The sequence below is a fragment of the Kitasatospora sp. NPDC002227 genome (genome assembly GCF_040296285.1).
In the GTDB taxonomy this organism is placed as follows: Bacteria; Actinomycetota; Actinomycetes; order Streptomycetales; family Streptomycetaceae; genus Kitasatospora.
Genome location: NZ_JBEOWY010000004.1, coordinates 112,126 through 227,468, shown reverse-complemented (window position 1 = coordinate 227,468; position 115,343 = coordinate 112,126). Strand labels below are relative to the sequence as shown.

At 72.9% G+C, this 115,343-nt stretch carries 92 protein-coding genes, 5 tRNA genes and 1 pseudogene (1 of these 98 running past the window's edge); 54 read left to right on the top strand and 44 right to left on the bottom strand.

Going from position 1 to position 115,343, the window contains the following annotated elements:
* Nucleotides 1–153: 153 nt before the first annotated feature.
* The 4 genes from orn (at nt 154) to ABT095_RS05950 (ending at nt 2,725) form a co-directional block, all read left to right on the top strand.
* Nucleotides 154–756 (top strand): oligoribonuclease, encoded by a 603-nt coding sequence (gene orn / locus ABT095_RS05965; RefSeq protein WP_350528045.1) that lies wholly within the window; start codon nt 154–156, stop codon nt 754–756.
* 113 nt (nt 757–869) lie between these two features.
* A tRNA-His gene (locus tag ABT095_RS05960) sits at nt 870–945 on the top strand.
* Between the two features lie 209 nt (nt 946–1,154).
* Nucleotides 1,155–1,601 (top strand): DUF4442 domain-containing protein, encoded by a 447-nt coding sequence (locus tag ABT095_RS05955; protein WP_350528044.1) that lies wholly within the window; start codon nt 1,155–1,157, stop codon nt 1,599–1,601.
* A gap of 446 nt (nt 1,602–2,047) precedes the next feature.
* Nucleotides 2,048–2,725 carry a hypothetical protein gene (locus ABT095_RS05950; protein ID WP_350528043.1) on the top strand — a complete coding sequence of 226 codons (678 nt, stop codon included), beginning with the start codon at nt 2,048–2,050 and terminating at the stop codon, nt 2,723–2,725.
* Between the two features lie 55 nt (nt 2,726–2,780).
* Here ABT095_RS05950 and ABT095_RS05945 read toward each other — a convergent pair whose 3' ends face one another.
* Nucleotides 2,781–3,743, bottom strand: coding sequence for a spermidine synthase (locus ABT095_RS05945; RefSeq protein ID WP_350528042.1), 963 nt, complete (start codon nt 3,741–3,743; stop codon nt 2,781–2,783).
* An 89-nt stretch (nt 3,744–3,832) separates the two neighbouring features.
* On the bottom strand, nt 3,833–4,255 hold the full coding sequence (locus tag ABT095_RS05940; RefSeq protein ID WP_350528041.1) for a hypothetical protein: 423 nt from the start codon (nt 4,253–4,255) through the stop codon (nt 3,833–3,835).
* A 343-nt stretch (nt 4,256–4,598) separates the two neighbouring features.
* Between ABT095_RS05940 and ABT095_RS05935 the strand changes: the two genes are divergently transcribed.
* The gene (locus ABT095_RS05935) at nt 4,599–6,065 is read left to right on the top strand and encodes an NsdA family TPR-like regulatory protein (RefSeq protein ID WP_350528040.1); all 1,467 of its coding nucleotides are present in this window, start codon (nt 4,599–4,601) and stop codon (nt 6,063–6,065) included.
* A gap of 40 nt (nt 6,066–6,105) precedes the next feature.
* Here the strand turns inward: ABT095_RS05935 and ABT095_RS05930 are convergent, their stop codons facing one another.
* Together ABT095_RS05930 and ABT095_RS05925 are read right to left on the bottom strand one after the other, a co-directional pair.
* Complete coding sequence (locus ABT095_RS05930; RefSeq protein WP_350528039.1) at nt 6,106–6,747, bottom strand: histidine phosphatase family protein; 642 nt, start codon at nt 6,745–6,747, stop codon at nt 6,106–6,108.
* A 190-nt stretch (nt 6,748–6,937) separates the two neighbouring features.
* Entirely contained in the window at nt 6,938–7,366 is a 429-nt protein-coding gene (locus ABT095_RS05925; RefSeq protein WP_350528038.1) for a hypothetical protein, read from the bottom strand.
* Between the two features lie 128 nt (nt 7,367–7,494).
* Between ABT095_RS05925 and ABT095_RS05920 the strand changes: the two genes are divergently transcribed.
* The 6 genes from ABT095_RS05920 (at nt 7,495) to ABT095_RS05895 (ending at nt 12,982) form a co-directional block, all read left to right on the top strand.
* The gene (locus ABT095_RS05920; protein ID WP_350528037.1) at nt 7,495–8,685 is read left to right on the top strand and encodes a hypothetical protein; all 1,191 of its coding nucleotides are present in this window, start codon (nt 7,495–7,497) and stop codon (nt 8,683–8,685) included.
* Nucleotides 8,682–10,256 carry an amino acid adenylation domain-containing protein gene (locus ABT095_RS05915; RefSeq protein ID WP_350528036.1) on the top strand — a complete coding sequence of 525 codons (1,575 nt, stop codon included), beginning with the start codon at nt 8,682–8,684 and terminating at the stop codon, nt 10,254–10,256. The genes ABT095_RS05920 and ABT095_RS05915 overlap by 4 nt, the downstream gene beginning before the upstream one ends.
* Nucleotides 10,253–11,611 (top strand): AAA domain-containing protein, encoded by a 1,359-nt coding sequence (locus tag ABT095_RS05910; protein WP_350528035.1) that lies wholly within the window; start codon nt 10,253–10,255, stop codon nt 11,609–11,611. The genes ABT095_RS05915 and ABT095_RS05910 overlap by 4 nt, the downstream gene beginning before the upstream one ends.
* Before the next feature lie 113 nt (nt 11,612–11,724).
* On the top strand, nt 11,725–12,129 hold the full coding sequence (locus tag ABT095_RS05905; RefSeq protein ID WP_350528034.1) for a DUF8844 domain-containing protein: 405 nt from the start codon (nt 11,725–11,727) through the stop codon (nt 12,127–12,129).
* Between the two features lie 119 nt (nt 12,130–12,248).
* Nucleotides 12,249–12,812: a bifunctional DNA primase/polymerase gene (locus tag ABT095_RS05900; protein ID WP_350528033.1), complete on the top strand. Its 564-nt coding sequence runs from the start codon at nt 12,249–12,251 to the stop codon at nt 12,810–12,812.
* Between the two features lie 96 nt (nt 12,813–12,908).
* A tRNA-Lys gene (locus tag ABT095_RS05895) sits at nt 12,909–12,982 on the top strand.
* A gap of 103 nt (nt 12,983–13,085) precedes the next feature.
* Here the strand turns inward: ABT095_RS05895 and pgi are convergent.
* The 3 genes from pgi to ABT095_RS05880 form a co-directional block, all read right to left on the bottom strand.
* Complete coding sequence (gene pgi, locus ABT095_RS05890; RefSeq protein WP_350528032.1) at nt 13,086–14,747, bottom strand: glucose-6-phosphate isomerase; 1,662 nt, start codon at nt 14,745–14,747, stop codon at nt 13,086–13,088.
* Between the two features lie 186 nt (nt 14,748–14,933).
* Nucleotides 14,934–15,068: a hypothetical protein gene (locus ABT095_RS05885; protein ID WP_350528031.1), complete on the bottom strand. Its 135-nt coding sequence runs from the start codon at nt 15,066–15,068 to the stop codon at nt 14,934–14,936.
* Nucleotides 15,069–15,079: 11 nt separating this feature from the next.
* On the bottom strand, nt 15,080–16,660 hold the full coding sequence (locus ABT095_RS05880) for a Na+/H+ antiporter (RefSeq protein ID WP_350528030.1): 1,581 nt from the start codon (nt 16,658–16,660) through the stop codon (nt 15,080–15,082).
* A 137-nt stretch (nt 16,661–16,797) separates the two neighbouring features.
* Between ABT095_RS05880 and ABT095_RS05875 the strand changes: the two genes are divergently transcribed.
* From ABT095_RS05875 to ABT095_RS05865, 3 genes are all read left to right on the top strand, one after another.
* A complete protein-coding gene (locus ABT095_RS05875) occupies nt 16,798–17,718 on the top strand; it encodes an NADP-dependent oxidoreductase (protein WP_350528029.1) in 921 nt (306 codons plus the stop codon).
* A 52-nt stretch (nt 17,719–17,770) separates the two neighbouring features.
* Nucleotides 17,771–17,844: transfer RNA gene (locus tag ABT095_RS05870), tRNA-Lys, on the top strand.
* Between the two features lie 115 nt (nt 17,845–17,959).
* A complete protein-coding gene (locus ABT095_RS05865; protein ID WP_350528028.1) occupies nt 17,960–18,931 on the top strand; it encodes a hypothetical protein in 972 nt (323 codons plus the stop codon).
* 39 nt (nt 18,932–18,970) lie between these two features.
* Here ABT095_RS05865 and ABT095_RS05860 read toward each other — a convergent pair whose 3' ends face one another.
* Complete coding sequence (locus ABT095_RS05860) at nt 18,971–20,602, bottom strand: chitinase (RefSeq protein ID WP_350528027.1); 1,632 nt, start codon at nt 20,600–20,602, stop codon at nt 18,971–18,973.
* A gap of 186 nt (nt 20,603–20,788) precedes the next feature.
* Between ABT095_RS05860 and ABT095_RS05855 the strand changes: the two genes are divergently transcribed.
* On the top strand, nt 20,789–23,998 hold the full coding sequence (locus tag ABT095_RS05855) for a S41 family peptidase (protein WP_350528026.1): 3,210 nt from the start codon (nt 20,789–20,791) through the stop codon (nt 23,996–23,998).
* Between the two features lie 177 nt (nt 23,999–24,175).
* Here ABT095_RS05855 and ABT095_RS05850 read toward each other — a convergent pair whose 3' ends face one another.
* On the bottom strand, nt 24,176–24,382 hold the full coding sequence (locus ABT095_RS05850) for a hypothetical protein (protein WP_350528025.1): 207 nt from the start codon (nt 24,380–24,382) through the stop codon (nt 24,176–24,178).
* 79 nt (nt 24,383–24,461) lie between these two features.
* Entirely contained in the window at nt 24,462–26,267 is a 1,806-nt protein-coding gene (locus tag ABT095_RS05845; RefSeq protein WP_350528024.1) for a hypothetical protein, read from the bottom strand.
* 275 nt (nt 26,268–26,542) lie between these two features.
* Between ABT095_RS05845 and adhE the strand changes: the two genes are divergently transcribed.
* The 8 genes from adhE (at nt 26,543) to ABT095_RS05805 (ending at nt 38,100) form a co-directional block, all read left to right on the top strand.
* Entirely contained in the window at nt 26,543–29,173 is a 2,631-nt protein-coding gene (adhE, locus tag ABT095_RS05840; RefSeq protein WP_350528023.1) for a bifunctional acetaldehyde-CoA/alcohol dehydrogenase, read from the top strand.
* 104 nt (nt 29,174–29,277) lie between these two features.
* The gene (gene pflB, locus ABT095_RS05835; RefSeq protein ID WP_350528022.1) at nt 29,278–31,545 is read left to right on the top strand and encodes a formate C-acetyltransferase; all 2,268 of its coding nucleotides are present in this window, start codon (nt 29,278–29,280) and stop codon (nt 31,543–31,545) included.
* A gap of 16 nt (nt 31,546–31,561) precedes the next feature.
* Nucleotides 31,562–32,338 carry a pyruvate formate-lyase-activating protein gene (pflA, locus tag ABT095_RS05830; protein WP_350528021.1) on the top strand — a complete coding sequence of 259 codons (777 nt, stop codon included), beginning with the start codon at nt 31,562–31,564 and terminating at the stop codon, nt 32,336–32,338.
* A 17-nt stretch (nt 32,339–32,355) separates the two neighbouring features.
* Nucleotides 32,356–33,171 (top strand): malonate decarboxylase holo-ACP synthase, encoded by an 816-nt coding sequence (locus tag ABT095_RS05825; protein ID WP_350528020.1) that lies wholly within the window; start codon nt 32,356–32,358, stop codon nt 33,169–33,171.
* 451 nt (nt 33,172–33,622) lie between these two features.
* Nucleotides 33,623–33,991, top strand: a complete 369-nt coding sequence (locus tag ABT095_RS05820; protein ID WP_350528019.1) for a hypothetical protein — start codon at nt 33,623–33,625, stop codon at nt 33,989–33,991.
* A 54-nt stretch (nt 33,992–34,045) separates the two neighbouring features.
* Nucleotides 34,046–34,951, top strand: coding sequence for a flagellar basal body-associated FliL family protein (locus tag ABT095_RS05815; protein WP_350528018.1), 906 nt, complete (start codon nt 34,046–34,048; stop codon nt 34,949–34,951).
* Nucleotides 34,952–35,041: 90 nt separating this feature from the next.
* Complete coding sequence (locus ABT095_RS05810; RefSeq protein ID WP_350528017.1) at nt 35,042–35,716, top strand: ABC transporter ATP-binding protein; 675 nt, start codon at nt 35,042–35,044, stop codon at nt 35,714–35,716.
* Entirely contained in the window at nt 35,716–38,100 is a 2,385-nt protein-coding gene (locus ABT095_RS05805; protein WP_350528016.1) for an FtsX-like permease family protein, read from the top strand. Before ABT095_RS05810 ends, ABT095_RS05805 begins: the two co-directional genes overlap by 1 nt.
* Before the next feature lie 50 nt (nt 38,101–38,150).
* Here the strand turns inward: ABT095_RS05805 and ABT095_RS05800 are convergent, their stop codons facing one another.
* From ABT095_RS05800 to ABT095_RS05785, 4 genes are all read right to left on the bottom strand, one after another.
* A complete protein-coding gene (locus ABT095_RS05800) occupies nt 38,151–40,205 on the bottom strand; it encodes a phosphocholine-specific phospholipase C (RefSeq protein WP_350528015.1) in 2,055 nt (684 codons plus the stop codon).
* 182 nt (nt 40,206–40,387) lie between these two features.
* On the bottom strand, nt 40,388–41,041 hold the full coding sequence (locus ABT095_RS05795; RefSeq protein WP_350528014.1) for a pentapeptide repeat-containing protein: 654 nt from the start codon (nt 41,039–41,041) through the stop codon (nt 40,388–40,390).
* A 61-nt stretch (nt 41,042–41,102) separates the two neighbouring features.
* Nucleotides 41,103–42,275: a low temperature requirement protein A gene (locus tag ABT095_RS05790; RefSeq protein WP_350528013.1), complete on the bottom strand. Its 1,173-nt coding sequence runs from the start codon at nt 42,273–42,275 to the stop codon at nt 41,103–41,105.
* Nucleotides 42,276–42,651: 376 nt separating this feature from the next.
* Entirely contained in the window at nt 42,652–44,361 is a 1,710-nt protein-coding gene (locus ABT095_RS05785; protein ID WP_350528012.1) for an ABC transporter family substrate-binding protein, read from the bottom strand.
* 376 nt (nt 44,362–44,737) lie between these two features.
* Between ABT095_RS05785 and ABT095_RS05780 the strand changes: the two genes are divergently transcribed.
* From ABT095_RS05780 to ABT095_RS05730, 11 genes are all read left to right on the top strand, one after another.
* Nucleotides 44,738–45,721: an ABC transporter permease gene (locus ABT095_RS05780; protein ID WP_350528011.1), complete on the top strand. Its 984-nt coding sequence runs from the start codon at nt 44,738–44,740 to the stop codon at nt 45,719–45,721.
* Nucleotides 45,722–45,735: 14 nt separating this feature from the next.
* Entirely contained in the window at nt 45,736–46,683 is a 948-nt protein-coding gene (locus ABT095_RS05775) for an ABC transporter permease (protein ID WP_350528010.1), read from the top strand.
* A complete protein-coding gene (locus tag ABT095_RS05770; protein WP_502884822.1) occupies nt 46,680–48,731 on the top strand; it encodes an ABC transporter ATP-binding protein in 2,052 nt (683 codons plus the stop codon). The genes ABT095_RS05775 and ABT095_RS05770 overlap by 4 nt, the downstream gene beginning before the upstream one ends.
* A gap of 217 nt (nt 48,732–48,948) precedes the next feature.
* Entirely contained in the window at nt 48,949–50,031 is a 1,083-nt protein-coding gene (locus ABT095_RS05765; protein ID WP_350528009.1) for an MFS transporter, read from the top strand.
* A complete protein-coding gene (locus ABT095_RS05760) occupies nt 50,028–52,319 on the top strand; it encodes a molybdopterin oxidoreductase family protein (protein ID WP_350528008.1) in 2,292 nt (763 codons plus the stop codon). The genes ABT095_RS05765 and ABT095_RS05760 overlap by 4 nt, the downstream gene beginning before the upstream one ends.
* 5 nt (nt 52,320–52,324) lie before the next feature.
* Nucleotides 52,325–52,939 (top strand): 4Fe-4S dicluster domain-containing protein, encoded by a 615-nt coding sequence (locus ABT095_RS05755; protein WP_350528007.1) that lies wholly within the window; start codon nt 52,325–52,327, stop codon nt 52,937–52,939.
* Nucleotides 52,936–53,535, top strand: coding sequence for a QcrA and Rieske domain-containing protein (locus ABT095_RS05750; protein WP_350528006.1), 600 nt, complete (start codon nt 52,936–52,938; stop codon nt 53,533–53,535). The genes ABT095_RS05755 and ABT095_RS05750 overlap by 4 nt, the downstream gene beginning before the upstream one ends.
* The gene (locus ABT095_RS05745) at nt 53,532–53,903 is read left to right on the top strand and encodes a hypothetical protein (protein ID WP_350528005.1); all 372 of its coding nucleotides are present in this window, start codon (nt 53,532–53,534) and stop codon (nt 53,901–53,903) included. Before ABT095_RS05750 ends, ABT095_RS05745 begins: the two co-directional genes overlap by 4 nt.
* 22 nt (nt 53,904–53,925) lie before the next feature.
* On the top strand, nt 53,926–55,344 hold the full coding sequence (locus ABT095_RS05740; protein WP_350528004.1) for a NarK family nitrate/nitrite MFS transporter: 1,419 nt from the start codon (nt 53,926–53,928) through the stop codon (nt 55,342–55,344).
* A 75-nt stretch (nt 55,345–55,419) separates the two neighbouring features.
* Nucleotides 55,420–55,493 (top strand) — tRNA-Lys (locus ABT095_RS05735).
* Between the two features lie 127 nt (nt 55,494–55,620).
* Nucleotides 55,621–55,875: a hypothetical protein gene (locus ABT095_RS05730; RefSeq protein ID WP_350528003.1), complete on the top strand. Its 255-nt coding sequence runs from the start codon at nt 55,621–55,623 to the stop codon at nt 55,873–55,875.
* 16 nt (nt 55,876–55,891) lie between these two features.
* Here the strand turns inward: ABT095_RS05730 and ABT095_RS05725 are convergent, their stop codons facing one another.
* From ABT095_RS05725 to ABT095_RS05715, 3 genes are read right to left on the bottom strand one after another with little or no spacing between them, the layout of a single operon-like run.
* The gene (locus tag ABT095_RS05725; protein ID WP_350528002.1) at nt 55,892–56,824 is read right to left on the bottom strand and encodes a hypothetical protein; all 933 of its coding nucleotides are present in this window, start codon (nt 56,822–56,824) and stop codon (nt 55,892–55,894) included.
* The gene (locus tag ABT095_RS05720; RefSeq protein ID WP_350528001.1) at nt 56,802–57,149 is read right to left on the bottom strand and encodes a hypothetical protein; all 348 of its coding nucleotides are present in this window, start codon (nt 57,147–57,149) and stop codon (nt 56,802–56,804) included. Before ABT095_RS05720 ends, ABT095_RS05725 begins: the two co-directional genes overlap by 23 nt.
* Nucleotides 57,146–59,194 carry a thiopeptide-type bacteriocin biosynthesis protein gene (locus ABT095_RS05715; RefSeq protein WP_350528000.1) on the bottom strand — a complete coding sequence of 683 codons (2,049 nt, stop codon included), beginning with the start codon at nt 59,192–59,194 and terminating at the stop codon, nt 57,146–57,148. The genes ABT095_RS05720 and ABT095_RS05715 overlap by 4 nt, the downstream gene beginning before the upstream one ends.
* A 467-nt stretch (nt 59,195–59,661) precedes the next feature.
* Between ABT095_RS05715 and ABT095_RS05710 the strand changes: the two genes are divergently transcribed.
* Nucleotides 59,662–60,387 carry a sensor histidine kinase gene (locus tag ABT095_RS05710; RefSeq protein WP_350527999.1) on the top strand — a complete coding sequence of 242 codons (726 nt, stop codon included), beginning with the start codon at nt 59,662–59,664 and terminating at the stop codon, nt 60,385–60,387.
* A gap of 17 nt (nt 60,388–60,404) precedes the next feature.
* Nucleotides 60,405–61,010 carry a response regulator gene (locus ABT095_RS05705; protein WP_350527998.1) on the top strand — a complete coding sequence of 202 codons (606 nt, stop codon included), beginning with the start codon at nt 60,405–60,407 and terminating at the stop codon, nt 61,008–61,010.
* 20 nt (nt 61,011–61,030) lie between these two features.
* On the opposite strand, the gene ABT095_RS05700 is transcribed toward ABT095_RS05705, so the two are convergent.
* The 6 genes from ABT095_RS05700 to ABT095_RS05675 form a co-directional block, all read right to left on the bottom strand.
* Nucleotides 61,031–61,684, bottom strand: a complete 654-nt coding sequence (locus ABT095_RS05700) for a response regulator transcription factor (RefSeq protein ID WP_350527997.1) — start codon at nt 61,682–61,684, stop codon at nt 61,031–61,033.
* Nucleotides 61,684–62,910 (bottom strand): sensor histidine kinase, encoded by a 1,227-nt coding sequence (locus ABT095_RS05695; protein ID WP_350527996.1) that lies wholly within the window; start codon nt 62,908–62,910, stop codon nt 61,684–61,686. Before ABT095_RS05695 ends, ABT095_RS05700 begins: the two co-directional genes overlap by 1 nt.
* A 122-nt stretch (nt 62,911–63,032) precedes the next feature.
* Complete coding sequence (locus ABT095_RS05690) at nt 63,033–65,447, bottom strand: TOMM precursor leader peptide-binding protein (RefSeq protein WP_350527995.1); 2,415 nt, start codon at nt 65,445–65,447, stop codon at nt 63,033–63,035.
* Nucleotides 65,444–65,878 (bottom strand): hypothetical protein, encoded by a 435-nt coding sequence (locus ABT095_RS05685; protein ID WP_350527994.1) that lies wholly within the window; start codon nt 65,876–65,878, stop codon nt 65,444–65,446. The genes ABT095_RS05690 and ABT095_RS05685 overlap by 4 nt, the downstream gene beginning before the upstream one ends.
* Before the next feature lie 180 nt (nt 65,879–66,058).
* On the bottom strand, nt 66,059–66,901 hold the full coding sequence (locus ABT095_RS05680; RefSeq protein ID WP_350527993.1) for an alpha/beta fold hydrolase: 843 nt from the start codon (nt 66,899–66,901) through the stop codon (nt 66,059–66,061).
* Nucleotides 66,898–67,584, bottom strand: a complete 687-nt coding sequence (locus tag ABT095_RS05675; RefSeq protein WP_350527992.1) for a DUF998 domain-containing protein — start codon at nt 67,582–67,584, stop codon at nt 66,898–66,900. The genes ABT095_RS05680 and ABT095_RS05675 overlap by 4 nt, the downstream gene beginning before the upstream one ends.
* A gap of 100 nt (nt 67,585–67,684) precedes the next feature.
* Here ABT095_RS05675 and ABT095_RS05670 point away from each other — a divergent pair.
* Nucleotides 67,685–67,758: transfer RNA gene (locus tag ABT095_RS05670), tRNA-Lys, on the top strand.
* A gap of 125 nt (nt 67,759–67,883) precedes the next feature.
* Here the strand turns inward: ABT095_RS05670 and ABT095_RS05665 are convergent.
* The gene (locus tag ABT095_RS05665) at nt 67,884–69,839 is read right to left on the bottom strand and encodes a phosphocholine-specific phospholipase C (protein ID WP_350527991.1); all 1,956 of its coding nucleotides are present in this window, start codon (nt 69,837–69,839) and stop codon (nt 67,884–67,886) included.
* Between the two features lie 391 nt (nt 69,840–70,230).
* Here ABT095_RS05665 and ABT095_RS05660 point away from each other — a divergent pair, with 391 nt between their 5' ends.
* Nucleotides 70,231–71,304, top strand: coding sequence for an EamA family transporter (locus tag ABT095_RS05660; RefSeq protein WP_350527990.1), 1,074 nt, complete (start codon nt 70,231–70,233; stop codon nt 71,302–71,304).
* 55 nt (nt 71,305–71,359) lie between these two features.
* On the opposite strand, the gene lepB is transcribed toward ABT095_RS05660, so the two are convergent.
* Nucleotides 71,360–72,151, bottom strand: a complete 792-nt coding sequence (lepB, locus tag ABT095_RS05655) for a signal peptidase I (protein WP_350527989.1) — start codon at nt 72,149–72,151, stop codon at nt 71,360–71,362.
* Nucleotides 72,152–72,423: 272 nt separating this feature from the next.
* Nucleotides 72,424–72,759: a chorismate mutase gene (locus ABT095_RS05650; RefSeq protein WP_350527988.1), complete on the bottom strand. Its 336-nt coding sequence runs from the start codon at nt 72,757–72,759 to the stop codon at nt 72,424–72,426.
* 304 nt (nt 72,760–73,063) lie between these two features.
* On the opposite strand from ABT095_RS05650, the gene ABT095_RS05645 reads away from it, so the two are divergent.
* Both ABT095_RS05645 and ABT095_RS05640 read left to right on the top strand, forming a co-directional pair.
* Nucleotides 73,064–73,489 carry an OsmC family protein gene (locus tag ABT095_RS05645; protein WP_350527987.1) on the top strand — a complete coding sequence of 142 codons (426 nt, stop codon included), beginning with the start codon at nt 73,064–73,066 and terminating at the stop codon, nt 73,487–73,489.
* A gap of 314 nt (nt 73,490–73,803) precedes the next feature.
* On the top strand, nt 73,804–75,771 hold the full coding sequence (locus ABT095_RS05640) for a putative bifunctional diguanylate cyclase/phosphodiesterase (protein ID WP_350527986.1): 1,968 nt from the start codon (nt 73,804–73,806) through the stop codon (nt 75,769–75,771).
* A 98-nt stretch (nt 75,772–75,869) separates the two neighbouring features.
* Here ABT095_RS05640 and ABT095_RS05635 read toward each other — a convergent pair whose 3' ends face one another.
* Nucleotides 75,870–76,976, bottom strand: a complete 1,107-nt coding sequence (locus ABT095_RS05635) for an LLM class flavin-dependent oxidoreductase (protein WP_350527985.1) — start codon at nt 76,974–76,976, stop codon at nt 75,870–75,872.
* Nucleotides 76,977–77,509: 533 nt separating this feature from the next.
* Between ABT095_RS05635 and ABT095_RS05630 the strand changes: the two genes are divergently transcribed.
* Entirely contained in the window at nt 77,510–78,109 is a 600-nt protein-coding gene (locus ABT095_RS05630) for a DedA family protein (protein ID WP_350527984.1), read from the top strand.
* A gap of 463 nt (nt 78,110–78,572) precedes the next feature.
* Complete coding sequence (locus ABT095_RS05625) at nt 78,573–79,841, top strand: polysaccharide deacetylase family protein (RefSeq protein ID WP_350527983.1); 1,269 nt, start codon at nt 78,573–78,575, stop codon at nt 79,839–79,841.
* A 33-nt stretch (nt 79,842–79,874) separates the two neighbouring features.
* Here ABT095_RS05625 and ABT095_RS05620 read toward each other — a convergent pair whose 3' ends face one another.
* The 6 genes from ABT095_RS05620 to ABT095_RS05595 form a co-directional block, all read right to left on the bottom strand.
* Nucleotides 79,875–80,783 carry an alpha/beta fold hydrolase gene (locus tag ABT095_RS05620; RefSeq protein WP_350527982.1) on the bottom strand — a complete coding sequence of 303 codons (909 nt, stop codon included), beginning with the start codon at nt 80,781–80,783 and terminating at the stop codon, nt 79,875–79,877.
* 173 nt (nt 80,784–80,956) lie between these two features.
* Complete coding sequence (locus ABT095_RS05615; RefSeq protein ID WP_350527981.1) at nt 80,957–82,075, bottom strand: branched-chain amino acid ABC transporter permease; 1,119 nt, start codon at nt 82,073–82,075, stop codon at nt 80,957–80,959.
* A gap of 113 nt (nt 82,076–82,188) precedes the next feature.
* Nucleotides 82,189–83,055, bottom strand: coding sequence for a branched-chain amino acid ABC transporter permease (locus ABT095_RS05610; RefSeq protein WP_350527980.1), 867 nt, complete (start codon nt 83,053–83,055; stop codon nt 82,189–82,191).
* Entirely contained in the window at nt 83,055–83,951 is an 897-nt protein-coding gene (locus ABT095_RS05605) for an ABC transporter ATP-binding protein (protein ID WP_350527979.1), read from the bottom strand. The genes ABT095_RS05610 and ABT095_RS05605 overlap by 1 nt, the downstream gene beginning before the upstream one ends.
* Nucleotides 83,951–84,754, bottom strand: coding sequence for an ABC transporter ATP-binding protein (locus ABT095_RS05600; protein WP_350528066.1), 804 nt, complete (start codon nt 84,752–84,754; stop codon nt 83,951–83,953). The genes ABT095_RS05605 and ABT095_RS05600 overlap by 1 nt, the downstream gene beginning before the upstream one ends.
* Nucleotides 84,755–84,788: 34 nt before the next feature.
* Nucleotides 84,789–86,096, bottom strand: a complete 1,308-nt coding sequence (locus ABT095_RS05595) for a substrate-binding domain-containing protein (protein WP_502884825.1) — start codon at nt 86,094–86,096, stop codon at nt 84,789–84,791.
* A 317-nt stretch (nt 86,097–86,413) separates the two neighbouring features.
* Between ABT095_RS05595 and ABT095_RS05590 the strand changes: the two are divergent.
* From ABT095_RS05590 to ABT095_RS05570, 5 genes and pseudogenes are all read left to right on the top strand, one after another.
* Nucleotides 86,414–87,157, top strand: a pseudogene (locus ABT095_RS05590) (CoA transferase subunit A); the annotation flags it as partial.
* Entirely contained in the window at nt 87,134–88,012 is an 879-nt protein-coding gene (locus ABT095_RS05585) for a 3-oxoacid CoA-transferase subunit B (protein WP_350528065.1), read from the top strand. The pseudogene ABT095_RS05590 and the gene ABT095_RS05585, both read left to right, overlap by 24 nt.
* Before the next feature lie 453 nt (nt 88,013–88,465).
* Nucleotides 88,466–90,424, top strand: coding sequence for a glycosyltransferase family 2 protein (locus tag ABT095_RS05580; protein WP_350527977.1), 1,959 nt, complete (start codon nt 88,466–88,468; stop codon nt 90,422–90,424).
* Nucleotides 90,425–90,582: 158 nt separating this feature from the next.
* The gene (glxA, locus tag ABT095_RS05575) at nt 90,583–92,550 is read left to right on the top strand and encodes a radical copper oxidase GlxA (protein WP_502884821.1); all 1,968 of its coding nucleotides are present in this window, start codon (nt 90,583–90,585) and stop codon (nt 92,548–92,550) included.
* Nucleotides 92,551–92,622: 72 nt separating this feature from the next.
* Nucleotides 92,623–93,825 carry a DUF5685 family protein gene (locus ABT095_RS05570; RefSeq protein WP_350527976.1) on the top strand — a complete coding sequence of 401 codons (1,203 nt, stop codon included), beginning with the start codon at nt 92,623–92,625 and terminating at the stop codon, nt 93,823–93,825.
* 18 nt (nt 93,826–93,843) lie between these two features.
* Here the strand turns inward: ABT095_RS05570 and ABT095_RS05565 are convergent, their stop codons facing one another.
* The 4 genes from ABT095_RS05565 to ABT095_RS05550 all read right to left on the bottom strand — a co-directional run bounded on the left by ABT095_RS05565 (nt 93,844) and on the right by ABT095_RS05550 (nt 97,791).
* Nucleotides 93,844–94,863, bottom strand: coding sequence for a glycoside hydrolase family 6 protein (locus ABT095_RS05565; RefSeq protein ID WP_350527975.1), 1,020 nt, complete (start codon nt 94,861–94,863; stop codon nt 93,844–93,846).
* A 116-nt stretch (nt 94,864–94,979) separates the two neighbouring features.
* On the bottom strand, nt 94,980–95,705 hold the full coding sequence (locus ABT095_RS05560) for a uracil-DNA glycosylase (protein WP_350527974.1): 726 nt from the start codon (nt 95,703–95,705) through the stop codon (nt 94,980–94,982).
* Between the two features lie 99 nt (nt 95,706–95,804).
* Entirely contained in the window at nt 95,805–96,941 is a 1,137-nt protein-coding gene (locus tag ABT095_RS05555) for a low temperature requirement protein A (RefSeq protein ID WP_350527973.1), read from the bottom strand.
* 70 nt (nt 96,942–97,011) lie between these two features.
* Complete coding sequence (locus tag ABT095_RS05550) at nt 97,012–97,791, bottom strand: HAD-IIA family hydrolase (RefSeq protein WP_350527972.1); 780 nt, start codon at nt 97,789–97,791, stop codon at nt 97,012–97,014.
* 292 nt (nt 97,792–98,083) lie between these two features.
* On the opposite strand from ABT095_RS05550, the gene ABT095_RS05545 reads away from it, so the two are divergent.
* From ABT095_RS05545 to ABT095_RS05530, 4 genes are all read left to right on the top strand, one after another.
* The gene (locus tag ABT095_RS05545) at nt 98,084–99,040 is read left to right on the top strand and encodes a lytic polysaccharide monooxygenase auxiliary activity family 9 protein (RefSeq protein WP_350527971.1); all 957 of its coding nucleotides are present in this window, start codon (nt 98,084–98,086) and stop codon (nt 99,038–99,040) included.
* A gap of 38 nt (nt 99,041–99,078) precedes the next feature.
* The gene (locus ABT095_RS05540; RefSeq protein WP_350527970.1) at nt 99,079–100,158 is read left to right on the top strand and encodes a Gfo/Idh/MocA family oxidoreductase; all 1,080 of its coding nucleotides are present in this window, start codon (nt 99,079–99,081) and stop codon (nt 100,156–100,158) included.
* A gap of 96 nt (nt 100,159–100,254) precedes the next feature.
* Nucleotides 100,255–100,548 (top strand): DUF6412 domain-containing protein, encoded by a 294-nt coding sequence (locus tag ABT095_RS05535; RefSeq protein WP_350527969.1) that lies wholly within the window; start codon nt 100,255–100,257, stop codon nt 100,546–100,548.
* 237 nt (nt 100,549–100,785) lie between these two features.
* Nucleotides 100,786–101,526: a YidC/Oxa1 family membrane protein insertase gene (locus tag ABT095_RS05530; RefSeq protein ID WP_350527968.1), complete on the top strand. Its 741-nt coding sequence runs from the start codon at nt 100,786–100,788 to the stop codon at nt 101,524–101,526.
* Nucleotides 101,527–101,544: 18 nt separating this feature from the next.
* Here ABT095_RS05530 and ABT095_RS05525 read toward each other — a convergent pair whose 3' ends face one another.
* The gene (locus tag ABT095_RS05525; protein ID WP_350527967.1) at nt 101,545–102,597 is read right to left on the bottom strand and encodes an adenosine deaminase; all 1,053 of its coding nucleotides are present in this window, start codon (nt 102,595–102,597) and stop codon (nt 101,545–101,547) included.
* Nucleotides 102,598–102,703: 106 nt separating this feature from the next.
* Complete coding sequence (locus ABT095_RS05520; RefSeq protein ID WP_502884820.1) at nt 102,704–104,059, bottom strand: DUF445 domain-containing protein; 1,356 nt, start codon at nt 104,057–104,059, stop codon at nt 102,704–102,706.
* A gap of 165 nt (nt 104,060–104,224) precedes the next feature.
* On the opposite strand from ABT095_RS05520, the gene ABT095_RS05515 reads away from it, so the two are divergent.
* Nucleotides 104,225–105,436 (top strand): alpha/beta hydrolase family protein, encoded by a 1,212-nt coding sequence (locus tag ABT095_RS05515; RefSeq protein WP_350527966.1) that lies wholly within the window; start codon nt 104,225–104,227, stop codon nt 105,434–105,436.
* Here ABT095_RS05515 and ABT095_RS05510 read toward each other — a convergent pair.
* The 5 genes from ABT095_RS05510 to ABT095_RS05490 form a co-directional block, all read right to left on the bottom strand.
* Nucleotides 105,433–106,728, bottom strand: a complete 1,296-nt coding sequence (locus ABT095_RS05510; protein WP_350527965.1) for a nucleotide sugar dehydrogenase — start codon at nt 106,726–106,728, stop codon at nt 105,433–105,435. The genes ABT095_RS05515 and ABT095_RS05510 overlap by 4 nt on opposite strands.
* A 26-nt stretch (nt 106,729–106,754) precedes the next feature.
* Nucleotides 106,755–107,870: a glycosyltransferase family 2 protein gene (locus ABT095_RS05505; protein WP_350527964.1), complete on the bottom strand. Its 1,116-nt coding sequence runs from the start codon at nt 107,868–107,870 to the stop codon at nt 106,755–106,757.
* A gap of 60 nt (nt 107,871–107,930) precedes the next feature.
* Nucleotides 107,931–108,884 (bottom strand): ABC transporter ATP-binding protein, encoded by a 954-nt coding sequence (locus tag ABT095_RS05500; protein ID WP_350527963.1) that lies wholly within the window; start codon nt 108,882–108,884, stop codon nt 107,931–107,933.
* A 23-nt stretch (nt 108,885–108,907) separates the two neighbouring features.
* On the bottom strand, nt 108,908–109,672 hold the full coding sequence (locus ABT095_RS05495) for an ABC transporter permease (RefSeq protein WP_502884824.1): 765 nt from the start codon (nt 109,670–109,672) through the stop codon (nt 108,908–108,910).
* Between the two features lie 64 nt (nt 109,673–109,736).
* Nucleotides 109,737–110,546, bottom strand: a complete 810-nt coding sequence (locus tag ABT095_RS05490) for an ABC transporter permease (protein ID WP_350527961.1) — start codon at nt 110,544–110,546, stop codon at nt 109,737–109,739.
* Nucleotides 110,547–110,693: 147 nt separating this feature from the next.
* Between ABT095_RS05490 and ABT095_RS05485 the strand changes: the two genes are divergently transcribed.
* Both ABT095_RS05485 and ABT095_RS05480 read left to right on the top strand, forming a co-directional pair.
* Complete coding sequence (locus ABT095_RS05485; protein ID WP_350527960.1) at nt 110,694–112,994, top strand: transglycosylase domain-containing protein; 2,301 nt, start codon at nt 110,694–110,696, stop codon at nt 112,992–112,994.
* A 136-nt stretch (nt 112,995–113,130) separates the two neighbouring features.
* On the top strand, nt 113,131–115,343 hold the 5' portion of the coding sequence (locus tag ABT095_RS05480) for an AfsR/SARP family transcriptional regulator (protein ID WP_350527959.1). The gene runs 580 nt beyond the window's last position; the window shows 2,213 of its 2,793 coding nt (coding positions 1–2,213); the start codon lies at nt 113,131–113,133; the stop codon falls past the right edge of the window.

The following is a 115,343-nucleotide window of genomic DNA, read 5'->3' as shown; positions in this document are numbered from 1 at the left end:
CGGCCAGGGGCACCGTCCGGACGGAGCCGTCCCGGACGGTCCGGTCCTGGCGGAGGCCGGGTCGCAGGCGACCGCCGCCGAACCGTCGGAGCGGCCCGCCGAGGGCGGCCGGGAGCTGTCCGGGACGCGGGATCGCGCCGTAGGGTGAGTGGCGTGAACGACCGTTTGGTATGGATCGACTGTGAAATGACGGGGCTCGACCTCGACCAGGACGCCCTGGTCGAGGTCGCGGCGCTCGTGACCGACTCCGAGCTCAACATCCTCGGCGAGGGTGTCGACGTGATCATCCGGCCACCGGCCGAGGCCCTGGAGCAGATGCCGGAGTTCGTCCGCGCCATGCACACCTCCTCCGGGCTGCTGGCCGAGCTGGACGGCGGGGTCACGCTGGCCGAGGCGGAGGCCAAGGTGCTGGCCTACATCCGCGAGCACGTGCCCGAGGCCGGGAAGACGCCGCTGTGCGGGAACTCGGTGGCCACCGACCGCGGCTTCCTCTCCCGGGACATGCCGGCCCTGGAGAGCCACCTGCACTACCGGATCGTGGACGTCTCCTCGATCAAGGAGCTGGCCCGCCGGTGGTTCCCGCGCGCCTACTACAACAGCCCGCAGAAGGGCGGTAACCACCGCGCTCTCGCGGACATCCGCGAGAGCATCGCCGAGCTGCGCTACTACCGCGAGGCCGTCTTCGTCGCGCCGCCCGGCCCGGACGGCGACGCCGCCAAGGAGATCGCGGCCAAGTACCAGCTGCCCACGCCCTGACCTGGCATGGGTAGTTCCGGCCCCCGGAGTCCCCCCGCTCGAAACCCTGGCGCGAGCACCCTCTCCGATCCTGTAGAGTTCTTCTTGTCGGAGCGGGAACGCCCCGAAAGATGGTGGGTGTAGCTCAGTTGGTAGAGCACCTGGTTGTGGTCCAGGTGGCCGCGGGTTCGAGTCCCGTCACTCACCCCAACAGCCTTGAGGGGCCGGTCTCTTGGAGACCGGCCCCTCAAGGCGTTTCCGGCTCCCGCCGCTCCGCCCGGCAGGCGGCCCGTCACCCTCCTTGTGTCGTAGGTCACTCGACCCCGCGGGCCCCCGCAGCCCGGCACCTCTCCCCCGTCGCACGGACGAATCGGCGGCACCCTCTTCCCATTTAGCTACCGGCTAGTAACATCGTCCGCATGACCACACCTTCGATCGGCCAGCTGCTCGACTCCACCGTGCCCATGGCCCACACTCTCAAGCTCGAGTACCTGGAGACCAGTGCCGAGCGCGCGGTCCTCCAGCTGCCGGACCAGGCGGAGTTCCACAACCACGTGGGTGGCCCGCACGCCGGTGCGATGTTCACCCTGGCCGAGTCGGCCAGCGGCTGCGTCGTGCTGGCCGCCTTCGGCGACCAGCTCGGGCGGGCCGTGCCGCTCGTGGTGAACGCCCAGGTCGAGTACAAGAAGCTCGCGATGGGCGTCGTGACCGCCACCGCCACGATCGGCCGCCCGGTGGACGAGGTCGTCGCGGAGCTGGACAAGGGCGAGCGCCCGGAGATCCCGGTCACCGTCGAGATCACCCGCGCCGACGGCGCCGTCACCGGCGTCATGACGATCCTCTGGACGCTGCGCCCCAACGCCTGACCCGCCCCGCTGCCCGATCCGGCCCAACGCCTGACCCGCCCCGCTGCCCGATCCGGCCCGCGGCCCGACCCGCCACGCTGCCTGATCCGCCCCAACGCCTGATCCGCGCCGCGGCCCGACCCGCTCGTGCCCCCACGCCCGAGCTGAGGCACGGCGAGGCCCGCACGCCTCCCCGTGACCGTCCGGCCGCCGATCGCCGGTATTCGGCCGAAAAGCGCTCTCCGGCGGCCGGGGCGGGCTGCCGAGCAGAGAGCCGGCGCGGTCGGCCGGGCCCGGGGCTTCCGGCCGCTGAGAGGCCACCGGGCCGGGTGACGCTCCGTCACCCGGCCTCACTCCTGAGCGTGACCTTCTCCCCCCGCCGCTCGTTCTCCCCTCACGTGCGAGCCAATCACGCGACTCAGCCCGAAGCCTCCGCCGCCCCGCGCGTCGGCCGCCAGGGCGGCCGGTTGCCCCGCCCCCGTGCGCTGGCGGCCGGTGGGGCGGTGCTCGCCCAGGTGTGGGGGCTCGGCCTCGGGCTGACCTCCGCGTACGCCGCGTCCGGCGAGCCGGGTGCGGGCCCGGTCGGCCGGTCCGACACCCCCGCGCTGCTCGACCAGCTGTCCTCGACCGCCGTCCCGCTCGTGGAGCACCCGGCCGCGCCGGTGGGGCAGGTGCTCCAGGAGCGGATCAGGTCCGGCGGGCTCCCGCTGCCCGGACAGGCCACCACCGTGCCGGACGCTTTCGCGATCGCGGCCGTGCTGCTGCCCTCCGTACCGCCGCAACCACGCGGCGACGACGCCCAGCGCGCCTCCCGCTCGCTCCCGGTGGGCGGTGACACCCGGCGGCCCGGCGGCCAGGCCGCTACCGGCCCGCAGCCCGCGGGCGGGTCGGCCGCCATGGCCGGGGCCACCACGCCGAACCGTTCCCGCGCCGACGCCGAACCCGCCGTGGACAGCCCCGGCGCCGCCGTCCCGGCGCAGTTCCCGGGCGGCCAGGGCCCGGAGCAGCAGGACCTCGGGCTGACCGCCGCCGCCCCGGTGTCGGGGGGCGACGAATACACCGCCGTCCTGGTCCCGATCGCGGCCGGACTGCTGCTCACCGGCGCGGCCATGTACAAGCACCGCGGTCTGCCCCGGGGTCACTGAGCGCCGCCGAGCCCCAGCTGCCGAGCCTCAGCAGCCGAACCCCAGCCGCCGGGCCTCAGCGGAAGACGGTGGGCGGCGGCGCGGGGGACGGTGCCGCCGTGGCGTCGGTGGCGGGGGCGGCGCCGGCGGTGAAGTCGGCGAGGGCGCGGCCGTGTTCGAGCCGCCCGAGGTAGGAGTCGGAGGCCACCCGGCGGGCCAGCTCCTCGATGGGGAGCGGGTGGTGGGCGGCCACCAGGATCAGGTTGCCGAAACGTTTGCCCCGCAGGACGGCCGGATCGGCGACCAGGCAGACCTCGGGGAAGACCGCGCGGAGCGTGGCCACCTGCGAGCGGGCGAAGTTCAGCCCGGCGCCGTCGGCGAGGTTGACGGCGTACCGGCCGCCCGGTGCCAGCGCCTGGGCCGCCAGGGTGGTGAACTCCAGCGTCGCGCAGTGCGCGGGCACCCGGGCACCGGCGAATACGTCCACGATCACCAGGTCGGCGCTGCCATCCGGAGTGCGCTCCAGAACAGCGCGGGCATCGGCGCCGCGGACCTTGATCTGCCAGCCCCGCTCCAGCGGGAGCTCGGCCCGGACGAGTTCGGTCAGCTCGGTGTCGATCTCGGCGACCTGCTGGCGGGAGCGGGGCCTGGTCGCCGCCACGTAGCGGGCGAGGGTGAGGGCGCCGCCGCCGAGGTGCAGCGCGGATATCGGCTTGCCGGGGGCGGCCGCGAGGTCTATCAGGTGGCCCAGCCGGCGCTGGTACTCGAACCCCAGGTACCCGGGGTCGGCGAGGTCCACCAGGGACTGCGGGGCGCCGTCCACCAGCAGGGTCCAGGCCTGCGCGCGGTCACGGTCGGGGACGAGTTCGGCCAGCCCGGAGCGGACTTGGCGGGCCAGCGGGCCCTGGGTGTGCGTACGGGGGCCGGCGCCGCGAGCCTCCTCGGTGCGACCGGCTCGGCCGGCCCGGGCGGCTCGGCCCTCGACGGCGGCGAGCTCGCTCTCGGCCTGGCCGCGGTCGGCCCTGTTCCTGCGTCCCATGGCGACCATTATCGCCCGGACGTTCGAGGGGACCTGCGCTGAGCTGCGGCGAAGGGGGCGTCAGCCCGGCCGGAGGGGGATCGGAGGGGTCAGAACGGGCCGAGGCCGCTGGCGGTCAGGGTGCAGGCGGCTTCGCAGAGGGCGGTGCGGAGCACCCAGGCGTCGGTGGCGCGGGCGAGGGCGGCGGGCCCGGCCGGGGGCATGACCCAGAGCGGGTCGGTGGCGGGGAGGAGGAGGGCACCGGCGGTACAGCTGCTGCCGGGGAGGTGCCAGCGGTCGACGGTGCCCGCCGGGACGAGGAAGGCGATCGCCGTACCGGCGGCGCTCTGGAACACCGAGCCGCAGGCCCGGCGCAGCCGCAGGATGTCGACCGTCTCCAGGCCCTGCCGCACCGCGACGGTCACGGTGTCGTACCGCCCCGGGACGACTGGCCCGCCGAGCAGGGCCGGCCCCGGCCCGGGGAATCCGCCGGCGATCGCCGGGCGGTGGAACTGCGGCACTCCGACGACCATGGAGCTCTCCTGTCAGCTCGTCAACTCGGAGACCCGTCCGCTCGATCGGTTGGGGGTGCGGACGGGGGTCTCCACGTATCAGGACAACGCGGATGGTGCACGCGAGGCCACGGGGAGCCCTACAGCAAGCCATGGCATTTCATGGCGAAACTCAGCGACAGAGCCCGAATTGTACCGTTTTGCGGGCACATGATCCGGAAACACGCTGTGTCCATCCGGTGACTCCGGGTACTGTCACCCGTCAGCAGCCCCCCAGCCGCGCCGGGCACACCGGCCGTCACCCCAGCGGCAACCGAACAGCAGCACGATCGGCAGCACCAGGTACGAGCTCGGAGCGCACACCATGGCAGCCACGAGAAGCACCACCGCCGCGCCCGCCCCCAACACCGCGATGCGCACCCTGCGCGGGGACCGCTCCCCGGGCGAGTTCGCCATGGCGATCCGGCGGGCCGCCCGGGAGATCGGCGAGCACGTGTCCTGCGACGCCCGGTACATCGGCCGCGTCGAGACCGGCGAGATCCGCTGCCCCAACTACGCCTACGAGCGGGTGTTCCGGCACATGTGGCCGGACCGTTCACTGGCGGAGCTCGGTTTCGCACCACGCACCGAGGTCCGCCGCCGCGGCGCGGCCGCAGCCCCGCCGGGCCCGGCCACGGGCGGGCCGGACCGTCCTCCGCCCCCGGGGGACGCCGGTGCGCTGCTGCACCGTGAGGCGCTGCGGCTCCACGATCCGCACCATCCCGACGAGGAGAACGACGACGTGCGTCGCCGTACATTCCTGAGCAGTGGCCCCACGGCCCTCGCGGCGGTGATCGGCCTGGACGGGCCGGCCCGGGCCGCCGCTCCCCGGTCGCTCCCACCGCTGCCCGGCAGCGGTCTGCTGCCGCAGCAGACCGCGCCGCTGCGGCGCAAGGTGGGCGCGGCCGAGGTCAACAGCGTCGAGCAGGCCGTCCGGGACATCCGGGTGCTCGACGACGCGAAGGGTGCCGACGCGCTCTTCGAGCTGGCCGGCCAGTCCCTGCGCAGCGCCTACGTGCTGCTGAACGACGGGGACTACAGCACCGCCGTCGAGCGCCGGCTCCAGTCCGGGGCGGGCGAGCTGGCCATCTCGGTCGGCTGGCTGGCCCACGACTCCAACCGGCTGGCCGACGCGCGCTCCTTCTACTCCGAGGCGCTCGCCACCGCCCGGATGGCGGGCGACCCGGCCCTGGAGGCACACGTCTTCTGCAACAGCGCCTTCCTCGCCAGGGACGCCGGCCGCCCGCGCGAGGCGCTGCGCGCCGCCCAGGCCGGCCAGGCCGCCGCCCGGCACCTCGACTCCGACCGGCTGCTCTCCCTGCTCGCCCTGCGCGAGGCGGGTGCCTGGGCCCTGCTGGACGACCGGTCGGCCTGCGAGCGGGCGCTGGTCCGGGCGTACACGCTGTTCGAGCGGGGCGAGTCCGAGGCCGATCCGGAGTGGATGTCCTTCTTCGGCGAGGCGGAGATCGCCGGCCTGGAGGCCCAGTGCTGGTCCGCCCTCGGCGAGTGGGACCGCGCGAGCGAGCGGGCCGAGCAGGCCATAGCGCTGCAGGGCACGCAGTTCGTCCGCAACCGCGTGCTCTACACCGCCGAGCTGGCCCACGACCGGCTCGGCCGGGGTGACCTCGCCGGGGCCGCGCACCACGCCTCGACCGCGGTGGCCCTGCTCGGCGAAGTCCGGTCGGCCCGGGTCCGCGGCATGGTCGCCGACACCGCCGACCACCTCAGGGCGCACCGAGCGGTGCCCGAGGTGGGGAGCTTCCTCGCCGAGTACGACCGGCTGGCGGCCTGACGGACCGGCGGGTCAGCCCTGGAGGTGGCTGTCCGCCGGGTCAGCCCTGGAGGTGGCTGTGGTCGTTCCAGATCTCGACGGCCGGCAGGCCGTACTCCCAGGACAGGACGGACAGCGCGGCGGTGCCGAGCTTGAACCGCTGGGCGTACTCGGGCGCGAGGCCGAGCCAGCGGGCGGTGAGGATGCGCAGCAGGTGGCCGTGGGCGAAGACCACCACGTCCTGGTCGGCACAGTGCATCGTCGTGGTGTCCGGGTGCGGGGTGCCGTGCTCGTCGTGGAGCCCGGCGAGGAAGCCGTCGACCCGGGCGGCCACGTCGCTCAGCTTCTCGCCGCCCGGCACGCCGTCCCGCCAGATCAGCCAGCCCGGCTGGTCGGTGGCCCGGATCTCCGCACCGGTGCGGCCCTCGTACTGCCCGTAGTCCCACTCGAGCAGCTCCGGGCGCTCGATCGCCCGGTCACCGAAGCCGGCCAGCTCGCAGGTCTCCTTGGCCCGGGAGAGCGGGCTGGTGTAGACGACCGCGTCCGGGAGCCCGTTCCAGGGCGCCTTGGCGAGGCGGGCACCGAGGGCCCGGGCCATCCCCCGGCCCTCCTCGCTGAGCGGGATGTCGGTGCGGCCGGTGTGCTGGCCGGAGGCCGACCAGGCGGTCTCACCGTGGCGGACGAGCACGATACGCGCGGGCATGGAGGGGCTCCTCACAGCTGGGTGGAGAGGTCAGCGGGCGGGCTCGCCATCGAGCCGTCGATGCCGACACCCATGATCGCCCACACCCGTCCCCGGCGGCGAAGCGGCCCGCGACTCTGACGTCACCGGCCACCCCCGCGTCACCGGCCACCCCCGCGTCACCGGCCACCCCCGCGTCACACCCCCCCCGTCACCGGCCGCGCCGGTGGTTGCCGACCCAGTAGAGGGCGAAGACCGGGATGACCAGGAAGGCGGTGGCACCGATCACCAGCCCGTTGAAGTCCAGCAGGAACTGCAGCCCCAGCAGCCCGGCCACCGGCCCGCAGCCGAGCAGCACGAGCACGGCGAGCTGGGTGCACCGGATCACCGCCGCCTGTCGCAGCTGCTGCCCCCAACCACCGCGTCCCTCGGCCACCCAGGCCGGGGCGGGCGGCCCGCCGGCTCCGTCCATCATGCCCAGGCCGCCGATCGAGCCCCAGCGCACCTCGGTGCCCAGCCGGCGGGAGAGCTCCGCCCGGATCCGGCCGTCCCAGACCCGGTCGTAGCGGATCGAGAGCAGCAGGTAGCCCAGCAGCCAGCCGAGGCTGACCCCGATCTGCAGGGGGAGGGGGACGCTCATGTCCGCCGAGGCTAGCGCCGCCCCGCGGCGGGCGGCAGCCCTCGCGCAGGGGTTCGTGGCCGACGCTTCCCCGCCGGCTCCGGGCCGGGCCCTCAGTGTCGGTGGCGGATGCGACACTTGACCGCACCATGAACGTCTCGCACCTCGGGCAGGCCGATCCGCTCGCGCAGCGGCTCGCCGTACTGCGCGGCCCGGCGCCGCAGCGCAGTCTCGACGCCCGTGCCATCGCCGCGCTCGCCGCCAATCCGGGTTGCCGCCGTCGGGCCGTGCTCGACGCGGTCGGGGTCGACAAGGCCGCCGTCGCCCGCCGGTTGGGCCGCCCGGCCCCGTTCGGGCAGTCGCCGTTCGCGATCGCCCGGGGCAACATCTTCGAGCGGCGGCTGAAGGAGAACGGCTACGCCGCCCTGCTCGAGCCGCTGCGCCGCCGCCTCGGCCTGCCCGCCGACTCCGACACCCCGCTCGCCGTGCCGGACCTGCTGGCCACTGCGGGCCCGGCCGTCCGGGCCGAGCGGACGCGGCAGGCCCTCGCCGAGGCCGCCGCCGACCAGGCCGGCTGGACGCTGCTCGACCACCCGATGCTCCGGCTGGAGGTCGCCGGGAGCCCCGCCTACCTGGAGCCGGACGCGGTGCTGGTGCACGGCGGCCGCTGCACCGTGGTGGAGATCAAGTCCTTCCCGATCCTGGACGGCTCGGCCGATCCGGCCAAGGTCGGCGCCGCCGCCCGCCAGGCCGCCGTCTACGTGCTGGCCCTGCAGGAGCTGGCCGCCGCGCTCGCCGGGCAGCCGGTCAGCACCTCCCCCTACGCCACGGCCGAGCTGCCCGGCAGCCCGGAGCCGGGCGTGCTGCTGGTCTGCCCGAAGGACTTCAGCAACCGGCCGACGTCCGCCGTGGTGGACGTCCGCCGCGAGCTGGCCACGACGCGGCGTCAGCTCGCCCAGCTGACCAGGATCGACCAGTTGCTCGGCATCCTCCCGCCGGGCACCAGCTTCGACCTGGCCCCCGACGAGGCCGGCAGCCCGACCAGGCCCGCCGATGAGCTGGCCGGCGCCGTCGAGCACCTCCCCGCCGCCTACCGGCCGGACTGCCTCTCCACCTGCGAGCTCGGCTTCCACTGCCGCTCCCAGGCCCGCTGCTCCGACTCGCTCGACCAGCTGGGCCCCGGCGTCCGGGGCGAGCTGGGCGGCCTGGAGACCGTCACGGCCGCGCTGGCCGCCGCCGAGGGCCGCCCGGTGCCGGGCGGCCCTGGCGAGGGCGCCGAACGACTGGCGTACGCGGCGGCCCTCCGGGCACAGGCCCTGGGCGGCGGGGTGAGCCGGTGAGCCTGCTCAGCACCCTGGCCCGGCTGGAGGCCGTCCGCAGCGGCCGGGCCGAGCCGCTGGCGACCGTACGGCACCGGCACCTGGCCGAGCGGCCGATGGTGCTCGTGCCGCTCGCGGCGGCCGGTGAGGCGGGCGCCCCGCTGGCCGTCATGTACGGCACGGACCGCGCGGCGCCCCGGCTCGACTTCGTGCCGCAGCCGCTGAACCGGGCGCAGCGCTTCGAGTTCCTGGCCCGGTTCGCCGCCGAACTCCTGCCGTACCTGGAGCAGTTCGGCTCCGAGGTGGAGCAGGTCGAGGCCAGCGAGAAGGACGCCGAGACCGGCGAGAAGACCCAGGTCTTCCGCGAACTCTGCGTGGACGCACCCCAGTTGATCGTGCCGAACCCGGGCGCCGTCCGGCACCTCGCGCTGCTCGGGCGCTCCACCCGGTTCCGCCGCACGGCCGAGGACCCCGACCCCGGGCAGTACCCGGCACCCACCCAAGTACCGCTGTTCGGGCGCTGGTTGACCCATCTTACCGAGCGCGCCCAGGTGCCCGGCGCCAGCCTGCTGCTGCCGATGACCGGCCTGCTGGCCCGGCACTGGGCGACCGGCCAGAGCCACCTGGAGGACCAGCACCTGGCCGCCCAGCTCGCCTGGCACCGCCGGCCGGCCCCGCTGACCGGCGCCGAGGCGGCCGAGCGGGCCGAGTCCGCCCGGGACGAGCGCGGCCAGCTGCTGCACCCGCCGGCCGGCCCGGCCACCGACCCGGCCTTCGACGAGCTGGTGCTGGCCCCCGCGATCGCCCGGCACGACGCCGCGCAGACCGCCCTGGCCACGGCGACGGGCGGCCAGGAGCGGGCCGAGCTGCTGCTCAAGGCGGCCACCGAGCAGCTGGCCGCCGCGCTCGAGAGCGTGCTGCTGCCCACCTGGCACGACGTCTGGCAGGGCATCGACCTGCTGCGCGCCCTGCCGCCGGCCGCGCACCTGGCCGACCGCTGGGAGAGCGACCGCTGGTCGTACACCGGCCACCGGGACAGGCTGGCGGCCGGCGAGCCGCCGCAGCCCAAGCAGGACGACGCGGTGACGGCCGCCCGCAAGCTGGCCCAGCGCGAGCGGGAGCAGACCAGGGTGGAGGTCCAGGAGGCGCTGGACGATCCGCTGGCGATGGCCGAGTACCGGCTGGCCGGGGAGGCGTTCAGCGGCGTGGTCGAGGAGGTCACCCCGGACTACGACACCTCGGGGCGCTCGCCCAAGCCCCGCCCGCTGGTGACCGTCCGGACCGCGGACCGCCCGCACGCCGATGCCGGGCGCGAGGTGCACCGGGTCGGCGGCCCGACGGCGCAGCGCGCGGTGATCGTGGCGGGTGACCTGGCGGCGGGCACCGTCACCGTCCGGGTGGTCTCCGGCATGGGCCGCAAGAAGGAGCCCGAGCCCGGTTCGCTGCCCGAGCCCGGCGAGGCCGTCACCTTCACGCTCTTCGAGCTGGCCCCGCGCCAGTCGGCGCCGCTGCCGGAGCCGGAGGAGACCCCGTGGACTCACGGCGGCCCGCCCGGCGGCGGCGCCGCGAGCCCTGAGGAGGAGTGGGAATGACGGCCGACCTGACCCCCGGAGCCGCCGCCGACCGGGCGGTGGCCGCGATCCTGGCCGCCGTGGTGGCCCCCGCCCCCGGCGCGCCGCGCGGCGTGGTGGTGGACTCCCCGCCCGGCGCCGGCAAGTCGACCCTGGTGGTCAAGGCCGCCCGGGAGCTGGTCGCGGCCGGCGAGAAGCTGATGATCGTCGCGCAGACCAACAGCCAGGTGGACGACCTGGTCGACCGACTGGCCGCCAAGGGCCCCGAGCTGCGGATCGGCCGCCTGCACGCGAGCGACACCCGCCCGGCGGCGGAGGCGCTGCGGCACGAGAACGTGACCGCCTCGGCCAAGGTCGCCGACCTGCTGGAGCAGGACGTGGTGATCTCCACCGCCGCTAAGTGGCAGTGGGTGAAGACGGAGGCGCCCTGGCGGCACGCGATCGTGGACGAGGCGTACCAGATGCGCTCGGACGCGCTGCTCGCGGTGGCCCGCCTGTTCGAGCGGGCGCTCTTCGTGGGTGACCCGGGCCAGCTGGACCCGTTCACCGTGGTCGGCACCGAGCAGTGGGCGGGCCTCAGCTACGACCCGTCCGGCAGCGCGGTGGTCACCCTGCTGGCCCACAACCCCGAGATCCGCCCGCACCGCCTGCCGGTCTCCTGGCGGCTGCCGCACTCGGCGGCCGGGCTGATCTCGGACGCCTTCTACCCGTACACCCCGTTCCGCTCCGGCACCGGCCCGGGCGAGCGCCGGCTGACCGCCGCCCGCCGGACGGACGGCGGCGCGGTGGACGCCGCGATCGACGTCGCCGCCGAGCACGGCTGGGCCCTGCTCGAACTGCCGGCGCGGCGGACGGTCCGGACCGACCGGCAGGCGGTCGCGGCCGTGGCCGACACCGTGCGGCGGCTGCTGGAGCGCGAGCTGTCGGCGCACTCCGAGCTGGGCACCACCCCGGTCTCGCCCGACCGGATCGCGGTCGGCACGGCGCACCGGGACCAGGCGGCGGCCGTCCGGGCCGCGCTGGTCGCGCTCGGCGTGCCGGTGGACGAGACGGCCGGGCCGGCCGTGACGGTGGACACCGCGAACCGGCTGCAGGGCCGCGAGTACGACGTGACGGTCGTCCTGCACCCGCTCTCCGGCCGGGCCGACGCGACGGCCTTCCACCTGGAGACGGGCCGCCTGTGTGTGCTCGCCTCGCGGCACCGGCACGCCTGCATCGTGGTCGCCCGCGCCGGCATCGCCGAAGTCCTGGCCGACCACCCCTCGGCGGACCCGGTGTCGCTGGGCGTCACCGTCCAGTTCCCCGACGGCTGGGAGGCCAACCATGCCGTCCTCGCCCATCTGCAGCGACATCGAGTTGCACTGTCTGCTTCTTAGGGGCGCGAGCCGGGGGAATAGCGCCCGCACTCGCACCGTTCCGTTACCGGCCGCTCGCGCGCGACAATGGACGGCGGCCGGATTCCAGCCGTGAACCCCGGAGGTGCGCACACATGCCCGACCGCCAACCCCAGCTCTCCGACCAGAGCGGCAGCGACGCCGCACCGGCCGCCGCGGGCTCTGGCACCCCCGTCCGGCGGCTCCGCCCGGCTCAGCTGCTGTTCGAGCCGCAGGCCGAGACCCCCGAGCCGGAACGGTTCTTCAACCTCGAGTCCATCGACGACCCGGCCGAACTTCTCCGCCGCTCGACGGAGTTGACCCTCGCCTTCCGTGCCGCCGCCGACCGCGCCGCGGACTTCCAGGCCGTGGCCGCCGCCCAGCTGGCGGACCCGCGCCGCTTCGACGCCCTCTCCCCCGCCGAGATCGCCGACCGGGCCGACTGGACCCCGGACTACGCCGTCCGCATGGTCGAGCACGGCCGCGGCCTGCTGAAGCAGCAGCGCAGCTCCGAGGACTGACCGGGCCAGGGTCGCCTCTGGCATATGCGGGTGGGAAGGGTACGCCCCTGCGGGCCCCGGTGTCCGGCAAACCGGGGTTTCCCTCCCCCTGGCCACGGCGCCACGCCACGCTGCTGCGCGTGGACATCTGGACGTATCAATCCGTGGAGTACGTCACCGTCGCGGGCGAGGCCTGGCTGGCCTCGGCGAGCGAGTACCCGCGCAGCATGCGGGCGCTCTGGCACTCCCGCCCCTGGGCGCCCACGGTGCTGCCGTGCGGCCGGGTCTTCGACGTGATCAGCATGCCGGCGCTGTTCGGCCGCAGGGTGCTGGACGAGCTCTGGGCCTCCGGGCCCGGGTGCGGGCCGGTGGCCTCCTACCGGGGGCGGACCCTGCTGTTCGTCCAGCCGGGGGCCGCGCCCCGGTTACGGACCCTGCTGGCCTGGGAGGAGTGGGCCCGGGAGGTGCCGCCGCTGCTCTGCCACGGCCGGGGTGACGCGGTCACCGTCCCGCCCGTGCAGCGGCTGGTGGACGCCCCGGAGTCCCCCGGCCAGGGGGCGGGGCGCTGGATCGTCGCCCCCGACGGCAAGGAGCCCTGGCTGCCGGGGGCGGCCGTCGTCCTCTGGGCGGCGGTCCGCGCCTCCCGCAGCACCACCGCCCCGGCCCGGCAGGACGAGACCCCCCACCCGCTGCCGTCCGCCTGAGCGCCACCTGGCCGCCACCCACCGGCCACCGTGCGCTCGGCGGTATTCGATTTTGGCTGCGGCCGGAGCCACTGCTAAAGTCTTCTCTGTCAGCAGGCGCCGCTAGCTCAGTTGGTTAGAGCAGCTGACTCTTAATCAGCGGGTCCGGGGTTCGAGTCCCTGGCGGCGCACAGACAGACTGAAGGCCCTTCGCTTCTCGCGAAGGGCCTTCAGTCGTTCCCGGCCATAGCAGGCCGGGCTCCGGCCCGGGGTTCCCGGACCGGAGCAGAGGCGTCAGCGACCGCGCAGGGAGCGGTAGTCGGCGACCAGGGCGGCGGTGGAGCTGTCGAGCGCCTCGGTGCCTTCGCCGGTCAGCAGGACCGGCTCGATCCGCTTGGCGAGGACCTTGCCGAGCTCGACGCCCCACTGGTCGAAGGAGTCGATGTTCCAGACCGCGCCCTGCACGAAGACCTTGTGCTCGTAGAGGGCGATCAGCTGGCCGAGCACCGAGGGGGTGAGCTCCCCGGCCAGGATCGTGGTGGTCGGGTGGTTGCCCCGGAAGGTCTTGTGCGGGACGAGCCGCGCGGGCACGCCCTCGGCGGCGACCTCCTCGGGGGTCTTGCCGAAGGCCAGCGCCTGGGTCTGGGCGAAGAAGTTGGCCATCAGCAGGTCGTGCTGGGCCGTCAGCTCCGGCGAGAGCTCGGCCGAGGGCCGGGCGAAGCCGATGAAGTCGGCCGGGATGGTCTTGGTGCCCTGGTGCAGCAGCTGGTAGTAGGCGTGCTGACCGTTGGTGCCGGGCGTTCCCCAGACCACCGGCCCGGTCTGCCACTGCACCGGGTTGCCGTCCCGGTCCACCGACTTGCCGTTGGACTCCATGTCCAGCTGCTGGAGGTAGGCGGTGAACTTGGACAGGTAGTGCGAGTACGGCAGCACCGCGTGCGCCTGCGCGTCGAAGAACGCGCCGTACCAGACCCCGAGCAGCCCGAGCAGCAGCGGCACGTTCTGCTCGGCCGGCGCGGTGCGGAAGTGCTCGTCGACCAGGTGGAAGCCGTCCAGCATCTGCCGGAAGTTCTCCGGGCCCACCGAGATCATCAGCGACAGGCCGATCGCCGAGTCGTAGGAGTACCGCCCGCCGACCCAGTCCCAGAACTCGAACATGTTGGCCACGTCGATGCCGAAGTCCGCCACGCCCGCCGCGTTGGTGGAGAGCGCGACGAAGTGCTTGGCCACCGCCTCCTGGCCGGCGCCCAGCTCGCCGAGCAGCCAGCTGCGGGCGGAGGTGGCGTTGGTGACCGTCTCGATCGTGGTGAAGGTCTTGGAGGCGACGATGAACAGCGTCTCGGCGGCGTCCAGGTCACGGACGGCCTCGTGCAGGTCGGCGCCGTCCACGTTGGAGACGAAGCGCACCTCGATGCCGCGGTCACTGTAGGGGCGCAGCACCTCGTACGCCATCGCCGGGCCGAGGTCGGAGCCGCCGATGCCGATGTTGACCACGGTGCGGATGCGCTTGCCGGTGGAGCCGGTCCACTCGCCGGAGCGGACCCGGTCGGCGAAGGCGGCCATCTTGTCGAGCACGGCGTGCACGGCCGGCACGACGTTCTCGCCGTCCACCTCGATCACGGCCCCCCGCGGGGCGCGCAGGGCGGTGTGCAGGACGGCGCGGTCCTCGGTGATGTTGATCTTCTCGCCCCGGAACATCGCGTCCCGCAGCTCGGCGACCCCGGTCGCGGCCGCCAGCTCGCGCAGCAGGCCGAGCGTCTCGTCGGTGACCAGCTGCTTGGAGTAGTCGACCAGCAGGTCCCCCACTCGCAGGGCGTAGCGGCTGCCGCGCTCGGAGTCCTCGGCGAACAGCTCGCGCAGGTGCCTCTCCCCGAACTCCTCGCGGTGCTTGGCCAGGGCGTCCCACTGCGGAAGCTGGTTGAGCGGGGCGCCGCCGCCTGCCTGGGTCTGCGACATTCGGTGTCTCTCCTTGGGTCGTCCGGTGCGCCGCGCCGTCTGTGGTCGGCGGGGCGCGGTCGGTCGGTGCGGGGTCCGGCCGGGCGCGGCGGAGGGTCGTACGGGTGCCGGGCCGGTGAGCCAGGGTCGGTCCGATGCCCTGGCGGCGGGCGACCGACTCCGTCGACGGCGCTCGCCCGGGCCAGCCTACGCGGCCTGGCTGCCCGTCAGGCGCCACTGGCTCGCCGTCACCGGCGGCGGCCCCACCAGCAGCAGCCGCACGGGCAGCGGCCTCACCGGCAGCGGCCGCACGGGCCGCAGCTGCACAGGCCGCGGCTGCACGGGCCGCAGCCTCACCGGCGGGCCGAGCGGAGGTCGAGTCCGCGCAGCACCTCGTCGGCGAGCTCCGGGTCGGCGCCCGGCTCGCCGCGCGCCGCCAGGATCTCCCGGCGGGAGGCCGCGATCATCTCCTGCTCGACCTCCACGGCCGTCCTCCACAGCTGCATCCGCTGCTTGGCGTCGGCGGCCTCCTGCTCCTCGTACTTCTCCGGGCAGAGCTTGGCCAGCCGGTCGTGCTGACGCTCCCGCAGCCGCTCGACCAGCTCGGTGGGGAGCCTCTGCTCCTCCTCCAGTTCGGCCAGCCGCCGCAGCCCCGCCTTGGCCGAGCGCCACCACAGCAGCCTGACGGCCTCCTCGTGCAGGTCGTGCCCGCTGTCCAGCCGCAGCCGCCGGACCAGCCACGGCAGGGTGAGCCCCTGCACCACCAGGGTGAACAGCACCACGCCGAAGGCCACGAAGACGATCTCGCTGCGGCCGGGGAAGGGCTCGGCGGTGTGCAGCGTGTACGGGATGCCGATGGCGAGCGCGACGGTGGCCACCCCGCGCATGCCGGACCACCAGAGCACCACCGTCTCCTGCCAGGTGAGCGGGGTGTCCTCCTCGCCCTTGGTCACCCGGTGCGAGATCCAGGAGGCGGGCAGCAGCCAGGCCAGCCGGACCAGGACGACGGTGGCGATCACCCAGGCGGTGTCGCCGAGCATGTCGCGCCAGCTGTCGCCGACGTCCCTCAGCACGGTGGCCAGCTCCAGGCCGATCAGGCCGAAGGCGACGCCGGTGATCAGGATCTCGACGATCCCCCAGAAGGCGTTGCCGACCAGCCGGAAGGCGACCTCGTCGGCGTCGGCGGCCCGGTCGGCCAGGTAGAGGGCGCAGACCACCACGGCGAGCACGCCCGAGCCGTGCCCCTCCTCGGCCAGGCTGTAGGCGGCGAAGGGCACCAGCAGGTTGAGCGCGACCTGCTGGGTCGGGTCGTCCAGCATCGCGGTCAGCTTGGTGGTGAGCCAGCCGAGCGCGATGCCGAGCGCCACCGCGACCACGGCGGAGAGCAGGAAGCGCAGCAGCGCGTGCGGCACCGAGAAGTCGTCGTCCACCACGGCGGAGACCGCCAGCGAGTACACGACGATCGCCGTGACGTCGTTGAACAGGCCCTCGCTCTCCAGCACCGCGACCAGCCGCCGGGGCAGCCCGATGCTGCCCGCCACCGCGACGGCGGCCACCGGGTCGGGCGGTGAGACCAGCGCGCCCAGCGCCACCGCGGCGGCCACCGGGAGGGCGGGGGTGAGCCAGTGGAACACCCCGGCCACAGCGCTGGTGGTGACGATCACCAGGGCCACCGCGAGCAGCAGGATCGAGCGGCCGTTGGCCTTGAAGTACCCGACCGAGGAGCGCCGGGCCACGGCGAAGATCAGCGGCGGCAGGACCAGCGGCAGGATCAGCTCGGGGTCGATGGTGACGTCCGGGATCTGCGGCACCACCGCCATCACCAGCCCGAGCAGCGTCATCAGCACCGGCTGCGGCACGCCGGTGCGGCGGGCCAGCGGCATCGTGACCACCGAGGCGAGCAGCACCAGGAAGAGCAGGGACAGCTGGGCCACGTCCGGACGTCCTCTCGTCGACTCGCGGCCAGGATAAATGTGACAAAACGTCACTCCGGCGCGGCTCGCCGCAGGGTGTTGACCTCAAGCGGACTTGAACTTGCAGAGTGGTGACACCGACTTGGAGGGGAGACCTGATGCTGGCTTCACTGTTCCGCACGCCGGGCGGGCCCGAGGTGCTGGAGCTGGCCGAGGTGCCGGTGCCGCTGCCCGGGCCCGGGGAGGTGCTGGTGCGGGTGCTGGCCGCCGGGGTGCAGCCCGCCGATGCGGCGATCCGTGGCGGCTGGACGCCGCCGGGCGCGGAGATCGCACTGCCCGCCGTGCCCGGCAACGAGTTCGCCGGGGTGGTCGAGCAGCTGGGCGCGGGCAGCTACGGCTGGGAGAAGGGGGACGAAGTCCTCGGCTTCCGCCTGCTCGGCGGCCACGCCCAGTACGTGGCCGTGCCCGGCGACCAGCTGGTGCCCAAGCCCGCCGGGATGGGCTGGGCCGAAGCCGGCTCGCTCTCCGCCTCGGGGCAGACCGCGCACGTCGCACTGAGCGAGCTGGGGGTGGGGGCCGGGGACACCCTCCTCCTGCACGGTGCCTCCGGTGGGGTCGGCACGGTAGCCGTACAGCTGGCCCGGGCCTGGGGAGCCACCGTGATCGGGGTCGCCGGCGAGCGCAACCACGACTACCTCCAGGGGCTCGGCGCGGTGCCGGTCGCGTACGGCCCCGGACTGGCCGACCGGGTCCGGGCCGCCGCCCCGGACGGCGTCACCGCCGTCCTCGACGCCGCCGGACACGGCTCGCTCGAGGCCTCCCTCGACCTCGGCGCCGCTCCCGACCGGATCGGCACCATCGTCGACTACCCCGCCGCCGTCCGCCTGGGCCTGCGCTCCCTGCGCGGCCCGCGCACCGCCGCCCGCCTCACCGAACTCACCGACCTCTGGCAGACCGGCGCCCTCCACCTGGAGATCGCCGCCACCCTCCCCCTCTCCCAGGCCCCCGAAGCCCACCGCCAGGTCGAAGCCGGCCACGTCCGCGGCAAGCTCGTCCTCACTCCCTGGGCCACCGACTGACCCCGATTTCTGCTTTCGGCCGCTGACCAGGTAATGTTCTCGACGTCAGCAAGCGCCGCTAGCTCAGTTGGTTAGAGCAGCTGACTCTTAATCAGCGGGTCCGGGGTTCGAGTCCCTGGCGGCGCACAGACAGGCCGAAGGCCCTTCGCATCACGCGAAGGGCCTTCAGTCGTTCCCGGCCGTGGTCCTCACCCGTAAAGGGTTCGCCGCCCGTCCGTCCGCGGCGTTAGCGTGGCCGGCCATGGGAGCACGAGCGCAGTACGTGGTGGTCGAAGGCGGCGCCTGGCAGCGGTACTACTCGCACTGGGGCGCCGGCCGGGTGGTGACCGATCTGCTGCCCGGCCCGGCCGCGGCGACCCGCTGCTTCCGCGCCAACGAGCAGACCGACACCTGGCTCGACGGCACGTGGTGCGAAGGCGCGGCCCTCGTCGACCACGACCGCCAGGTCCTGCTCTGGTTCACCTTCGCGGACAGTTGGAGCGACCACGCCGCCGCCCGCACCGCACTCGCCCGGACCTGGCCGGGCTGGGACGTGCGCTTCGCGCACGACGGCATCGGCGACCTGACCCACCACCTGGGCCTGGGCCGTGGCCTGACCCGTCCGCCGGGCCCGGCCGAGACCTCCGACCCCTTCTGGTACGTGGACGACGAGGACACCGAGCCGTGGTCCGTGGTCTCGCTGCGGCTGCCCGACGGCAGCGTGCGCGCCTGGGGCAGCGGCCGGGAGCCGTACGAACACCTCACGGGCGGCCCCGGCCTGATCGACCTGCTCGGCACGTCCCCCGCCTCCGCCGTGCCCACGGACATGCCCCTGGGAGGCGTCCACTTCGACCCGGCGGCCCGCACCGTCTCGCTCTGGGCGGTGCAGACCGTGGTCGGTGTCCACGACTGGCCGCTGCCCGGCTGGGAGGGCTGGACCCTGGACTTCCACGGCGACGACCACACCCGGCAGGCCGGGCTGCTCCCGGCGGCGTTCCCGCTCCCGCTGCCCCCGCTCCCGGTCGCGCTGCGGCGGCTCGGGAAGGGCCTCGGCACCCCGCCGCCGGACCCGGGGAAGATCCTCGCCCTCGCCACGGCCGGTGCGGAGGCCGCCTCGATCGTGGTGAACCCAGCCGCGCTCGTGCCGCACGAACCGGTCGCTCCCACCCAGGCCGAACTGGCCGGACTGCGCGCGGCGCTCGACTCGCTGGTCGCGGCGGCAGCGGCCGGCTGACCACCCGCTCCGGGCGGTCAGCCGGCCGCTGCCCCGGCGTCAGCCGAAGTAGGAGTGGAAGGTGGTGGCGAACTCCTTGCCGTTGTACTGGTCCCAGTTCACGGACCAGGTCATCAGGCCGCGGAGGTTCGGCTGGGGGCCGCTGCGGGGGACGTAGCTGCCGCAGTTGGTGGCCTTGGTCAGGCAGTCGAGGGCCTTGGTGACTTCGGTGGGAGCGACGTAGCCGTTGCCGGCGTAGGAGTTGGCGGGCATGCCGATGGCGACCTGGGAGGGGGCCAGGGGCGGGAACATGTTGGCGGTGTTGCCGGCCACCGGGAAGCCCTTGAGGAGCATGTCGGTCATCGCGACGTGGAAGTCGGCGCCGCCCATCGAGTGGTACTGGTTGTCCAGGCCCATGATCGAGCCCGAGTTGTAGTCCTGGACGTGCAGCAGGGTGAGATCACCCCGCATGGCGTAGATCACCGGCAGGAACGCCCCCGCCCGCGGGTCCTGCCCGCCCCAGGGCCCGGAGCCGTAGTACTGGTAGCCGAGCTGGACGAAGAAGGTCTCCGGCGCCATGGTCAGCACGAAGCCCGAGCCGTACCTGGCCTTGAGGGTCTTCAGGGCGGAGATCAGGTTGACGATCACCGGCGAGGTCGGGTTCTTGAAGTCGGTGTCGCCGGTGCCCAGCGAGAGCGAGTGCCCCTCGAAGTCGACGTCCAGCCCGTCCAGGCCCCACTTGTCGATGATCGATGCGACCGAGGAGACGAAGGTGTCCCGGGCCGCCGTGGTGGTCAGCTGGACCTCGCCGTTCTGCCCGCCGATCGAGAGCAGCACCTTCTTGCCCTTGGCCCGCTTGGCCGCGATCGCCGCCTTGAAGTCGGCGTCCGACTCGGCCGTCGGGCAGTCGGTGGTGGAGCAGCGGTTGAAGCGGATGTCCCCCGAGGTGACCGAGGTCGGCTCGCCGAAAGCCAGGTCGATCACGTCCCAGCTGTCCGGCACGTCCGCCATCCGCAGGTACCCGGCGCCGTTGGCGAAGCTCGCGTGCAGGTAGCCGACCAGTGCGTGGGCGGGCAGCCCGCCGCTCGGCGGCGGGGTGACGGTCGGCGAGGAGGAGGGGGAGGACGACGGCGAGCTCGACGGGGAGCTCGACGGCGAGGAGGACGGGGAGGAGGACGGCGATGGCGAGGGCGCGCCCGGGCCGTCGAGGGAGACGTCGTCGGCGTAGTAGGTGCCCTGGCCGTACCAGCCGTGGGTGTAGACGGAGGCGCTGGTCTGGGTGGCGCCGGTGGTGAAGCTGACCGAGAGCTTCTGGTAGGCGCCGCCGGTGCCCGGGGTCCAGGTGCTGGTGCCGCCGTCGACGCCGAGGTAGACATAGGCGCCGTTGACGTACGCGCTGAGCGTGTAGGTGGTGCTGGGCGCGACGGCCACCGTCTGCGTGCACTGGGCCGAGTCGCTGCTCGAGGCCGCCCCGGCGAGGGCGTAGCTGCCGGTGTGGGCGTGGCCGGTGACCACGCTGCCGGTGGAGCCGGTGCAGCTCCAGGGGGCGAGGGTGCCGGATTCGAAGCCGCCGTTGGCGAGGAACTCCCCCGCCGAGGCGGAGGAGGCCAGGCCGAAGCTGAGCGCGACGGCGCCGGTCGCGGCGAGCGCGAAGGCGGTACCGGCCGCGAGGGCCGATCTGGGAGTACGCATGTGGGGGATGTGCTCCTGCCGAGAGTGGGGGATGGAGCGGTGGGGGAGCCCGGCTGGACTAGACCACTGAAGCGAAGAGCCGACGGGGTGTCAATGGGTCCATCGGTTCGAAAGGGCAGTAGGTGCTGAGCGGCCGTCAGGGGCCCTCCGGTTGCGGCCCGCCAGGGCCCACCGCACCGTGGAGTGGTGACCGCGCCCGGCTATCTGAGGTACCCCCACCTGCGCGGCGGGCTGCTCACCTGCACCGCCGAGGACGACGTCTGGGCCGCCCCGCTGCACCCGGACGGCAGCGTCGGCCGCGCCTGGCGGGTCAGCTGCGACCGCACCCGGGTCAGCCACCCCCGGCTCTCCCCCGACGGCGCCACCATCGCCTGGACCAGCTGGCAGACCCTCACCCCCGAGGTGTTCACGGCCCCGGTCGAGGGCGGCGAGGCCGTCCGGCTCACCTACTGGGGCAGCCAGGACACCCGCGTGCGCGGCTGGCTCCCGGACGGCGAGGTGCTCGCCGTCACCTCGTACCACGAGCCCTTCGCCCACTACACCTGGGCGTACGCGCTGCCGCCGGACGGCTCCCCCGGCCGCCGGATGCCCTGGGGCCCGGTCAGCGACGCCCAGGCCGACCGCGAGCACACCGTGCTGCTGACCGCCGCCGCCCCGCACGAGCCGGCCGCCTGGAAGCGCTACCGGGGCGGGGCCACCGGGCGGCTCTGGCTGGACACCGTCGAGCTGCTGCCCGGCCACCAGGGCCACCTGGCCGCGCCGATGCCGGTCGGCGGGCGGATCGCCTTCCTCTCCGACCACGAGGGCGTGGGCAACCTCTACTCCTGCCGCCCGGACGGCTCCGATCTGCGCCGCCACACCGACCACGCCGCCTACTACGCCCGCGAGGCCGCCACCGACGGCACCCGGGTGGTCTATCAGCACGCGGGCGACCTCTGGCTGCTGGACAGCCTGGACGCACCCGCGCCACGCCGCCTGCAGGTGCCGCTCGGCGGCTCCCGGGCCGGGCGCAGGCCCTACCCGGTGGCCACCGCCGGGCAGGTCAAGGACCTGATCTGCGACTACACCGGCCGGGCCAGCGCGATCACCGTCCGGGGCAGCCTCTACTGGCTCACCCACCGGGACGGCCCGGCCCGGGTGATCGCGGACGAGCCCGGGGTACGGGCCCGGCTGCCCGTGCTGCTCGGCGCCACCGGCCGGCTCGCCTGGCTCACCGACGCCGAGGGCGCGGACGCGATCGAGCTGGCCCCCCTGCCCGGGCGTGGCGGCGCCGACGGCCCGCACCGCCGGTTCGCCGCCGGGCGGATCGGCCGCGCCCTGGAGCTGACCGCCTCCCCCGACGGGCACACCCTGGCCGTCACCGGCTCGGACGGACGGCTGCTGCTGGTCTCCGCCGAGGACGGCGAGGTACGGGAGGTCGCCGCCTCCGCGTACGGGCCGGTCACCAGCCCGGCCTTCTCGCCGGACTCGCAGTGGCTCACCTGGTCGCAGCCGGTCGCGGGGCGGTCCTTGCGCAGCATCAAGCTGGCCCGGGTGGACGCGCCCGCGCTGCACATCGACGTCACCGGCGGCCGGTTCGAGGACGAGCACCCGGTCTTCACCCGGGACGGCCGCTTCCTGGTCTTCCTCTCCTGGCGCGGCTTCGACCCGGTCCACGACGTGCACACCGGCGACCTCTCCTTCCCGCTCGGCTGCCGCCCCTACCTGGTGCCGCTGGCCGCCGACACCCCCTCGCCGTTCGCCTCCCCCGCCGAGGGGCGGCCCCCGGTCGGCCTCGACCCGGAGGAGGCCGGGGGCGACGGCACCGTGACGGTCGAGCCGCAGGGCCTCGCCGACCGGCTGGTGCCCTTCCCGGTGATGGCCTCCAAGTACTCCGCCACGGCGGCCGTCCGGGGCGGCGTGGCCTGGCTGCGCTGGCCGATCTCCGGCGCGCTCGGCCAGACCTTCGTCAACCCCGCCGACACCTCCGGCCGCCCGTCCCTGGAGTACTTCGACCTGGCGCGCGGCACCCGCTCGACGGTGGTCGACAAGCTCGACGGCTTCTCCGTCTCGGGGGACGGCAGCTGTGTCGCGATCTTCCATGCCGGAGCCCTGGCGCTCCACCAACTGCCCAGCGGTGGCTCACCGTTGTCGGTCGACCTGCGGCGGATCAGCCACACCGTGCACCCGGCGGCGGAGTGGCGGCAGTCGTACCACGAAGCCGCCCGGATCGTCCGGGGCGAGTTCTGGGACGCCGGGATGTGCGGGCTGGACTGGGACGCGCTGGTCGCCCAGTACGAGCCGCTGCTCGAGCGGATCGCCGGGCCGGACGACTTCGCCGACCTGCTGCGCGAACTCCTCGGCGAGCTCGGCACCTCGCACGCGTACGTCACGCCCTCGCGCCGCGCCGAGGGCCCGCAGCCGGTGCAGCAGGCCCTCGGGCTGCTCGGCGCGAACGTGCACCGCTCGCCGGACCGGCGGTGGCTGGTGCGGCGGATCCTGCCGGGCGAGTCCTCCGACCCGCGCGCCCGGGCGCCACTCGCCGGGTACGGCCTGCGGGACGGCGACGAACTCCTCGCCATCGCCGGCCGGGCCCCCGACCCGGTCCGCGGGCCCGCCCCGCTGCTCGCCGGGGCGGGCGGCACCACGGTCGAACTCACCTTCCGGCGCGGCCCCGGCGGGCCCTCGCGGCGGATCGCCGTCACGCCGCTCACCGACGAACGGCCGATCCGCTACCAGGACTGGGTGGTGGGGCGGCGGCGGCTGGTCCGCGAGTACAGCGACGGGCGCTGCGGCTATCTGCACATCCCGGACCTGGGTGGCTCCGGGTGGGCCCAGTTCAACCGGGACCTGCGGCGTGAACTCGCCTTCGACGCAGTGGTGTTGGACGTTCGGGGCAACGCGGGCGGGAACGTCTCGGAGCTGGTGCTCGAGAAGCTGTCGCGGCGGGTGCTCGCCTGGGACTTCGCGCGGGGGCGGCTGCCGGTCCGCTACCCGCGGGACGCGCCGCGGGGGCCGGTGGTGGCGCTCGCCGACCATGCGACCAGCTCGGACGGGGACGTGATCATCGCGGCCGTGAAGCTGCTGGGCCTCGGGCCGGTGGTCGGCACCCGGACCTGGGGCGGCGTGGTCGGGATGACAGGGCGGCACACCCTCGGCGACGGGACGCAGATCTCGGTGCCGAAGAACGCCTCCTGGTTCACCGGCGGCACCGGCTGGGGGATCGAGAACCACGGCGTCGCCCCGGACGTGGAGGTGGTCCGATCGCCCCACGACTGGGCCCGCCGCACCCACCCCGACCTCACCGAAGCAGTCCGCCTCGCCCTCCACCTCGCCGACCACACCCCACCGGCCACCCCGCCCCCGGCCGACACCCCCCGCCCGGACCTCCGGCGGCCACCGCTACCGCCCAGATGAGGTGCACCACCCAGGGGTGCCCTGGGTGGTGCATCCTGCCCCTGCGGAATGAACATTCAGTCCGGGGTTGCCCTGCGGAATGAACGTTCAGTCCGGAGTCGTCGTCGGAATGAACATTCATTCCGGGGACACCCTCGGAATGAACGTTCAGTCCGGCGCCGCCCTCGGAATGAATGTTCAGTCCCAGGGGTCGCCCTCGGCGGTCATGTCGGCGGCCTGGCGGTCCTCCTCCGTCATGGCGGCCGGGGGTTGGGCGGGCTGCGCCGTGCGCTGCACGTCCGTCGGAAGTGCGTCTGCCGCCTCGTCGTGGGCGAGGGCCGCGCGTTCGGCCGGGTCGGCCGACTGCGGGTGGCTACGGCCCAGGAGTCGGTCCAGGATGCCCATGTCTCCTCCTCAGTACTGCGTCGGGCTACGGGCAACCCCCACTGTCACACTACGCCCGACCCCCTGCCACCTGGCCCGTTCAGCCGAGGGTGGCCGTCTGGGCGCCGCTGTCGAGACGGCCGGTGAGGCGGACCGGGCCGGAGCCGTGGGCGGGCAGGGCCAGCGGGTGGCCGTCCGTCCGGGTCTCCGGCAGCGGGAATCCCCCGGCTCCGGCCACCGAGACCACCCGCCGGCTCCCGGCGACCAGCAGGTAGGCGGTGCCCGAGCGGGCCCGCCACCAGGCACCGGCGAGCACGCTCTGGTCGAAGCGGCTGCAGGCCCGGCTGTCGGCGGCCGCCGCCGTCCGGGTCGGCGCGGCGCCGCCCGGCAGCAGCAGGTCGGTGGCGGCCGAACCGCTGCCGTCCCAGCGGTCACCGCGCAGGCAGACCCAGGCGGCCGTTCCGCCGTTCTCCGGCAGCTGCTGCTCGGCGAAGACCCAGGCGTTGACGGCCTTGGTGCCGGGCGGGGCGGTGCGCAGTTCGCAGGCCGTACCGGCCCAGGTCGACAGGGCGTCAGGCCGGAGCGCCTCCCGGGGCGCCCGGGCCGGGCCGGCCTGCGGCGGCGGGGTGTAGGTGAGGTGGGCGGGCAGCAGGCCGCCGAGGTCGGCCAGCAGGAAGGCGTGCTGTTCGGCGACCACCGGCGAGGAGCGCAGCTGGAGCACCGGCCGGTGTGCGCAGTCGGCGGAGCCGGGCGGCAGTGGGGCGGTCAGGCCGTCGGGGTGGGCGAGCGGGGTGGTCGGACGGTCCGGGGCGCGCAGGTCGCGGGTGTCGGCGGTGTCCACCCAGGGGGCGAGCAGCAGCCGCGCCCCGGTGGCGGTGCGGTGCAGCACGACCGCGGCGCCGGTGGTCACGTCGGCCTGGTCGGTGCGGGCCGACGCGAGGCTGGTGGTGGCGCCCTCGGTGTAGCGGGCGAGTCGGCCCTCGCCCTGCAGCAGCACCACGCTCTCGCCGTCCACCCGCCCCGCGTAGAGCAGCCGGGCGGGGCCGGCGGGCGGTCCGGGCGGGGTGCCCGGCTCGGTGCTGACGGAGCCGGTCGGCGCGGCCCAGGCGCGGCGGGCCCGCTCGATCAGGGCCTGGTCGGCCAGGCGGTCGCCCCGGGCAGGCCAGACGTCGAAGTCCAGCCGGGCGGTGTGCCGCCAGGCGGCGGGGTCGGCGGTCAGCAGCTTCGGCGTGGCCGGGGCGGGCGGCGGCGGCAGCGGGGCCGGGCCGGACCCGGGGGTGAGCAGCACGGCGGCCAGCACGGCGGCGCAGAGGGCGGCGACCGAGCCGTGCATCCGCAGGCGACGGCGCATCAGGTCGGCCGGCTGGGCCCGGACGGCGCAGGGGTCGAACTCCGGCGACTCGGCCAGGACCCGCCCGGCCTCGGGGTAGGCGCGGGACAGCAGCTCGGCCTCCCGCAGGGCCGCCGCCGGATCGGCCGCTCCGGCCCCGGCCAGCAGTGCGGCGGCCTGCTCGGCGGTCAGCCCGTCCAGCAGGGTGACGGCGCAGGCGGCCCGGGCGGCCGGGGAGAGCTTGGCGAGCGCCTGGTCGACCGTCAGCTCCGCCGCCTCCCCGGTGGCCGTGTACAGCCGCAGCCCCCACACCTGCGGCAGCCCGCCGGGCCGGTGCCGGCCGGCGGCCCGGACGGCCCGCCGGACCACCCGCGCACGGACGGCCGCCAGGGCCTCGGTGTCGCCGCGGCGGGTGCCGCGCAGGGCGGCCTGCACCGTGCGGTGGGCGGTGAGCACCCGGCGGTGCCGGTCGCCGGTGCCGGCCAGCACCACGTAGGCGAGCCGGGTCAGTTCGCGGTAGTGCCCGACCAGCACCACCTCCTCGGCCGCCAACCGCCGCCCGTACCGCCAGCCCATCGTCCACCTCCCCGCTACTCAACGAAGCGATCATGAGATGGTCACCTTTTGCCGCGGTGCCGTTCGGGGTACGGCTCACCCTGACGGCGTAGGCCGACGGCCCCCGCCCGCCGCGCCCAACTCCGTACGGCCCGGGGAACTTGAGCCTTTGGTCCCTGGCAGAGGCGCCGTACGGCCGTAGCAGGCCGCAGCGGCGCGGACGGAGGGTGGAGCTGTCAGCCGGTCTCGGCAGCGCCGCCGGACCGCACCCGCCGCATGTCGCCAGAGGTGAACAGATGGCCCGCCAGCAAGCCCCCGCCCCCGCCCCCGTTGCCGACACCGCTGCCGCCGCCGTGGACGTTCTCGTGAGCAACGGGCAGAAGGCCCTGCGGGAGTACGCCGGGTTCACTCAGGAGAAGGTGGACCACATCGTCAAGAAGGCCTCGCTCGCCGCTCTCGCCGCACACACCCGACTGGCCGTCATGGCGGTGGAGGAGACCGGCCGCGGGGTCTTCGAGGACAAGGCCGTCAAGAACGTCTTCGCCTGCGAGCACGTCACCCACTCGATGGCCGGGATGAGGACGGTCGGCGTGGTCCGCCGGGACGAGATCGACGGGATCGTGGAGATAGCCGAACCGGTCGGCGTGGTGGCGGGCGTGACCCCGGTGACCAACCCGACCTCGACCACGATCTTCAAGGCGCTGGTCGCCCTCAAGACCAGGAACCCGATCGTCTTCGGCTTCCACCCCGCCGCGCAGCGCTGCTCCGCCGAGGCGGCCCGGATCGTCCGGGACGCCGCGATCGCCGCCGGGGCGCCCGCGCACTGCGTGCAGTGGATCGAGCAGCCCTCGACGGCGGCGACCGGCGCGCTGATGAACCACCCGGGCGTGGCCACCATCCTGGCCACCGGCGGCAACGCGATGGTCCGGGCGGCGTACAGCTGCGGCAAGCCGGCGCTCGGCGTCGGGGCCGGCAACGTGCCCGCGTACATCGAGCGGAGCGCCGACCTCGAGCGGGCCGTCAACGACGTGGTGCTCTCCAAGTCCTTCGACAACGGCATGATCTGCGCCTCCGAGCAGGCGGTGATCCTGGACCAGGAGATCTACGGCGAGGCGCTGGCGGAGTTCCGCAAGCTCAAGGCCTACCTGGCGACCGAGGAGGAGAAGGCCAAGCTCGAGCGGTACGTCTTCGGGGTCGGCGAGGGCCGCGACTGCGCGGGCGCGAAGCTGAACGCGGCGGTGGTCGGGCAGAGTCCGGTGCGGATCGCCAAGGCGGCGGGCTTCGAGGTGCCGGCGGACACCTCGATCATCCTGGCCGAGGTCGGCGAGGTCGGCGAGGCCGAGCCGCTGACCAGGGAGAAGCTCTGCCCGGTGCTCGCGGTGCTGAAGGCGGGCACCCGGCGCGAGGGCCTGAGGCTGGCCACCGAGATGGTGGAGTTCCACGGCCTGGGCCACTCGGCGGCCGTGCACACCGAGGACGCGGCCTTCGCCGAGGAGTTCGGCCACGCCGTGAAGGCCTGCCGGGTGATCTGGAACGCGCCGAGCTCGCAGGGCGGCATCGGCGACGTCTACAACGCGTTTCTGCCCTCACTCACGCTGGGCTGCGGCTCCTACGGCCACAACTCCGTCTCCGGCAACGTGACCGCGCTCAACCTCGTCAACATCAAGCGGATCGGGCGGCGCAACACCAACATGCAGTGGTTCAAGATCCCGCCGAAGGTCTTCTTCGAACGGGGCTCCATCAAGTACCTGGCCGACATGCGGGGTGCCCGGAGAGTTGTCATCGTGACGGACCGGACGATGGTGGAGATCGGGCACCTGGAACGCGTCCGCAGCATCCTGGCCCGGCGCAGCGAGCCGGTGGAGATCCGGGTGATCGACTTCGTCGAGCCGAACCCGAGCATCGACACGGTCGACAAGGGCGCCGAGCTGATGCGCGGCTTCCGGCCGGACACCATCATCGCGCTCGGCGGCGGCTCGCCGATGGACGCGGCCAAGGTGATGTGGCTGATGTACGAGCACCCGGAGACGGTCTTCGCGGACTTGAAGGAGAAGTTCTTCGACATCCGCAAGCGCGCCTTCACCTTCCCCGACCTGGGCGAGAAGGCCAAACTGGTCTGCATCCCGACTACTTCGGGCACCGGCAGCGAGGTCACCCCGTTCGCGGTGATCACCGACTCGGAGACCGGTCAGAAGTACCCGCTGGCGGACTACGCGCTCACCCCGAGCGTGGCGATCTGCGACCCGGCGCTCACCACCCACCTGCCGAAGGACGTCACCGCCGACTCCGGCTTCGACGCGCTGACGCACTGCATCGAGACCTACGTGTCGGTCTACGCCAACGACTTCACCGACGGGCTCGCCCTGCAGGGCATCAGGCTGATCTTCGAGCACCTGGAGCAGGCCGTCACCGACGGCCCGGACAACCCGGTCGCCCGGGAGAAGATGCACAACGCCGGGACGATCGCGGGCATGGCCTTCGGCTCCGCCTTCCTGGGCGTGGTGCACGCGATGGCGCACACCCTGGGCGCGACCTTCCACGTCGCCCACGGGCGGACCAACGCGGTGCTGCTGCCGCACGTGATCCGGTACAACGGCTCGGCCCCGGCCAAGGTGACCAGCTGGCCCAAGTACCGCCGCTACGCGGCCCCGGAGCGGTTCCAGGCCGTCGCGCAGATGCTCGGTCTGCCCGCCGCCACCCCGGAGCAGGGCGTGGAGTCGCTGGCCCGCGCGGTGGAGGAGCTGCGCGACCGGGTCGGCATCCCCGCCTCCTTCAAGGCGGCCGGGGTGGACGAGTCGGCCTTCCTCGCGGCCCTGCCGCAGCAGGCGATGAACGCGTACGAGGACCAGTGCGCCCCGGCCAACCCGCGGATGCCGATGATCGCGGACATGCAGCAGCTGATGCGCCAGGCCTACTACGGCGAGTAGGTCCAAAGACCCTGCAGTTCAGGACTTTCCGAGCCCATGTGAGTTTGTGAATCGATTCACAATGTATCCGTAGGGCATCGAATCGAGGCGGGAGCGGAGACACCATGAGCACCCAGCAGTTCGAGAAGACCGGCAGCGGCGCCTGGGAGGGCTTCAAGGGCGGCCTGTGGCGGGACGCCATCGACGTCCGCGACTTCATCCAGCAGAACTACGCCCCCTACGAAGGCGACGCGTCCTTCCTGGCCGGCCCGACCGGGCGCACCACCGACGTGTGGCGCCAGATCACCGACCGTTTCCCCGAGGAGCGCGCCAAGGGCGTGTACGACGTCGCATACGACACTCCCTCCAGCATTACCGCGCACGCGCCGGGCTGGATCGACCGCGACCGGGAGCTCATCGTCGGCCTGCAGACCGACGCCCCGCTGAAGCGGGCGATCATGCCGTACGGCGGCTGGCGGATGGTCGCGGGCGCCCTGGAGACCTACGGGTACCCCGTCTCCCCCGAGCTGGAGAAGGTCTTCACCGAGTACCGCAAGACCCACAACGCCGGGGTCTTCGACGCCTACACCCCCGAGATCCGGGCCGCCCGCAAGGCCGGCATCGTCACCGGCCTCCCCGACGCCTACGGGCGCGGGCGGATCATCGGCGACTACCGCCGGGTCGCCCTCTACGGCGTGGACCGGCTGATCGAGGCCAAGCGCGAGGAGAAGTCCGAGCTGGACGCGCTGCCGAGGGACCCGAACCGCCTGGAGGAGGTCATCCGCGAGCGCGAGGAGCTGGCGGAGCAGATCCGGGCGCTCGGTGAGCTGAAGCAGATGGCGGCCGCCTACGGCTACGACATCTGCGGCCCGGCCCGCACCGGCCGCGAGGCGATCCAGTGGCTGTACTTCGCCTACCTGGCCGCCGTGAAGGAGCAGAACGGCGCGGCGATGTCGCTCGGCCGCACCTCCACCTTCGTGGACGTCTACCTCCAGCGGGACCTCGAGGCCGGGGTGCTCACCGAGTCGCAGGCCCAGGAACTGGTGGACGACTTCATCATCAAGCTGAGGATCGTGCGCTTCCTGCGCACCCCCGAGTACGACGAACTGTTCTCGGGGGATCCGACCTGGGTCACCGAGTCGATCGGCGGCATCGGCGAGGACGGCCGCCCGCTGGTGACCCGCACCTCCTTCCGCTACCTGCAGACGCTCTACAACCTCGGCCCGGCCCCCGAACCGAACATGACCGTCCTCTGGTCGCCCCGACTCCCCCAGGGTTTCAAGGAGTTCTGCGCCCAGGTGTCCATCGACACCTCCAGCGTGCAGTACGAGTCGGACGAGCTGATGCGCCCGCGCTTCGGCGACGACACCGCGATCGCCTGCTGCGTCTCGGCAATGGCCGTCGGCAAGCAGATGCAGTTCTTCGGCGCCCGGGTGAACCTCGCCAAGACGCTGCTCTACGCGATCAACGGCGGACGGGACGAGAAGTCGGGGGATCAAGTCGGCCCGCAGACCGGTGCGTTGACGGACGAGGTGCTCGACTACGACGCCGTGCTGGCCAAGTTCGACCAGCAGATGGAGTGGCTGGCCGAGACCTACGTCCACGCGCTCGACGTCATCCACTTCATGCACGACAAGTACGCCTACGAGCGGATCGAGATGGCCCTGCACGACCGGGACGTCCGCCGCACCATGGCCTGCGGGATAGCCGGACTCTCGGTGGCCGCCGACTCGCTCTCCGCGATCCGGCACGCGAAGGTGCGGCCCGTCCGGGACGAGACCGGGCTCGCCGTGGACTACCTGATCGAGGGCGAGTACCCCGCGTACGGCAACAACGACGACCGGGCCGACTCGATCGCGGTGTGGCTGGTCGAGGAGTTCATGAAGAAGGTGCGCAAGCACCCGACCTACCGGAACGCCGAGCACACCCAGTCGGTGCTGACCATCACCTCGAACGTGGTCTACGGCAAGAAGACCGGCTCCACCCCGGACGGCCGCCGGGCCGGCGAGCCCTTCTCCCCCGGCGCCAACCCGATGAACGGCCGGGACAGCCACGGCTACGTGGCCAGCTCCCTGTCGGTGGCCAAGCTGCCGTACGAGCACGCCGAGGACGGCATCTCGCTGACCAACACCGTCACGCCCGACGCGCTGGGCCGCACCCCCGAGGAGCGGGTCCGCAACCTGGCCGGCGTGCTGGACGGCTACATGGCGAGCAACGGCTTCCACATGAATGTGAACGTGCTCAACCGGGACACCCTGCTGGATGCGATGGAGCACCCGGAGAACTACCCGCAGCTGACCATCCGGGTCAGCGGCTACGCGGTCAACTTCGTCCGGCTCACGCGCGAGCAGCAGCTGGACGTGGTGAACCGTACGTTCCACGGCTCGCTGTAACCAGGAGGTGGTGGCCATGGCCGTCCTGCTCGGCACCGACATCCCCCTCGGCGCACCCGACGCCCACACCGGCTCGGTGCACTCCTGGGACTTGTCCACCGGCGTGGACGGCCCCGGCACCCGGTTCGTCACCTTCCTGGCCGGCTGCCCGCTGGCCTGCCTCTACTGCCACAACCCCGACACCATGGCGATGCGGGGCGGCAAGCGGACCAGCGCGGACGAGGTGGTGGCGGAGGCCGCGAAATACACCACCTTCATCCGGGCCGCCGGCGGCGGGGCGACCGTCAGCGGCGGCGAGCCGCTGCTCCAACCCGCCTTCGCGGGCGAGCTGTTCCACCGCTTCAAGCACGAACTCGGGCTGCACACCGCGCTCGACACCTCCGGCTTCCTGGGCGCCCGGGCCACGGACGAGCTGCTCGCCGACGTGGACCTGGTGCTGCTCGACATCAAGTCCTGGGACCGCGAGCTCTACCGGCGCCTCACCGGGCAGGAGTTGGCGCCGACGCTGGACTTCGCCCGGCGGCTGGCCTCGCTCCGGAAGGAGGTCTGGGTGCGGTTCGTGCTGGTGCCCGGCTTGACCGACCCGGCCGCGAACGTCGAGGGGGTGGCCGCCTTCGCCGCCTCGCTCGGCAATGTCTCCCGGGTGGACGTGCTGCCCTTCCACAAGCTGGGAGCCGCCAAGTACGAAGCGCTGGGCCGCAGTTTCGCCCTCGCCGACACCCCCTCCCCCACGCCCGAGCAGGTGGCCGCCGCACGCGCGGTCTTCGCCGGGCACGGACTCGACGCGATCTGAACCGAGAGGTACCCGCCATGCCCACCGCCGCGCCGCGCCGCCGCTCCCACCGGGAGACCCTCACCGAGGACCACCTCGGCCGCCCCCGCCGGGTGGTCGGGCCGGTGGCCGCACTGGACACCCGCACCCCCACCGCGCACGACCTGCTCCTGCTGCACTGCCCCAACTCGCTGCGGCGCACCGTGGCCGGGGCCGAGCCGCTGCCGGGCTGGACCAAGGCGGTGCTGCGCGGCAACCCGTGGGTGACGGTCCGGCGCGCACCGGTCCTGGCCGGCGGCCCGGCCGACGCACACGGGCCGGTGCGCTGCCGCCGGGACGTCACGGCGGTGCCGGAGAGCTGGATCCCGATCACCCTGCGCGGGGCCGAGCGCGAGCAGCGGGTGAGCGGCTACGCCCCGCGCTCGGCGGTGGCCGTCACCCTGCGGCCCGAACAACTCCCCGGCCGCCTCGACCAGTTGCCCGCCAACCGGCGCGAGCACATCCCAGCACTGGCCGCCCTGCCCCTGGCCGGGGAAATCATCGACAGCTACCGCCCGGTCTGGGGCCCGATCGGCGCCGTCGGCTGCGAACTCGCCACCGGTGCACCAGCGGTGGGCCCGGCCAGCCCGCTGCGACTACTGCTGCGCAGCCCGATGCCGTTCAGCCGCCGGGACGCCCTGCTGCTGCGCCGGGCCCTGCGCAAACTCCCGGTCTGGGTCGAGGCGGAGCTGGAGACCCGGCACGGCGCCGTCTCCCTCGCCGAGTACTCCACCTCGCCCCAGGTGCTCACCCTCCACACCCCCGACGGCCCCCGCATCGTCGCCGACCCGTGGTACGCCACGGGGGCCGCCTGAGCGACGACGGAACGGCGGGTGCGCGGTATTGTGCCGCGCACCCGCCGTTCCGCGTCCACCCACTGATTCGTGACCGGACGACCGGTTTCCCCGGCCCGGCCGGGCCGGAGTCGACGACAAGACGGACATTAGGGCACAGGGCCACATCTTCTGCAAGGTTCAGCAAATAGTCCACCACTCAAGGGCAAAGGAAGCTTATAGACAATCCGGAGCGACTGGTTCCGAATTATGCGTAAGAATTCTCTTGGCACACGACCGTTGGTGCGTCTACTGTCTCCGTTCGAGGGCGATTGGGATCGAACGGATCGAGCCCTCGCCGGTAGCTCCCCATCGCGGGCCGACCCAACGGGAGACGTCCCGCCGCATTACCGGCCCGCCGAGCCGCCGGAATTCTCGGAGAAATCCGCAGAACGTGCACCACGCCACTTCAGACGAGCGAAAGGGCACCACCATGACCATCAGCCGCACAGTGCGCCGCCTTGCCGTTGCCGGGGCCACCGCCACTGCCGTACTCGGACTCGCCGCCACCCAGGCCTCCGCCGGTCAGGTTCTCGACTTCCCCGGTTCGACCAGTGGGTTCTCGACCACCTACGGCGGCACCACCGCCCGTTTCTCCACCGGCGACGGCGGCTACCAGTCGATCATCACCGTCACCGGCTCGGGCAGCGCCCAGGACCGCGCGCAGTGCTCGCGCGGCAACGGCGGCACCAACTGGTACGAGTCGACCATCCGGGCCAGCGGCGGCGGCACCTCGCACTACGACTGCCTGAACAACGGCACCTACAACCGGGGCCTGGTCGGCGTCGGCGTCGACTTCTGACCGACTGACGGTCGAGAAGCCTTCGAAGTGCGGCGCTAGGGCGACCTACCGCCGATGATCACCGCAGCCGACGGCCACCGGGAGATTCCCATGAGCAAACCGAAGAAGGTCCTCCTGTGGTCGCTGGCGGCGGTGGTCCTCTTAGCCGGGGCGGGCTGGTTCTACACCGCCCGCTCCGGCGCCACCGGGCCGACGCCGGCCGAGGCCGCCCAGGCCCGCCGGCTCGAAGCGGTCCTCGCCGGACTGCTCCCCCAGAGCGAGAGCAACCGCTTCAACTCCGAGCTGGCGGCAAGAACGGAACGGCTGATCGCCGACTGCATGCGGGACAAGGGGCTCCAGTACTTTCCGAAGGACCCGCTGAGCCTGACCGATCCGGAGACCTCGACGGACTTCTCCAGCCTGGCCTATGCCCAGACCCACGGCTTCGGGATCGCGGCTTGGCCGACCTTCGCCCCGAGCCACGAGAACGACCACGTCACCGCCGCACTCACCGGCCAGGAGAGACAGCGCTACGACGCGGCGCTGACCTCCTGCTCCGACTCCTCGGCGAAGCGAGCGGCCAAGGAATTCGGCATCGCCCAGGGCAACGCGGACTACGACCGGACGGACCGAGCGGTGACGTCGGACCCCGAATACCGGCGAGCCCTGACCGAGTGGGCGGACTGCGCCCGGAAGAAGGGCTACGACAACCGGTCGCGACTGGACCTCATCAATCAGCTCCGCAGCGAGTACATGGAATTGATGAAGAAAATCAACAACAGCATTCCCATGGAATCCGCACCCTCACAGGAAGAGCTGGAGCGGCGCACCAAAGCCGAACCCGCCTACCAGAAATTCGCCCGGAAAGAAATCCAGGCAGCCGTCGAGACCTTTCCCTGCTCGACCGTCACCGACAGCGTCTATCGAACACTCTTCCAGCACCGCTCCGGACTTCCGGCAGCCACAAGCGGAAGCCACTGATCCACTTCTGGGAACCGCCCACCGGAACGGGGATCAGGTGAGACGATTCCAGACGATCCAATCTGATCTGCACAGCTCAGGAGGCACACGATGAATCTTCTGGTCGCCGACCGGTTACGGCTGGACTTCGGGTCGACCCGGGCCCTCGACGGGGTGTCGTTCGAGGTCGCGCCGAAGGAGATCGTGGCCGTCACCGGATCGAGTGGGTCCGGGAAGTCGACGCTGCTGCACTGCCTGGCAGGGATCCTGCGGCCGGAAGGCGGCACGGTGCATCTGGGCGGGGAACGGATCGACGATCTGCCGGAGGCCGGGCGGAGTGCGCTGCGACGACGGGACTTCGGGTTCGTCTTCCAGCTCGGGGAGCTGATTCCCGAACTGTCCATCGCGGAGAACGTGTCGCTGCCGCTGCGGCTGGCGGGCGTGACCCGTAAGGACGCCACGCGCCAGGCCGCCGAGGCGCTGGCCCGGCTGGAGATCGCCGACCTCGGCCCCAAGCGGCCCGCCCAGGTCTCCGGCGGGCAGGCCCAACGGGCCGCTGTCGCCCGGGCCTTGGTCCACCGACCGAAGGTGGTCTTCGCCGACGAGCCGACCGGCGCGCTCGACACCACCAACGGCGAGCGGGTACTGGAAGCACTCACCACGGCGGCGCGGGAACAGGGCGCGGCCGTGGTCATCGTGACCCACGAGGCCCGGGTCGCCGCCTGCGCCGACCGCGAGGTGGTCATGAGCAACGGCCAGGTCATCGGCGTGAAGGACCGGGTGTGATGCGCGGCTGGTCCTACCCCCTCCTGCTCGGCGTCCGGCTGGTCCGCGGCTACGGCCGGGCCGGCTGGGTCCGGGTAGGCCTGATGGCAGGCGGCACGGCCGTCGGCGTACTGGTGCTGATCACCGCAGTGGCCGTCCCGGCCATGCTCGGCCACCGGGCCGACCGCACCGACGCCCGCACCGTGGTCTGTGCCGCGGACGGCGACCAGCAGGCCACCGGCTGCGGGCTGCTCGGGCAGACCGTCCCCGACACCTGGCACGGCCGGGCCTGGCAACGCCAACTCGTCCCCGGAGACACCACCGCGACCCCGCCGCCCGGGCTCACCGCGCTCCCGCGCCCGGGTGAGCTCGTGCTCTCCCCCGCCCTGCACCGGCTTTACGACGACCCGGCCGCCCAGGCCCTGCGGGACAGACTGCCCGGCCGGTTCACGGCCGAGATCGCACCGGCGGGCCTCCTCCAGCCCGACGAACTGCTGGCCTACGTCGGCACCGCGCGCACCCCCGGTGCACCCGTCCAGCACCCGGACGGCTACGGGCCGTCGGAGCGGGGGCTGACCGGGCCGGCGATGGTCACCCAGGACGGCACCGGCGGTACCGCCGACACCCGCAAGAACACCATCACCCTGCTGGTCGGCGCGATCGCCGTCCTCACTCCCGTGCTGCTCTTCCTCGCGTCCTGCGCCCGGCTCTCGGCCGCTACCCGTGACCGCCGACTGGCCGCGCTGCGCCTGCTCGGCCTCACCCCGCGCCAGACCCAGGTGGTCAACGCGGGCGAGACAGCGATCGTCTCGGTGCTCGGCGCGCTCGGCGGGCTCGCGGCGTTCGAGGCACTGCGCCCGATGAGCGCGCACTGGACCGTGGCCGGGTACGGCTGGTTCGCCGCAGATCTCCAGCCGCCGATCTGGCAGACCGCCCTGCTGCTGCTCGCGGTACCGGTCCTGGCCGTCCTGGTCGGGGCCGGCGCCGTCCGCCGGGTGGTCGGAGCCACCCGGGCCGGCCGTGCCGACGCCGCACCTCGGCCGCTCTCCTGGTGGCGGCTGGCACCGCTGCTGCTCGGCGTGGCCGTCACCGGGTACGCCGCCCTGAGCCGCCCGCCGGAGAAGGGCGACCCGAACACCTCGATGCTGTACACGATGGGTGCCGGCCTGCTGCTCACCCTCGTCGGGATCGCGGCCGCCACCCCGTTGGTGGCCCGGCTGGTGGCCGTCGGTCTGGCGCGGGTCAGCCGTTCGCTGGCGATCCTGCTGGGTGCCCGACGGCTGGAGGTGGAAGCCGCCGCGGTCTCCCGGGTGGTCACGGGCCTGGTCCTGCTGGTCTTCGCGAGCGCGTTCGGCCAGTCGGTGCTGGCCACGGTGCAGACCCGGACCTCGGCCGAGGCCTGGACCCAGATCATGGCCCCGGGTGTCTACCAGGGCCCGGCTGCCACGGCCGACGGCCGCCCACTGCCGGGCTCCCTCCTGCAGGACATCCCCGGAGTCCGCCAGGTGGTGCCGGTGCGCCGGCTCCAGACGGCACTGCCCACCACGCCGCAGCCCACCGCGCCGGGCACCGTCACGCCTGCTCCCGCACCCATCCGCAGCGCCGTGGTGCTCTCCTGCGGGGAGCTCGCGGCCGTGATCAAGCAGGGGCCGACGGGCTGCCAGGACGGCGTGGCCTACTGGCTGCCCAAGCCCGGCCAGTTCGTCGGCCCGGCCGACACCGGCCCGCTCACCCTCGGGGCGGACGGCCGGTCGGTGACGGTCGGCTCACCGACCCGGACGCTGGCCCTGCCGGACCTCAACTCCGTCTCGAACAGCTCACCCGTCGCGGCCGACCTGCTGCTGCCGCCGAGCACTCCCGGGCTGAACTCGCTGCAGACTCCCGCCGCGGCCTACCTGGTCGTCACGGACGGCCGGGCCGACACCTTCGAGGCACTCAACGCGGCCGTGGCGAAGGCGGATCCGAGCCTCACGGTGAACGTACCGGACATCGCGCTCGAGTCGCAGTACCAGTTCCCGCTGTTCCGCGCACTGTTGACCCTCGCAACCCTGCTGACGCTCGCGATCTCCTTCGCCACCATCACGGTGGGCTCGATCGACCGGGCGATCGAGCGGCGTCGCCAGGTGGCCCTCCAGGCGGTGGTGGGCGTGCCGCTCGGCACCATGCGGCGGGCCCAGCTGGTGCAGGTGCTGCTCCCGTACGGTGCCGGGATCACCCTGGCGCTCTCCCTTGCGGGGCTGGCCGCCCGGGCCTATGGCCGGGCCGGGGGTACCTCCGGCAGCATCCCCTTGAACGCACTCGGCGGCATCACCGCCCTGGCGGCGGCGGGCGCCGTGGTGGCCGGTCTGAGCGCCATCCCGGCACTGGGCCGTAGCGTCAAGGCGGAGTACCTGCACCGCGAGTAGACGGCGCGACCGAAGAGCCCGAGGGGGCGCGGCCCCTCGGGCTCTTCGGGTCAGCCGCTGATGCTGGGCGCGCCGGTCTCCAGGTGGCCGGTGAAGCGCTGGGACCAGGTGGTGTCGGAGCTGACGGTCACCGTGAAGTCGTACCAACCGTTCTGGTAGGCCACCGCGTTGAAGTAGTCGTTCGCCGTGGCACCGGGCTGCACGGTGTACGTCCAGGGGCCGTCGGTGCGGTAGTTGTTCGAGGTGATGGTGAAGGTCACCGCCGAGGTGTCGGAGTTCTTCAGGGCGAACCAGACGGCCAGCTGGCCCGTGGTGGGCGCGTTGGCGTAGGAGGCCGTCACCGAGACGTTCTTGCCGGCCTTGGTGGCGTCGCCCTTGAAGCGGCGCAGGAAGCGGTTGGGCCCGATCACGCTCAGGTCGTAGGGGCCGCCGCCGAAGTTGGTGCCGCAGTTGAAGAAGTCGCTGGTGGAGCCGCCCGGGTCGACGGTGTACTGCCACGGGCCGCCGCTGCGGTAGGCGTTGGCGTAGGCCGCGAAGTGGGCCGAAGTCGCGCCCGCCGCACCACCGTTGGCCATCGCGATCCAGACCTTCATCACCCCGCCGGAGCCGAACTCCAGGTGGTCCAGGTTGGCGTTCGGCTGGTACGGCAGGGCGCGGGCCGGGCGGGTGCCGGGCTCCTGGGCGGGCAGCGCGTTGCCCGCCGGGGAGGGGTTGGACATCGGGCCGCAGGTGGCCAGGCCGATGGTCTGCGAGGTGTCGGGCAGCGCGGGCATGCCGTACACCGGGCTGGTGAAGTCGAACATGCCGGTCAGGTCTCCGCAGACCTTGCGGCGCCAGGCGCTGATGTTCGGACAGGTGGCCGGCTTGCCGATGGCGGCGGTCCACTTCTCCAGGAAGCGCAGCACCGAAGTGTGGTCGGCGACCTCGGAGTTGACCCAGCCACCGCGCGACCAGGGCGAGATGGCGATCATCGGGACGCGGAAGCCGAGGCCGATCGCGGTGTTGCTGTAGAACTCGCCCGCGGTGCCGGCCGGCGGGGAGGGCGGCGGCACGTGGTCGAAGAAGCCGTCGTTCTCGTCGTAGTTGAGGAACATGACGGTGGAGTTGAAGACGTTCGGGTCCGCGTTGAGCGCGTCCATCACCATGTGCACGAAGTGGGCGCCGTCCTCCGGGGTGGCATACGGGTGCTCGGAGGACTGCTGGTCGGCGACGATCCAACTGACCTGCGGAAGCGTGCCGTTCAGGACGTCACTGCGGATCGCGGCGGCGATGTCGTCGGGGGTGCGGCCGGTGACCTTGGGCACCGATCCCATGCCCTTGACCGCGAGCGCGCTGCCGGCCGGGGCGGAGGAGAACTGGGTGAAGTACGCGAGCGCGTTGTCACCGAAGTTGTCGGCGGCGTTCTGGTAGACCTTCCAGCTCACGCCGGCCGCCTCGAGGGCCTCGGCGTAGGTCTGCCAGCGCAGGCCGGACTCGTCGCCGCCGTCGTAGGCCGGGCCGCCCGCGGTGCCGGCCGGGTCGATCATGCCGGACCAGTGGAAGGTGCGGTTCGGGCCGGTCGCACTCAGGGTGGAGCAGTGGTAGGCGTCGCAGATGGTCCAGTTGTCGGCCAGCGCGTAGTGGAAGGGGATGTCGGCGCGCTGCAGGTAGCCGAGGGTGCGCACGGTGCCCTTGGCGGACACCCAGGAGTCCATCTTGCCGCCGTTCCAGGCCTTGTGCTGGTCGGACCAGGCGTGCGAGAGGTCGCCGTTGCACTGGGCGGTGGTCTCGGTGGAGCCGGAGGCGCCGCTGGGGTTGAAGGCCCAGGGGTACTGGCGGGAGAAGAGGCCGTTCGGCTGGTTGAAGACGCTGTAACCGTTTGCGATCTGGATGGCACTGCGGTCGGCGAAGCCCCGGACGCCCTTGAGGGTGCCGAAGTAGTGGTCGAAGCTGCGGTTCTCCTGCATCAGGATGACGATGTGCTGCGCATCCGCGATGGTGCCGGTGGTGCTCAGGGCCACGGCCGAGGCCGGGGACGCCCCCTCGGTCATCGAACCGGCCACCGCGGCGCCCGCCGCCGCGCTCGCCGACATCGCCATGAACTTCCTACGACTGAGCTCGGCCATCAGCCCGCCCGTCCCTTCGCGATTAGGGATGTTGTCCACACACGTTGTGTCCACGCCATCCGACGCGGAGCATCTTTGCGCAGGTCCGAGGGGCTGACCATGGTTTTCCATCAAGGCTTGTTGGACTGTTCGCCGACGCTTCGCGAGGCGACGGCGAGGTGAACGGCCGGGTGGGCCGCCGCTCAGGAGTCCTTCACAGTGATACCCAGGGCGTGTGCGAACTGAGGCGCCAGGTCGAAGAGTTGGGCGGTGCCGATCAGGGCGCCGCGCAGGCCCTGCGGCCCGTCGGGCAGACCGAGCCGGACGGCGCCGCGCAGGTCGACGTTCTTCAGCGTGGCGCCGTTCAGCCGGACTTCCTCCAGGGTGGAGCCGGGCACCGAGACATCGGTGAGCTTGGCACCGCCGAGGTCGACGTCACGCAGCAGGCAGTCCTCGAAGACCACGTCGCGCAGCAGCGCGCCGCGCAGGTTGACCGCCTCCAGCTTGCACTGGCGGAACACCACCCGGCGCAGCGCGGCGCCGTACCCCGAGATGCCCGCGAGCACGCTGCCGAGCACCGCGCTGTCCTGCCAGTCGCTCTCGGCCAGCTCGACCGCCACCCACCTGGCCCCCTGCACCCAGGCCTCGTTGAACCGGGCCTGGCGCAGCTTGGCCCCCTGCAGCTCGACCCCGGTGAGCGCGCACTCCAGGAAGCTCGCGCCGCTCGCCTGCCCCTCGAACCGCAGCCCGTCGAAGTGGGCGGTGTCGTACCGCTCCTCGGCGCGCAGCGGCCCGGGGTGCGGGCGCAGCAGGTGCGCGTACGGGAGGTCGGCGAGCTGGTCGGGGGTGGTGGGCACGTGCGGTCTCCTAGCTGAGGGGGGGCTCCCCCCAGTCTCGCCGAGGGGTCCGACAGGCGGCTCAGCCGCGGCGGGCGCGGAGGGCGAGTCCGACCGCGACGGCGGCGGCGCAGACCAGGCCGGCCGGCAGCACGGCCTGCGAGCCGGCCGCGGTGCAGGCCAGCACGGCCGCGGCGGCCAGTGGCAGGACGAGCTGGGCGGCGCCGGTCTTCACGTGCCGGGAGTGCAGCAGCCAGACGGTGAACAGGTAGAGCGCGGTGGGCACGGTGACGGTGGCGGCGGCCACCGTGCTGGAGACGTGCGCCTTGCCGGCGGCGTCCTCGACGGCCACCTCGAGGCCGGAGCCGATCGCGGCGGCGCCGAGGAAGACCAGGTAGTGGCCGTAGCCCCAGACGAAGGCCTGCCGGTTGGAGCGCAGGTGGTCGTGGATGGGCTCGGCGAAGTAGACCCACCAGGCGCTGAAGCAGATCAGCAGGCCGCCGATCGCGACGGCGGCCAGCTTTCCGAGCGCGTCCTCCTCGTCCAGGCCGGACTGCACGGCGACGGTGGCGGCGGCGACCGTCTCGCCGAGCACGATCAGGGTGAACAGGCCGTACCGCTCGGAGATGTGGTGCGGGTGCCAGCTGGTCTGGCTGCGGCGCTCGGCGAGCACCGGCACGCTCAGCTCGGCCACGATCATCGCCAGTGCGGCCACCGTGCGCCCGGCACCGTCGGGCACCACCAACAGCGCCGGCCACCAGCCGAGTTGGCAGAGCGCCACGCCGGCCGCGTAGCGCAGGGTCATGGTGCGCTCGGGCCCGGCGCAGCCCGCCGCGGCGCGCAGCCACTGGGTGACCAGGGCCAGGCGCATCACGGCGTAGCCGATCACGAAGAGCGCGTAGTCGTGGCTCTCGAAGGCCCGCGGCACCCCGGCGGCGAGGATCAGCACCCCGGCGATCTGGACCAGGGTGGTGACCCGGTACGGCACGTCGTCCACGTCGTAGGCGGAGGCGAACCAGGTGAAGTTCATCCAGGCCCACCAGATCGCGAAGAATGCCAGGAAATACCCTGGAATACCCACCCCGTAGTGGCCCTCGGCCAGCGAGACCGCCAGCTCCCGGCCGGCCTGGCCGACGGCGACCACGAAGCAGAGGTCGAAGAACAGTTCCAGCGGGGTGGCGACCCGGTGGTGCTCCCGCCGGTCCCGGGCGGTCATCCGCCGGACGGTGCGGTAGCCGGCTTGTTCGCTGGTCATGGTTGCGCCTCCACGGTGTCAGGTCACAGGTGATCCTGACACTGCGGAGGCACTGGGGCACGTAACTTTCGGGCGGGTTGCTCCCCTTACGTCCTGTTGTCAGCGAGGGTTGACGACCCAGTGCGCGAACCGGGTGACAGCGCGGACCCGCCGGGCGGCTGCGGCGCGGCCCGCTCGCGGCGGCCGGTTAGATTCCTCACCGGAAAGGCGACGCGGGCGGTCCGCGGGCACCGTGCGGAAGGTCAAGACCGGTGGCGGAGCAGGGGGGCGGGTCGACACCGCTCCGCTGCCCCGGCCGCCGGGCTCGTGATCACCGCGCCGCCCGCCGTGCCGCCTGTCGTCCGTCAACCGGCTTGGCCGAGGGCCTGCCGGAACGTCACTTCTCCCAGCCGACCTTGAGGATGTCGGTGTCCGCCAGGCTGCCCGCACCGAAGTTGGCCAGGCCCTTGCGGACGGCCACGATGCTCGGGCGCTGGTAGAGCTCCAGGGTGTGGCCCAGCTCCCAGATCTTGGCGTCCGCCTCGTTGTAGAGCTTGTCGGCAGCCTTCGGGTCCAGGGTGCCGGCGGCCTGCTTGAGCAGCGAGTCGATCTCCGGGGTGCTCAGCTTGGAGTAGTTGCCGAACACGTTGTCGCCCTCCGGTGCACGGAAGTTCGCCACGCCGGCCGAGAGCGGGAAGGAGCCGGTGTTGCGCCAGCTCGCCAGGTCGAACTTGCCCAGGTTGATGTACTTGGAGAAGTACTCCTTGCTGGCCACCTTGTCGATGTCGAGCTTCACGCCGATCTGGAGCAGCATGTTCTGCACGGCGGTGGCGATGTCGCTCTGCGCCTGGGTCGAGCCGTCGCTCATGACGTAGTGCAGTTCGAGCTTCTGGCCGCCCTTGGTGCGCGGCTGGCCGGCTCCGGCGTCCTGCCAACCGGCCTTGTCCAGCAGGGCATTGGCAGCGGCCACGTCGAACTTGGCCCAGTCGCCGGAGTTGTTCTGGTAGCCGGACTGGTTGGTCATGTAGAGGTGGTTGTCCAGCGGCTTGAAGACCACCGGCACGCCCTGGTTGGCGATCTTGATGAGCGAACTGCGGTCGATCGCCTTGCCGAGCGCCTGGCGCACGCCCAGCTCGGCCAGCGGGCCGTTGCCGCCGAAGGAGATGTGCACCTCGTCCCACGGGGTGCCGGTGCGGATGACACCGTCCTTGGCGTCCTTGAGCTGGCCGTAGGAGGTGGCCGAGCCGGCCCCGGCGTAGTCCACCTCGTTGTTGAGGAAGGCCTGGGTGATCGCCGCGGAGTCCAGCACCCGGTAGGTGATCTTGTCGAGCTTGGGCTTGGGGCCCCACCAGTCCGGGTTCGGCACCAGGGTGAGGGTCTGGGCGCTCTTGTCCAGCGTGCCGATCTTGAACGGGCCGCCGAAGACCGGCACCTTCTCGATCCAGCCCTTGTTGAAGGTGTCCGGGTCGGTCAGCCCGGCGGCCGGCAGCAGCGGGTTGAACAGGTTCTGCCAGTCCGCGTAGGGCTTGCTGAAGGTGACCTTGACCTCCTGGTCGTCGGCCCCCTTCTCGACGCTGGAGATCTGCTCGTAGCCCGAGGAGTCGGCGATGTTGTACGCCGGGTTCTTGCCGTTGGAGGTCTCCCAGACGGCCTTGAAGTCCTGGTAGCCGATCGGCTTGCCGTCCGACCACTTGGCCTTCGGGTTGACCTTGTACGTGATCACCTCGGGCGACTGCGAGGTGACCTCGGCCGAGACCAGGTACTCGGGCACCGGGTGGAACACACCCTTGGCGTCCGAGCGGAAGATCTTCGCCTCCATGTACCCCATGGCCTCGACGGCGTCGCCGTAGCGGCCATCCACCTGGTACGGGTTCCACTGGGTGATCCACTGCTGCAGCGGCTCGCGCAGCTCGCCGCCGTCCTTGATCTTGTCCAGCGGCTGCGGGTTGTTGTCCTCCGCATCCTGGGTCGGGACGACGTTCTTGGGCACGTCACCCGAGCCCGAACCCCCGGAGCTGCAACCGGTGACGGTCAGCGCCAGGGCGATGGCGACGACGACGGCCCGGCCGAGGGCGCGGGTGGTCCTGGCTGTGGTGGACGAGTCCATGAGGGGTGCCCCCAAGTGAGGTCGAGTTGATGCCTTCGAGGCCGCCAGGTGTGGCGACTGTTGAGCGTGGGCAGCCAAGTGAGTGCCCTGGCCCGCAGAACGTAACAGCGCATCAACCGCTCCACCAGGGTTCGGTGTTCACAACTGATCGAATCGAAACAGGGGGCAACGTCACCGCAATACTCCGTCAGTAACCGGCTGATTCACTCTGACCTGCGGGTTCATCTGCGAGAACTGATCAACCGCCGTCCGACCTCTGGACGACCGACCGTCCGGTCGCGTAGAACTGCTGCCCGAAGTTGTGTCAACTCCCCCTGCTACGAAGGCTTGTGATCATGTCGATGAGGTGCACGAACCGATTTCTCGGCGGTAGACGGTGATCCGGTACCTGGCCAAGCGGTTCGGCTACTACCTCGCGCTGCTGATCGCCGCGATCTTCCTGGCGTACGCCCTGGCCTCCTCGGCGCTCGGGCCGCGGACCTACTTCGAGGCCAAGCAGCCCCGGCCCTCCGCCGCCTCGGTGGACCGCCAGCTGACCGAGCTCAACATCAACGACCACACGCCGGTGGTCGAGCGGTTCGGCGTCTGGACCAGGAACCTGGTGGTGCACGGGGACCTCGGGCAGACCATTCACAACACCTCGGTCAACGAGGACTTCGGCCGACGGATCTGGGTCTCGCTGCGGCTGCTGCTGATCGGCAGCGTGCTCGGCATGGTGCTCGGTGTGGCGGCCGGGGCGTGGAGCGCGGTCAAGCAGTACCGGTTCTCGGACCGGGCGTTGACGCTGATCTCCTTCGTGCTGCTCTCCACCCCGGTCTTCCTGCTCGCGCTCTTCCTCAAGAACGGCGCGATCGCCGCCAAGGACGCCGCCGGGCACGACGTCGTCCCGTTCACCGGCTACGAGACCCCCGGGCTGACCGGTGGCATCGGCGCCCACCTCGCCGACTGGTCGCTGCACCTGCTGCTGCCGACCCTCTCGCTGGCCCTCGGCGGCCTGGCCGTCTACAGCCGCTACCAGCGCGGCACCATGCTCGACGTGCTCGGCTCCGACTACCTGCGCACAGCCGAGGCCAAGGGGCTCACCCGCAACCAGGCGCTGCTCAAGCACGGGCTGCGCACCGCGATCATCCCGATGGCCACGATGTTCGCCTACAGCTTCCTCGGCATCCTGACCGGGGCGGCCTTCACCGAGACCATCTTCGGCTGGCACGGGATGGGCGAGTGGTTCATCCAGGCGATCAACGAGCAGGACGTCAACTCCGTCGTCGCCGTCAACCTGTTCGCCGCCGTGGTGGTGCTGGCCTCCGGCTTCCTCGCCGACGTGCTCACCGCCGCCCTCGACCCGCGCGTCCGGTACTGAGAGGGCCCGCCACCATGACCGCCGTCCTCACCGAGGCCCCCCTGCCCGCCGCCCCCGCTCCGGCCCCCGCCGGGCGGCTGAAGATCGTGCTGCGCCGCCTGCTCGCCGCCAAGGGCGTGCTGGTCGGCTCCGTGATCGTGCTGCTGCTCTTCCTGCTCGCCTTCGGCGGGCCGCTGGTCACCAAGTGGGACTACGCCACCCCCGACTACCTGGCGCTGCGCCGGCCGCCCTCCGCCGAGCACTGGTTCGGCACCAACGGGCTCGGACAGGACGTGTTCGCGCAGACCGTCCGGGGTCTGCAGAAGTCACTGATCATCGGTCTGCTGGTGGCCGTGTTCTCCACCGTGGTCGCCTCACTGGTCGGCGCCTGCGCCGGGTACTTCGGCGGCTGGGCGGACCGGGTGCTGACCTTCCTGGTCGACCTGCTGCTGGTCTTCCCCAGCTTCCTGATCATCACCATCATCTCGCCCAAGCTGAAGGGCGCCGGCTGGGTCGCCTTCGTCTTCCTGCTCGCCGCCTTCAACTGGATGATCACCGCCCGGGTGATCCGCTCGATGACCCGCTCCCTGCGCGAGCGCGAGTTCGTCCGGGCCGCCCAGTTCATGGGCGTGCACAGCTTGCGGATCATCGTCCGGCACATCCTGCCGAACGTCGCCTCCTTCCTGATCACCGACGCCACCGTCGCCGTCGGCGGCGCGGTGATGAGCGAGACGGCGCTCTCCTACTTCGGCTTCGGCGTGCGCTCCCCCGACGTCTCGCTCGGCACCCTGCTCGCGGCCGGCACCGACCAGGCGCCGGTCTTCCCCTGGCTGTTCTACTTCGCCGCCGGCCTGCTGGTGCTCTTCGTGCTGGCCATCAACCTGATCGGCGACGGGCTGCGCGACGCCCTCGACCCCACCACCGAGGCGGCCCGGCCCGCCCGTACCGCTCGCACCGCCCGGACCATTCGGAGCAAGAAGTGACCACCGACCTCGACGCCCCCGCCGACCTGCTGACCGTGAGTGAGCTGACCGTCGACTTCGGGCCCGCGCCCGCCGTACGCGGGGTGGACCTCAGGCTGCGCCGCGGCGAGACGCTCGGCATCGTCGGCGAGTCCGGCTCCGGCAAGTCCGTCACCGCGCTCGCCGTGCTCGGCCTGCTGCCCGGCTCGGCCACGGTCAGCGGCTCGGTGCGGTTGGAGGGCCGCGAGCTGGTCGGCCTGCCCAACAGGGAGATCGCCAAGATCCGGGGCAACAAGGTCGCCATGGTCTTCCAGGACCCGCTCTCGGCCTTCACCCCGGTCTACCGGATCGGCGACCAGATCACCGAGGCGCTGCGCATCCACCAGCGCCTGGACAAGGCGGCCGCCCGGGCACGCGCGGCCGAACTGCTCGACCTGGTCGGCATCCCCGAGCCGGAGCGGGCGCTGGACAACTTCCCGCACGAGTTCTCCGGCGGCATGCGCCAGCGCGCGATGATCGCGATGGCGATCGCCAACGATCCCGACATCCTGCTCGCCGACGAGCCCACCACCGCCCTGGACGTCACCATCCAGGCCCAGGTGCTCGACGTGCTGCGGCGCGCCCAGCGCGAGACCGGCGCCGCACTGGTGCTGGTCAGCCACGACCTCGGGGTGATCGCCGGGATGGCCGACCGGGTCGCCGTGATGTACGCCGGGCGGGTGGTCGAGACGGCGGCCGTGGACGAGCTGTTCGCCCGCCCGCGCCACCCGTACACCCTCGGCCTGATCGGCGCCGTGCCGCGGCTGGACACCGACGGCGGGCCGCTGGTGCCGATCCCCGGCAGCCCGATCCCGCTCGCCGACCTGCCCGGCGGCTGCCCCTTCGCCGACCGCTGCCCGCTGGCCGAGGACCGCTGCCGGGTGGCCGAGCCGCCGCTGACCGGGGACGGCGACCACCTGGCGGCCTGCGTCCGGGCCGAGGAGCTGGCCGAGCGCGGGCCCGCCCCCGGCGAGGTCTACCCCCTGCCGGTGGTGCCGCCGCCCGCCGTCGCCGTGCCGCGCGAGGAGCGGTCCTCCGTGCTGGCCGTGAGCGGGCTCGGCAAGACCTTCCCGGTGCTCAAGGGCTCGGTGTTCAAGCGCAAGGTCGGCGAGGTCTACGCCGTGGACGGCGTGGAGCTGGACATCCGGCAGGGCGAGACGCTCGGCCTGGTCGGCGAATCCGGCTCCGGCAAGTCCACCACCCTGTTCGAGATCCTCCGGCTGGCCGCCCCGCAGACCGGGCAGATCGAGCTGCTCGGGCAGGACACCGCCTCGCTCGACCGGGCGGCGGCGCACCGGCTCCGGGCGGACCTGCAGATCGTCTTCCAGGACCCGATGGCCAGCCTCGACCCCCGGCTGCCGGTCAGCGACATCATCGCCGAACCGCTGCTCGCCCAGCGGGCGCCGCGCGAGCTCATCGCGCGGCGGGTTCCTGAGCTGCTGCGCCAGGTCGGGCTCGACCCGGCACACGCCGGGCGGTACCCGCACCAGTTCTCCGGCGGGCAGCGGCAGCGGATCTCGATCGCGCGGGCGCTCGCGGTGCAGCCGAAGCTGCTGGTGCTGGACGAGCCGGTGTCGGCGCTGGACGTGTCCGTGCAGGCCGGCGTGCTCAACCTGCTGCAGCAGCTCAAGGCGGAGCTGGGCCTGGCCTACCTCTTCGTCTCGCACGACCTCTCGGTGATCCGGCACCTCTCGGACCGGGTCAGCGTGATGTACCTCGGCCGCACCGTGGAGGCCGGCGCGGTGGACGCCGTCTTCTCCGCTCCCCGGCACCCCTACACCCGGGCCCTGCTCTCGGCCGTGCCGCTGCCCGACCCCGCCGCCGAGCGCGCGCGGACGCGTGTCCTGCTCGCCGGGGACCCGCCCTCCCCCACCGAACGCCAGACCGGCTGCCGCTTCCGCACCCGGTGCCAGGTCTACGCCGCCCTGGACGAGGGCCGTCGAGAACTGTGCGACGCGCAGGCGCCGGCCCTGACCGAGGCAGCACCGGGTGTCGATCACTCGGCGGCCTGCCACTACCCCGAAGGCTGATCCACTTGGCCCTGCCCCCACCCACGGCGGGCAGGTCCACCGTGGGTGGTAGCCGTCGCCGAGCAGCAGGGGCACCACCACCGCCCGACCGCTCAGGCCGTCCAGCACCTCGGCCACGGAGGGCCGTTGGTCCCGGCGGACCGGGGACTTCCGGCCCCGTACCACGGACGGTCGACCCGTAGCGCGGACCCTACCGTCCGTCAGTAGGGTCCGAGCCATGGACCCCACCGAAGAACTGAGCTCTCCGCGGCCGCCGGAGCCACCCCACGCACGGCCGGTCACGGCCCGGGCGAGCCTGGTCGCGGCCGGGGTGGCCGTGCTGCTGGTGGCCGCCATCGTGCTCGGCAGCCGGGGGCTGCGGGACTTCGACTCCGCCCTGGTGCCCTACGCCGTGGCCAGCGTCTTCCTCGCCTTCGGCGTGACCTACCGCTACGTGGTGTGGATCTCCGCGCCGGGTGCCCGGCGGCTCTTCCGCCAGGGCTGGCGGGCCGCGCTCTCCTGGGAGAACCTGCGCTCCGCCCCCACCGCCCTGCCCCGGCTGGCGATCACCTACCTCGGCTTCCAGAAGTTCCTCGGTGCCCGCAGCCACGCCCGCTGGGCCGCGCACCAGCTGATGTTCTGGGGCTGCCTGCTGGCCGCGGCCATCACCTTCCCGCTGACCTGGGGCTGGTTCACCTTCACCGCCTCCAGCGCCACCGGCCCCGGGTACGAGATGCGGATCTGGGGCTTCAAAGTGCTCGGCTTCGACTCCGGCAGCTTCTTCGGCTGGGCGATGTACCACGGGCTCGACCTCGCGGCCGTCCTGGTGATCGCGGGCGCCGGGTACTTCCTCTGGCGCCGCACCCGCGACCGCGAGGCGATCACCGGCCAGCGCTTCGGCTACGACTTCCTGCCGCTGCTCGCCCTGATCACCATCTCGGTGACCGGCCTGCTGCTGACCTTCTCCACCGTCGCCCTGCACGGCGGCGGCTACGAGTTCCTGGCCCTGCTGCACATGGCCTCGGTGGTGCTGACCCTGCTCTACCTCCCGTTCGGCAAGTTCTTCCACATCGTGCAGCGCCCGGCCGCCGTCGGCATGCAGCTCTTCAAGTACGTCTCCCGGCGCGGCCCCGCGGGCGAGGTCCACGCCTGCCGCCGTTGCGGCGAGCCGGTCGACACCGCCGCGTACGTGGCGAACCTGCGCGCCACCATGCGCGACCTGCGGCTCGACTACGACGAGTGGGCCGAGTACTGCCCCCGCTGCAAGCGCGTCCTGCGCGGCGGCGCCTACCTCTCCCAGGTGAAGCGAGGCTACCGATGACCGACCGCCTCGACCCCGTGATCGCCCCGCCCGGCACCCGCCGGTTCCGCGACGCGGGCGGCCTGCCGGCCGACGGGTGGCGGGCCGACCAGACCGGCGAGCACCTGGTGCCCACCCACTGCTGCTTCTGCGGGGTGCAGTGCGGGATGTACCTGCGGGTCAGCGAGGCCGGCAAGGTCTTCGGCGTCGAGCCGCGCAACCACGACATCAACCGGATGCGCCTGTGCCCCAAGGGCATCAACGCCTACCAGCAGGTCAACCACCCCGACCGCCTGACCGCCCCGCTCATGCGCCGCTCGCGCGAGGAGCCCTTCCGCGAGGTGAGCTGGGAGGAGGCGCTCACCTACACGGTGGAGGAGATCCGCCGGATCCAGGGCGCGCACGGGGTGGACGCCTTCGGGCTGCTCGGCGGGGCCAGTCTCTTCTCCGAGAAGACGTACCTGGTCGGCAAGTTCGCCCGGGTCGCGCTCAAGACCCGGCACGTGGACTACAACGGGCGGCTGTGCATGGTGAGCGCGGCCGGGGCCAACAAGCTGGCCTTCGGGATCGACCGGGCGGCCAACCCGTTCTCCGACATCCTGCAGACCGACTGCCTCTTGATCGCGGGCTCCAACGTCGGCGAGTGCTTCCCGGTGATGACCCAGTACGTCTGGGGCGCCCGGGACAGGGGCGCCAAGCTGATCGTGGTGGACCCGCGCGAGACGGCCGTGGCCCGCACGGCGGACGTGCACGTGGCGCTCAAGTCCGGCACCGACTCTGCCTTCTTCAACGCCGTGCTGAACGTGGTGATCGAGGACGGGCTCACCGACGAGGCCTTCCTCGCCGCGCACACCACCGGCTGGGCCGAGGTGAAGCAGACCGTCAAGGCCTACCCGCCCTCCCGTGCGGCCGAGATCTGCGGCGTCCCGGAGGCCCAGATCGTCGAGGTGGCAAGGCTGTTCGGCACCGCCGAGCGGGCGATGGCCTGGCACGCGCGCGGCATCGAGCACCACACCCAGGGCGTGGAGAACTGCCTGAGCGTCATCAACCTCTGTGTGGCGACGGGCAATCTGGGCAAGCCCGGCTGCGGCTACGGCACCATCACCGGCCAGGGCAACGGCCAGGGCGGCCGCGAGCACGGCCAGAAGTCCGACCTGCTGCCGGGCGGGCGCTCGATCAACGACCCGGAGCACCGGCGGCAGATCGCGAAGATCTGGGGCATCGAGGAGTCCCAGCTCCCGCAGGCCGGCACCTCAATGATGGAGATGGTCTGGCAGATGCAGCGCCGCGAGATCCGCGGCCTGATCGGGCTGTGCAACAACCCCTTCGTCTCGCTGCCCAACTATGCGGTGGTGAAAGACGGTTACGACACCCTGGAGTTCCACGCCCAGCTGGACTTCTTCCTCTCCGAGACGGCCGCCAACGCCCACGTGGTGTTCCCGATCACCACCTGGGCCGAGGACGAGGGCGTGATGGCCAACGCCGAGGCCCGGGTGGTCAAGCACAACAAGGCCCAGGAACCGCCCGAGGGCGTGCGCACCGACACCTGGGTGCTCTGCGAACTGGCCCGTCGGCTCGGCTACGGCGAGAAGTTCGCCTTCGCCGGCTCGCGCGAGCTCTTCGACGAGCTGCGGGTCGCCTCGGCGGGCACGGTGAACGACTACTACGGCATCACCTACGAGCGGCTGGAGGAGACCGGCGGCATCGCCTGGCCCTGCCCGACGCTCGAACACCCGGGCACGCCAAGGCTGTTCGAAGGCGGCCGGACGTACCACGCGGACGGCAAGGTGCACCTGCAGACCGTCGAGTGGCACCCGCCGGCCGACCCGTACGACGAGGAGTACCCGATGACGCTGACCACCGGGCGGACGGTCGCGCACTTCCTCTCCGGGAACCAGACCAGGCGGCTCGGCGGGCTGGTCGAGCAGACCCCGCGCCCCTGGGTCGAGGTGCACCCCTCGCACGGCTTCCGCAACGGCGAGCCGGTCCGGGTGACCACCCGGCGCGGCAGCCAGGTGCTGCCCGCGCTGGTGACGGAGGCGATCCGGCCCGACCACGTCTTCGTCCCGTACCACTGGCCCTACCCGGTGGCCGCCAACGCGCTGACCGTCGACGCGCTGGACCCGCGCTCGAAGATCCCCGAGTACAAGGTCTGCGCCGTCCGGATCGAACGGGCCGCCGAACTGGACGAGGTGCCCGCGCCGCCGACCCCGCCAGGCCGGGAGGCCTACCCGCAGGCCCAGGCCTCCCGCACCGACCCGCTGCCGCCGACCGCCCCGCAGGGGCGCGGCACCTCCGAGAGGGGCTGAGGCCCGTGCTGGGCAGGACGATCTTCATCGACCCGGGCCGCTGCATCGGCTGCCAGGCCTGCGTCTCGGCCTGCCGCGAGTGCGACTCGCACCGGGGCAAGTCGATGATCCACCTGGACTACCCGGACGAAGGCCGCTCGGTGGCCTCGCTGCCGAGCGTCTGCATGCACTGCGAGGACCCGGTCGCCCCCTGCGCCGAAGTCTGCCCGGCGGACGCCATCCTGATCACCGCCGACGGCGTGGTGCAGCAGGCCGACCCGACCCGCTGCATCGGCTGCGCCAACTGCGTCAACGCCTGCCCGTTCGGCATCCCCAAGATCGACCTCGAGGCCAAGCTGCAGATGAAGTGCAACCTCTGCTACGACCGCACCGCCTACGGACTGGCTCCGATGTGCGCGACGGTCTGCCCGAGCGGGGCGCTGTTCTACGGCACCTTGGAGGAGCTGCAGGCCGAACGGCCGGGGGTGGACGTCTCCACGATGTTCGCCTTCGGCGACGTGACGGTCTCCACCGGGGTCGCCATGGTGGTGCCCGCCGAGCGGCCCGGGAGCGTGCCGGGCGGGCTGCCGATCGTCGAGGTCAACGGGCAGCCGACGCCCGGGAACGGAGTGCCAGCGTGAACGAGCAGCCCGCGGACCAGGAGGCCCTGATCGACCGGATCAGCGCCGACTCGCTGACCACCCGGCGGGACTACCTGCGGATCGTGGCCACCGTCTCCGGCGGCCTGGCCGTCGGCTCGACGGTGGTCGCCGCCGGGGTGCTGCCCCGGCACGGGGACGGCAGCGCACCCCCGCTCAAGGTGGCCGACCGGCTGGCCCGAGGGCAGGCCGTCGCCTTCAACTACCCCGGCGAGCACGACCGGGCGATGGCGATCCGGCTGGCCGACGGCACCCTGGTCGGGTACTCCACCGTCTGCACCCACCTGGCCTGCGGCGTGCTCTGGCGCAAGGAGCGCGGCGAGGAGGGCGAGCTCTACTGCCCGTGCCACGAAGGGGTGTTCAGTGCCCGCACCGGCGAGGTGACGGCTGGTCCGCCGCCTCGGCCGCTGCCCAAGGTGGTGGTGGTCGAGGACGGCGGCGGCGCCGTCTGGGCGATCGGCACCGCCCGCTCCGGGGAGAGTGACGAGCGCGGCCTCTGCCGCCAACTCCAGGAGCGGGACCCCGACTTCGCGGCCCGCGCGGGCTGCGCGGCGATCCTGCGGGGCGGGGCGTCATGACCACCCCGGACCCGGTGCACTTCCCGCCCGGATACCACCCCGGCAGCGATGAACCCCGGCTCAACCGGCCGGTGGCCGAACGGTACCCGCAGATCCGCGCCACCAGCGGCTACGCCGACCCGCGCATCCGGCACACCGGGCCGGGCCCCGGCGCCGGGGGCGAGCACCAGCCCGAGCGCTCGGCCGCGCTGACCGCGCGGGTGCTGTTCACCATGACCGTGGTGATCGGCCAGCTCTGGGCCCTGACCGTGGCCACCAACGCCTGGATGAAGGGCGAAACCACCACCGCCTGGTGGTGCACCGGCTTCTCGGCGGCCTCCTTCCTGGTCGTGCTGGCGGCCTGGTGGATCTCCCCCAAGGACCGCTGACCTACTGACGAGGCAGGCAGAGTTGAGCACCACCGAAGAGAAGGCTCCCGAGCACCGGCGGGAGGACTACGGCCCCGGCCGGACGATCTCGGCCTGGGAGCCGGAGGACCCGGGCTTCTGGTCCGCAATCGGGAGCAAGGTCGCCGCCCGCAACCTCTGGGTCTCCGTGCCCGCCCTACTGCTCGCCTTCGTGGTCTGGCAGGTCTGGTCGGTGACGGTCGTCCAGCTGAGCAAGGTCGGCTTCACCTTCAGCGAGTCGCAGAAGTTCTGGCTCACCGCCGTCCCGGGCCTGACCGGCGGCACCTTCCGGCTCGTCTACACCTTCGTCGGCCCGGTGGTCGGCCAGCGGCGCTGGACGGCGCTCAGCACCATCGTCCTGGTCGGCCCGTTGCTCTGGCTGGGCTTCGCGGTGCAGGACACCTCGACGCCGTACGGGGTGATGGTGGCGATCGCCGCGCTCTGCGGCATCGGCGGCGCCAACTTCGCCTCCTCGATGGTGAACATCGGCTTCTTCTACCCCAAGGCCCGCAAGGGCAACGCCAACGGCATCAACGGCGGCCTGGGCAACCTGGGCGTCAGCGTGGTGCAGTTGGTCGCACCGCTGGTGATCACGGCGGCCGTGCTCGGCCCGCCGGCGGGCGGCTCGCAGCGGGAGAAGGACGGCACCGAGGTCTGGCTGCAGAACGGCGCCTTCCTGTGGATCCCGCTGCTGGTGGTGATGACCGCCGCCGCGTGGTTCCTGATGAACGACCTCAAGGTGGCCGCCGCGCCGTTCAGCCGCCAGAAGGTCATCTTCCGGCGCAAGCACAACTGGCTGATGACCGTGCTCTACGTCGGCACCTTCGGCTCCTTCATCGGCTTCGCCTCAGCGCTGCCCAACCTCATCAACACCACCTTCACCCCGATCGACTCCGCCTACTCCGCGACCAAGTACGCCTGGGTCGGCCCGTTCATCGGGGCGCTGACCCGCTGGCTCGGCGGCTGGCTCGGGGACAAGGTGGGCGGGGCGCGGTGCACGATGATCTCCTTCGTCGGGATGGCGGCCTCGATCATCGTGGTGATCAACGCGCTGCCCTCCGGTGGGAGCAACGGCAACTTCTGGCTCTTCTACGCCGGCTTCCTCTGCGCCTTCTTCTTCTCCGGCATCGGCAACGGCTCGACCTTCCGGCAGATCCCGGTGATCTTCCTCAACCAGCACCGGGCCACCGCCGGACCGGACCCGCAGGCCCAGGATGAGGCGCGCCACCAGGCCGAGATGGAGGCGGGGGCCGTCACCGGCTTCTCCTCCGCGATCGCCGCCTACGGCTTCTTCTTCATCCCGGCGATGTTCGCGCTCTTCCCGGTGACCAGCTCGCTCTGGGTCTTCGTCGGCTTCTACGTGATCTGCCTCGGCGTCTGCTGGTGGTTCTACGCCCGCCCGGGCGCCGAGGCCCCCAGCTGACCGTCACCCTGGGTGGCGCCGCCGCCACGATTCGGAGATCCGCGCGACATCGCGTACAGTCTCCCAGGTCAGCAGGCGCCGCTAGCTCAGTTGGTTAGAGCAGCTGACTCTTAATCAGCGGGTCCGGGGTTCGAGTCCCTGGCGGCGCACAGACAGGTCGAAGGCCCTTCGCTTCATGCGGAGGGCCTTCGGTCGTCTGGGCCGGTCGGGGGCAGTACTCGGCGCGTCGCTGCGGCAGGACTCGGTAGTTCGTCCACGGCCGGAACACTGGTCACCATGACCACCGATGACATCTGCGCGACGACCAGGAAACTGCTCCTCGACGACGAGCAGGAGGTCCAGCGCAAATCCGCTCAGCTGCGCGTGATCGAGGGGCAGCTCACGCACCTCGAACAGCAGACCAATCCTGACCAGGCTCAACTGCAGCTGTTGCGCAACCGGCGGGACGCCATGGCCAACCAGCTCCAGCTGCTGAACACGGACCTCGAAGGGCTCCGGCTCGACTTCGGGCTGGCCTGCCCGGGCCAGTGAGGCCGGCCCCGGCCGGTCAGCCGTCGTGACGGCAGGGGTAGGCCTGGGTCTCGCCGGTGGCCGGGGTGTGCTCGACGATCAGGCCGGGGCGGGCGCCGCGCCCTATCCCGGCGGCGGTGTGCACCAGCTCGCCGACCACCAGGGCGGCCAGCAGGTCGAGGTCTGGCTCGGCGGCCTCGGTGCAGGTGGCGGATCTGCCGCGGCGGGCGGCGGTGCAGATCACGCAAGGCGTGGTGCCGGGCGCCGTCCAGGGGCCGACCGAGACGGTGCCGCCCCAGCTGGCGACCGGGAGCTGGGCTCTGCTCTCATCAGTGGTCTCACCGTCGACCACCACCAGCACCTCCTCGGCCGGCTCACCCCCCGACTCCGCACCGGGCCAGCCCAGGGCCAGCTCACGGACCAGGGCCTGGGCCAGCAGCGAGTCGCCGACCACCACCGGCCGGAGTCTGCGCCAGGCCGCCACGGCCCCGGCGCCCGAGGCGTGCTGCCGGGTCGTCGGCGCCCACCGGCCGCAGAACCGCAGCACGCCCTCGCTGACGTCGGTGTCGGGGAACGCCGCCCGCTGCGCGGCGGCCAGCTCGGGGTCGACCGCCTCCCAGAGCCCGAGGGTCTGCAGCAGCTCGGCCTCCGGCTCCTCCGCCTTTCGGTGGCCCAGCAGTATCTCGCCCAGCCTGGTGCCGGCGCTGCCGCTGAACCGCCACGTCCGCGGACCGCCCGCCACCACGGCGCCGGTGGGGTCGTACTGCACGCCGAGACCGGCGGACGGCTGCCCCTCGGTGAGTCGGCCGGTGGCGGCCCTGGACACCGGCCGGGCGGCGGGCACCGACGGGGTCAGCTCCTCGGGCAGCAGCACCGGCGGGCGGCGCTTCGGCTTCGCACCCGTCGCCGTGCTCGGCGCGGCGGGTGCGGCGACCGTGCGCAGTTGATCAGCGGAGAACAGGGACACCATGGCCTCCTCGCAGGCTCTGACCGTCCAGATCGAAGGCGTACCACTCCCCCGGGCGGGTGGTGCCCAGCCGCCGGAGCAGCCCGACCGCCACCGCCGCGTGGTGCGGCAGGGCGCCGGTCGGCACCGGCCCGGCCTCTTCCGCCAGCGCGGCGTCACCGACCACGAGCCAGCCCGAGCGCTCGACCACCGCGAGCCGGGCCTCCGCCCGCCGCTCGCGGTCGACGAAGCAGTGCCCGGCCGAGCGCTCGGCCAGCAGGGCGCGCAGGTCGGGGTTGGGCACCACGACGGTGGCGGCGGGCGCGGCGACGGGGTGGATGATGATCACGACTCGGCCCCCACCGCGACCAGGCAGAGCGGCTGGGTGGGCAGCCCACCGCCGCCCGAGGCGAGGGCCAGCTCGTCGTAGCCGCCGCAGACCGTGACCGCCCGCAGGCCGAGCGCGGTGGCGGTGAGCAGCAGGCTCTGCGTCAACCGACCGGCCTCCAGCAGGGCCGACCGGGCGCCGCGCGGGCCGTACCGGAGGGTGCTGACCCCGGGGGCGGTGCCGAGCAGCAGCAGGACGGGCGCCTCCTCGGCGACCGTCGGCCGGTGCCAGGCGGGGCGGGGGGCGGCGTACGGCGAAGTGGAGAGCAGTGCCGCGGTGTCCACCGCCGGGCGGGGGGAGAGCGCGTGCTCGGCGGGCAGGTAGCGGTAGCTCCCGGCGGGGAGGCCGGCGACCCGGCGGACCACGACATCGAGCAGCAGCGGGTGGGGGGCGGCGGCCGATCGGCCCGGGCCGGGCGCGGAGGCCGGCGGGACCACCCCGGCGGCCAGGCCGAGCAGGGTGGCCAGGCGGGCCGCGTCGAACTCGCCGCCGCAGGCCTCGGGCCGGGCAGCCGGCCGGTCGAGCAGGCCCAGCAGCTCGGGCAGGGCCGAGACGGCCAGCGCCGCGTCCACCGCCGGGAGCGGAACCGGGCCGCCCTGGGGCGCCGCGGTGTGGTGGCCGGGCCGGGGGACGGCGTACAGCGGCGCCGGGGTGCGGTACCCGCCGGACGGCCAGGTGGGGTCGGACTCCCCCGCTTCCTCCAGGGCCTCGACGGGGACCAGGCCGCGTGGGCCGCGCCGCCGGTCGGCAGGCTCGGCGTGGCCCCGGGCGGCCTCGCCGCTCTCCCGGCCGGCCGGTTCGTGCTCGTGCTCGTGCTCGGGGGCAGAGTGCTCGGCGGCGGAGCGCTCGGCGGCGGTGCGTTCGACAGCTGGGTTTTCAGCGGCCGCAGGCTCCGCGTGCCCGTGCTCGGCGGGCGCGTGCTCGGTGGGCTCGGCTGCGCGGCGGGCCCGGGCGGCCAGGTGGGCCCGCTGGGTCAGCGACTCGCGGTGCGCCTTCACGGCGTGCAGGAACTCGCCGGTGGCGCGGGCGGTGCGGGCGCCGGGGTGCGGGGTGGGCTCGGTGCCGTCGGGGCCGAGCAGGCGGCCGGAGAGGGTGAGCCCGGCCAGCCAGGTGAGGAAGGACTCGTCGGCCACCGAGCTGCCGAGCCGGTTGGCCAGCATGTGCCACTGCCCGGTCAGCGCGGGCCAGGGGTCGCCCCCGAGCGCCTGGAGCCGCCGGGCGTAGTCGTGCACGGCCGCGGCCCAGCGGCCGGGCAGCCCGACGGCCGGCCCGGCCGACCGCTGAGCCGCCGCCCGCAGCCGCGCGACGGCGGCCCGGAACTGCTCGGGCTGCTGCTCGTACTCGTGCGCCGCCCGGGCCCGGGCGGCGGGGACGTCGACCCGGGGGGCGCCGGGCCGGGCGGCGGAGGCCAGCGCGTACCGGCGCAGCGAGGTACCGACGGTGGTCTCGTCGAAGCCGGCGTCGAGCAGCCCCGCGACCTGACCGGCGAGCAGGGCGAGTGCGGTGCCGGCCCGGGAGGCGCCGGCGAGGACCGCCGGGAGGGCCTCGGCGGCCAGCTCGCTGGAGTACTGGAACATGTCCTCGCCGAGCGGCATCGCCTCGGGGCCGCCGTACCGGGCCGTCTCGGGGCGGTAGCCCGGCCGGAGCACGGTGCCGGTGGGCTGCCAGCCGATCGCCTCGGCCGTGCGGCGGTTGCCGGGCCGGAAGCCGCCGTTCTGCAGTGGGAAGGCGGGGAAGGGCTCGGTGCCGGGGAGGGTGCCCGCCCGGACCGCCAGCCGCTGGGCCACCTCGTCGGCCAGCCCCGGCGCCGTGTCGCGCAGGCGGAGCCGGATGTGCGGCCCGCCCTCCCAGTAGCGCAGGGCGAACCAGCCGCTGGCCAGGCCCGCGCCGACGGCGCGGCGGCCCTCCTCGGCCGCGGCCAGGTAGAGGTGGTCGGCGGTGCTGCGGTCGCCGTGCGCGAAGACGTGCAGCGACTCCCACTCGGGCGCGATCGTGGTGGTGGACATGGGGCTTCCTCTGGAACGGCACAGGGGGGAATTCAGGAGATCGGACTCCGCTCCCTTCGACCGACCGGTGGCATATTCTTCGCACTCCTTCTCCGCAATCGTCAACCTTTTGCGAAATAGACGTGACAACTGTCAGATCCTGCCGGTGACAGACCGGCCAGCATGCACCCATGGACCATGACAACTGTCACGGAACCCGGCTCCGACGGCCCACGAAACCCCCTGCGGCCCGGCGGAGTTCACGGCGACCGGGGGCACCTCGTGACAACTGTAACGATGCATCAGCGACAAGTAACCCTGGGCGACCACCGGCCCCGGCGAATAGGATCGCGGCAGTTCCAGCCGACGCGTGCAGAACGGAGCATCGGAATGACGTCGACGGCCTCAGCGCGCGTCGGGAGAAATTCGTCCCGGCCTTTCGGCTTTCGCATTCCCTCCGCCGCCTACCGCCGCTCCGGGCGGTGAGGATGGCACGGTACGCACTCTGGCCCTTCCGCCCCGCCGCCTCGCCCGCGCCGCTGGCCGGCGCTCCCGCCCCGCTGGCCACCGTCGGCGCCCGGGCCGGCCAGCACCACGACCCGCGCCACGACCCGACCGGCCACCGGCTGAGCGCGCTCAGCACGCGGCTCCGCGAGGTCCGGGCGGCCGATCAGCACGCGCCGCTCTTCTCGCTGGAGCACGAGCTGCGGGCCGCCCTGCACGAAGTGCGGTTCTCCTCGCCGGACTACCGGCCGGTGTCGCTGAGCGCCGCGCTGGTGCGCACGGCCGAGACGCTGCGCGCGGTGGGGATCGAGCTGGAGGTCGCCGCCGCGCTGGAGACGGCCTCCGGCTGGGGCTCGGGCGCCGCCGGCTGGAGTCCGCGGGTCTGCGACGCGCTGGGCTGGGTGCTCCGCGAGTGCACCGCGAACATCCTGCGGCACAGCACCGCGCACCGGGCCTGGATCACCCTCACGCCGACGGCCGACGGGCTGCGGCTCGCGGTCGGCAACAACGGCGTGCCCCGGGAGCGCCCGGGCGGCCCGGCCACGGGCTCCGGGCCCGGAACCGGGAGCGGCATCCCCAGTATGCTGGCCCAGGTCTCGGTCATGGGCGGCACCCTGCGGGTCGACCGGACCGACACCCGCTTCGAGCTCGTCGCCGTTGTGCCGACCGGCCCCCGGCCGGGTGTCCCGGCCGCGGCGGGGAGTGCCTGAGGAGGAGGGGACGTCCAGTGATCACAGTGGTTCTGGCGGACGATCAGCGGATCATCGCGGACGCCCTGGGCCAGTTGCTGGCCCAGGAGAAGGACATCGACGTCCTGGCCGTGGTCGGTGACGGCGACCAGGCCCTGGCGGCGATCCGTCAGCACCGCCCCACCGTCGCCCTGCTGGACATCGACATGCCCGGCCAGGACGGTCTCGCGGTGACGGTCCAGGTCAAGCAGGAACTGCCGCAGTGCCGGGTGGTCATCCTGACCTCCTTCGGCCAGCCCGGCTACCTGACCCGTGCGCTGAACGCCCAGGCCGACGGCTTCGTCGCGAAGAACTCGCAGGTCGAGGAGATCATCGAGACGGTCCGCCAGGTCGCCGCCGGGCGCCGGGTGATCGATCCCGCGCTGGCCGTCACCGCGCTCACCGCCGCGCCCAATCCGCTGACCGGGCGGGAGCGCGAGGTGCTCGAGGCCGCGGAGCACGGCGCGCCGCTCTCCGACGTGGCCTCCCGGCTGCACCTGGCGCACGGCACCATCCGCAACCACCTCTCGGCCGCGATGACCAAGACCGGCACCCGGACCAGGGTGGAGGCCGCCAAGGCCGCCCGCGAGCGCGGCTGGCTCTGAGCCCCAGGGCCGGACAGGCCCTAAGAGATCCAGCCCGCCTCGCGGGCGATCCGGATCGCGTCGATCCGGTTCCGCCCGCCGACCTTGACCACGATCGAGGTCAGGTAGTTGCGCACCGTCCCCTCGGACAGGTGCAGCGTCCGGGCGATCTCCCCCACCTCGGCCCCCGGCGAGGCCAGCTGGAGCACCTCACCCTCACGGGCCGTCAGCGGGCTCTCCCGGCTCTCCCACACCGACATCGCCAGCTGCGGGTCGATCACCCGCTGGCCGGCGGCCACCGAACGGACGGCCGCGGCCAGCTGCTCCGGCAGCGCGTCCTTGAGCAGGTACCCGCTGACCTGGGCGTCCAGCGCCCGGCGCAGGGTGCCCGGGCGGCCCAGGCTGGTCAGCATCAGGGCACGGCAGGAGGGCAACTGCTCGGCCAGCTGCGCGGCGGCGGCGAGCCCGTCCATCCCGGGCAGGTCAACGTCCAGCACCGCGACGTCCGGCCGGTGCTCCAGCGCGGCGGGCAGGATCGCGTCCCCGCGGTCCACATCCACCACGACCTCGATGTCCGGCTCCAGCTGGAGCAGCGCGATCAGCGCACCGCGGACCATGTGCGCGTCCTCGGCGAGCAGCACGCGCAGCTTGCGCTCCGTCTGCTGAGGCTCGGCGGCCGGCTCCTGCAGCACCATCAGACGGCGACCTTCCGGGACAGCCGCCGCAGCGCCTTGAGCGGCTGCAGGTCCAGCCCGGGCGCCTGGGGCGCGGTCTCGACCGGCACGGTGGCGACCAGGTGGAACCGACCGTCCGCGCCGAGCCCGGCGCTGAGCGTGCCGCCCATCGCCCGGACCCGCAGCGTCAGGTTACCCAGCCCGCTGCCGCCGTGCGGATCGACCGCTCCGACCCCCGGCTCGACCCCGTCGTTGACCACCGAGAGCTGCACGCTGCCGCCCTCCTGCACCGCCTCGATGGTGCAGGACCGGACCCGGCTGTGCCGCAGCAGGTTGGTCATCCCCTCGCGCAGCACCGTCGCCAGCACGGTGTCCACCGCCGGCGGCAGCTCGCCGACCGAGACGGTGAGGGTGGCGTCCACCTCGGCCGCCCGCAGCACCTCGCGGGCGGAGGCGCACTCCTGCACCAGCGACATGTCCCGGTAGCCGCTGGCCACCAGCCGCACGTCGGCCAGGGCCTGGCGCGAGATGTCCAGCACCTCGGACACCTCCTCCCGGGCCCGGTCGGGGCTGGCGGGGAGCAGCCGGCGGATCAGCTCGCTCTTCAGCGAGATCGCGGAGAGGCTGTAGCCGAGCAGGTCGTGCAGATCCCGGGCGAATCGCAGCCGCTCGTTGGAGACGGCCATCCGGGCGAGTTCGCTGCGCGTCTCGTGGAGCACGGAGACCAGTGCCGTGAACCAGGAGATCCCGTACACGACGAGCCCGCCGAGATAGTTCGACTGGCCCATGTAAACGACCTCGACGGCCGGCATTCCGTCGAAAGCGGCGTAGACCGCCATGCTCAGGCCGGTCAGCCCGTAAAGGGACCATCCCCAGCGGGGCGGCAGGAGCAGCAGGCAGGAGCCCGCGAAGAATGCGCCCATACTGCCCCATTGCCAGTGGAAAACGATGAGCGGCAGATAGGTCAGCAGGGCCTGACTACCGAGCGTAATGACCCTGAGGCGAAGAGTCGCCCGGCGCATGCGGGGGTCGGAATGCAGGAACTGCAGCATGAAAATGAGCAGCACGCCGATCATGCCGACGGCAACCATCGGAATATCCCGAATCGATCCCAGGATATTGAGCAGCGTCATGACCAGATAGGAGAGGAGAACCGCGTAGAGGATCGCCTTGGCGAGCCTTGGGGCGAGCACATCCGCCGCATCCGCCAGTCGCTGCGGCGCCTGGTCGGGCTGACCATCCCTCATACCGGCTCCCATGGGTCCTACTCGACTCCGGACGGAGCATATGACATCGACCCCGCCCAAGGAAAGGATGATATCTCTATCCTTTCCGCCCCCCTGACCAGGGAAGTCAGTCGGAGCTGCGGCTAGACAAAAAGCGGGATCGGATTGAGCTCCTCGAAGAGTGTGGCACTCTTCACCCGGCCGAGCGCCACCGGTACGTCGTAGAGCCGCCCGGGCGCGAAGCGGGCCCAGAAGTGCCGCAGACCTGGCACGATCACCCGCACTACCGGCAGCCCTATGTCCGGTCTGGTCTGGTCGAGCACCAACAGTTCGAGGCCGTGACGCCTGGTCAGGGCGACGATGTCCTCGATGTCCTCCCGCAGATCGGTGCGCGGCCGGTACTCCCAGCTCCCGGGGCCGCGGGCGGGGACGGTCCCGTCCGGCCAGAGGTACGGCTGCCGGGCCACGGTCTCCTCGCGCCACCAGGAGCGGGCCGTCCGGTCCTCCACCAGGTAGCCGGAGCCGTCGGCTGTGGCATCCACCACAGCGGGCAGCAGCTGGCCGAGCTCGGTCAGGGCGCGCCGGAGCGCCACGGCCGGGTCGAGGTGGGCGCCGAAGCCGAAGAGGACGTCCTCGGCCGGCTTGTCGGTGCGCCGGGACAGTGCCGCCATCACCGGGATGCCCAGATCGGCCGTGAGGTCCAGCACCCAGACCTCGCGGTCGACCGAGCGGTAGCCCGCCAGCAGGGCGGCCAGCCAGGGCTCGGTGGGAGCGAAAGCGTCCAGGTCCACGGCGGGCTGCCGGGTGCGGTTGTACCACCAGAGCGCGACAGCGTCCCGCTCGACCAGCTCCAGGAAGCCCTGCAGGATCGCGTCCTCGACACTGCTGCCCGCGGCGGTGCCGTTGGAGTCCGCCCAGGGCAGGCCGTCGGCCTGCGCGGCGGCCGAGAAGTACAGCATCGAGGAGGGCAGCAGCCGGCGTTCGCGCGCCGTCAGCGACCAGACCGGGGTCCAGTCGATCACGCGCGTCTCGTCGAAGGGCGCGGGCACCTGCTGGGCGGCGGAGTCGGCGTGGACCGCGTTCCAGCGCTCCCGGTCCCGGTACTGGCGCTCGTCGAAGAGCTGGATCCGGGCGGGGTGCACGGCGGAGCCGCCGAGTTCGCGGTAGCTGGCCCGGACCACCGGCTCATCGCCCTGCCAGGAGCCGCTGTACCGCTCCACCGCCTCGCAGAGCGCGCCGGCCCTGGCCTCCACGTCGGTGAGCCCCTTGCCGCCGGACAGGGCCCGGAGCCCGGCCCGCAGGCCGCCGAGGCTGCCGGGGGCGAGGGCGAGGTTGTGGCCGGACAGGTAGCTGTGGGTGAAGCCGAGCCCGCGCGGTTCGCGGCGCAGCTCCTTGACCACACCGGTGACCGGGTCGACCAGGTGCCCGTACGCGGCGAGCACCCGCTCGGGCGGGAGCGCCCGGTGCCCCCCGGCGGTTCCGGGCGCCTTGGGGCGGCTGACCGGGGTGACCGGGCGGCGGACCAGCCGGGCCACCAGGGCGCCGTCGCCGCACTCGGGGCACTGCGGGCGGCGTGTCACCAGGTGCGCCCCGCCCTGCAGGGTGAGGGTGTCGAGGGTGTGCACCGCGTCCTGGCCCTCGTACCGGTGACCGGCCAGCCACTTCGCGGCCTCGAGCACGGCGGTCTGCAGGCCGAGAGCGCGCCCGGCCCCCAGCGAGGCCTCGGCCCGGGGCAGCGGGCGGACGGACGGGGGCGGGAACGGTCCGGCCACCGAGGTGGTGAGCGGCTGGGCGGGTGGCGCCTCCACCGGGTGGGTGCCCCGCGGCCGGGGCAGCCGGCCCTCGGGGAGGCCGGTGCCACGGTCGGCCGGCTGCCGCGCTTCGGCGCGCTGGAGCGCGGTCTCGGAGCGGCGGTGGCCGCGCAGCCGCGTCGCCAGGCAGTGCCAGCAGGCGTTCTCGCCGGGGCGGAAGACCGGGCCCGTCCACAGGTCGGGGCCGACCGGGCGGGCCAGCAGCCACGGGCGGCGGGCCAGGCGCTGGCGGGCGTCGATCTCGGCGAGCGCCGGGTCGAGGTAGTCGGTGCAGAGCACCAGGGTGAGCGCGGCCGAGCGGCCCGGGACGACCTTGAGGCCGGTCTCGCGGCAGGCCTGTTCGACCGCGGCCGCATCGAGGCCGCCGAGCGCCACCACGCGCACACCGTCCCGCGCGAGGTCGGCGGCGGCCTGGCCGCCGTTCAGTCCGGCCAAGTCCCAGTAGGCCTCGGCCGCCGGGTCGGGGGTCACGGTACGGGTGCGGACCAGGCCCGCGTCGACCAGCTCCCGCAGTCCGGTGATCGCCTGCTCGGGGGTCAGCTCCCCGGAGACGGCGGTGACCACCTCGGTGGCGGTGCGGGTGCCGTCCAGCAGCGGCGCGAGCAGTTCGGCCGGCCGGCCGCGCAGCGCGGTGACCGAGCGGGGCGACACCAGGTAGGCGGCCTCGCCCGGCACCACCCGGACCCGCAGGTGGGCCTTGAAGCCGAGCAACGCCTCGCTGAGCGCCGTGCTGTCGGCCGCACTCATGCCGCGCGCTCGGTCCCGCGAACCCCTTCGCTCCAGAAGCAGGCGGTGAACAGGGCCACAGCGGGCGGGAGTGCCCCGTCGAGATCCTCCAGGACGAAGGAGGGGTCGGTGGTGCGGGCGGTCCCCTCCACGGCCCGCACCACCGCTCTCCGCCCGGAGCGGCCCCGGGCGCCGGTCTCCAGGACCGGGGCGCCGGTGATCCCCAGATCGTCCAGCAGCAGGGTCTCCTTGCTCTGCTCCGTCAGCCCCAGCTCGCGCGAGGACTGGCCGGTGATCCCCAGATCGTCGAGCTGCGGCTCGTCGAAGGGGATGACGGACGACGGCCGGAGCTGCCGGGCCAGGGCGTCCAGCACCTCGGCGGCATCGGGGGCATACGGGTCTCCCGCCTTCGCGCTCCGGCTCCGGACCGCGACGGACGTGTTGGCATTCATATGTGTGTCCCCCAGATGGCGATGGCCCACTGCTCGGCAGGGCCGTGTCTCTGTGCTGCCGACGAGTGTTCCTGATGGTGGCCCTCGATCACCAGTTCATCCGTTCATCACTCTGGTATGAATTCCTCATACTTCTACCAATTACGGACTGTAGTCATCGCCCGGCCGGTCACCCCGGCTTCAGCGGCAGTCAAGGACCGCCCTGGCCACCACGTCCGGCCGGTCGTACATGACCAGGTGCCCGGCCGGGGCGGCGATCCGGAAATCCCCGCCGAGCAGGGCGGCCAGCTCGCGCTGGCGGGTGAGCCAGCGGGCGGCGGAGCGGGTGCCGCGGGCGCGGTCGGCGGCCAGGACGGTGACCGGGACGGCGGGCAGCGGGTGGCGGGCGCGCAGGGCGGCGAGTTCGGCGGCCTGGTCGAGGTAGCTGGTGTTCTCCCGCAGGGCGGCGCGCAGCGCGCGGGTGGGGCGGTAGCAGCGGCGGACCAGCGACTCGGGGGCGAGGTCGGCGTGGCAGGCGGTGCTGGCCCGGGCGACCAGCCGGCGGCCGGGCGGGCCGAGCAGGTACGGCAGGGCGAGCGCCCCCGCCGCGGCGGCCAGCGCCCGGGCCGCCTGGTCGCGCAGGCCCGGGGCCGGGCGCGGCCGGGGGCGGGGCTCCACACTGGCGTCGACCAGGACCAGACCGGCCGTCCGGACGGGGTGCAGCCGGGCGAAGGCCTCGACGTGGAAGCCCGCGAGCGAGTGGCCGACCATGGTGCAGGGCCCGGCCAGGCCGAGGGTGTCGAGCAGCAGCGCGATCCGCTCGGCCTCCCCGGCGGCGGTCGGGGCGGGCCGGGCGGGGGCGCTCAGCCCGTAGCCCGGGCGGTCGAAGCGGAGCACCGTGCGGTGCGGGGCGAGCAGCCGGACCACCGGCTCCCAGTCGAACCAGCTCATGCCGAGCCCCCCGCTCAGCACGCAGACCGGGCCGCTCCCCTCCCGCCGCACGTGCACCGCGCTGCCGTCGATCCGGACGAAGCGCTCGCTCACCGCTCGGGCACCTCCCGGGCCACCGAGACGGCGAGGACGGCCAGGCCCACCGCGACCAGCAGCACCTGCAGCCGCTGGCCGGCGCCGAGCGCCCAGGTGCCGCGGCCGACCTGGAAGGCCCCGATGGCGGCGAGGCTCCAGGCGATGGCCAGCAGTTCGGCGCCGAGCAGCCACGGGCCGAGCCGGGCGTAGCCGGGCCAGCGGCGGTAGCGGCGGGCCGCGACGGTCAGGGCGGCCAGCGCGCCGAGGGCGCCGACCATGGCCAGGGTGCTGCTGACGGCGTGGGCGGTGTGGGTGGCGGGCACCAACCCGGCGCTCTCCCGGGCCGCGCACTCCGGGTCCTGGGTGGGCCGGCAGCTGAGCGGCAGCCGGGAGTCGGCCACCGTGGCCGCGCCGAACAGCGCCAGTGCCGACCAGCCGGTCACCGTCCAGGGCCGCCACCGCGAGGTGCTCAGCGCCAGCACGGCGGCCGCGAGCACGGCGCTGCCGGCCGCGAGGTCGGTGGCGCGGAACACGCCGCCGAGCGGCTGGTCCTCGGCGGCAAGCTCGCTCACGTACGCCTGGACCGGGTCGAGCCCGGTGGCGATCACCAGTTCCAGCACCCAGGCGGTGTACGCGAGCGCGCTGAGCAGCAGCAGGGCGGCGGTCGCGGTGGGGGGCCACGGGCGCGCGGGGCGGGTCACGTACCCACCCTAGAGTGAGGTATCGGCCGCAACCGGGACAGAACGACCGGCGTGGTGCGGGGTACCCCTGCGGACCGTGTATTGTTCTCCAGGTCAGCAGGCGCCGCTAGCTCAGTTGGTTAGAGCAGCTGACTCTTAATCAGCGGGTCCGGGGTTCGAGTCCCTGGCGGCGCACAGACAGTCTGAAGGCCCTTCGCTTCTCGCGAAGGGCCTTCAGACGTTCCCGGGGCGTTCAGGTCAGGGCCGGAGGCGGCCGGGTCAGGGCTGGAGGCGTTCGGTCAGGGCCGGAGGCGGCCGAGTCAGGGCTGGAGGCGGCCGGCGAAGCGGCGCTCGAAGCCGTCACCGGTGTCGGCAGTCACGGTGTAGTCGTAGCGGCCGGCCGGGGTCGGCGCGAGCACGGCGGTCGCGGTGGCGCCGGGGGCGACCGTGAGCCGCTGCGGGGCCTGCCCGGCCGGGGCGCCGAAGGCGGTGTTGGCCGAGACGTTGAAGGCCACCGGCTTGGCGCCCTGGTTGGCCAGAGTGAGATGCAGGCCGCCCGGCTGCTCGACCGAGCTGATCTCGGGGTGGGCCTTGGCCGGATCGGTCCAGGTGCGGACATCGCCCTTGAAGCCGCGCAGGAACCCGTCCGGGCCGTGCGCGTCGATGTCGTACGGGCCGCCGCTGACGCCCAGGGCGCTGAAGTAGTCGCTGACCTGGCCGCCGACCGGCAGGGTGTACTGCCAGGCGCCGAACTTGCGGAAGTTCACCGTGTACATCGAGATGCCCGCGCCGAGCGAGCCCAGGTTGTCCAGCGTGATCCAGAGCAGGCCCTTGGCGGTGTCGGTGCGCGAGGAGGAGCCGAAGCGGTAGCCGGTCGGGAGGGCCGGGCGGTCGCCGGGCTCGATCTCGGGAGCGTGCTGGACCAGCGGCGGGAAGAGCGGCGGCAGCAGCTTCTTGTCCTGCTCGGCGAGGTCGGCCAGCAGCTTCTTGGTGTCGGGCAGGGCGGGGAAGGTGCGGCCCGCGGTGGTGAAGTCGAAGGCCGACATCAGGTCGCCGCAGACAGTGCGCCGCCAGCCGGAGATGTTGGGCTCGCGCACGCCGGTCCAGTTCTCCAGGAAGCGCAGCACCGAGGTGTGGTCGAACACCTCGGAGCAGACCTTGCCGCCCCGGCTCCACGGCGAGATCACGATCATCGGCACCCGCGGCCCGAGCCCGATCGGCGCGCCGCCGATGAACTCGTCCGGCGTGCCCTCGGGCGCGGTCGGCGGCACCACGTGGTCGAAGAAGCCGTCGTTCTCGTCGTAGTTGAGCAGTACGACCGTCTTCGCCCAGACCTCGGGGTTGGCGGCCAGCGCCTGGAGCACATAGCTGGAGGTGAAGTCGGCCCCGGCGGCCGGCGGGTGGTTGGGGTGCTCGGACTGCGCCTCGGGGGCGACCACCCAGCTGACGGCGGGCAGGCGGTTGTTCGCCACGTCCTGGGCGAAGTCGTCGGCGCCGCGCCGGGCCATGCCGTTGACGTACAGCGGGGAGTCCTGCGGGGCGGTCTGGAAGGACTTGAACCAGGCCAGGGCGTTGTCGTCGTAGTTGTCCTGCTGCTGGTAGACCTTCCAGGAGATGCCCGCCGCCTGCAGCCGCTCGGGGTAGGTGGTCCAGGTGAAGCCGGACTTGCTGTTGTCGGTGACGGGGCCGCCGGCCAGGCCGTGCGGGTCGATCGTGCCGGACCACAGGTAGAGCCGGTTCGGGTCGGTCGAGGCCATGGTGGAGCAGAAGTACTGGTCGCAGAGGGTGAAGGCGTCGGCCAGGGCGTACTGGAAGGGGATGTCCTGGCGGCGGTAGTAGCCCATGGTGTACCAGGTCTTGGCGGGGATCCAGTTGCTGTACTGGCCGTTCGCCCAGGCGCTGTGGGTGCCGCCCCAGGAGTGGTCGAGATCGAAGATGCGCTGGGCATCGCTGGTGGCGGTGTCCAGGTGCCAGGGCTGCAGGGTGGTGCCGCCGACGGTGCCGAGCATCCGCTGCTTCAGCACGTCCGAGCCGCCGGGGAAGCGCACCCGGGAGGTGTCGCCGTAGCCGCGCACGCCGTTCAGGGTGCCGAAGTAGTGGTCGAAGGACCGGTTCTCCTGCATCAGCACGACGACGTGCTCGACGTCGTCCAGGGTGCCGCTCGCCGCCGGGGCGGCGAGGGCCCGCTGGAGCGTGCCGGGCAGGGCGCCGACGCCGAGCGCGGCACCGGAGGCGACGGCCGAACCCAGCAGGGCACGGCGGGAGATCGGGGACATGGAGGTCTCCTGACGAGGGCTCATGGTTACCGGTGGGTAGGGATGATTCCAGCGGCAGGTGTCCCTGGGAAGGCCTCGGAACGGTCCTCGAGATGTACAGACAGGTCGGCCGAAACCCGTCACCTCGCACTCGGACTCGAATCGGGACAAGAGTCCCTGAAGGCCGACGAACCGGCCGGCCAGGCCAGGCGGGCGAGCCGAGCCCGTCCGCCTCCTACTCGCCGTCGCCCTCCCCCTCGCACTCGGCGGATCCGTCGCCATGCCCTCCTTCCCGCCTTCGCGTGCTCCGGGCCGAGCGCCCGACCGGTCGCCGTAGGGGCCTCCGGGCAAAAGGACCAAAAGGCGAGATGGCACCTTACAGAGGCGTCGGTGCAGCTGACACAATGCGTCGATGCACAGCACTTCCCCCCGCCCTCGCGGCACGGCACGGGCGCTCGGACTGCCCCTCGCGCTGGTCTCGGCGTTCGCCTTCGGCGGTTCCGGCACGGCGGCCAAACCGCTGATCGAGGCCGGACTCTCCCCCCTGCACGTGGTCTGGCTCCGGGTCACCGGCGCCGCCCTGGTCCTGCTCCCCCTCGCCTGGCGGCACCGCGCCGCCGTCCGGCAGCGGCCCGGTCTGCTGATCGGTTTCGGCCTGCTGGCCGTGGCCGGAGTCCAGGCCTGTTACTTCGCGGCGATATCCCGGATCCCGGTGGGTGTCGCGCTGCTGCTCGAGTACTTCGGCCCGCTGCTGCTGCTCGGCTACATCAAGTTCGTCCAGCGGCGGCCGATCAGCCGGGCCGCCGCGATCGGCACCGGCGTCGCGGTGACCGGTCTGGCCTGCGTGGTGGAGATCTGGCACGGGCTGAGCTTCGACCCGCTCGGTGTGCTCTTCGGCCTCGGCGCGGCCTGCTGTCAGGTGGGGTACTTCGTGCTGGCCGACGCGGGCCGCCAGGGCGACCGGCCCGTCGACCCGCTGGCCGTGAGCGCGTACGGGCTGCTCGTCGGGGCCGTGGTGCTCACCGCCGTGACCCGCCCGTGGGAGGCCGACTGGAGCTTGCTCGGCGGCCAGGCCGTGATGAACGGGCACTCGCTGCCCGCCCTGGTCCCGGCCGCCTGGATGGTGCTGGTCGCGACCGTGCTCGCGTACCTGACCGGGGTGGTCTCCGTCCAGCACCTGTCGCCGCAGGTCGCGGCGGTGGTGGCCAACCTGGAGGCCGTGGTGGCGGCGGTCTCCGCGTGGTTCCTGCTCGGCGAGCGCCTCGGGCCGGCGCAGCTGGCCGGCGGGGTGCTGGTGCTGATCGGGGCCTTCGCGGCGCAGACCAGCAAGCCGGGCGGGGGCGGCGCGGAGGCCGAGGTGCCGACGGATGCCGCCGTGGCTCCGGCGGATGCCGCCAATCGGGCGGCCGATGTCGCCGAGAGGGCGGCTGATGTCGCAGAGGACCCGGCCGATGTCGCCGAGGGGGCGGCGGCACCGGCACGCTGAGGCGGCTCGGTCGGCGGCGGCTGGGGCAGCGGCCGGGCCGACGGCTTCAGGGGTGTCAGCGGCCGGTGGCGCCGAACCAGTCGAGGTGGTTGAGGGGCCAGACCACGGCCGAGACCGGGCCGACGATGTCCGCCACCGGTACGGCGCCGCCGCCCGGGCCCTCCCGGTGGTAGCGGGAGTCGGCGGAGTCGCTGCGGTGGTCACCCTCGACCCAGACGTACCCCTGCGGGACCTGGACCGGGCCGAAGTCCAGTCCCGCGCAGGAGTCGTCGCCCGCGTGCAGGTAGGGCTCGCTGACCGCTGAACCATTCACCCGCAGCGTCCGGTCGCGGCACTGGACGGTCTCACCGCCGGTCGCGATCACCCGCTTGACCAGGTAGTTGTCGCCCCGGGGCGGCAGCAGTCCGACGAAGCTCAGAGTCTCGTCGATCACCCCGGCCGGGCCGCTGCTCTGCGGCTGCGGGGGCAGCCAGCCGCCCGGGTCCTTGAACACCACGGGCTCCCCGGCCTTCGGCTCCCAGCCGAACAGCGGCGCCAGCTTGTTGACCGCCACCCGGTCGCCGATCCGCAGGGTGTTCTCCATCGAGCCGGACGGGATGGTGAACACCTGGAACAGGCAGGTCTTTATCAACAGCGCCGCCGCCAGGCCCATCGCCACCATCACGGGGAACTCGACCCACCACGGCCAGCGTCGCCGCCCCTTGAGCCGCAGCCTCCCCGGCCGGGGACGGCCGACCCGATCCGCCTCGGACCGATCCGCCTCGGTCCGACCGCTCGGGTAGCGGGCGAGCCGTAGCGTGGCCGTGTCCGTACCGTCCTGCGAACTGCCCGTCTGCCTGGGTGCCATCGCGCCGTACCGCCTCTCCACCAAGGCAGCACGCTAACCCTCGCGGGAAAGTGGCGCGAAATCAGACATTTAGCTGTCGCACACATCACACGACCCGGAGGCGGGTTCTGGGGTCGCCGCCCGCTGGTCGCCGCTCGCTGGTCGCCCGGGGGTCACTCGGCGGGTCACTCGTTCGAGCGATTCGTGCGATCAGACCGGCCGGGGCCAGAGGGGCCCGTCCCGGCGAGGGCCCGTCCCGGCGAGGGCCCCTCCCGGCGAGGGAAGAAGCGGGGTCAGAAGCGGGCGATCGCCTCGTGGTGGCGGATGACCTCGGCGATGATGAAGTTGAGGAACTTCTCGGCGAACACCGGGTCGAGGTGGGCTCCCTTCGCCAGTTCGCGGAGCCGCTTGATCTGGTCCCGCTCGCGCTCCGGGTCGGCGGGGGGGAGCTTGTGCTCCGCCTTCAGACGTCCGACCCGCTGGGTGGCCTTGAAACGCTCGGCCAGCAGGTGGACCACGGCCGCGTCGAAGTTGTCGATGCTCTCGCGCAGACAGCGCAGCTCGTCCCGGACGTCGGCTTCGACCGCGTCCAGCGGAGCGGCGGCGGAGTTCGTGGGCTGATCAGTCATCGAAATGGCTCCCGGGCTGGCTGGGTGGATGGCACCCGGACGACTCACGGGTCGGGCTCGGGCCCGGGCAAATCTAACAGGGCCGCCGCCGCCGGATCCCGTCAATTGCCCGTACCGTCCGCCATGTGGACCGGGATCGCCCGACGCCCTCCGCCCCTCCCCCTGTTCGTCCCGGATCCGCCCCAACTCCCCTGCGACCGGACCGGAAGCATGCACCGACGGGCGCCGTGCTGCCCGTACTCTGGACCGGTACGACCGGACGTGACGAAGCAGCAGTTTCCCCCTTCTCAGGAGGTACCTGATCGTGGCAACCACCCGCACCGCACGCACGGCCTGGGAAGGCAGCCTGGTCGACGGCAAGGGCCTGGTGACCTTCGCTTCCTCGGGCATCGGCGAGTATCCCGTATCCTGGCCCGCGCGCGCGGAGGCCGCGAACGGGAAGACCAGCCCTGAGGAACTGATCGCCGCCGCACACTCCGCCTGCTTTTCGATGGCGCTCTCGCACGGCCTTACCGGCGCGGGCACCCCGCCCACCTCGCTGGACACCCAGGCCGACGTGACCTTCCAGCCCGGCACCGGTATCACCGGCATTCACCTGACCGTCACCGGGGACGTCCCCGGTCTGGACGAGGCCGGCTTCGTGAAGGCCGCCGAGGACGCCAAGGCGAACTGCCCGGTCAGCAAGGCCCTCACCGGCACCACCGTCACCCTGACCGCCAAGCTCGCCTGAGCCAGGTCCGAACGGGCGCAGCGCCCGGTACCCATGCCGCTGCTGCAGGTACGACGGGGTACCGGGCCGCTGCCCGAACAACTAAGTGATCAGGGCGCGGTTGCCGACGAAACCTGGCGAATCACCCTGGCGGCGGTCGCCGGTGGCTCGGGCCGCGTCCTATGATCAGCCACAGTGCCCAGTGCTCTGCCGGACCATTCACGCCGAACGTTCCCGCACTGATCTCCGGGCTCTTCACACAGAGCGGGAAGCCGGTGGGTACCGCACCAAGGTCGACCGGCCGGGACAGCGTCAGCAGCGGACGGGAGCGTGCCGTGCCGGGCCGGAACGAGGGGGCCGACGCACATCACCGGCGCCCGCACGCGAACGACCGCGTTCCGGACGGGCTTCCGACGGCCCGACCGCTCGCCGCCTGCCCGGTCTGCGCCGCACCGCTGGACGGCGGTACCGAACAGCTCCTCGCCGCCCTGAGGGCCAGCGAGTCCCGATTCCGCGCCGCCTTCGCCGATGCCGGCATCGGCATGCTGCTGGTCGGCCCGGACGATCTGATCATCGAGGTCAACCCGGCGTTCGCCGCGATGATCGGCCAGGAGGTGCCGGACCTGGTCCGGACCCACATCCACGAGATCATCGACCCCGAGGACACCCCCCGCCGCCTCTACGTCGAGCTCGTCCGGGGCGAACGCGACCGCATCCGGGTCGAGAAGCGCCTCAAGCACAGCGAGGGCCGCGAGGTGTGGAGCAACGTGACGATCTCGCTGATCCGCGACGACTCCGGGCGGCCGCTGTACACCCTGGCCATGGTCGAGGACGTCACCGAACGCCGACAGCTCGGCGACCGCCTCGCCTACCAGGCCATGCACGACCCGCTGACCCAACTCCCGAACCGCACCCTCTTCTTCGAGCAGCTCAACGCGGCTTTCTCCGCCGCGGCCGCACCTGTGGCCGCAGCCCCGTCGGGTGCCGTGCCCGACAGCGAGCCGACCACTGACGCCACGTCAACCGGGCCCGTCGGCCGGAGGCGGAGCAACTCCCGGCGGGTGGGGCTCTGCTACGTGGACCTGGACGGCTTCGCCGCCATCAACGAGACGCTCGGGCACCACGTCGGCGACCAGCTGCTGGTCGCCGTCGCGGCCAGGCTGGAGCGCGGCTTCGCGCGTGGGGAGGACCGGCTGGTCGCCCGGCTGGGCGGGGACGAGTTCGCCGTACTGGTGCCGGACAGCGACGGCACCGACCAACTCACCATGCTCGCGGCCGAACTGATCAAGGCTCTGGAGCAGCCCTTCGAGGTCGCGGGCCAGCAGCTGGCGGTCACCGCGAGCATCGGTGTGGTGGAACGGTCCGTCCTCGACACCACCCCCACCGACCTGCTCAAGGACGCCGACGCCACCCTGTACTGGTCGAAGGCCGACGGCCGGGCCCGCTGGACGCTCTACGACCCGGACCGGGGCGCCCACCAGCTGACCCGCCAGCGCCTGGCCACCGCGCTGCGCCCGGCGCTGGAGCGCGGCGAGTTCACCGTCGAGTACCAGCCGCTGGTCGGCCTCGCCGACGGCACGGTGCACGGGGCCGAGGCCCTGGTCCGGTGGCGTCACCCGCGGTACGGGACGCTCTCACCGGACCGGTTCATCCCGCTCGCTGAGGAGTCCGGCGCGATCGTGCCGCTCGGCAAGTGGGTGCTTGAGGAATCGTGCCGCCAGGCGCGGCGCTGGCTGCAGGACTCGCCGAGCGCCGAGGCGTTCGTGAGCGTGAACCTGGCGGCCCGCCAGATCTGGGACTCCGACGTGGTGGCGGACGTGGCCGAGGTGCTCGACCGCACCGGCCTGCCACCGCGCCTGCTCCAGCTGGAGCTGACCGAGAGCGCGGTGCTCGGCCCGGGCGGCCGGCCGGTCCAGGCCCTCCAGGCGCTGGCCGACATGGGCATTCGGATCGCCATCGACGACTTCGGCACCGGCTACTCCAACCTCGCCTACCTCTCCCGGCTGCCCGTCCACGTCCTCAAGCTGGACGGCAGCTTCGTCGAGGGCTTCCGCGACCCGGCCCCGGGCGGCCGCCCGGACGGCCGGTTCCGGCGGGCCGACGCGGACGAGCAGATCGTCGGCGCGATGGTGCAGCTCGCCCACGCCCTGGGGCTCACCGTGACCGCCGAAGGCATCGAGAACGCCGCCCAGGCCGAACGGCTCCGGCAGACCGGCTGCGACACCGCCCAGGGCTGGTACTTCGCCCGCCCGGGCCCGGCCGAAGCGGTGGCGGCGATACTGCGTGCCGACCGCCCCGACTGAGCCGCCTCGGTCCTCCGGGGGAAGCCGGTCAGACCTGTGCCGTTAGGCCTATGCAGTCAGGCCTGTGCAGTCGGGCCTGTGCAGTCAGACTCGTGCCGTCAGGCCTGCGCCGTCAGACCGTACGCCTCGGCGATCAGACCGTAGGAGCGGTGCCGCACCTCGTGGCCGTGGATGTGCGAGGTGACCATCAGCTCGTCCGCGCCGGTCCGCTTGCGCAGCGACTCGAGGCCGTCGGCCACCTGCCCCGGGGCGCCCAGCACCAGGTTGCCGATCCAGCTGTCCATGAACTCCGACTCGGCCGCGCCGTACGGATACGCCTCGGCCTCCTCCGGCGTGGGGATCGGGCCGGGAACGCCCATCCGCAGCCGCAGCATGCCCAGGGCCGCGGTGCGGGCGTGGCGGAGTGCCTGCTGCTCGTCGTCGGCCGCGACCGCTCCGACCCCGATCAGGGCGTACGGGGCGTCGAGGACGGCCGAGGGGCGGAAGCTCGACCGGTAGAGGTCGAGGGCGGGCTCGGTGTGGGTCCCGCTGAAGTGGTGGGCGAAGGCGAAGGGCAGGCCCAGGTGGCCGGCGAGCTGGGCACTGAAGCCGGACGAACCGAGCAACCAGATCGGCGGGCGCCCCTCGCCCTTGGGTACGGCGGTGAGTCGCTCGTAGGGGTGGCCGCTCGGGAAGCTGCCGTCCAGGAAGTTGGTCAGCTCGGCGACCTGCTGCGGGAAGTCCTCGGCACCGTCGGCGCGGCCCCGGCGGAGCGCACGGGCGGTGGCCTGGTCGGTGCCCGGTGCGCGGCCGAGACCGAGGTCGATCCGGCCCGGGTTGAGTGCCTCCAGCAGCCCGAACTGCTCCGCGATCACGAGCGGCGAATGATTGGGCAGCATCACCCCGCCCGAGCCGAGCCGCAGGGTGGTGGTGTTGGCCCCGAGGTGGGCGAGCAGCACGGCCGGGTTCGAGCTGGCCACCCCCGGCATCCCATGGTGCTCCGCCACCCAGAAGCGGTGGTAGCCCCACTGCTCGGCGCTCTGCGCGAGCGTGGTGGTGGCGAGGAGGGCCTGGGCCGGGGTGTATCCGGCCCCGACGGTCGCGAGGTCCAGGATCGAGAGCGGGGCCGGGGCGGTCCCCCGAGCCGCTCCGCGGACCGGATCGGCGGGGACGGGGGCTGGGGCGGGGGCGCCTGCGGCGCGCGAGTGCGCGTCGTTCGTGCTCATGTGTGGTCTGTCCTCCCTGTCGGCCACGGGAGTCCGCTCCCGCTCGTCTGTAAGCAATCAACCGGCCCGCCCCGGTGTTCCCGGTCCAGCGGCCGACCGGGGAACTGGTCATCTCCCCGACCGGACCTGATCAGTCCGCTCCGCCTGCGGACCACCCCGGGACCACCCCAGGACCACCCCGGGTCACCCGGTGTCACCGCGTGGCGACATGACGCCATCGCCTGAACCCGCCAGCCTGGACACTCGCGGACCCGGCCCCGCATGCGGCAACCTTGCTGACTGACGGAGGCCGCACACCACGGCCACGTCACCGACGAAGGCCGAAGAGCTGGACCAGCATCATCGGCCCCCGTGAGCCCTCGGCGCGGCACCCCGCCCCGGGGGCTTTCGCGTTCCCGCCGCAGGCCGGCGGGGGTGTGCGCCCTGTGATCCAGGGCATACAGGGGGTCCTTAATGGCATGAAAGGTCCACCAGCTAGCGTTGTCCCCTGCAGCCACCTGATTCTCCCCAGGGCGGCCTGGAGGGAGTACACAATGGAAGCCGCGTCGGTCATCGGCCCAGCATGGATCTGCGGCCTGGCGCTGTTCGCCGTCCTCGGCGACGCGTTCCTGCCCTTCCTGCCGAGCGGGACGCTGGTCATCCTCGCCGTCCTGCGGACCTCCCAGTTCAACGGTGCCCCGGTGCTGCTCGCCCTCGGTGTGGCGCTGGCCTCCTTCCTCGGTGATCTGGCGCTGCTCAGCCTGGCCCGCAAGGGGGCACCGATGGTGCACCGCCGGCTGGCCCACCGGCCGAAGCTCGCGGCGAGCGTCGAGCGCGTCCAGGCCCATCTGTCCGGCAAGACGAGCAGAGCGGCGGCCGCCGTGGTGATCATCGCCCGGTTCGTCCCGGCCGGGCGGACCGTGCTGGACCTCGCAGTGGGGCACTCACCGCAGCACCCCCGCACCTTCCTGCGCTGGTCGGCGCTGGCGGCAGTGCTCTGGGCCGCGTACATCGTGACGCTGGGGTGGCTCAACAGCCACTGGTTCAACACCGCCTGGCTGAGCTTCGCGGTCTCCTGCGCCGCCGCCACCGCGATCAGCTCGGCCGTGGCCCAGCTGATCCGCAGACGCCGCCGACTGACCATCGCGGCCTGACGGCCGGCCTACTCGGGCGCGATAGGCCGGGAGCGCGGGCCTGATCAGCGGGCAGCGCGGGCGCGGTCGGCAGCGCGGGCGCGGTCGGCAGCGCGGGCGCGGTCGGCAGCGCGGGCGCGGTCGGCAGCGCGGGCGCGGTCGGCAGCGCGGGCGCGGTCGGCCGACAGGCCGACCTGTGGCCGTCCACCGGTCGGGAAGACGTTGAACAGTCGGTCAACTCGGCGTGATCGTCCCGCCCGGCGCAGTACTGTCTCAGGACGGCAACAGACACCCCGAACATGGATCCGGACCACGCACCGTCGGCGTCTCGGACGGTGAGGGAGCAGGCTGCACCGCACCCCTCACGCATGACATGCTGAAGACGAAATACCTAGCAAATGTCCGTTTTCTCCTGAGCGTCCGGACGCCCACCTCGGGCTCCGGATGTTTTGTGAGGTCAGGACTCGATCTGGCAGGGGAGACCATGAGCAGGATCTCGCGCAGGAAGGTGCTGAGTGCCTCCGCGGCTGCTGCGGCCCTCGGGGCTGTCGCCGCCTGCGGGAGCGGCAAGGACGGCTCCGGTGGGTCCGGGTCTGCGTCCGACGCCAGCGGCTCCGGCAAGCCGGCAAGCGGTGGGGGCGCCTCCGCCACGACCAAGGGCAAGCTGATCGGTGACGGGTCGACCTCCGACACGGGCGCCCAGCCGAACCAGCCCAAGCCGGAGAAGCTCAAGCCCGGTGAGCGTCCGCCGCAGTTCGTGGTGTTCTCCTGGGACGGCGCGGGCGGCACCGACGACGGCCAGTTCCCCCGGTTCCTCAAGCTCGCCGAGCAGTACAAGGCGACCATGACCTTCTTCCTGTCAGGCATCTACGCGCTGCCCAAGGGGAAGTCGAGCCTCTACCACCCGCCGAAGCACTCGGTCGGGGCCTCCGACATCCCCTTCCTGTCGGACGGCGCGGTGAAGAACACCCTGAAGCTCATCAGCCAGGCCTGGCTGGCCGGGCACGAGATCGGCACCCACTTCAACGGGCACTTCTGCTCGAGCCGCTCCGACGGCAACGGTGTCAACAAGTGGAGCCCCGAGGACTGGCAGAGCGAGATCGACCAGGCGATCTCCTTCGTCACCCAGTGGAAGACCAACACCGGCTTCACCGATGTCGATCCGCTGCCCTTCGACTACAAGAAGGAGCTGATCGGCGGGCGGACCCCCTGCCTCGAGGGGCAGAAGGCGCTGCTCCCGACGGCGGCCAAGCTGGGCTGGAAGTACGACGCCAGCTCGCCGGGCGGCCTGCAGATCTGGCCGCAGAAGGTGCAGGACGGGAAGATCTGGGACTTCCCGCTCCAGGGCATCCCCTTCCCCGGCCACAGCTTCCAGGTGCTGTCGATGGACTACAACATCCTCGCCAACCAGTCCGCGGGCACCACCAAGGGCGATCCGGGCAAGTACAACGACTGGCGCAACCAGGCCCGGGACTCCTACCTGGCCGGCTTCGACCGCGCCTACACCACCAACCGCGCGCCGTTCTTCGTCGGGAACCACTTCGAGCAGTGGAACGGCGGGATCTACATGGACGCCGTCGAGCAGACGCTCAAAACCATCGCGGGCAAGCCCGAGGTCCGGCTGGTCTCCTTCCGGCAGTTGGTGGAGTGGCTCGAGGTGCAGGACGAGTCCACCCTCCGCAAGCTCCGGACCTTGGGCGTGGGCAAGGCTCCGACCGGCGGCTGGGAGACATTCCTGGGTGCGGCGGGCTGAGCCACGGCGGTCGGGGTCCGAGGCCGGGCGGCCTCAGACCCCGGACCGGCCGAGCAGCCGTTCGGCGATCAGGGCCGCTCCGCGCGGACCGACCAGGACGGTGTAGTGGTTGGTGCCCGGCACGGCCGTCACCGTGATCCGCTCCGGGTCGAGTGCGGCCAGCTCGAGCCGCTGCGCGTCGTAAAGACCCTGGGGTTCGTCGAGCAGGCCACGCTCCGCCCAGAGCAGCTCGGCCCGGCAGGGCAGCCGGTGCACAGCGCTGGCCGCCTCCGGATCCAGCAGCACCTGGCCGCCGTCCTCCTGGACCGCCGCGAGTACGCAGGAGGAGCGCAGTTCGGGCTCCGCACCCACCAGGTCGCGTTGGGTGTAGGCGTCGGTGGTGTCCGACCACTCCTCCGCGAGGGCGGGGTGCTTGCGCCAGAACGCGCGGTACTCGGCACGGTCGGCGAAGGTCATGGACAACCGGGCCAGCGCCGGGCCCAGCACCGCCGCCAACACCTCACCCTCGTCCGCGCCCAGCGGCAGCGGGAAGGTGACCGCCCCGTCCACCAGGATCAGCCGCTCGACCAGCGCCGGGTGCCGCACGGCGGTGAGCGCCGCCACCCAGGCACCCATCGAATGCCCGGCCAGGCTGAACCGGCCCAGCCCGAGCGCTGCGGCCAGCGCGGCGACGTCGTCCGCGTGGCGGGCCAGCCCGTACGGCCCGCTCACCGCGCGACTCGCACCACGCCCGCGCAGGTCTGGCGCGATCAGGGTGGCCCGGCCCGCGAGTTGGCGGGCCGGCTCCCCCCAGGCCAGGGCGTTGGCGGTGATGCCGTGGAGCGCGATGACGGTGGGCGCATCCGCCACCGTTGCGGGCCACCGAAGAACTGCCAACTCACCCCCGGGCACGCTGACGGTCAATTCCTCGTACGCGAGCGGTTCATGGCGCGGGTCGGTCATGTGTAGCCCTTTCGGGGGAATCGTGGCCTCGGTCGAGGAGTGGCCTCAACGGAGCCTCGGTCTCCATCGAACCGTGAATTCGGTCGAGCCTTGGTGTCACCGAGCGTTGGTCTCACCGGGCATCGGTCCCTCGGGCGTCGGTCCCTCGGGCGTCGGTCCCTCGGGCGTCGGTCTCAGCCGGCCGACGTGGGTGGGTGGTCGGAGTTGGGGCCGCAGCTGGGGCGCAGGCTCGGGCGGAGGCGGGCGGGCAGTCCGGCCAGCCCGCCCGGCAGCAGGTAGACGACCGCCACGAACAGGGTGCCGAGCAGGAAGAGGGGCTGGGAGAGCGGCACGCGGAGGACCGCCGGCAGGTCGGCGATCGCGGCGGAGGTGGCGAGGTCTCCGAGCCGGTAGCCGGCCCAGGTGTAGAGCATGCCCCCGAGCAGCGGGCCCCATCGGCTGCCGGAGCCGCCGAGAACGACCATGACCAGCAGGGACAGCGTCGTGTCCGATCCGGCGGCCTGCGGAGTCGCGCCGCCGGTGAGCAGCAGGTAGACCACCCCGCCGATGCCGGCGAGTGCGCCGGTCAGGACGAAGGCCAGCAGTTTGAAACCGTAGGGCCGCAGGCCGAGCACCTCCACGCGGCGCTCGTTCTCGCGGATGCCGTCCCAGACCCGGCCGGCCGGGGAACGGACCGCCCAGTGGACCACGGCAACGGTCAGGACGAGGTAGCCGAGCGCGATCCAGTACAGGTTCGGGGTGTTCACGATGCCGACCAGGGACGACGGGAGCAGCGCGGCCGGGGCGGCACGGCCCTCCTCGCCGCCGGTGATCCCGCCGGGGTTGCGCTGCACCAGGATGGAGCCGGCCTGGGCAAACGCGAGGGTGACCATGGAGAAGCCGATACCGGTGACACGGAGGCTGACCGAGCCGAGCAGCAGGGCGAGGAGCACGGCGGCGCCGACTCCGCAGAGGGCGGCGGGGACGAACGGGAGCCGCAGTTCGAGCATCGCGAGATCAGTGCCGTAGAGGCCCACGGCGAAGTAGAGCGCGTGCCCGAAGGAGAGCAGGCCGACCCGGCCGAGGAGCAGGTCGTAGCCGGTGGCCAGGGCCCCGAAGACGAGGCAGAGGGCGATCAGTTGGAGACTTCCGGGGCCGCCGAGCGGGCCGTCGAGCACCCCGGGAACAGGAAGCGCACTGTATGGGGCGACAAGGAACAGGATCAGCGGAGCGATCGGCCACCAGCGTAGCGCCCGGCTCCGGCCTGTCGACCTTTCAGCAAATGATTCACCTGTTCGAGGGATTGTGCGCACCCGATTCAATGCAGCAGAGTGTGCGTCAGCGGAGCCGTCCGGGAGGGCGGTTGAGGAGGCCGACGCATGATCGGCCGCTTCTCCTCCGGCGCTCGTGGGCGAGGTGCTTGTGCTCACGCGAGCCTCCCGGTGAGTCCGCGGGGTCGTACCAGGAGCAGTACGGCCAGGAGCACGACGACCGAGAGATCGCCGAGCCCGGCAGCGGTGTAGTAGTTGGCGAACTGCTGGACCAGGCCAACGGCCACGGAGGCCAATGCCGCTCCCGTGACGGAGCCCATGCCTCCCATGACGACCACGACGAACGCGAAGATGAGCAGGCCGGCCCCCTGGCCGGGGTGGACCGAGCCGAAGTAGAGCCCGCTGAGCGCGCCGCCCAGAGCGGCCGCGGCGCCACCGATGGCGAAGACCAGGGTGAACGCCCGGCGCACGTCGATCCCGAGGGCAGTGACCATGGCCCGGTCCTCGACGCCCGCCCGGACCACCAGGCCGTACCTGGTCCGGCCGAGGAAGAGCCGCAGTGCGAGCAGCACCAGGGCTGCGGCCCCGAGCAGGACGAAGCGGTTCACCGGGACGATCGCCCCGAGCAGGTGGACCGTCCCCGCCAGCGCGGCGGGCTGGGGGAAGGGCCTGGCGTCGGCTCCCCACACCCCCGTCAGCAAGGCAGGCACCGCAAGCCCGACCCCGACCGTGGCCAGGATCTGATCCCTCGGCCGCCGGTACAGGGGCCTGATGAGAAGGAGTTCGAGCAGCACGGCCGCCGCCGTTCCGACGGCGGTTCCGAAGACCACCGCCCCCCAGAAGCCCATCCCGCCCTGGGTGCCCGCCCACCACGTGCCGTAGGCACCGATCGAGAGCAGGGCGCCGTGGGCGAAGTTGAGTACATCCATCAGCCCGAAGATCAAGGAGAGCCCGGAGGCCACCAGGAAATACAGCGCCCCGAGACCAAGGCCGGTGCAGAGAAGGAGAATTACCGTGTCCATCAGAGCTCCACCGCCTCGACCGCCGCCGGTGCGGCATCCACTTCCCCAGCCGTCCGTGCCCCGCTTCCGGCGCCGGCGCCGCCACCACCAGCACCGGCCCCGCCGCCAGTACCGTCACCACCGACCTCGCTGCCACGACCGGCTCTGCCTCCGACACCGAGCAGCCGCCGGGCCGCCTCTTCGTCGGCCAGCAGCTCGGCGGTGTCGCCGGTGTGGGCGGTGCGGCCGTCGGCCAGCACGGTGCACCGCCCGGCCAGTCGGCGGACCAGGGCGAGATTCTGCTCGACCAGGAGAACGGGCACGGTCTCGGCCACCCGGGCCAGAGCCTCCGCCACCTCGGCCACGATCTTCGGCGCCAGGCCCTTGGTGGGCTCGTCGGCGATGATCAGGCGGTTCCCGTTGAGCAGGGTGCGTCCGATGGCCAGCATCTGCTGCTGGCCCCCGGACAGCGTCCCGGCCAACTGACCGGCTCTGCGGCGCAGTTCCGGGAAGAGCTCATGGACGAGCGGGTAGGCGGGAGTGCCGGCCCGCTCGGCGAGGCGGAGGTTCTCGGCGACCGTCAGCCCCGCGAAGACTCCCCTGTCCTCGGGGGCGTAGCCGATCCCTTGCCGGACGACGAGGTGGGTCGGCAGGGCGGAGAGCTCCGTCCCCTCGCCAGGAGCAGCGGACCCGCCGCCATGGAGGCGGACGCTGCCCGTCCGGGGCACCAGGCCCATCACGGCCCGGACGGTGGTGGTCTTCCCCGCCCCGTTGCGCCCCAACAGTGCGGTGACGCCGGTCGGTGCCACATCCAGATCCACTCCGTGGAGGACATGTACCCCGTCGATCACCACCCGCAGATCACGAACCGTCAGCAGCGCGGCCGTCGGAGCCGCCGTAGCAGAGGAGTCGCCCATCACAGTGCCTCACCGAGATATGCCTGCTGCACGGTGGCATCGGCCATCACCGTGTCCGGGGTGTCGAGAGCCAGCAGGGTGCCGTGGTGCATCACGGCCAGACGGTCTGCGAGGCCGAGCAGGACGTCCATGTGGTGCTCCACCATCAGCACGGTGCGACCGAGCTCCCGGTGCACCGAGCGGATGAGCGTGACAAGGGCGGGCACCTCCTCCGCGCTCACCCCCGCCATGGGCTCATCGAGCAGGATCAGTCTCGGGTCGGAGACCAGCAGCACGGCGAGCTCCAGCTTGCGCTTCTCCCCGTGCGAGAGTGCGCCGGCCAAGGCTCCGGCCCGATCAGCGAGTTCGGTGCGCTCCAGCGTCTCGGACACCCTGGCCTCGAACGGGTCCGCCCGGCGCCAGAGCCGGTACGAGGCGCTGGGGGCGAGCGCCGCCTGAGCCGCGAGCCGGACGTGGTCGGCCACCGTCATCCCGTTCCAGAGAGAGGAGGTTTGAAAGGTTCGGCCCAGTCCACGCCGGGCGCGGGCGTGGACGGCCTCACGGGTCACGTCCGCACCGTCGAGCTCGATCACCCCGCCGGTCACCGGGTGGATCCCGGAGATGAGATTGAACAAGGAGGTCTTGCCCGCACCGTTCGGCCCGATGAACGCGACGAACTCGCCTTCACCCACCTCGAAGGAGACGTCCTGGACGATCGGCACCCCGCGCACCGCCCACCCGACCCCGTCCAGCCGCAGCACCGGCGCCGCTCCGGAAGTACCGGCCCCGCCACCACCGCCAAGCTTCACCGCCGTCACCGCCATCACCTCCGACACACCGTCACCTCCGACACCGCCGTCAGCCCGCGATGGTGGTGGCGGGCGGCGCCACCTGATCGGCGTCGAGGGTCCGCTCGACGGCCGGCTTGACCGCCCCGGCGCCGCCGCTCAGCCGGACCTGGAACATCGGCTGCAGCAGGGCGTGGTCGGCCGCCCGGACGGTCAGCCTGCCCTTCACGCCGTCGAAGCTCCAGCCCTCCAGCGACTTCACCAGCACATCGGTGTCGTCGGCGGAGCCGCCCGCGCCCTCCAGAGCGTGGACGATCATCTGGGCGGCGGTGAACCCGTCCGGGGTGAAGATGTCCGGCTTCGAACCGGCCTTGGTCACCGCATCGGACATCGCCTGCTCGACGGGGGTGCCCGCCGCACCCGCGAAGTAGTGGTTCAGGAAGGAGATCTTCTCGGCGGAGGGTCCGAAGAGCGGGTAGGAGGCGGCCAGATCGAGACCGGTCACCACCTTGGTCGCGGCGAACACGTCCTGCTGGCTGAGCGAGGTCCAGAGTGCGGCTGCGGTGTCGCCCGCCCAGGCGACGAACAGCAGGTCCGGCTTGGCCGACCTGGCCTGGGTCGCGAACGGGGTGAGGTCGGTGGCGCTCGGCGGTGCGAGTACCGCGTCCACGCTCGCGCCCTGGCCACCGAGCACGGCCTTGACGGCAGCCACGTTGGCCTGGCCGAAGGCGTTGTCCTGGGCGAGGACGGTGACCTTCTTGCCCTTGGCATCACCGACGAAGGAGGCGGCCGCCCGGATGTCCTGGTACGACTGGCGGCCGGAGCGGAATGTGTAGCGGTTCAGTCCGGTGATCTTGTCGGCGGCGGCCGGGCCACTGATGAAGAGCACCTTGTTCTGCGCCGCGATGGGGCCCACCTGCAGGGCCACGCCCGAAGCGGTCGAGCCCGCGAGGATGTGGAAGCCCTTGCCGATCAGGTCCTTCGCGCCGGACACCGCCTTGGCCGGGTCGCCCGAGTCGTCCTCCTCGGCGAGCTCGATCCGGTGCCCGTCCACCGCATCGGTTCCCTTCGTGGCGTAGTCGAGCCCCGCGCGGAACCCCTCGACGTACTGCTTGCCGTACGCCGCGAGCGGTCCGGTCTTCGAGTACAGCAGTCCCACCTTCACCGCGGCCTTCGCACCGTCAGCACCACCGCCCCCGCTCCCACCACCACCGTTCGCCGCCGAAGTCCCGGCCGTCCCGGCTTTAGCGCAGCCGACCACCAGCAGGGCACAGGCTGCCAGGACTGCCACCCGCCGAAGCGGCCGACGGGATGGCGCAGCGGAGAGACTGACGGAGGGTCGGGCGGCGGGCGAGGTCGCGGCCGAGCACGGCGGCATGGTCGATCGGGGCATGGCGGCAGGCTCCCAGGGGTGCGGTGTGCCGGGTGGATGCCGGAACCGTAGGTGCGGCTGCTCGGCCGGGACATGTGCCCGGGAGACGCAGCACCGCCCGGTCTTGTGTGAACGGCAGCCATATCGTCGGCTCGGCCTCGCCCCTGTGTGCGTACTGCCCATGGCGCAGGGCGGTCCCATGTCCGGGATCGCCATGGCACCGCACCGGATGGACCCGTGAGGGTGGTTCGGGCACTGGCCCATCCCCTGGCCCTCCCTCCCCTCCCTCCTCCCCTCTCCCTCCGATCCTCATGAGGTGCCCCTTGGACAAGGTTCTCGACTCCGCCGCCGCTGCCGTGGTGGACGTGCCCGACGGTGCGACGCTCGCCGTCGGCGGCTTCGGGCTGTGCGGCATACCGAGCAGTCTGATCGCCGCGCTGGCCGCCGGCGGCGCCACCGCGTTGCACGTGGTCTCCAACAACTGCGGCGTGGACGGCTGGGGGCTCGGCCTGCTGCTGCGGGCCGGGCGGATCGCCCGGATGACCTCTTCCTATGTCGGGGAGAACAAGGAGTTCGCCCGGCAGTACCTGGCCGGGGAGCTGGAGGTCGAGCTCACCCCGCAGGGCACCCTGGCTGAGCGGCTCCGGGCGGGCGGAGCCGGCGTCCCCGCCTTCTTCACGCCCGCCGGGGTCGGCACCCAGGTCGAGGAGGGCGGCCTGCCCTGGCGGTACGCCCCGGACGGTACGGTCCTGGTGGGGTCACCCGCCAAGGAGGTCCGGGAGTTCGGTGGCCGGCGGTACCTGCTGGAGGAGGCGATCACCGCCGACTACGCACTGGTCCGGGCCGCCGTCGCCGACCGGCACGGCAACTGCGTCTTCCACGCCACCGCACGGAACTTCAACCCGCTGTGCGCGGCGGCCGGCCGGATCACCGTGGTCGAGGCCGACCGGATCGTCGAGCCCGGCGAACTCGACCCGGACGCCGTCCACCTCCCCGGTATCCACGTCGACCGCGTGGTTCCCGCCGATCCGGCGGACCGCCGGATCGAGCGCCGCACAACCCGCTCCGCCCGCACAACGCACGCCACCCACGCCGCCCGCACCACCCCGACTCCCTCCTCCGCCACCCCGTCCACCCCGGCGGCCGACTTCCGCGCGCTCCTCGCCGCCCGCGCGGCGCGGGAACTGCGGAGCGGCGAGTACGTCAATCTCGGGATCGGCCTGCCTACCTTGATCCCCGACCACCTCCCGCCCGAGGTCGACGTCGTCCTGCATTCGGAGAACGGCATCCTGGGGGTCGGCCCGTATCCCGCCCCCGGTGGCGAGCATCCCGATCGGATCAATGCCGGAAAGGAGACGGTCACCGCCGCCGCCGGAGCCGCCTACTTCGATTCCGCTTTCTCCTTCGGGATGGTGCGTAGCGGGAGAATCGACGTCTCCGTCCTCGGCGCGATGGAGGTTTCGGCCACTGGGGATCTCGCCAACTGGATGGTCCCCGGAAAGACGGTCAAGGGAATGGGCGGCGCGATGGACCTGGTGCACGGCGCGGGCAGGCTCGTAGTGGTGATGGAGCACACCACTCGGGAGGGGGCGCCGAAAATCGTCCGGCAGCTGGCCCTTCCGGCCACCGGCAGGGCGGTGGTGAACAGGATCGTCACCGAGCTGGCGGTCATCGACGTCACCCCGGAGGGTCTCCGGCTGGTCGAGGTGGCCGAGGGCTACACCGCCGCAGACGTCCAGGCCCGCACCGAGCCGGAGCTGCTCCCAGCCGACCCCACTACCGAACCCACTACCGAACCCACTACCGAACCCACCGCCGAACCCACCGCCGAACCCACCGCCGAACCCACCGCCGAACGCACTACCGACCCCGCCACCGCACCCGCTAGCGGCCCCATCCACCGCCAGGCATATACAAGCTAATCGAACTAACACACCAGTCAATATCACTTATCAGTCGCGGCTCGCGCCGATTCCGCCACATCTTCACCCGTGGGCGGAGATCGTTTTCCAGATCGGTTGCGATCACCCAGTGGCTTCGGGAGAGTTGGTACCTCAGGGATCAATCAGGGGACAGTCGGCCAGGGGTCCATCGGCTGACAGGGCGAAGAGTTCGTCAGTATTTTCGAATTCGAGCATTCATCCAGCGATGTTCTGATCCGGGGTCTCGGCACATCCGGGGGGAAGTCCGAGACCGCCGGCTACGTCGCGCGCGCCCGCGGGGGCCTGTGACGCGCGCGAGCAAAACCGCACCGGGTCCGCCCAGCCGGACCGGTGCGGGCACACCGCCATGAGCCACGCCCTCTCCCCCGAATCGGAACGTACGCAGAGCCGGTCCGGGCCGCAAAGCCGAGGCCGGCGGGGGGAGTTGCAGACATGCCCAGGACGGACGTGTTCACGGGGACCGAGCACCGCCCCAACACCGGCGGCGGGACGATCCCGCGCCCGCGAATAGCCGACCCCGACCACACTGGGGGCAGCTCCGCAGTAACGGCCCGCCCGCACCCGACTCCCCCCGACCCCTCACCACCCGCCGACCCCGCACCTCCCACCGGGCCCACCGCCCAGCTCGCCGAACCCGCCCGACCCGCCGGACCCGCCGGACCCAATAAATCGCCCAAACCCGCCAACCCCGCCGAACCCACCTACGACTACGCCCGGTTCAGCCACCTCGCGGGCCCGCTCACCGAGCCCCCGGCCGCCCCGGCCGACTACCGCGTCCAGTACCGGAGCCTGCTCAGCACCGAGCCGCACCGCATCCGCGCCGCCCTGCTCATGGTCTTCGCCCCGCTGGTCGAGGGGGTGCTGCTGGTCTGGCTGCTCCAGCCCGGCCACTGGCCGGTCCGCCCCGGTGAGACGCACCCCTGGCTGCTGGTCGCCGACAAGGTGATGATCGGGATCGTCGCGCTGATCGAGCTGTTCCGGCTGGTCAACGTCGTCTCCAACACCCATGCCACGCTGGTCGCCCGCGATCCCGTCCCGGTCACCGCCGAGCGCGGCACCCGGGTCGCCTTCCTGACCACCTGCGTCCCCGGCAAGGAGCCACCGGAGATGGTCCGGGCCACCCTCGCCGCTGCCCTCGAGGTCCGGCACGACGGCCCGTACGACGTGTGGCTGCTCGACGAGGGCGACGACCCCGAAATGCGCGAGGTCTGCGCCGAGTTGGGCGTGCACCACTTCAGCCGCCGCGGCCGTGAGGAGTGGAACCAGCCGCGCGGGCGGTTCCGGGCGAAGACCAAGCACGGCAACTACAACAGCTGGCTGCAGGCCCACGGCTCCGACTACGACTACTGGGTCTCGGTGGACACCGACCACGTGCCGCTGCCCGACTTCTGCGAGCGGATGCTGGGCTACTTCCGCGACCCCGACGTCGCGTTCGTCGTCGGCCCGCAGGTGTACGGGAACTACGCCTCCTCCGCCTCGGCCGTCACCAAGTTCTCCGAGAGCCAGCAGTTCCTCTTCCACGCGCTCGTCCAGCGGGCCGGGAACCGCTACGGCGCGCCGATGTTCGTCGGCACCAACAACGCCGTCCGGATCAGCGCCCTGCAGGCCATCGGCGGGCTGTACGACTCGATCACCGAGGACATGGCCACCGGCCTGGAGTTCCACCGCAGCCGCAACCCGCGCACCGGCGCGCACTGGAAGTCGGTCTACACCCCGGACGTGCTGGCCGTCGGCGAGGGCCCGTCCTCCTGGACCGACTTCTTCTCGCAGCAACTCCGTTGGAGCCGCGGCACGTACGAGACGATCCTCACCCAGTACTGGAAGGCCGCCTGGCGGCTCTCCCCGGGCCGGGCGCTCAACTACTCGCTGATGATGTGCTTCTACCCGATGGCCGGCCTCACCTGGCTGCTCGGCGGCCTCTCCAGCGTGCTCTACCTCGGCTTCGGCGCCTCCGGGGTGCACGTCTCCTCACAGATCTGGATGATGCTCTACAGCGATGCCGCCGCCCTCCAGGTGCTGCTCTACACCTGGAACCGCAAGCACAACGTCAGCCCGCACGAGCCTGCGGGCTCCTCCGGGGTCGCCGGGATGGTGATGTCCGCGCTCTGCGGGCCGATCTACGCCGCCTCGTTGCTGCAGGCGCTGCTCCGGCGGCGCAGCCGATTCGTCGTGACGCCCAAGGGCGACTCCGCGAGCCCCGACCGGCTGCCCACCTTCCGGATCCACCTGCTCTGGACAGCGGTGTTCGGCGGCGCGCTCGGCGCCTCGTACCTGACTGGCAACGACCATGTGGCGATGCGTACTTGGGCCTGCATCGCGCTGCTGTTCAGCCTACTCCCGCTGGCCGTCCGCGCGGTTGACACCGTCCGGTCCCGCCGTCGGCACCACTGAGCCGCGGCCACCGATCGCGCAAGCCACCACCACCCGCGCCGCCACCACCGCGCCACCACCACCGCGCCACCACCACCGCGCCACCACCACCGCGCCACCACCACCGAACCGCCACCACCAAGCCGCCACCAACAAGAGCACGAGGGGGACGAACCACCATGAGGATCAAGCGCGCCAAACTCGGCGCCCCGGGCCGGACCAGGCGCTACGCGCTCGGCAGCACCGTTGCCGTGGTCGTGGCGAGCATGAACGCACCCGCCGTCCTCGGCTTCGCGGGCAGCCAGTACCACCGCTACGTCATCAACCAGCCTGGCTACAAAGCCGAGTTCGGGCACTGGCAGACCCTCACGCTGCCCACCGGGTTCCGGGTGAACGCGATCCACGCGACCCTGCTGCGCACCGGCAAGGTGCTGATCATCGCGGGCTCCGGCAACGACCAGCGCAGCTTCGACGCCAACACCTTCAAGAGCCTGCTGCTCGACCCGGTGAAGAACACCTACAAACTGATACCCACCCCCAAGGACATGTTCTGCGGCGGGCACACCTCGCTGCCGGACGGCAACGTGTTGGTCGCCGGGGGCACGCTGCGCTACGAACAGCTGGACGGCGCGGTCAAGAAGGCGGCCGGCACCATGCGGGTGCGCAACGAGAGCCCCGACGCCGCCCGCACCTTCCCCAAGGGCACCACCTTCACCTCCCCGGACGGCCGGGCGTACGTCTCCACCGCCGAGGTGACCGTCCCGGCCGCCACCAAGACGGTGGCACCGCCCACCACCCCGGGCGCCGCAGCCAAGGTGACCGTCACCGCCGGGGAGCAGCACGTGTTCGTCGAGGCGGTGGCCGAGGGCAAGCAGTACCTGAACGACCAATCCGCCCAGTACGCCGTCAAAGGGCTGAGCGGGGTGGACGCCCACAACCTCTACGGCATGGCCGACCGGATGTCGCTGGACAAGCAGGACTTCCAAGGCATCCGCAGCGCCTACGAGTTCAACCCCGACACCGAGAGCTACGAGCAGGTCGCCGACATGGCCTATGCCCGCTGGTACCCGACCCTCACCGGGCTCGGGAACGGCGACGTGGTCACCGTCTCCGGGCTGGACGACACCGGGCAGATCCTCACCGGCAACGACAACGAGGTCTACCACCCGGCCACCAAAACCTGGTCGAAGGCGCCGGACCGCTACTTCCCCACCTACCCCTCGCTCTTCCTCACAGCGGGCGGGAAGCTCTTCTACTCCGGCTCCAACGCGGGCTACGGCCCGGCCGACAAGGGCAGGACGCCGGGGCTCTGGAACCTCAAGGACAACAGCTTCCAGGCCGTCCAAGGCCTGCGCGACGCAGACCGGTTGGAGACCTCCTCCTCGGTGCTGCTGCCACCCGCGCAGGCGCAGAAGGTGATGGTGCTCGGCGGCGGCGGGGTCGGCGAGTCGCCCCTGTCGACGGCCCGGACGGCCGTGGCGGACCTGTCGGCGCCGCAGCCGGTCTTCACGCCGGGGCCGGACCTGCCCGCCGGGGGCACGCGCTACCTCAACAGTGTGATCCTCCCCGACGACACCGTGTTCACCACCGGCGGCTCGAGCGACTACCGGGGCAAGCACCGCAGCGACCTGCTCAAGGCGCAGACCTACCACCCGGACACCAACAGCTTCAGCACCGACGCCGAGCCCACGGTCGGGCGGGACTACCACTCCGAGGCGCTGCTGCTCCCGGACGGGCGGGTGATCGTGCTCGGCTCGAACCCGCTCTTCGCCGACAAGGCCGACACCGAACCGGCCTCCTTCGAGCAGCGGATCGAGATCTACAGCCCGGCCTACCTCTACCACGGCACCCGGCCCGCGATCACCGCCGCACCGGCCGCCGCCGGCCTCGGCAGCGCCATCACGGTGGCCACCTCGGACGCCTCGGCGATCGCCACGGCCAAGCTGATCCGGCCCAGTTCGGTCACCCACGCAACCGACGTCGAGCAGCGCTCGGTGGCCCTCACCGTCTCCGACCGCACCACCGGCGGCCTCACCCTGACCCTGCCGGACAACCCGAACCTGCTGCCGCCCGGCTGGTACATGCTCTACGTCACCGACCGCAACGGCACCCCCTCGGTGGCCAGTTGGCTCCAGGTCACGGCCTGAGCCGGAGGCCGCCGGACCCCCGGCCTAGACTTACCGCCTGCCGTCGAAGACAGGGGCGGACGAGGGGGAGACGTGTTCGGGATCATCAGGCCGTGCAGCCACCGGCTCACGGCGCAGCTCCACGCGGCCTGGCGGGCCCACCTGTGCGGGCTCTGCCTGGCGCTGCGCGACGGGCACGGCCAGCTGGCGCGGACCGCGACCAACTACGACGGGCTGGTCCTGTCGGTGCTGGTGGAGGCACAGGCCGACCGCCCGGCCCCCGGCGCCGGGCGGCGGCAGGCCGGACCGTGCCCGCTGCGGGCGATGCGCGGGGCCGAGGTGGCGAACGGCGAGGGGGCTCGGCTGGCGGCAGCCGTCTCGCTGACGCTGGCCTCGGTGAAGCTGCGCGACCACGTCGCGGACGGGGACGGTGCCTTCGCGCGGCGCCCGGTCGCGGTCGGGGCGGGCGCGGTCGCCGGCCGGTGGGCCCGGCAGAGTGCCGGCAGCGGGGCCGAGCTGGGCTTCGACACGGGCGTGCTGCTCGCGGCGGCGGCCCGGCAGGAGGAGCTGGAGCGGGCGGCCGGCCCGGGCAGCTCGCTGCTCGCGGTGACCGAGCCCACCGAGACGGCCACGGCCGCCGCCTTCGCGCACACCGCCGTCCTGGCCGGCCGCCCCGCCAACACCCCCGCCCTGCAGGAGACCGGCCGGCTCTTCGGGCGGCTCGCCCACCTGCTCGACGCCGTCGAGGACCAGGCCGCCGACTCCCGGACCGGCGCCTGGAACCCGCTCACCGCCACCGGGACGAGCCGCACCGAGGCCGAGCGGCTCTGCCGGGACGCCGTGCACGGCATCCAACTGGCGCTGCAGGAGGTCGAGTTCACCGACGGCGCACTCGCCCACCGGCTGCTCGCGCACGAGACCGCACGCGCGGTCGACCGCACGTTCAGAGCCGCCACCAGAGCCGCAGCCACCGCCGCAGCCACCGCCGGAGCCACCGCCGACAGCTCCCCGGCAGCTGCCGGAGGACCGGTGGACGGAGGACCGCTCGACGCGACGCCGGGAGACCCGGCCGGCTTCCTCACCGGGGAGCGCCCGCAGAAGCAGAAGCAGAAACAGGGCGGCAGCTGGTGCGACTCGGGCTGCGACCCGTCCGGCTGCTGCGACTGCTGCTGCGACAACCACCACGGCGGAGCCGGGGGCGGCGGCGGTTGTGACGGCTGCGACGGGTGCTGCGACGGGTGTGACGGCTGCTGCGACGGCTGTGACTGCTGCTGCCCCTGCGACGGCTGCAACTGACTCTCGCCGCCGTGGAGTTCAGCGACCGGCCGAGGCCAGCCCCACTGCGTACGGCAGCCAGAACTGTCCGGCCGGCGGTTCGCCGCGGCCGCAGTCGCCGTCCGACTCACCCGGGTTCTTGATCCAGAGGTAGGCGTCCACCCCGGCCCGGCCGGTGGCCGTGGTGGGCGGTTCGCCGAGGGCGCGGCCGGGCGGGTTGCACCAGTCCCGGTCACTCAGCGGTCCGTTGCCGTTGCGGCTGGTGTCGATGACGAAGTGACTGCCGCCGAGGGCCGCCGAGAGCTTCGCCCCGAACTCCGAACTCTGCTCGGTGGTGTAGAAGTTGGAGACGTTGACGGCGAAGCCGTCGGCCTGCCCGACCCCGGCACTGCGCAGCGCCTCGGCGAGCTGGCCCGGGTCCTTGACCCACCCCGCGTTGCCCGCGTCCACGTACACCCGCACCTTGGGGTGCTTCTTCAGCACACCGACGGCGTAACTGAGCAGCGCGTACCGTTCGGTGGCCTCCGCCGCCGGGACGGCGCAGCTGTCCAGGGTGTGCGCGACGGCGTCCGGCTCCAGGACGATCCAGGCGGCCCGGTCGGCCAGCGCGGCGGACAGGCCGTCGATCCAGGCCCGGTAGGCCGGGGCGTCGGCGGCGCCGCCCGCCGAGAACTGGCCGCAGTCGCGGTGCGGGATGTCGTAGGCGACCAGCAGCGCGGTGCGGCCGGCCGCCTCCGCCCGGATGGTCAGGTCCTCCGCCTTGGCGCGGGCGTCCGAGCCCGCCAGCCAGAGGGCGGACGGCTGCCGGGCGATCCGGCCCAGCGCCGCCAGGTCCGCGGCCGGCCCCGACCCCGCTGCCGACCCCGGACCAGACCCCGAAGCCGACCGGGTGGCCAACTCCTTCGCGGCGGAGGACTGATCGGAGACGTAGAACAGCTGCCCGGCGGGCTGGGTGACCGCGGCGGGCGCCGGCCGGGACGGCGGCGGGGCGGCCGCCGGGGCGCTGGTGCACCCCGCTGCCACGCCCACCACCAGCCCCGCCAACCCGGCCCATGCCACGCCTCGCCGCCACCGGCGCACGGAATCGCCCTCCCCAGGAACCCCAGTCACGTTGGGCACCCAGCTTCGCACAGCGGGTGTCGAACGCGATGGCGGTTCCGGCGGAGCGAAAGACCTCAGGCGGACTTCACGTCCGGCACGCGCCAGTCGATCGGCTCGCCGCCGAAGCCCTCCAGGGCCGCGTTGATCTGCGAGAAGGGGCGGCTGCCGAAGAACAGCCGGGCGGAGAGCGGCGAGGGGTGCGCACCCTCGACCACCACGTGCCGGGTGGTGTCGATCAGCGGGAGCTTCTTCTTCGCGTAGTTGCCCCAGAGCACGAAGACGCAGGGCTCCTCGCGGTCGCTGACCGCCTTGATCACCGCATCGGTGAACTTCTCCCAGCCCTTGCCCTTGTGCGAGTTCGCCTCATGGGCCCGCACGGTGAGCACCGCGTTGAGCAGCAGCACGCCCTGCTCGGCCCAGTGCATCAGGTAGCCGTTGTCCGGCGCGGGCACGCCGAGGTCGGCGTCCAGCTCCTTGAAGATGTTCCGCAGCGACGGCGGGATCTTGATCCCCGGCTGCACGGAGAAGCTCATGCCGTGCGCCTGGTTGTCGTCGTGGTACGGGTCCTGCCCGAGGACCAGGACGCGGACGCGCTCGTACGGCGTGGCCGCCAGCGCGGCGAACTCCTGGCCGCTCGGCGGGAAGACCTGGTGCTCGGCCCGCTGCTCCGCGACGAACTCGGTCAGCTTCGCGAAGTACGGCTTCTCCAACTCCCCGGCCAGCGCCGCCCGCCAGGACTCGGGCACCTCGAACTCGGTACCCGTCTCGGCGCCCACGGCCACCTCTGCCAGCTCGCTCACGACCCCACTGCCTTTCCGATGCTTCTCAACCGCCCCCGACCAACATCCCGAACGCTACACAGCGGCACCGACAGCGCCCCAATCGCGCCGCAGGTCGCCTTACGCGATCGCCGCCTCGTCCAGCCGCCGGGCCCGGCCCACCCGGTGGTACTCGACCAGGTTGAGCACCCCGAGCACGCCCGCCAGCGCCACCAGCGCCCCGAGGGCGGGCAGCCGCACCATCAGCGGCAGCAGCACCAGCACGGCGGCCGCGGCGACCAGCCTGGTCGGCGAGACCATCCTGAACATCATCCAGCGGGTGTAGCTGAAGGCCAGCAGGTAGAGCGCGCACCCGCCGTAGAGCAGCCCGAGCGGTCCGGCCGCCAGGGCATCGTCCGGCTTGGCCACCGTCTCGCCGAAGCCCACCGCGACCGCGATCACCCCGGCGATCAGCACGAAGTGGCCGTAGCTGAACACCCGGCGGATGACGTCGCGCTGGGATTCGGCGGTCTCCAGCGAGTGCCGCATCGCGTCCGCCGCGTAGTTGAAGTAGAGCCACCAGAGTTCGCAGCTGATGACGAACGCCGTGGCCACCGAGACGAGTTCGGCCGCCCCGAGGTGAGTGGCGGCGACCGGGGCACCGATCCCGACGATCGACTCGCCGAGCGCGATCAGCAGGAAGAGCCCGAACCGCTCGGGCAGGTGGGCCGGGTGGTAGCTGACCTTGGCGAGCAGCCGCCGGAACAGCACCGGTGCGGAGAGGTCGCAGAGCGCGGCCACCGACCAGACCGCCGTCCGGGCCCAGCCGCCCATCAGCTGGGCATCCAGCAGCCCGCCGGCCAGCAGCAGCGGCCCGCTGATCAGCGCGCCGACCCCGTACGGCCCGAACCACACCCGCCGGACGCGACCCCGCCCGGTCGCGATCAGGCCGAGCAGCACCAGCCGGGCACCCCAGTACGCCGCCCCGAAGAGCACGCCGCGAGCGCCGTCGACCCCCGGGACGGCCAGAGCCATGAACAGTCCGCCGAGGCCGACCGTGAAGATTCCCAGCCTGTCCCGTGGGTTGTCCACGTCCCGGATGTTGGCCTGCACCGTGGTGCCGACCCAGCACCAGTAGACCGGCACGAACACCACGGCGGCCCGGGCGAGTTCGCCCCAGCCGTGCCGGTGGTGCAGCAGCCCCGACACCTGCGTCACCGCGAACACGAACACCAGGTCGAAGTACAACTCCGCCCAGGTGACCCGCTTCTCCTCCAAAGCTCTCCCCCCAAAGGCACGGCAACTCCCCATCCACCGCACGTGGATGGGGAGTTGACGAAGAAACGGATCAGACCATCTCGATCAGGTCGGCGACGGACTTGACCACCCGGGTCGGCCGGTACGGGAACCGCTCGACGTCACCGGCGTCGGTGAGGCCGGTGAGCACCAGGATGGTCTCCATGCCGGCCTCCATGCCGGCCACGATGTCGGTGTCCATCCGGTCGCCGATCATCACGGCGCTCTCCGAGTGGGCCCCGGCCGTGTTGAGCGCCTCGCGCATCATCAGCGGGTTCGGCTTGCCGACGAAGTACGGCTCGACGCCGGTCGCCTTGGTGATGAGCGCCGCGACCGAACCGGTGGCCGGGAGCACGCCCTCGGTGGACGGGCCGGTCTCGTCCGGGTTGGTGCAGATGAAGCGGGCGCCCGCGTTGATCAGGCGGATCGCCTTGGTCAGCGCCTCGAAGCTGTAGGTGCGGGTCTCGCCGAGCACCACGTAGTCCGGGGCGTTGTCGGTCAGCACGTACCCGGCCTGGTAGAGCGCGGTGGTCAGGCCGGCCTCGCCGATCACGTACGCGGTGCCGCCCGGGCGCTGGCCCTTGAGGAACTTCGCGGTGGCCAGGGCCGAGGTCCAGATGCACTCCTCCGGCACCTCGAGACCCATCCCGGACAGGCGGGCGCTCAGGTCACGCGGGGTGTAGATCGAGTTGTTGGTGAGCACCAGGAACGGCTTCCCGGACTCGCGCAGGCGCGCGATGAACTCCTTCGCGCCGGGGATCGGCGTGCCCTCGTGGATGAGGACACCGTCCATGTCGGTCAGCCAGGACTCGATGGGCTTGCGGTCTGCCACGTGCGTGTCTCCCGAAATCGTGCGGGTGGTCGTACTGGATGTGCGTGCCCCACCGCCGGGCACACCCCGGCCGGCGGGGTCCTGCTCGGCTGCCCCAACGCCCTCAGCCTAATCCGCACGCCTGCCCGAGGGGAGTTCCGCCCGCCCACCGGACGGGCCCACGTCAGCCGGCCCCTCTCCTCAACGGCACCTTAAGCCGCTCCTAACCGGCTCTGATCTGCGCTCAACTCCCGTGCGGCGCAGGGCTAGCGTCCTCGCCAGGCAAACCCTCGAACCTCCCAGGAGCCCCGCCATGCCCGCCTTGTACCGCCGTACCGGCGCCCTCGCCCTCGCCGCCCTCGCGACCGCGCTCGGCAGCGCCACCACAGCCGAGGCGCACGGTTCGATGCAGAATCCGCTCAGCCGTCTGGAGGGCTGCTACCTCGAGGGGCCCGAGCACCCCGTCTCGGCCGCCTGCCGGGCGGCCGTGGCGGCGGCGGGCACGGCGCCGTTCTACGACTGGATGAGCCTGCGGATCGGCGACGCCGACGGGCGCAGCCGGCAGCTGATCCCGGACGGGAAGCTGTGCAGCGCCGGGCAGGACGCCTACCGGGGGCTCGACCTGCCGCGCGCCGACTGGCCGGCCACCAACCTGCCCTCGGGCGCCGACTACACCTTCCGGTTCCGCGCCACCGCCCCGCACAAGGGCACCTTCCGGCTGTACCTGACCAACTCGAGCTACTCCCCCACCAAGCCGCTGACCTGGGCGAACCTGGACGCCACCCCCTTCCTCACCGTCACCGACCCGCAGCTGGGCGAAGGCCAGTACCTGCTGCCCGGCCACCTCCCGGCGGGCCGGACCGGGCGGCAGCTGCTGTACGTGATCTGGCAGCGCTCGGACAGCCCGGAGGCGTTCTACTCCTGCTCCGACGTGGTCTTCGACGGCTCCGGCCGCACCGGCGACGCCGCCCCCGTCCCCAGCACCCCGCCCACCATGGACCACAGCCACCCCGCCACCGCGGCCACGACCACGACCACGACCACGACCGCGACCGCGACCGCGACCGCCCAGAGCACCCCGGCCCACGCCGCCGTCCCCGCCGTCCCCGCCGCGGCGACCACCACCTCGGCCGCCCCGGCCGCCGGCCTCGCCCAGACCGGAGGCGGCCGCGCCACCGCCCTGCTCGCCGCCGTCGGCACCGCCTTCCTGCTCGCGGGCGCCGCCGTCGCCGTCCTGCACCGCAGGCGCCGCGGGGCCCACGCGCGCTGAACCCCGGCCGCCGGCCCGGGGCGTGATTGAGTGAAGCCATGAGCACCGAGCCCCGCACCCCGTTCCGCGTCGGCCTGGTCGGCTACGGCCTGGCCGGGTCCGCGTTCCACGCCCCGCTGATCGCCACCACCCCCGGGCTGCGGCTGGACGCGGTGGTCACCGCCGACCCCGACCGTCGCGCCCGGCTGAGCACCGAGCACCCGCGCGCGACGGCGCTCGACACCCCCGGCGACCTGTTCGCCCGGGCGGGCGAGCTCGACCTGGTGGTGATCGCCTCCCCCAACCGCACCCACGTGCCGCTGGCCCGCGCGGCGCTGGAGGCCGGGCTGGCCGTGGTGGTGGACAAGCCGCTGGCCGCCACCTCGGCCGAGGCCGCCGAGCTCTGCGACCTGGCGCAGCGCAGCGGCCGGCTGCTCTCGGTCTTCCAGAACCGCCGCTGGGACGGCGACTTCCTGACCGCCCGGCGGCTGGTCGAGGAGGGGGCGCTCGGCCGGGTGCACCGGTTCGAGTCCCGCTTCGAGCGGTTCCGCCCCAAGCCGAAGGCCGGCTGGCGTGAGCTGGCCGACCCGGCGGAGGTCGGCGGCACGCTGTACGACCTCGGCAGCCACCTGGTCGACCAGGCGCTCGCCCTGTTCGGCCCGGCCGACTCGGTGTACGCGGAGATCGACGTCCGCCGCGACGGCGCGGTGGTGGACGACGACGCCTTCCTCGCCCTCACCCACGCCTCGGGGGTGCGCTCGCACCTGTGGACCAGCGCGCTCAGCCCGCTCGGCGGGCCCCGGCTGAGGGTGCTCGGGGACGCCGCCGGGTACGTGAAGTCCGGCATGGACCCGCAGGAGGCCGACCTGCGCAGCGGCCGCCGCCCCGGCGACGGCACCCCGTGGGGCACCGAGGACCCGTCCGCCTACGGCACCCTCGGCACCGACGAGGACGCCGCCCCCACCCCGACCGACCCCGGCGACTACCCCGCCTACTACGCCGGCATCGCCGCCTCCCTCGCCACCGGCACCCCGCCGCCGGTCGACCCCCGCGACGCCGTCGCGACCCTGGCCGTCCTGGAGGCCGCCCGCGTCTCGGCCGCCACGGGCACGGTCGTGCAGCTGCCGGTCCGGCCCTGACCCGAGAGCGATCGGGGCGAGTGCTCCCGGACGGGGGGCGGCTGTGCTTACACTTCGTCCGTACGTGCTCGCCCCGTCCGGAGAGGAGGCCCCGGGATGACGGTCGTCGCCATGCTGCTCGGGCTGCTCCGGGTGCTGACGGGTGATCTGCTGGTCAGCCCGGCCGGGCTGACCGCGGTGGCCGCGGCGGCCGCGCTGGTGCTGGTGGCCGGTGTGGCCGCCTCGGTGCTGGCCACCGGTCGGGCGCTCGGGGCGCGGGCCCCCGCCTACGTCCGCAGCGGCACGATCCGCAGGCACGCCTTCCGGACGGCCTTCCTGCCGCAGCGCGACCCCGACGCCCGCGGGCGTCGCCGTCCCAGGGCCCCCGGCGCGGCCCTGGCGGCCGCGTAGCCTCGCGCAAGCAGCGTCGTACCGACCTCTCGCGGGCCAAACCCACTGCTCACATCTGCCATGAAGTGCCATGAAGCGCACCCTCGTGCCTACCAATGCACCGGTACGCCATGAGAAGCACCGTCGTGCCAGGAAAGGCACCGTCGTGCGATGAAACGGCACCGGTGTGCCAGCAGCAGTGCCTCTCGGCCGCCCTCCGCCAATCACCCGCACCTGAGACCCCGGAGGGCTCACCCCATGTCCGTCTTCGCCGTGCTCGACCCCGCCGTCCGCCTCGCCCACGACGCCGTCACCGGCCTCGCCCAGGTGGTACCGACCGCCCTGGCGATCGTCCTGTTCACCGTCTGCGTCCGGCTGGCCCTGCACCCGCTCGCCCGCGCCGCCGCCCGCGCCGAGAAGGCCCGGCAGCGCCTGGCACCCAAGGTCAGCGCCCTGCAGCAGAAGCACAGGAAGGACCCCGAGAAGCTCCGCCAGGCCCTCGCCGAGCTCTACCGCACCGAGCAGTCCTCGCCCGTCGCGGGCTGCCTGCCGATGCTGCTCCAGCTGCCGTTCTTCTCGGTGATGTACCGCCTCTTCACCACGACGAGCGGCACCACCACCGGCACCACCACCGGCACCACCACCGGCAGCACCGGCGACCTGCTCGGCCACACCCTCCTCGGCACCCCGCTCGGCCTGCACGTGGGCGCCGCGCACACCCCCGCCCAGGTGCTGGTCTTCGCCGCCCTGTACGCGGCCCTGGCCGGCCTCGGCTACCTGAACTTCCGCCGGGCCCGCCGCGCCGCCGCCGAGGCGACGACCCCCGCCCCGGGCGCCGGGGTCATGCCGTACCTGTCCTTCGGCACGGTCCTGTTCGCCGCGCTCGTCCCGCTCGCCGCGGGCCTCTACCTGCTCACCACCACGGCCTGGTCGGCCGCCGAGCGGGCCTGGCTGCACCGTGACGCCAAGCCCGCTCCGGCCTTCACCAAGGCCGCCTAGGACGGCCCCGGAACGGGCTCAACGGCCCGTCGGCCAGGCCGCCAGATAGCTGTCGATCTCGCCGGCCAGCCGGGCCTTGCCGGGAGCGTCGAGGAAGGAGGCCTCCACCGCGTTCCGGGCCAGGGCCGCGACACCCGACTCGTCGAGGCCGAGCAGCCCCGCGGCCACCGCGTACTCGGTGTTGAGGTCGGTGCCGAACATCGGCGGGTCGTCGCTGTTGATGGTGACGACCAGCCCGGCGTCGACCATCTGCCGGATCGGGTGCTCCTCGATCCGCTCGACCACCCGGGTGGCCAGGTTGGAGGTCGGGCAGACCTCCAGCGGGATGCGGTGCTCGCCCAGGTGGTCGACCAGGGCCGGGTCCTTGACGGACTGGGTGCCGTGGCCGATCCGCTCGGCGCCGAGCAGCCGCAGCGCGTCCCAGACGGTCTCGGGGCCGGTCGACTCACCGGCGTGCGGCACGCTGTGCAGGCCGGCCGCCCGGGCCCGGTCGAAGTACGGCTTGAACTGCGGGCGCGGTACGCCGATCTCGGGGCCGCCGAGGCCGAAGCTCACCAGGCCCTCGGGCGCGAGGTCGACGGCGAGGCGGGCGGTCTCCTCGGCGGCGGCGAGCCCCGCCTCGCCGGGGATGTCGAAGCACCAGCGCAGCACCACGCCGAGCTCCTTCTCGGCGGCGACCCGGGCGTCCTCGATCGCCTCCATGAAGGCGACGTCCGGGATGCCGCGGCTCACCGAGGAGTACGGGGTGATGGTCAGCTCGGCGTAGCGGATCTGCTGACGGGCCATGTCCTCGGCCACGCCGTAGGTGAGCGAGCGGACGTCCTCGGCGTCGCGGATCAGGTCCACCACGCTCAGGTAGACCTCGATGAAGTGCGCGAAGTCGGTGAAGGTGAAGTACTCGGCGAGCGCCGCCGGGTCGGCGGGCACCTTCGTCCGGCCCTCGTGCCGCGCGGCCAGTTCGGCCACCACGCGCGGCGAGGCGGAGCCCACGTGGTGCACGTGCAGCTCGGCCTTGGGCATCCCCGCGATGAACGCCTCGATCCCCCGCGCACCCGATACCGAACCAGTCACCAGACCAGACACCCCAGCACTCCTTCGTAGCTCCGGACACACCCGAGGCATCATGCCACGGCCGGTAACCGCACCGGTCTACGCGCGTGCACCGCCACCCGGGAGCTCACCCGCCCAGCGCCACCGCCACGGTGTGGATGAGCAGCCCGGCCAGCGCGCCGACCACCGTGCCGTTGATCCGGATGAACTGCAGGTCCCGCCCGACGTTGGCCTCGATCTTGCGCGAGGCGTCGTCCGCGTCCCACCCGGCGACGGTGTCGGAGATCAGCGCGGTGATCTCCGAGCGGTAGGTCTCCACCACGTACTGGGCGGCGTCCTGCAGCCAGCCGTCCGTCTTGGCCTGCAGCTTGGGGTCGGTGGCCAGGCGCTGCCCGAAGGTGCGCAGCCCGTCCCGGATGCGGCGGCGCAGCTCGCTCTGCTCGTCCTCGGCGGCGGTCACCACCAGGGTCCGGACGGCGGACCAGGAGGAGGCGATCAGCTCCTGCACCTCGGTGCGCTCGAGCAGGTCGTTCTTGGCGCGTTCGACCCGGGCGATGGTGGCCGGGTCCTGCTGGAGCTCGGTGGCGAAGTCGGCGAGGAACTTGTCGACGGCGCCCCGGGCGGCGTGCTGCGGGTCGTCCCGGATGTCGGTGACGAAGCGCAGCAGCTCCTTGTAGACCCGCTCGCCGACCTGGTGGTCGATGAAGCGCGGGGTCCAGCCGGGGGTCTTCTGGGTGACCCGGCGCACCACGTCCTCGTGGTTGGTCTCCAGCCAGTCGTGGGCCCGGACGGTCACCAGGTCGACCACGCCCCGGTGGCCGCCGTCGGCGACCACCTTGCCGAGCAGCCGCCCGGCCGGCTCGGCCACCGAGGTGGCGGCGGCCCGGCGGGTGACGGCCTCGCCGACCACGGCCTGGACGTCCTCGTCCCGCAGTACGGCGAGCACCCCGCGCAGCGCGGCCGCGGCCTCGGTGGTGACCCGCTCGGCGCTGCCGGGGCTCGCCAGCCACTCACCGAGCCGGCGGGCGATGCCGATCCGGGCCAGCCGCTCCCGGACGACGGTGGCGGAGAGGAAGTTGTCGCCGACGAAGTCGCCCAGCGAGCGGCCGAAGGCGTCCTTCTTGGTCGGGATGATCGCGGTGTGCGGGATCGGCAGGCCGAACGGGCGGCGGAACAGCGCGGTGACGGCGAACCAGTCGGCCAGCGCACCCACCATGCCCGCCTCGGCGGCGGCCGCCAGGTACCCGGCCCAGGCGCCGGCCCCGGCCGCCTTGGCCCAGGTGGCCAGCGCGAACACCAGCGTGGCGAAGGCCAGCAGCCCGGTGGCGATCCGCTTCATCCGCCGGACGCCCTTGGTCTTCTCCGCATCCGCCGCCGTGAAGCTGACCCCGGCTCCGGGCAGGCCCGTCCCCCCGGACGCACTGCGCCGGGCCCCCAGCGCAGAAGCCCCGACCTGCGGCCCGATCTTCCTATCGACAGTCACTCCGACAGTCTGCCCCGCGCGAGTGTCGGAACGGCGTCAGCCTTGAGAGCTACACCCTTCGAGTCACTCCGCGCCCCGAACGCCCGTACGGCAGCGGGACGCCGTCCGCGCCGCCCGCGTGACAGGTTTTCCCCCGTAGCCGACCAGCACCCCGAGGGAGGGCCCGTGACCACCACCACCCCGTTCACCAGCCGCGCCGGAACGACCCGCCGCCACGCGCTCGGCCTGGCACTCGCGGCCGGCACCGCGCTGCCGCTCGTCAGCACCGCCACCGCCCGGGCCGCCACCGGCCGAACCGGAAGCCGGGCCGCCACCCCGGCTCCGGTCTTCACCCTCCCCGGCCCCACCGGCCCGCACCCGGTCGGCACGGTCGAGCTGCACCTGGTGGACCCGGCCCGCCCCGACCCGGACACCGGCCGCCCCCGCGAGCTGATGGCGAGCGTCTGGTACCCCGCCCGCGGCGACGCGGGCCGGTACCCGCTCGCGCCCTGGATGCAGGCCGACGTGATGCGGGCGTTCCTCGACGGCATCGGCCTCCCGCCCGACCTGGCCGCCGCCCCGCTGACAGCCGGCCGCACCGGCGCCCCGGTGCACCGCACCGGCCGGGGCCTGCCCGTGGTCCTGTACTCGCACGGCGCGCACAGCCACCGCTCGGACCACACGATCATCGTGCAGGAGCTCGCCAGCCACGGCTACGCGGTGGTGACGGTGGATCACACCGGCGACGCGTTCACCCGCTTCCCCGACGGCCGGGTCCTCACCCCCCGGCGCCCCATGGGCCCGGCGGACTTCGCCGCGGACCTGCCCTTCGTCCTCGACCGCGTCGAGCGGCTGGCCGCCGGGCACAACCCCGACGCCGACGGCCGCCCCCTGCCCGACGGCCTGGCCGGGGCCCTGGACACCTCCCGGATCGGCTGCTTCGGCTGGTCCAAGGGCGGCACCGCCACCGCCCTGACCATGCTGGCCGACCGGCGGGTCAAGGCCGGGCTCAGCCTGGACGCGCCGATGAGCCCCACCGTCACCACCGACCTGAACCGGCCGTTCCTGATGATGACCGCCGTGTACACCCGCGCCCAGGACCCGGACGCGGCGGTGTTCTGGGACCACCTCAAGGGCTGGCGGCTCAACGTCCAGGCCGCGGGCGTGACCCACCACTCGTACGGCGACAACGAGATGCTCTTCCCCCAGGTGGCGAAGGCGACCGGCATGACCGACGAGCAGCTGAAGGCCGCGATCGGCACCCTCGACCCGGCCCGGGCCCTGAAGATCCAGCAGGCCTACCCGCTCGCCTTCTTCGACCAGCACCTGCTGGGCCGCCGCAGCCACCTGCTCGACGGCCCGTCCCGCGCCTTCCCCGAGGTGTCCTACCTGCCCTAGAGACCCCCGCCGCCCAGCACCAGGTGCCGCACCCCGCCCCACCGGGCGGGGTCGGTGCACCGCCGCCCGTCCAGGAGGACCCGCACCCCCGGCAGGTCCTCGGGCGCCAGCGAGCGGTACTCGGGGTGGTCGGCCTGCAGCACCGCCGCCACCACCGGCTCGCCCCGGTACGGCGGCAGCCCGAGCGCGGTCAGCTCCCCCTCGGAGTACAGCGGATCACTGACGTACGGCGCCGCCCCGGCCGCCCGCAGCGCCTCGACCAGCGGGAACACCCCGGAGTACGCGGTCTCCTTGACCCCGCCCCGGTACGCGGCGCCCAGCACCCGCACCCCCGCCCCGGCCAGGCTGCCGCCCAGCGCGCCGGCCAGCAGCCCGGCCGCGTAGGCGGGCACGGTCTCGTTGGCCTCCCGGGCGGCCCGGACCACGGTGGCCGCCGGGTCGTTCCACAGGTAGAGCCGGGGGTAGACCGGGATGCAGTGGCCGCCGACCGCGATGCCGGGGCGGTGCAGATGGCTGTAGGGCTGGGAGTTGCAGGCCTCGATCACCTCGGCGAAGTCCACCCCGCAGCGGTCGGCGTATCGGGCGAACTGGTTGACCAGCGCGATGTTGACGTCCCGGTAGGTGGTCTCGGCCAGCTTGGCGAACTCGGCGGCCTCCGCCGAGGCCAGCGGCCACACCCCGTTGCCGCGCGCCAGGTCCGGCCGCGGGTCGAAGTCGAGCACCGCCCGGTAGAACTCCACCCCCTGCCTGGTCGAGCGCGCGTCGATCCCGCCGACCAGCTTGGGGTAGCGCCGCAGATCCGCGAAGACCCGCCCGGTGCGCACCCGCTCGGGGCTGAAGACCAGCCCGAAGTCCCGCCCGGCGACCAGCCCCGAGCCGTGCTCCAGCCGCTGCGCCCAGCGGGTCCGGGTGGTGCCGACCGGCAGGGTGGTCTCGTAGGCGACCAGGGTGCCCCGGCGCAGCCCGGCGGCCACGGCGTCGGTGGCGGAGTCGAGCAGCGAGAAGTCGGGGGTGCCGTCGGCGCCGGTGACCAGCGGCACGACCAGTACGACGGCCTCGGCCCGGTCCACGGCGGCGGTGGTGTCGGCGGTCGCGGTCAGCCGCCCGTCGGCCACCACCTGCTTGAGCCGCTCCGCCAGCCCCTCCTCCCGGGGGAACGGCGGCCGCCCCTCGTTCACGGCCGCCACCACCTCGGGCGCGCGGTCGGCGCCCGTGACGTGGTGGCCCTTGGCGGCGAACTGCACCGCGAGCGGCAGACCGAGCTTGCCCAGCCCGACCACACAGATGTCCATATTTAGTTCCTTCGGTGCTCAGTACTTCAGACAGCGAACAGCCAGTCCGGCAGCCCCAGCCGGCGGTTGCGCAGCAGCGGGTACGGGAGCCGGCCCCCGGCGGGCTCCGGCACCCCGTGCGCCAGCTCGTACTGGATCAGCCCCTGCAGCGCGGCCAGGCGCCCCTGGGCGGCCAGCGCCAGGCGCAGCCGGTCGGGCACCGGCAGGGCGGCCAGCAGCTCGCGGTGCGCGTACGCCCGGACCAGGTGGCCCACCCCCGCGCAGACCCGCTGCTGCAGCGGCCGCTCCAGGGTGAGCAGAGGGGCCTGCAGCAGTTGGGGCAGCTCCCAGCCGAAGTGCCGGGCCCGGATGGCGTCGCGCTGGGGACCGGGTTCGGTGAGCCGCTCGACCACCTGCTGGACGGCGCCGATGCCGTGCAGCCGCTCCAGCGGGCGGGCCCGCTGGGTGACGTTGCCGCCGTCGGCGCGCCGGACCAGGTGGTAGTAGTCGTAGTCGGCGAGCACCGAGACCCGGCGGGCCCGCAGCAGCGCCTCCAGGGTGAACGGCTGGTCGGAGTGGACCGGCAGGTCCTCGCGGCGGTGCAGGCCGCGCAGCAGGGAGCGGCGGAAGAGCTTGGTGTCGGCCAGCGCCCAGGCCAGCCCCGAGTCGGTGAAGCCCACCTCGCGGGCCGTCCGGTCGAAGATCCCCTGCGGCACCAGCCGGCCGTTCTCGCCGACCTGCCGGGGCAGCACCACGTCGGATCCCCAGCCGTCGGCGGCGGCCACCAGGCGCTCCAGGGCCTGCGGGCCGAGCCAGTCGTCCGCGCCCAGGTAGAGCACGTACCGGCCGCGGGCGAGCCGGGTGCCGAGGTTGGTGGGGGCGGCCGGGCCGCCGGAGTTGGGCCGCCGGCGGAGGGTGAACAGGCCGGGGTGGCGGTCGGCGTAGCGGGCCAGCTCGGCGGGGCAGCCGTCGGTGGAGCCGTCGTCCACGGCGACGACCTCCATCCGGCCGGGCCCGATGGTCTGGCCGACCAGCGAGTCCAGGCAGGCCGTCAGGTACGGCATGGTGTTGTACACCGCGAGCACCACGCTGACGTCCGGCACCCGGCCGCCGTCCGTAGCGGTGCGGGCGGCGGGCAGGGCGGCGAGGCGGTTCGGTGTCACACGAAGTCAACTACGGTTGCCGCCACGGGGTTACGCGGGACAGGTGAGAGCCCCCGCGCGTCACCGGCCCTGCGTGTACAGCCGGGCGATCACGTCCTCGATGGCGGGCTCCTGCACCGAGAGGTCGGCCAGCGGGTACCCGGCCGCGACGGCGGCGACGATCGGCGCGGCGCTTGCCTCGGTGGGGAAGGCCAGCCACTGCCGGGGGCCCTCGACCTTGACCACCCGGGCGCCGGGCACCTCGATCGGCGGCCGGCTCTCGGCCAGGTCGACCACCAGGGTCCGCTCGCTCCCGCCCGCCGCGTGCAGGGCGTCCAGGCCGCCGTCGTGCACCAGCCGCCCGTGGTCGATCACCATCACCCGGCCGCACAGCTGCTCGATGTCGGTGAGGTCGTGGGTGGTGAGCAGCACGGTGGTACCGAGCTCGGTGTTGACCTGGCGCAGGAAGTCGCGGACCCGGCTCTTGCTGATCACGTCCAGGCCGATGGTGGGCTCGTCCAGGTAGAGCACCTGCGGGTCGTGCAGCAGGGCGGCGGCGAGGTCGCCGCGCATCCGCTGGCCGAGCGAGAGCTGGCGGACGGGCGTGTCGAGCAGGGCGCCGAGGTCGAGCAGGTCGACGCAGCGGGCCAGGTTGGCCCGGTAGCGGGCGTCGGGGATGCGGTAGATCCGGCGGGCCAGCTCGTAGGAGTCGCGCAGCGGCAGGTCCCACCAGAGGGTGGTGCGCTGGCCGAAGACCACGCCGATCCGGCGGGCCAGCGTGGTGCGCTCGCGGGCCGGGTCGGCGCCGGCCACCCGCAGCCGCCCGGCGGTGGGCACCAGGATGCCGGTGAGCATCTTGATGGTGGTGGACTTGCCGGCGCCGTTGGGGCCGATGTAGCCGACGCACTCGCCGGCCTCGACGGTGAAGCTGAGCCCGGCCACGGCCTGCACCTCGCGCCGCTCCCGGCGCAGCCGCCCGGCCTTGGCCCGGACGGTGAACGTCCGGCGGACGTCCTCGACCTCGATGAGTGCCACAGGGGTTCCTCTCCGGACGGGGTTCAGCTGCCGGTGCCCCGGTAGGCCCGCAGGCCGCGCCGCCAGGCCAGCCCGGCCACCGCGACGCACAGCGCGGCGGCCGCCGGGGAGGCGTACTGGAAGGCGGTGGGCAGGCCGAGCGGGTCGGGGTGGCCCAGCACGTGCAGGGCGGGCAGCCAGTTGACGAAGGCGAGCGGGACGCCGAAGACCACGCCGGCGACGAGCTCCTTGGCGAAGACGGTCGGCGGGTACTGCAGCAGGGTCGCGCCGCCGTAGGTGAAGGCGTTCTGCACCTCGCCGACCTGGCCCCACCAGAACTGCAGGGTGGCGAAGCTGACGAAAATCGCGGAGAAGATGACGCTGCCGCAGATCAGCAGCACCGGCACGAGCAGCACCTTGCTCGCCGTCCAGTGCACGTCCAGGGCGCTCAGCGACCAGCCGAGCACCAGTACGGCCTGGAGGGGCCGGGAGATCCGGCGCAGCGACAGGCGCTCGGCGCACAGCTGGGCGAGCGCCGGGGCCGGGCGGATCAGCACGGTGTCCAGGGTGCCGCTGCGGATCCGCTCGCCGAGCGCGTCGATGCTGCCGACCAGCAGGTTGGCCGTGCCGAGCGCGAAGGCGGAGGTGCTGTAGAGGAAGGCCAGCTCGGGCAGGCGCCAGCCGCCGAGCTCGGTGGTGTGCTGGAACATCAGCACGATGACCACGAAGTCCAGCGAGCTGACGGCGAGCGAGGAGAGCAGCAGCAGGACGAAGGAGGCCCGGTAGGCCAGCGAGGCCCGGGCCCACATCCCGGCGATCAGCCACCAGGAGCGGACGGCCCAGCCGATGCGGCCCAGCCCCGACCGGGAGGGCTTACCCACCCTGGACCACCACCTTCCGGGTGGCCAGCGCCTGCCCGGCCCGCCCGGCGGCCAGCAGTACGGCGGCCCAGCCGAGCTGGAAGCCGAGGCCGGTGAGCGCCGCGGTGCCGGTGCGGCGCCGCAGCAGGATGTCGGAGGGGATCTGGATCATCGCGGACCAGGGCAGCCTCGGGGCGATCTCGCCGAGCAGTCCGGGGAAGAGCGTGATCGGCAGCAGCATGCCGGAGAAGAACATCGACACCACCAGCATCAGCGCCCGCAGTCCCTCGCCGTCGTGCAGCCAGAAGCCGGCCAGCGAGACCAGGAAGCGCAGCCCGAAGCTGACCGTCACGGCGAGCAGCACGGCCAGCAGGAAGAGCGCCCAGACCGCCGGGTCGGCGGGCAGCTCGGTGTCGAAGAGCAGCAGTCCGATCAGGGTGGGCACCACGCCGCGGGCGAGCAGGTGGAAGCCGGCCCGGCCGAGGTCACCGGCCAGCCACCAGAGCTGGAAGTCGACCGGCCGGTAGAGGTCGACGGCGATGTCCCCGGTGCGGAAGCGCTCCTGCAGGTCGTCCTGGAAGCCGCCGCCCCAGACCGCCACGGTCACCAGCAGCGCCTGGCTGATCCAGATGTAGGTGACGGCCTGCCGGGCGTCGTAGCCGCCGAGCCCGGGCCGGGCGTGCCACAGCGCCAGGAAGGTGGAGGCGAGCACGCAGCCGAAGACCGAGTTGGTGAAGGCGCCCGCAAGCGTGGCGGCCCGGTAGGTGGAGTACCGCCGGAAGGCTCCGCCGACGACGGCGAGATAGAGCCGGGCCGAACCCACAAGCGTCTCCTTGTCGACAAATATCGGCACCGCCTGACCACAGACCGTCCGACCCTAGCGGCCGCCCGGCTGACGGAGCACCGGATTTTCGCCCCGACGGGCCGTCAGCACCCGTCCAATCCGGACGAAGTCACTCATAATCACCCCATGAGCCAGGAGCCCCCCGATCAGCCGCCCAGCCCGGCAGGCGCCCCCGACCTGGAGTCGGAGGACCGCGCCGAGGGCTCCCGCCGCGACCGGCGGCGGGCCAGGAAGGCGGCCCGCAAGGCCCGCCGCCGGGCGATGCCCTGGTGGCGCCGGGCGGTGCCGACCTGGCGGATGGTGGTCGGCGGCCTGCTCGGCCTGCTGCTGCTCGGCATCGCCGCCTTCGTGACGCTCTACCTCACCGTCTCGGTGCCCGACCCGAACGCGCACGCGGTGGCCCAGAGCAACGTCTACTACTACGCCGACGGCACCACCGAGCTGGCCCGCACCGGCTCGGTCAACCGCGAGGACGTGCCGATCGAGCAGATCCCGCTGGACACCCAGCACGCCGTGGTCTCGGCCGAGGACCGCAGCTTCTACCGCAACAAGGGCGTCGACCTGCGCGGCATGGTCCGCGCGGCCTGGAACAGCGCCACCGGCAAGGGCCTGCAGGGCGGCTCCACCATCACCCAGCAGTACGTGAAGAACTACTACCTGACCCAGGAGCAGACCTACACCCGCAAGATCAAGGAGTTCTTCATCTCGCTCAAGGTGGACCAGCAGGAGAGCAAGGACGACATCCTCGCGGGCTACCTCAACACCAGCTACTTCGGCCGCGGCGCGTACGGCATCCAGACCGCCGCGAACGCCTACTACGGCGTGGACGTCTCCCGCCTGACCCTCCCCCAGGGCGCCTACCTGGCCACCCTGCTGCAGGCCCCGAGCGCCTACGACGTCAAGAACACCAGCGCCGCCGGCCGGGCCAAGGCGATGGCCCGCTGGAACTACGTGCTCGACGGCATGGTCTCGCTCGGCTTCCTGGACGCCAGGGCCCGGGCCGCCGTCACCTTCCCCGAGCCGCTCGACCCGCAACCGGTCAAGGGCCTCAGCGGCCAGGCCGGCTACCTGGTGGACATCGCCGACAAGTACCTCGCCGCCGCCGGCATCCTGGACAACGCCACCCTCAGGTCCGGCGGCTGGAAGATCACCACCACCTTCGACAAGGCCAAGCAGGACGCCTTCGTGGCGGCCGTGAAGAGCGAGCTGACCTCCGAACTGGACACCGACGCCCGGCCGAAGACCGACACCGACGTCCGGGTCGCCGGCGCCTCCGTCGAGCCCGGCACCGGCCGGGTGGTGGCCGTCTACGGCGGGGCCGACTACGCCGCCCAGCCGTTCAACGACGCCACCCGCGAGGACAACCAGGTCGGCTCCACCTTCAAGCCGATCGACCTCGCGGCCGGCCTCGACGGGCGGCACACCACCCAGGACGGCCGGGTCATCACCACCCAGACCCTCTACGACGGCACCACCCGCCGCCCGGTGGTCGGCGGCCCGACCGCGTACGCGCCGCCCAACGAGGACGACGTCAGCTACGGCTCCATCACCCTGCGGTACGCGATGCAGAAGTCCGTCAACTCGGTCTACGCCCAGGAGGGCGTCGACGCGGGCCTGGACAACGTGCGCCGCACCGCCGTCAAGCTCGGCCTGCCGGACTCGATCGACGGCATGGCCGCCTCCAACACCTCGATGACGCTGGGCACCGCCACCCCCAGCGCCCTCGACCTGGCCTCGGTCTACGCCACCCTGGCGGGCCACGGGCAGCACCTGGCCCCCTGGTCGGTGCTCAAGCTGGAGAGGCCCGGCGCCGACGACGTGCCCGCGCTGCCCCAGCACCCGGCCACCGAGGCGATCGGGCGCAGTGCGGCCGACTCCGTCACCGACGTGCTCGAGGACGTGGTCACCAGCGGCACCGGCACCGCCGCGCTGCGGCTGAACCGCCCGGCGGCCGGCAAGACCGGCACCACCGACAGCAACCTCTCCGCCTGGTTCGCCGGGTACACCCCCGAACTCGCCACCGCCGTGGGCCTGTTCCGGGAGAACCCGAAGAGCCACGCCAAGGAGTCGCTGGCCGGCACCGCCGGGTACTCCCGGATCAACGGCGGCGCCTTCCCCACCGCGATCTGGACGGCCTACATGCGCGGCGCCCTCAAGGGCACCCCCACCCAGGACTTCGACCTCGCCCCCGGCAGCGGCACCACCGCCCCCAGCCCGACCCCCACCTTCACCACCAGCGCGAGCCCCACCACCACCCCGCCGCCCTCCCCCTTCGCCTCCCCCAGCCCCTCCGCCTCCCGCGCCCGCCCGAGCCGCACCCCCAGCCCGACCGATGCCTTCACCACCCCGGCGAGCAGCCCGCCGGTCGAGTCCCCCCACGTCGTCACCCCCACCCCGGCCCCCACACCCACCAACGGCCCCAGCTGACCACCGCCCAGCTGACATGGTCCCGACCACCCACCGCCAACTCCCCATGAGCCAGGCGCCAGGCGGCTAGCCTCGACCGGATGACGCGCCGCGTCGGCCGCCCGGCCGCCGGCGCCCGGAGCTACGGGGGCGGTAGGTGGGCACGCGGCTGGTCTTCGGTGTCCTGGGCCCCGTCCGGATCTGGACGGACGGCGGCGAGCTCGGCGTGTCCGCCGTCAAGCTGCGCAGCCTGCTGGCCGTGCTCGTGCTGCGCGCAGGTCACGCCGTACCGGTGGACGAGCTGTACGAAGTCGCCTGGGAGGGCAGCCCGCCCGCCCGGGCCCGGGCCGCCCTGCACACGGCGATGACCAGACTCCGGCAGAGCCTCGGCCCCACCGCCGCCCGCCGCCTGGTCAGCAGCCACCCCGGCTACCTGCTCGAGGCGCTGCCCGAGGAGACCGACAGCGGCCGCTTCCTGCGCGACTGCGAGCTCGGCCGCCAGGCCCTGCGCGGCACCCGCCGCGCCGAGGCCGCCGACCTGCTCCAGCAGGCCCTCGGGCTCTGGCGCGGCGGCTTCCTGGCCGACGTCCCCGGCCCGTACCTGCACGACCACTACGGCCGCCACCTCGCCGAGACCAGGCTGCAGGCCCTCGAGTGGCAGGGCGAGGCCGAACTGGCCCTCGGCCACCAGGAGAAGCTGCTGCCGGGCCTGCGCGCCCTCACCGCCGAGCACCCGCTGCGCGAACGCTTCCACGGCCAGCTGATGGTGGCGCTCTACCGCTCCGGCCGGACCGCCGAAGCCCTCGAGGCCTACCGCCGGTGCCGGACCGCGATCCGGCACGAGCTGGGCGTCGAGCCCAGCCCCCACCTGCGCGAACTGCACCAGCGCGTACTCGCCGAGGACCCGGCCCTCACCCAACCCCCCGCCGCCGTGACCACCACCCGGAGGGCCTTCCCAACCCCCGCCCAACTCCCGTACGACCTGGCCGACTTCACCGGCCGCGAGGAGCACGTCCAGCAGCTGCACGACGTGCTCGACCCCCGGTCCGGCGCCGCCATCGCGGTGATCGCCGGCCCCGGCGGGGTCGGCAAGACCAGCCTCGCCGTACACGTCGCCCACCGGGCCAGGTACGACTTCCCCGACGGCCAGCTCTACCTCGACCTGCGCGGCGTCAGCGCCGAACCGCTCACCCCGCTCGCCGTCGCCGCCCAGGTGATCCGCAGCCTCGGCCTCGCGCCCGGACAGGTCCCGACCGACGAGGCCGAATGCCTGGCCCTCTACCGCAGCCTGCTCGCCCAGCGCCGGGTGCTGCTCGTGCTCGACAACGCCCGTGACACCGCGCAGGTCCGCCCGCTGCTGCCCGGCGGCGCCGCCAGCGCCGTCCTGGTCACCAGCCGCAGCCGGCTCGCCGGACTGCCCGCCACCCACCGCATCGACCTCACCGTGCTCACCGGAGCCGGCGCCCGCGCCCTCTTCGGCCGGATCGTCGGCCTCGACCGGCTCGCCGCCGAACCCGCCGCCACCACCGCCGTACTGCGCGCCTGCGCCGGCCTCCCGCTCGCCCTGCGGGTGGCGGCCTCCCGGCTCACCGCCCACCCCAGCTGGACCATCACCACCCTCGCGACGCGGATCGGCGACCACCTGCGCCGCCTCGACGAACTCCAGCTCGACGACCTCGCCGTCCGCGCCAGCCTCGACCTCGGGTACGCGGGCCTGGCCGCCCCGCAGGCCCGCGCGCTGCGCCTGCTCGGCCTCTGGGACGGCACCGACCTCGCCCTCACGGCCGCCGCCGCCCTGCTCGGCGAACACCCGCGGGCCGCCGAACGCACCCTCGCCGTACTCACCGACGCCCACCTGCTCGAGGAGAGCGCCCCCGGCCGCTACCGCTTCCACGACCTGGTCCGCCTGTACGCCGCCGAACGGGCCCGCCAGGAGGAGCCGGCCGCCTCCCGGCAGGCCGCCCTGCACCGGCTCGCCTCCTGGTACCTGCACACCGGCGCCGCCGCCGCGACCGCCCTGCAGCCCACCCGCCGCCTGCCCGAAGCCCCGCCGCCCGCCCCCGGCGAGCCCGCCCCGCTGCCCTTCGCCGACCACGACGACGCCCTGGCCTGGTACGACACCGAGCGCGACAACCTGGCCACCGCCGTCCAGCACGCCGCCGAGGCCGGGCTGCACACCCTCTGCTGGCAACTGCCCGTCACCCTGCTCGGCTTCCACCAGCGCCGCCGCACCTGGACCCAGTGGCTGGCCACCTACGACCTGGGCCTGGCCGCCGCCCGCGCCCTCGGCGACCGCCCCGCCGAGGCCCGGGTGCTGAACGGCCTGGGCCTGGCCTACCGGGACGTGCACCGGCACGAGAAGGCCGTCTC

Bases quoted from the DNA above. Each gene is read 5' to 3' on its own strand.
- ABT095_RS05785 (WP_350528012.1), bottom strand. From the start codon at position 44,361: ATGGACTCGTCCACCACAGCCAGGACCACCCGCGCCCTCGGCCGGGCC.
- adhE (WP_350528023.1), top strand. From the start codon at position 26,543: ATGGCCCGCCAGCAAGCCCCCGCCCCCGCCCCCGTTGCCGACACCGCT.
- ABT095_RS05710 (WP_350527999.1), top strand. From the start codon at position 59,662: ATGGCACGGTACGCACTCTGGCCCTTCCGCCCCGCCGCCTCGCCCGCG.
- ABT095_RS05810 (WP_350528017.1), top strand. From the start codon at position 35,042: ATGAATCTTCTGGTCGCCGACCGGTTACGGCTGGACTTCGGGTCGACC.
- ABT095_RS05930 (WP_350528039.1), bottom strand. From the start codon at position 6,747: ATGCCCGCGCGTATCGTGCTCGTCCGCCACGGTGAGACCGCCTGGTCG.
- pflA (WP_350528021.1), top strand. From the start codon at position 31,562: ATGGCCGTCCTGCTCGGCACCGACATCCCCCTCGGCGCACCCGACGCC.
- ABT095_RS05660 (WP_350527990.1), top strand. From the start codon at position 70,231: ATGCACAGCACTTCCCCCCGCCCTCGCGGCACGGCACGGGCGCTCGGA.
- ABT095_RS05815 (WP_350528018.1), top strand. From the start codon at position 34,046: ATGATCACCGCAGCCGACGGCCACCGGGAGATTCCCATGAGCAAACCG.
- ABT095_RS05700 (WP_350527997.1), bottom strand. From the start codon at position 61,684: ATGGTGCTGCAGGAGCCGGCCGCCGAGCCTCAGCAGACGGAGCGCAAG.
- ABT095_RS05695 (WP_350527996.1), bottom strand. From the start codon at position 62,910: ATGAGGGATGGTCAGCCCGACCAGGCGCCGCAGCGACTGGCGGATGCG.
- ABT095_RS05635 (WP_350527985.1), bottom strand. From the start codon at position 76,976: ATGAGCACGAACGACGCGCACTCGCGCGCCGCAGGCGCCCCCGCCCCA.
- ABT095_RS05605 (WP_350527979.1), bottom strand. From the start codon at position 83,951: ATGGGCGACTCCTCTGCTACGGCGGCTCCGACGGCCGCGCTGCTGACG.
- ABT095_RS05690 (WP_350527995.1), bottom strand. From the start codon at position 65,447: ATGAGTGCGGCCGACAGCACGGCGCTCAGCGAGGCGTTGCTCGGCTTC.
- ABT095_RS05765 (WP_350528009.1), top strand. From the start codon at position 48,949: ATGGACCCCACCGAAGAACTGAGCTCTCCGCGGCCGCCGGAGCCACCC.
- ABT095_RS05775 (WP_350528010.1), top strand. From the start codon at position 45,736: ATGACCGCCGTCCTCACCGAGGCCCCCCTGCCCGCCGCCCCCGCTCCG.
- ABT095_RS05790 (WP_350528013.1), bottom strand. From the start codon at position 42,275: ATGACCAGCGAACAAGCCGGCTACCGCACCGTCCGGCGGATGACCGCC.
- ABT095_RS05805 (WP_350528016.1), top strand. From the start codon at position 35,716: ATGCGCGGCTGGTCCTACCCCCTCCTGCTCGGCGTCCGGCTGGTCCGC.
- ABT095_RS05730 (WP_350528003.1), top strand. From the start codon at position 55,621: ATGACCACCGATGACATCTGCGCGACGACCAGGAAACTGCTCCTCGAC.
- pflB (WP_350528022.1), top strand. From the start codon at position 29,278: ATGAGCACCCAGCAGTTCGAGAAGACCGGCAGCGGCGCCTGGGAGGGC.
- ABT095_RS05715 (WP_350528000.1), bottom strand. From the start codon at position 59,194: ATGTCCACCACCACGATCGCGCCCGAGTGGGAGTCGCTGCACGTCTTC.
- ABT095_RS05600 (WP_350528066.1), bottom strand. From the start codon at position 84,754: ATGGCGGTGACGGCGGTGAAGCTTGGCGGTGGTGGCGGGGCCGGTACT.
- ABT095_RS05760 (WP_350528008.1), top strand. From the start codon at position 50,028: ATGACCGACCGCCTCGACCCCGTGATCGCCCCGCCCGGCACCCGCCGG.
- ABT095_RS05920 (WP_350528037.1), top strand. From the start codon at position 7,495: ATGAACGTCTCGCACCTCGGGCAGGCCGATCCGCTCGCGCAGCGGCTC.
- ABT095_RS05860 (WP_350528027.1), bottom strand. From the start codon at position 20,602: ATGCGTACTCCCAGATCGGCCCTCGCGGCCGGTACCGCCTTCGCGCTC.
- ABT095_RS05580 (WP_350527977.1), top strand. From the start codon at position 88,466: ATGCCCAGGACGGACGTGTTCACGGGGACCGAGCACCGCCCCAACACC.
- ABT095_RS05485 (WP_350527960.1), top strand. From the start codon at position 110,694: ATGAGCCAGGAGCCCCCCGATCAGCCGCCCAGCCCGGCAGGCGCCCCC.
- ABT095_RS05665 (WP_350527991.1), bottom strand. From the start codon at position 69,839: ATGTCCCCGATCTCCCGCCGTGCCCTGCTGGGTTCGGCCGTCGCCTCC.
- glxA (WP_502884821.1), top strand. From the start codon at position 90,583: ATGAGGATCAAGCGCGCCAAACTCGGCGCCCCGGGCCGGACCAGGCGC.
- ABT095_RS05725 (WP_350528002.1), bottom strand. From the start codon at position 56,824: ATGGTGTCCCTGTTCTCCGCTGATCAACTGCGCACGGTCGCCGCACCC.
- ABT095_RS05745 (WP_350528005.1), top strand. From the start codon at position 53,532: ATGACCACCCCGGACCCGGTGCACTTCCCGCCCGGATACCACCCCGGC.
- pgi (WP_350528032.1), bottom strand. From the start codon at position 14,747: ATGTCGCAGACCCAGGCAGGCGGCGGCGCCCCGCTCAACCAGCTTCCG.
- ABT095_RS05595 (WP_502884825.1), bottom strand. From the start codon at position 86,096: ATGCCGCCGTGCTCGGCCGCGACCTCGCCCGCCGCCCGACCCTCCGTC.
- ABT095_RS05625 (WP_350527983.1), top strand. From the start codon at position 78,573: ATGAGCAGGATCTCGCGCAGGAAGGTGCTGAGTGCCTCCGCGGCTGCT.
- ABT095_RS05800 (WP_350528015.1), bottom strand. From the start codon at position 40,205: ATGGCCGAGCTCAGTCGTAGGAAGTTCATGGCGATGTCGGCGAGCGCG.
- ABT095_RS05545 (WP_350527971.1), top strand. From the start codon at position 98,084: ATGCCCGCCTTGTACCGCCGTACCGGCGCCCTCGCCCTCGCCGCCCTC.
- ABT095_RS05685 (WP_350527994.1), bottom strand. From the start codon at position 65,878: ATGAATGCCAACACGTCCGTCGCGGTCCGGAGCCGGAGCGCGAAGGCG.
- ABT095_RS05650 (WP_350527988.1), bottom strand. From the start codon at position 72,759: ATGACTGATCAGCCCACGAACTCCGCCGCCGCTCCGCTGGACGCGGTC.
- ABT095_RS05845 (WP_350528024.1), bottom strand. From the start codon at position 26,267: ATGGGCTGGCGGTACGGGCGGCGGTTGGCGGCCGAGGAGGTGGTGCTG.
- ABT095_RS05935 (WP_350528040.1), top strand. From the start codon at position 4,599: ATGGCAGCCACGAGAAGCACCACCGCCGCGCCCGCCCCCAACACCGCG.
- ABT095_RS05850 (WP_350528025.1), bottom strand. From the start codon at position 24,382: ATGGGCATCCTGGACCGACTCCTGGGCCGTAGCCACCCGCAGTCGGCC.
- ABT095_RS05630 (WP_350527984.1), top strand. From the start codon at position 77,510: ATGGAAGCCGCGTCGGTCATCGGCCCAGCATGGATCTGCGGCCTGGCG.
- ABT095_RS05875 (WP_350528029.1), top strand. From the start codon at position 16,798: ATGCTGGCTTCACTGTTCCGCACGCCGGGCGGGCCCGAGGTGCTGGAG.
- ABT095_RS05610 (WP_350527980.1), bottom strand. From the start codon at position 83,055: ATGGACACGGTAATTCTCCTTCTCTGCACCGGCCTTGGTCTCGGGGCG.
- ABT095_RS05940 (WP_350528041.1), bottom strand. From the start codon at position 4,255: ATGGTCGTCGGAGTGCCGCAGTTCCACCGCCCGGCGATCGCCGGCGGA.
- ABT095_RS05495 (WP_502884824.1), bottom strand. From the start codon at position 109,672: ATGTGGGCCCGGGCCTCGCTGGCCTACCGGGCCTCCTTCGTCCTGCTG.
- ABT095_RS05540 (WP_350527970.1), top strand. From the start codon at position 99,079: ATGAGCACCGAGCCCCGCACCCCGTTCCGCGTCGGCCTGGTCGGCTAC.
- ABT095_RS05925 (WP_350528038.1), bottom strand. From the start codon at position 7,366: ATGAGCGTCCCCCTCCCCCTGCAGATCGGGGTCAGCCTCGGCTGGCTG.
- ABT095_RS05905 (WP_350528034.1), top strand. From the start codon at position 11,725: ATGCCCGACCGCCAACCCCAGCTCTCCGACCAGAGCGGCAGCGACGCC.
- ABT095_RS05955 (WP_350528044.1), top strand. From the start codon at position 1,155: ATGACCACACCTTCGATCGGCCAGCTGCTCGACTCCACCGTGCCCATG.
- ABT095_RS05530 (WP_350527968.1), top strand. From the start codon at position 100,786: ATGTCCGTCTTCGCCGTGCTCGACCCCGCCGTCCGCCTCGCCCACGAC.
- ABT095_RS05865 (WP_350528028.1), top strand. From the start codon at position 17,960: ATGGGAGCACGAGCGCAGTACGTGGTGGTCGAAGGCGGCGCCTGGCAG.
- ABT095_RS05945 (WP_350528042.1), bottom strand. From the start codon at position 3,743: ATGGGACGCAGGAACAGGGCCGACCGCGGCCAGGCCGAGAGCGAGCTC.
- lepB (WP_350527989.1), bottom strand. From the start codon at position 72,151: ATGGCACCCAGGCAGACGGGCAGTTCGCAGGACGGTACGGACACGGCC.
- ABT095_RS05820 (WP_350528019.1), top strand. From the start codon at position 33,623: ATGACCATCAGCCGCACAGTGCGCCGCCTTGCCGTTGCCGGGGCCACC.
- ABT095_RS05910 (WP_350528035.1), top strand. From the start codon at position 10,253: ATGACGGCCGACCTGACCCCCGGAGCCGCCGCCGACCGGGCGGTGGCC.
- ABT095_RS05535 (WP_350527969.1), top strand. From the start codon at position 100,255: ATGACGGTCGTCGCCATGCTGCTCGGGCTGCTCCGGGTGCTGACGGGT.
- ABT095_RS05620 (WP_350527982.1), bottom strand. From the start codon at position 80,783: ATGACCGACCCGCGCCATGAACCGCTCGCGTACGAGGAATTGACCGTC.
- ABT095_RS05510 (WP_350527965.1), bottom strand. From the start codon at position 106,728: ATGGACATCTGTGTGGTCGGGCTGGGCAAGCTCGGTCTGCCGCTCGCG.
- ABT095_RS05825 (WP_350528020.1), top strand. From the start codon at position 32,356: ATGCCCACCGCCGCGCCGCGCCGCCGCTCCCACCGGGAGACCCTCACC.